Below are 113,437 nucleotides of genomic sequence, written 5' to 3'. Positions count from 1 at the left end.
GTGCCATTGCTCGCGCTGCGGCAGCCATCTCGGCCATGTCTTCGAGGATGGCCCGCCGCCGACCGGCCTGCGCTATTGCATCAACGGCGTGGCGTTGCGCTTCGAGCCGTCGGCCTGACCTGTCCCGGATCGTGACTTCGCAAAGGGCGGCTTCGGCCGCCCTTTTCATATGGAGCAGCAAAAGTGTGACGCGGCTCAGGCGACCGCTGTTGCAATCAACCAAAGCGCCGAGCCCAGCATCATCAGCTGCGCCTTCAACCCGCCGCTCTTCTCCGCCGTTCGCCAGACGGCGATCGTCAGGAAGATGTTGTAGGGAACAGGCAGGAAATGCACCGCAAGCACCAGCCAGAGCGGCAGCTTCAATCCAAGCAGGATCAGCGCCAGTGCCGAAGAAGCGACGCTCAAGATCGTCCCGACCAGCAGCATGTCGCGCCAGAACAGCCGGTCGAGCGGCGCTTCACCCCTCCAGCGCGTACGGAAAAAGCCCGTCATCGCCGGCGACCTATCTCCGCCCCAGGACTTCGGTCACGGCTTCTTCGAAGCGTGAGCATTCCCTCACCAGCCAGTCGGTCATGGCCGGCCAGTTGTCCTCGGCGTAGCAGTTCACATGCCAAAGTGAATTGATGCCAAGAGCTTGCGCGCTCTGCTCGGGCTTGAGCTTCAGCCTGGCTTCGATCGCCGGCTGGAACGGTTTCAGCCGCGACCATGACTCCGTTGCGCCGAACTTCTCATTGCGGCCGAAGAAGACGCCGACATGGTTCTGCGCCGGCGCGACATACATCGAAAGCACCAGGGCGAAATCCGGCAACCCGCGCTGCCAAAACCAAGGCCCGCGTCGCGCCATCCTTGGCCTTTCCTCCGGATGCCGTTCAGCGAACAGCGCCCAGAAGCCGCGATGGCGGAACTCCGAGGCACGGCGGCCGCCGAAGTCGAATTCGGTCATGACCGGCTCCCGGCCATGAGGCTTACACCATGCCGAGAGCGGCCTTGTAGAGATCGAGGATGGACTCCTCCTCCTGGCGCTCCGCCTGGTCCTTCTTGCGCAGCCGCACGATGGTGCGGATCGCCTTGGTGTCGAAGCCGGTGCCCTTGGCCTCGGCATAGACGTCCTTGATGTCGTCGGAGATCGTCTTCTTCTCTTCCTCGAGTCGCTCGATGCGCTCGATGATGGTGCGCAGCTGGCCGGCGGCTACAGTCTGGCTGGTCTCGGTGATTTCGTCGGCCATTTTTCTCTCCGCGTCTTCTGGAGCCGAGGCGATTCCCGCCACGGCGAATTGGAGCGGGTTCCCTGCCCGAGCGGGCGCGGCGGGTCAAGACACTTGTCGAGCGGCTGTGGACGGCTGCTGTCAGCCGCCCGCCAGGCATGACGATCCGACCGTCACTTAAAGGCTATGAGCAAATCCTTCGCATCGATCTGGTCGCCGGCCTTGACCAGCACCTCGGCGATCTCGCCGTCGCGTTCGGCATGAAGCGCGGTTTCCATCTTCATCGCCTCGATCGACAAGAGCACGTCGCCTGACTTGACCGCCTGTCCAGGCGCCACGGCAAGCGCCGACACGACGCCCGGCATCGGCGCGCCGACATGCCCCTCATTGCCGGGCTCGGCCTTGCGGCGCGCCTTGGCGGCGGAAGCGCCATGCGCCCGGTCCGGCACCTTGATGCGGCGCGGCTGGCCGTTGAGCTCGAAGAAGACCGTGACCATGCCCTTGTCGTCGACATCGCCGAACGCCTGGCAACGCACCACCAGGGTCTTGCCCTTCTCGATGTCGAGGAAGATCTCGTCTTCCGACTTCATGCCGTAGAAATAGGTCGGCGTCGGCAGCACGCTTACCGGCCCGTAGGTCTCCTGCGCGGCGGCGAAATCGGTGAACACCTTCGGGTACATCAGCCACGACGCGAACTCGTACTCCGAGAGCTTGCGCTCGAGTTTCGTCTCGATGTCCTTGCGGCTGGCCTTGAGGTCGGCGGGTTTCAACAGCGAGCCGGGCCTGACCGTGATCGGCTTGCCCCCCTTCAGCGCCTTCTTCTGCAGTGCCGCCGGCCAGCCGCCGGGCGACTGGCCGAGATCGCCGCGCAGCATGGACACGACCGAATCCGGGAAGGCGATGTCCTTGGCCGGGTTCTCGACATCGGCGACGGTGAGGTCCTGGCTGACCATCATCAGCGCCATGTCGCCGACCACCTTGGACGACGGCGTCACCTTGACGATGTCGCCGAACATCAGGTTGACGTCGTGATAGGCCTGCGCGACCTCATGCCAGCGCGTCTCCAGCCCGAGCGAGCGGGCCTGCTCCTTGAGGTTGGTGAACTGGCCGCCCGGCATCTCGTGCAGATAGACTTCCGAGGCCGGCCCCTTGAGATCGCTCTCGAAGGCCGCGTACTGGTTGCGTACCGCCTCCCAGTAGAAGGAGATGTGGCGGATCCATTGCGGATCGAGGCCCGGGTCGCGCTCGGTGCCCTTCAGCGCCTCGACGATCGAGCCGAGGCAGGGCTGCGAGGTGTTGCCGGAGAAGGAATCCATCGCCGCATCGATGGCGTCGGCGCCGCTCTCCACCGCCGCAAGCACCGTCGCCGCCGAGAGGCCCGACGTGTCGTGCGTGTGGAAATGGATCGGCAGGTCGGTCGCTTCGCGCAGCGCCTTGAACAGCACGCGCGCCGCGGCGGGCTTCAGCAGCCCGGCCATGTCCTTGACGGCGATGATGTGGGCGCCGGCCGCTTCCAGCTCCTTGGCCAGCCCGACATAATATTTGAGGTCGTATTTGGCGCGCACCGGATCGAGGATGTCGCCGGTGTAGCATATCGCCGCTTCGACTAGCTTGCCCTCGGCGCCGACCGCGTCCATGGCGACGCGCATGTTCTCGACCCAGTTCAGGCAGTCGAAGACGCGGAACAGGTCGACGCCGCCGCTTGCCGCCTGCTTGACGAAATGCTGGACGACATTGTCGGGATAGTTGGTGTAACCGACGCCGTTGGCACCGCGCAAAAGCATCTGCAAGAGAAGATTGGGCGCCGCCTCGCGCACCTTGCTCAGCCGCTCCCACGGATCCTCGGTGAGGAAGCGCATCGCGACGTCGAACGTCGCGCCACCCCAGCATTCCAGCGACAAGAGTTGCGGCAGGGCCCGCGCATAGGTGCCGGCGATGCCGACGATGTCATAGGTGCGCATGCGCGTGGCGAGCAGCGACTGGTGGCCGTCGCGCATCGTCGTGTCGGTGACCAGCACCTGGCGCTGCTCGCGCATCCAGGCCGCGAATTTCTCCGGGCCGAGCGCATCGAGCCTCTGCTTGCTGCCGTCCGGGATATGGCCGTTGAGATAGGGCACGACAGGTGCGGCCGCATTCGCCTTCGGCACCGGCCGGCCGCGAGTCTCGGGGTGGCCGTTGACGCTGACATCGGCCAGATAGGTGAGCAGCTTGGTGGCACGATCCTGCCGCTTCACCTGCTCGAACAGTTCCGGCGTCGTGTCGATGAACTTGGTCGTATAGGAATTGTCGGCGAAGCGCGGGTGGTTGATGATCGCTTCGAGGAAGGTGAGGTTGGTGGCCACACCCCGGATGCGGAACTCGCGCAAGGCCCGGTTCATGCGCGAGATCGCTTCGCCCGGCGTCGGCGCCCAGGCCGTCACCTTCTCGAGCAGCGGATCGTAGAACCGGGTGATGACCGCGCCCGAATAAGCGGTGCCGCCGTCGAGCCGGATGCCGAAGCCGGCCGCCTCGCGATAGGCGGTGATACGGCCGTAGTCCGGGATGAAATTGTGCTCCGGATCCTCGGTGGTGATACGGCACTGCAGCGCGTGGCCGTTGAGCCTGATGTCCTTCTGCGCCGGCACGCCCGATTGCTTGGTGCCGATGGCGAAGCCGTCGAGGATATGGATCTGCGCCTTGACGATATCGATGCCGGTCACCTGCTCTGTGACGGTGTGCTCGACCTGGATGCGCGGATTGACCTCGATGAAGTAGAACTTGCCGGTGTCGGCATCCTGCAGGAACTCGACCGTGCCGGCGCCGATATAGCTGGTCTCGCGCGCGATCTTGAGCGCATAGCCGCACAGCTCCTGACGCAGCTCTTCGCTGAGATAGGGCGCTGGCGCGCGCTCCACGACCTTCTGGTTGCGGCGCTGGATCGAGCAGTCGCGCTCGAACAGGTGCACCGCATTGCCATGGGTGTCGCCCAGCACCTGCACCTCGACATGGCGGGCGCGTTCGATCAGCTTTTCGAGATAGACCTCGTCCTTGCCGAAGGCGGCCTTGGCCTCGCGCTTGCCTTCCATCACCTCGCGCGCCAGATCTGCCTCGGCACGGATTGCGCGCATGCCGCGGCCACCGCCGCCCCATGAGGCCTTGAGCATCACCGGATAGCCGATCCGCGCGGCGAGTTTCTTGACCTCGTCCATGTCGTCGGGCAGCGGATCGGTTGCCGGCACGACCGGCACGCCGACCTCGATCGCGAGATTGCGCGCGGCGACCTTGTTGCCCAGCCGGCGCATCGTTTCCGGCTTCGGCCCGATGAAGGTGATGCCGGCTTCGGCGCAGGCTTCGGCGAATTCCGGGCTTTCCGACAGCAGGCCGTAACCGGGATGGATGGCGTCGGCGCCCGACAGCCTGGCGACCCGGATCACCTCCTCGATCGACAGGTAGCTCTCGATCGGGCCCATGTCCTTGGCGAGATGCGGCCCGCGCCCAACCTGGTAGCTTTCATCGGCCTTGAAGCGGTGCAACGAATATTTGTCCTCTTCCGCCCAGATCGCCACGGTTTTGAGACCGAGCTCATTGGCCGCGCGGAACACGCGAATGGCGATTTCGGACCGGTTGGCGACGAGGATCTTCGTGATTGCCAAGGACTGGGCTCCAGCATGCGTAAAGGAGGTGAATGCGCAATGATTAACGTGAAAATGCTGCAGCGCAACCAAATTTGCGCGACAGCTAAAACGATTTAAATCGTTTGTTTGCGGCAGGCGCGTCGTTATTGCTCCTCCGCCGGTCTGCCGCGGGAGGCCTGAGCGCGGTCCGAGCCGCCGGGCGGGGCTTCCCCGCCGGCTGCGGTCACGCAAAACAAAAATGCCCGGCGCAAGCGCCGGGCATCCATTGCAAGTCGGCTTCTATTTGCCGGCTTATTTCTCGAAGTAGCTGTACTTGCCGTCGTCACCCTTCTTCCATTCGTAGATGACGTAGTCGGGACGGGTGATATCGCCCTTGGCGTCGTAGCCGATCTCGCCAATAACCGTCTTCCACGGACCGCCGGACTTGATCACTTCGGCAACCTTCTGCGCGTCGTCGGCCGAACCGACCTTGGCGATGGCCTGGGTGATGATCTGCACGGCCGCATAGGAGTAGAGCGTGTAGGCTTCCGGCTCGAAGCCGGCGGCGCGGAACTTCTCCACCACTTCCTTGGCGTCCGGGTTCTTGCGCGGATCCGGAGCGAAGGTGTTGAGCGTGCCGGCAACCGCGTCACCCGCGATCGAGGCCAGTTCGTTGGAGACGATGCCATCGCCCGAGAACATCGGCGCCTTCAGGCCCTGGTCGGCCGTCTGACGTATGATCAGGCCGGCTTCGGTGTGCAGGCCACCCCAGTAGATCAGGTTGACATTGTTTTCCTTCATCTTGGCGATGAGGGCCGAGAAGTCCTTGTCGCCGACATTGATGCCTTCATACATCACTTCCTTGATGCCGTTGGCGTTGAGGTTCTTCTTGGTCTCGTCGGCAAGGCCCTGCCCGTAAGGCGTCTTGTCGTGGACGATGGCGATCTTGGCGTCCTTGAAGTTCTTGGCGATGTAGTCGCCGGCCACCTTGCCCTGCTGGTCGTCACGACCGCAGGTGCGGAAGGTGTTCCACAGGCCGCGCTCGGTAAGCTTCGGATTGGTTGCCGACGGCGTCATGACGAGGATGCCGTTTTCGGCATAGACTTCCGAAGCCGGAATGGTCACGCCCGAATTGAAGTGGCCGTCGACGAACTTGACGCCGTCGGCGACGAACTTGTTGGCGACCGAGATGCCTTGCTTGGGATCGGAGACGTCGTCACCGATCTCGATCTTGAGCTGCTGGCCATTGACGCCACCCGCCGCGTTGATGTCGGCGACCGCCTGCTCGGCGCCCTTCTGCAGCTGTGCGCCGAAGGCGGCGTTCGGGCCGGTGATCGGACCGGCGACGCCGATCAGGATGTCGGCCCACGCGCTGCCGCTGAACGCGATGAACGCGGTCAGCGCAACGGCGGACAAGAGTGATTTTTTCATTGAAACGCTCCCATTTACGGAGTGGGCGTGGATGATACTTTCATGCGATGCCCACCCTTATCGCAGAAAGCATAGAATGCCGATTTTCAGGCACTTGTCACGCCGATTCGTCCCGAGACGGCGTAATGGTGAACGTCAACCTTTTGGCTTCCAGCTTAACAAGGAAGCTCTTTCATAGAGCCAGTTATACTGTGTGACCATTTGGTTGGTGCGCGTGTATTGATAGCCAAGGAAGCCAAGGATCATCAGCACGATGGTGTCGACGACATAGTAATGCAGCGAGAACATCGTGCCGTCGAACAGCGCGTGATGGATGAACCGGATGCCGACACCGAGACCGAGCATATAGAAGAACAGCTGAACGTGGCTGCTCCAGGTCTGGGCGGCGGCCTTGCCGGTCATCCATGCCGCCCAGCCGCCAAGCAGGCAGGTGACGAACAGGAACTGCCAGATCGAGGCTTCTTCGTAGATAATGCCCATGGTGAAGACTCCTCTTAGTGATGTCCGCCTTCGAGATAGGCGGCGCGCACTTCCGGATTGGCGAGCAGTTCCTTGCCGGTGCCGCTCATTGTCACATTGCCGTTGACCATGACATAGCCGCGCGTGGCGAGCTTGAGCGCGCCGAAGGCGTTCTGCTCGACCAGGAACACGGTCAACCCTTGCGACTTATTCAATTCGCGGATGGCGTCGAAGATCTGCTTGACGATCAACGGCGCGAGACCCAGCGACGGCTCGTCGAGCAATAGAAGCTTCGGCCGCGCCATCAGCGCGCGGCCGATCGACAGCATCTGCTGCTCGCCGCCCGATAGCGTGCCGCCGCGTTGGCCGATGCGTTCCTTCAGTCGCGGGAACAGTGCGAACACCTTCTCGACGTCCTCGTCGTAATGCTTGAGGTTGTCGAGGCTGGCGCCCATCTGGAGGTTTTCCATCACCGTCATGCGCGGGAAGATGCGGCGTCCTTCCGGCGACTGGGCAACGCGCAGGCGGGCGATCTCGTGCGTCGGCATCTGGGTGATGTCGGTGCCGGCGAAGGTGATGCTGCCCGCGCGAGCGCGCGGAGCTCCAAAAATGGTCATCATCAATGTCGACTTGCCGGCGCCATTGGCGCCGATCAGCGCCACGATCTCACCCTGGTTGACCTGCACGTTGACGCCATTGAGCGCCCGGATGTTGCCGTAATAGGTCTCGACGCCCTTTATATCGAGCAGCGTTGTGCCGGCCATTATTTGCGCCCTCCAGGCTTGCCCGCTGTGGGCTTGGACGCTGTTTCCTTTGCGGCCGGCTTTTTAGGCGCCGCTTTCGCAGTGCTGGATTTCGTGGCCGGCTTGGCTGCCGATTGGGGCTTGCCGGCGATCGAAGCTGCGCGCGCGTCGACCTGCGCCGCTTTCGAAGCGCCCTTCGACACCGTGACCCGTTCGCCCTCGTCAGCGTGCTCGACCGTATCGGAAACCGGTCCCACCATCATCGAAGCGGAGTTGCCCGGACCGTGCACCGAGTCGGGGCCCGTATCGAGCTGCTCGATGACATCCTCGTCGCCGACTTCGACGAGCACTTCCTGCACTTCCTCGTCGTCGACGCCGAGATAGGCGGCGATGACGCGCGGGTCGGTGCGGACCGTCTGCGGACTGCCGTCGGAGATCTTGCGGCCGTATTCGAGCACGACAACATGGTCGGAGATCTGCATGACCACCGACATGTCGTGCTCGATCAGCAGGATCGACGTGCTGTTCTTGATGTCCATCAAGAGTTCGTTGAGTGCCGCCGACTCTCTTGGATTGAGACCCGCGGCCGGCTCGTCGAGGCACAGAAGCTCGGGACCCGTGCACATGGCGCGCGCGATCTCCAGCCGTCGCTGCGCGCCGTAGGGCAGGTCGCCGGCCGGATCGTCGGCACGGTCGACGAGATTGGCCTTTTCCAGCCAATGCCTGGCCAGCTCGATCGATTCGGCAGAAGCCTGTCGATAGCTGGGAAAGCCGAACAGGCCAAGGAAGGTGTAGCCCGAGGCCTTCATCAGCTTGTTGTGCTGGGCCACCAGCAGGTTCTCGAGCAGCGTCATGCCCGAGAACAGGCGGATGTTCTGGAAGGTGCGAGCGACGTTGGCGCGTGCCGGGATCTCGTGATTGGGCAGGCGCTCCAAGAGGTAGGTCGAGCCGTCACGTTTGTTGAGCGTGATCATGCCCTCGGTAGGCTTATAGAAGCCGGTGATGCAGTTGAACACCGTTGTCTTGCCGGCGCCGTTCGGACCGATCAGCGCGGTGATCTCGCCGCGCCTGGCCTGGAACGACAGGTCGCCGATGGCGACCAGGCCGCCGAACTTCATCGATAGATGCTCGACCTGCAGGATGAAGTCGCTCGAAGAAGGGGTCGCGTTCATCAGCCGTGGCCCTCCTTGGTGAAGGACCCTGAGACCGCTCTTCGCTCCTTGAGGAAGGCTGTCGGTTCTCGACTGCCGACGAAGCCACGCGGCTTCCACAGCATGACGATGACCATGGCCATGCCGAACAAAAGCATGCGGTAAAGCTCCGGCGTGAAGTCGGGGCCGAACACGACCTTGAGGAAGCCGAGCTCGCGCAGGATCTCGGTACCGCCGATCATCACCAGTGCCGCTACCGCGATGCCGCCCAGCGAACCCATCCCGCCGAGCACGACAATGGCGAGGATGATCGCCGATTCCAGGAAGACGAAGGATTCAGGACTAACGAAGCCTTGCCGGGCGGCAAAGAACGAGCCGGCAAAGCCGCCGAACATGGCGCCAGTGGCAAAGGCCGTCAGCTTTGTGGTGGTGGTGTTGATGCCGAGCGAGCGGCAGGCGATTTCATCCTCGCGCAGCGCTTCCCAAGCGCGGCCCACCGGCAGGCGGCGAAGCCTGATGGTGACGAAAGCGGTGAGGAAGCAGAGCGCCAGGATCAGATAATAGAGGAAAATCTTGTAGTAGGCGCCCGACTGGGCGATGTGCAGCACCTTGGCGATGTAATTCGGATCAGACACGTTGAACGACATCAGCCCGAAGAATGAGACTTTCGGAATGCCGGAAATGCCGGCCGAGCCGTTGGTCACTTCGCGCCAGTTGATGATCACAAGCCTTATGATCTCCCCGAACGCCAACGTCACAATCGCCAGATAGTCGCCGCGCAACCTGAGCACCGGGAAACCGAGCATGACGCCCCAGAAGGCGGCCATGCAGCCGGCGGCCGGCAGCAGGATCCAGAATGACAGGCCGAAATGCGTGCCGAGCAGCGCATAGGCATAGGCGCCAACGGCATAGAAGGCGACGTAGCCGAGATCGAGCAGGCCGGCGAGGCCGACAACGATGTTCAAGCCCCAAGCCAGCATCACATAGATCAGGATCTGGATGCCGAAATTGTCGACCCATTTAAGCGAACCCTGGAAGCCGAAAGCGAGCACCATCGCGATCGGATAAAGCAGCAACACGACGATGCCGATCTTGTTGAAGTTCTGGCGCACGAAACCAGGTTCCGCCACGGCCGCGGGCGCCTTGGCCTTTTCGGCCTTGGCCCGCTCCATCGCCGGCTGCGCGTAGCCGACATAGACGAAGCGGCCGATGGCGGTTGCGATAACCACCAGGGCAAGCAGCAGCCAGCGCTGCACCAGGATCAGTTCGTTGCTGATGTTCTGGTCGGTCCTGAGGCCGATAAACAGAACGAACAGGCCAAGCGCGATGGCGCCAGCATAGAGCCCTTCGCGGAGAGCGCGCTGGATGGGAGGGACGACGTCGTCGCGCTCCGAGGACACGGTAGCGGCCATGAGGATCAGACCTTTTCGACTTCAGGCCGGCCCAGTATGCCGGAGGGCAGGAAGATGAGCACGATCGCCAGGATCGAGAAGGCGGCGACGTCCTTGTAGTCGATCGAGAAATAGGCCGACCACATGCTCTCGATGAAGCCGATCAAGAGCCCGCCGAGCACGGCGCCCGGCAGCGAGCCGATGCCGCCGAGCACGGCCGCCGTAAAGGCTTTCACGCCCGGCACGAAGCCGTCCGAGAACACCACGACGCCGTAATACATCAGGAACAGAGTGCCGGCGACGGCGGCAAGGGCCGCGCCCATGATGAAGGTGATGGAGATGGTGCGGTCGACGTCGATGCCGAGCAGCGCGGCCATCTTGCGGTCCTGCTCGCAGGCGCGCTGCGCTCGCCCGAGCGCGGTTCGGTTGACGAGGTACCAGAAGATTGCCAGCAGCGCCGCCGTCACCAGCACGATGATGATTTGCTTCAGCGAGATGCTGATGCCGTCGATCGTGTAGACCTGGCTGACCATCGGCGGGATCGGCTTGTTGCGCGGACCCTGCGTGACCTGCACGAAGTTGGACAGCGCGATCGACATGCCGATGGCGGTGATCAGCGGCGCCAGCCGGAACGAGCCGCGCAGCGGCCGGTAGGCCACCTTCTCGATCGTCCAGTTGTAGAGGCTGGTGAGAAGCATCGCCACGATCATCATGATCAGAAGCGCCACCACGATTGGCACCGAATAAAACAGCGCGCCAAGGATCAGGAAGACGATGAGGGCGGTGAAGGCGCCGACCATGAAAATGTCGCCATGGGCGAAATTGATCATGCCGATGATGCCGTAGACCATCGTGTAGCCGATCGCGATCAGCCCATAGATAGATCCCAGCGTCAGCCCATTGATAAGCTGCTGGACGAAGTACTGCATATTTATGCGGCTCCCCTGGAATGTCGCCCGTTTCCGGATCGCACTCCTTTTCGTATTTCCCCTAGTCGTAAAGTTTCGAGCCCGGATTGCAACGTGATTTTTCAATCGCTCTGCGTGGTTTGGAAGCACGCCGTCCGATTGCCCGTTTTTTCGCACCCGACCTCTGGACTATCGCGGACCCTAGCATTGGCACAACGCAATGTCTTTGACGATTCAACCCTATGATGGGCCTCCCGTCGAAGAAATCAGCGTCAAAATAAGTTGAAGAGAAGAATCCTTGCACCAGCCGAAGCGTCCGGTTTCCCACGGCCACACCTTCCGCAAGGTCAGGATTCCGTCATCTGTGACGGGCATGTGACGGTGCGGCGCCCTTCGGCCGAGGGCGCCACGCCGCAACAGAAAGACCTTGAAGCGAAGTCTCAGTAAGCAGAGCCTCCTTCTCCATTAAGACTGTGCTTTTCGGTGCCTTGGAGCGGCGGATTGAAGACGCTCACCAGCACCATGTCGCCGGCGCTGTCGGCGCGCAGGAAATGGTCGTCATTGGCATCGAGCACATAGACCGTGCCCGGCTCGACGCGATGGACGGTGCCGGTCATGTCCTCGACCTCGCCGCTGCCGGAGATGCAGTAGCAGGCCTCCAGGTGCCGCCGGTACTGCAGTCGCGATTCGCTGCCGGCGCGCACCACCGTGTGACATATGGTGAAGCCCATGCCGTCTTGGCTCGTCAGCAGCCGATGGCTGGTGCCGTTGCCCCAATCGACAAAGAAGTCAGTTTTTTCTACATCAGCCAATTGTCTGGTGAACATTGTTGTCTTTCCACGAAACCAGGTTTGAGAAGCGGCGGCGCGCGTCGAATTTGGCGGTAGGCATCGACTTTTTGGTCTCGCCCGGTTAGATTTTGTGCCGTCGGCCCAGAGTCAATGACTCAAGTCGAACCGTGCTTCAAATGACGGATTTTGGCTTTTTCTGTTAGAGAATTTTACAGATGGACTATCTGCCGCTGAATGCGATTCGGGCCTTCGAGGCGACCGCTCGCCATCTCAGTTTCTCCGCGGCCGGCGAGGAACTGCATGTCACCCACCCGGCCATCAGCCACCAGATCAGGCGGCTGGAGGAGTGGCTTGGCGTGGCGCTGTTTCATCGCGGCGCCCGCAAGGTGCGGCTGACCGAGGCAGGGCAGGCTCTGCAGGTGTCAGCGAGCGCGGCGCTGACGGAGCTCGGCGCGGCCTGCCGCCGCATTCGCAGAAACGCCGGCCAGGCATCGCTGTCGGTGGGTTGCATTCCCTCCATCGCCAGCCGCTGGCTGGTGCCGCGCCTGTCGGATTTCACGGCGCGCCATCCCGAGATCGCAATCCGTGTAGCCTACGCCAAGGCCGAAGACCGGCTCGAAGACGACAACGATATCCTGATCACGCTCGGCGCCGATCCCTCGCCGCATGTCACGAGTCTCAAGCTGTTTTCCCGCATAAGCCGGCCCGCCTGCAGCCCGCACTATCTTGCGCGCAAGGGGCGGCTGGAAACGGCGGCGGCCATCGCTGCGGCGGACCTGTTGCACGACGAGACGCGCCAGGGCTGGCAGGAATGGTTTTCCAAGGCCAGGGTCGAAGGGCGCGATGTCGGCAGCGGCCCGGTTTTTGCCGATTTCAACATACTGGCGACGGCGGTCATTGCCGGCCACGGCGTGGCATTGTGCCCGGTCGAGGTTTTTCGCGAGGAGCTCAGGCGCGGCGACCTTGTCGTCCTCTCCGATATTTCGACCGATGACGACAAGGGTTATTTCCTGACAATGTCGGCGCAGCCCTCGTCCGCCGAGGCCAAGTTCGCCGAATGGTTCCGCGATCAGGTTTCGGTCAAAGCCGAGGCCTGACCGCAAGGCGGCTGGATATTGCGGCTTACGATCACGTCACGATGAAGCCGTGCGCGAACGGATCGCGGTCGTCGATGAAGATGGTGTTGAGCCCGGTCATCCGTGCCCAACCGCCGATCGAGGGGATGATCGCCGGCTTGCCCGCCACGCTAACCTCTTTTTCGACCCTGCCCTTGAACAGCGAGCCGATGATCGATTCGTGGATAAAACTGTCGCCTTCCTTGAGCTTGCCCTTGGCATGAAGCTGCGCCATCCGCGCCGAGGTGCCAGTGCCGCAGGGTGAGCGATCGATCGCCTTGTCGCCATAGAACACCGCGTTGCGCGCATCGGCCTCCGCGTTCCTCGGCTTGCCCGTCCACAGGATGTGCGACAGCCGGTTGATCAAGGGATTCTCCGGGTGCACGAAGGAATATTTCTCGTTGAGGCGCTGCCGCACGACGGGACTCCAGGCAATGAGGTCGCCGGCCGTGTAGTCGGCCATGTCCCGGTAGTTCTTCTGCGGCTCGACGATGGCGTAGAAATTGCCGCCATAGGCGACATCGACGCTGATCTCTCCGAGCACCGGGCATTCGACCGTCAGGCCTTCGGCATAGAGGAAGGAGGGCACATTGGTGATGCGCACCTCCTCGACATATTCGCCAACCTGCTTGTATTCGGCGATGACAAGGCCGGCCGGCGTATCGAGCCTGAGCACGCCCGGCGTCTTCGGCTTCACCAGTCCGTGCTCGACGGCAAAAGTCACCGTGCCGATCGTGCCGTGGCCGCACATCGGCAGGCAGCCCGACGTCTCGATGAACAGGATGGCGATATCGCAATCCTCGCGCGTCGGCGGATAGAGGATCGAGCCCGACATCACGTCATGGCCGCGCGGCTCGAACATCAGCCCGGTGCGGATCCAGTCATATTCGGCGAGGAAATGCGCGCGCCGTTCCATCATCGTCGAGCCCTCGAGCAAGGGCCCGCCGCCGGCGACAAGACGCACCGGATTGCCGCAGGTGTGGCCGTCGATGCAGGTGAAGGTTTTTTTGGCCATCATACTCTCTTTTCAGAAACGCCCTGGGCGGAAAGGGGTGAGATCGACCGGCGGAGTCTGCCCGAGAACGAGATCGCGGATCAAGCGGCCGGTCCCCGCCGACTGGGTCAGGCCGAGATGGCCGTGGCCGAAAGCGTAGTAGACGTTCGGCGCGCGCGCCGCGCCGATCACCGGCAACGAGTCCGGCAGTGATGGGCGATAACCCATCCACTCGCGGCCGCCGGACGGATCGAGCCCGGGGAGGAAACGCTTGGCTTTCTCCAGCATGGCCTTGGACCGCGCGAAATTCGGTGGCCGCTCGATGCCGCCGAGCTCGACGGCGCCGCCAACGCGCAGGCCTGTTTGCAGCGGCGTGATGACGAAGCCGTGTCCGGAAAAGATCAGCTGCCGCTTCACGTCGAAGGCTGACACCGGCAGCGTCGTGTTGTAGCCGCGCTCGGTTTCGAGCGGGACGCGGTCGCCGAGGACCCTTGCCAGCAGATGCGACCAGGCGCCAGCGGCGATCACAAGCTTGCCTGCCTTTCGCCTGGTGCCATCGGCCAGCGTGATCGTGGCGCCTTTCGCGTCAGCCTCGATGCGCTCGACCCGCGCATGCTCGAAACGGGCGCCAAGCTTTTCCGCATAGGCCCAGACCGCCTTGCCGAGCAGCTTCGGATCGGCGACCGTCTTCCAGCCCGGCACGAAGGTGCCCTTGATGAAGCGCGGCGAAAGACCTGGCTGCAGCGCGGCCATCTCCTCGCCTTCGACATGGCGGAAGCCGATGCCGACGCGCCGGCGCTCGTCCCAGCCGGAGAGCGAGGCGCGAAATTCCGCCTCGCTCTCATAGAATTCCAGCGAGCCGTCCTCGCGCAGCATCGGCCGCGTGCCGGAGCGGTCGAGCAGGCCCATCCATTCGGCTTCGGCGAGCCTCATCATGCCCACCTGCGCCGCCAGGCTCGCTTCGTAATGCTTCGCCGCGCCCGCCCGCCAGAAGCGGATCAGCCACGGCATGAGCTTCGGCAGATAGGCCGGCGGAATGGCCAACGGCCCGAGCGGATCGGCGAGCCATTTCGGCAATTGCCGGATCATCCCCTTATGCGCCAGCGGCAGCACGTCGGAGAAAGCGAAGGCGGCGGCATTGCCGGAGCTCGTCTCCTCGCAGATGCCGGTACGGTCGAAGACGGTGACGCTGCGCTCCGCCTCGGACAGAAAGGCCGCGGCGCAGATGCCGATGATGCCGCCGCCGATGATGGCGATGTCTTCCCCTTCTCCCCGTTCGCGGTGAGAAGGGGCCCGCAGGGCGGATGAGGGGCGGCGCCCGTCCTCGGAATTTTCCTGCACGTGAAGGCTGTCCCTTATTCGGCCGCCACCAGCCTGTCCGTCGATCGAGCAGGCGTCTCGAGCGACGGCAGCGTCGGCCGCACCGCCAGCGCATCCCGCACGATCTTCTCGACCGCCTTGCGGCGTTCGCCCGACAGCGGCTGGCGCGGCATGCGCACGCGGTCATTGGTACCGATCGCCAGCACTTCGGCAAGCTTGATGTTTTGGACCAGATAGGTCGAGACATCGAGGTCGAGCAACGGCCGGAACCAGCGATAGATCGCCAGCGCCTCGTCGCGACGACCCTGCCGCATCAGCTGGTAGATGGCGACCGTCTCGCGCGGGAAGGCGGTGACCAGGCCCGCGACCCAGCCGATGGCGCCGACCGACAGCGCCTCGAAGGCGAGATTGTCGACGCCGGTGAAGAGATCGTAGCGGTCGCCGAACCTGTTGATGATCTCGGTCGAGCGGCGGATGTCGTCGGAGGATTCCTTGATGGCGACGAAGCGCTTGTCCGACGCCAGCTCCTCCATCAGCTCGACGGTCACGTCGACGCGATAGGCGAGCCGGTTGGAGTAGATCATCACCGGCAGGTCGGCGGCTTCCGCCACGGCGCGAAGGGCGGCGACCGTCTCTTGCGGGTCGGTGTGGTAGATCGGGCTCGGCACCACCATCAGGCCGTCGGCGCCTTCCCTGGCGGCGCGACGCGCGATGCTCGCCGCCTCGCGGGTGCCGGGCTCGTTGACGGTCAAAAGCACCGGCTTGTTGCCGGCGACTTCCTGCGCCGTCTTCAGCACCTCGATCTTCTCGTCAGGCGACAACATGGGGCCTTCGCCCAGCGAACCGCAGACGATGATGCCGTCGCAGCCGGCCTCCATCTGCAGCCCGTAGCAGCGCTCCATCTCGGCATGGTCGAGGCGGTCGTCGGCAGTGAATTTGGTCGTGACTGCTGGGAAAACTCCGGTCCACATGATCTGTTTCTCCTCTGATATATCAGTCGTATATCTATCAAGAATTGCCGTGTCAACGCTGAATCAGTTATGATATATGAAAAATATATCAGGAGCCTGCCATTGATCTCCCCGCTGATATCCGCTGAGACCAACGCCGCCTTCGAGCCGGCCGCGACCAAGGCCTATCGCGCGCTGGAGCACATGATCGTCACGCTCGAGCTGGCGCCATCGAGTTTCGTTACCGAAGGCGCGCTGATCGATCGCCTGGGTCTCGGCCGCACCCCGGTGCGGGAGGCAATCCAGAGGCTCGCCTGGGAAGGGCTTCTCGACATAAGACCCCGCGCCGGCATCGCGGTCGCGCCGCTTCACGCGGGCGACTGGCTGCGGATCCTCGATGCCAGGCGCGGCATCGAGGTTGTGCTCGCCCGCTCGGCCGCCCGCTTCGTCACCCGCGAGGCCGCCGACCTGTTTCATGAGGCGGCGTTAGCCATGCAGAAGGCGGTGATCTCGGGCAACGTGCTTGCCTTCATCCAGGCCGACAAGGCGCTCGACGAAGCGCTGGCCATCGCCGCCGACAACCCCTTCGCGGCGCGGGTGGCCGCCCCCTTGCAGACCCACAGCCGCCGCTTCTGGTATCGCTACAAAGCCGACACCGGGCTGGCCGAATCGGCCGAGCACCATGTCGCGCTGATCCGCTCGATCCTCGACGGCGACGAGGAAGGCGCCGCCAAGGACGCCAAGAGACTGATTGCGCTGCTGCGCGGCCACGCCGAGGTGGCCGCCACGCGTTGAGCAGGGCAGTACCTGCTCGAGGTCAGCCGCCCGGCTGCCGGACCGCGGTCGCCAGCGTGTCTTCCCACCCCTCGCCGGCGGCCAGGATGCAGCTCTGGCCTTTGACGTCGGTCATCAGGATGGTCCAGGTTCCGCTTGCCGAGACGAACACCTCGAAGATGGCGGCTTGACCGGCCACGCCGTAGCCCAGCCGCTTCTCCTCGAACGCCTCCGCCAGCCGCGCGACCAGATAGTCATGGCCGCCGCAGATCACTTGCGCCCGCGCCGGAACAGCCGGCAGCACCATCAGGGCGCCAACGGCTGCTAGCTTGATCCATCGAAACGAAAATTCGCGTGCCATGGGGCACCTCCTTCGCCTTCGCATTCCGGCAAGGGAGGCACATACGGCCGCCTCAGTGTGCCGGAAGGCTCCAGGCCGGATTCGACGTCTTCATCACGTCACTCCTTCTGGTTTCCGGTCTGTCCTGGGGAGATCATCACTCCCTGGATTCGATATGGTGAAGCTCCGCTTCGTAAACAAGGCGCTCCATGAAGCGCTGGCCATCGCCGCCGACAACCCCGTCGTGTCGCCGCGGCCGAGTCACGGAGGCGATCGATCAGCCGTCGGCAGGCTCCTTCCGAGCCGCCCACTTCAACAGGGCATCGAGAGCCGGGCACAGCGCCTGACCCCAGTCGGTCAGACAGTATTCGACCTTCGGCGGCACCTGGTGATGGACGATGCGGCGCACGATGCCGTCGGCTTCCATCTGCCTGAGTTGCTGGATCAGCATCTTTTGCGAGATCGCGGGAATGGCCCGCTCGAGGTCGGAGAAGCGCAGCACCTTGCCGCCGAACAGATGAAACAGGATCACCAGCTTCCACCGGCCTTCGAGAATGCGCAGCACGTTCTCGACGCCGATCGCCGCGGATGAAGGCGTCAGAGGCTCGGGCTTACTTTCGGGTAAGTACCTTACTTTTTCGTCGGTTCTTGTCATTTCTACAGCATAACTCATCTTAGCGGCCGACAACAGCCGCCCCCTCCCACGGACGGGGCATCCAATCGGAGACAAACCGTGACTGTGACCCTTCCTCAGCCGCTGGCGGATTATTTCGTCGCCAATAACCGCCACGACATCGACGCGATGCTCGCGCCTTTCACGCTCGACGCCATCGTCAAGGACGAAGGCGAGACCCATCGCGGAACCGAAGCGATCTATCGGTGGATGCAAAGCACGACCGACAAATATCACGCGAAAGTCGAGGTGAAGGAGGCCAGTGTGACAGCCAACGCATGGCGTATCGCCGGTATCGTCTCTGGAGATTTCCCCGGCAGCCCGATAACGCTCCACTACAATTTCACGCTGGGCGGCGACCGGATCGCGAAACTGGAGATTGGCCTATGACCATCCGGCAGACACTCGCCACCGATGACCAGGAGTTCCGGGGCAAGCGCGTGCTGGTGACTGGCGGCACCAAGGGCGCAGGCGAAGCTATCGTTCGCCGGCTTGCCGCGGCAGGTGCAAGGGTCGCGACGACCGCCCGTTCGCCCGACGCCGGATCACCGGCGGAACTCTTCGTGCAAGCTGACGTCGCCACTCTCGACGGCACGGCAAAGGTCGCCGCCGCCACGATCGCCGGACTTGGTGGCATCGACATCATCGTCCACAGCGTCGGTGGCTCGAAAAGCCCTGGCGGCGGATTTGCGGCGCTGTCCGACCAGATCTGGCACGACGAACTCAGCCTCAACCTGCTCGCCGCCGTCAGGCTCGACCGCTTGCTCGTTCCCGAGATGATCAAGCAGGGATCGGGCGCGATCGTTCACATTTCGTCGATCCAGCGCCGCCTGCCCGTGCACGAATCCACCATCGCCTATGCGGCGGCAAAGGCCGGGCTCTCGACCTACAGCAAGGCGCTATCCAAGGAACTCGGCCCCAAAGGCATCCGCGTCAACGCCATAGCGCCAGGCTGGATTCACACCACCGCATCGGAAGCCATGGTCAAGCGGCTGGCCGCCCATGCAGGATCCGACGAGGAAACCGCGCGTCAGGGCATCATGGATGCGCTGGGCGGCATCCCGATCGGACGGCCGGCCTGGCCGCAAGAGGTCGCGGAACTGGTGGCTTTCGTGGTTTCGGATCGCGCATCGGCGATCCATGGCGCCGAATACGTCATCGACGGCGGCACGATCCCGACGGTCTGAACGGCGTCTTGCCATCAGACCTCGCCGCGGGGGAGCCTTCGCTAGGTCCCCGGCAGCGACGCGGTGATCGTCGGGCTGTCCCAACCCTCGCCGACGGAGAGCACGCAGCTCTGGCCCTTGGTATCCGAGGCCAGCACTGTCCAGCTGCCCTGATCCGAGACGAAGATCTCGAGCACGACGTTCGGATTGATCAGGCCGCGCCCGGCCTCGGTTTCGTGGAATTTGTCGCCCAGCGCCTTGATGATGTCGGCGCGGGCCGCGCATTGCGCCGCCGCGCTTGCCGGGGCGGCTCCAAGGGTGATCGCCGCCGTCGCTAACATTGCCGCCACAACAAATCGTGTCACCTGACACCTCCTCGCGCCAGACGAGAACCCCGGCTGCCACCGGCGCTGTTTGATTGCCTGCACGCATGGCAGGAATACAGGCTAAGACGGATAGTGGTCTGTTGGTTCCATCACACGGCGATGGAATTATTGGGAGGTCCGGACGTTCTGTGGACGCGCTGTGCCGCAGATCTTGTATCCGAGTAGAGCCGCCAACCCGTGAAAGCGGCAGTCCGATCGCCACATCCCGAACGCGGATCACTCCAAAAAAGAAGCGCGGTTTGCACCGCGCTTCCTCAATCTCAACTTAGACGACCATCCGGCTAGTTCATCGTCAAGCCTGCCCGCGCCCGCAACCGAAGGCGAGGACGCGCAAACGGGAAACCGTCCGCTCAGTTCATCGTCGGGATGACGAATTCGGCGCCGTCCTTGATGCCTGCCGCGCGCCCGCCGCCGCAACGCGGCGAGGACGCGCAGCTAAGAAACCGTCCGGCTAGTTCATCGTGGGAATGACGAACTCGGCACCGTCCTTGATGCCGGACGGCCAGCGCGAGGTCACCGTCTTGGTCTTGGTGTAGAAGCGGAACGCGTCCGGGCCGTGCTGGTTGAGGTCGCCGAAGGACGACGCCTTCCAGCCGCCGAACGTGTAGTAGGCGATCGGAACCGGGATCGGCACATTGACGCCGACCATGCCGACCTGGACTCTGGATGCGAAGTCACGCGCCGCGTCGCCGTCGCGGGTGAAGATGGCAACGCCGTTACCCATCTCATGGTCGTTGGCGAGCTTGATGGCATCCTCGTAGCGCGGCGCGCGCACCACCGAGAGCACCGGCCCGAAGATTTCTTCCTTGTAGATGCGCATGTCGGCGGTGACATTGTCGAACAGGCAGCCGCCCATATAGTAGCCGTTCTCATAGCCCTGCATCTTGAAGCCGCGGCCGTCGACAACGAGCTTGGCGCCTTCCTTGACGCCGATATCGACGTAACCCTTCACGCGCTCCAGCGCCTGTGCCGTCACCAGCGGGCCGAAGTCGGCGGAAGAATCCGTCGACGGACCGACCTTCAGGCTCTCGACGCGCGGCACCAGTTTTTCCATCAGCCGGTTGGCGGTGTCGTTGCCGACCGGGACGGCGACCGAGATCGCCATGCAGCGCTCGCCGGCCGAGCCGTAGCCGGCGCCGATCAGCGCGTCGACCGTCTGGTCCATGTCGGCGTCGGGCATGATGATCATGTGGTTCTTGGCGCCGCCGAAGCACTGCACGCGCTTGCCCGAGGCGGTGCCGCGCGAATAGATGTAGTGGGCGATCGGCGTCGAGCCGACAAAGCCGATGGCCTTGATATCCGGATCGTCGAGGATGGCGTCGACCACTTCCTTGTCGCCGTTGACGACGTTGAGGATGCCTTCCGGCAGGCCGGCCTCAATGAAGAGCTCTGCGATACGCAGCGGCACGCCCGGGTCGCGCTCGGACGGCTTCAGGATGAAGGCGTTGCCGCAGGCGATGGCCGGGGCGATCTTCCACAGCGGGATCATGGCCGGGAAGTTGAACGGGGTGATGCCGGCGACGACACCGAGCGGCTGGCGCATCGAATAGACGTCGATGCCGGGGCCGGCGCCATCGGTGAACTCGCCCTTCATCATATGCGGCGCGCCGATGCAGACTTCGACCACTTCGAGGCCGCGCTGGATGTCGCCCTTGGCATCGGCGATGGTCTTGCCGTGCTCGCGCGCCAGGATGTCGGCCAGCTCGTCATAGTCGCGCTGGACCAGTTCGAGAAACTTCATCAGCATGCGCACGCGGCGCTGCGGGTTGGTGGCGGCCCATTTCGGCTGCGCCGCCTTGGCGTTCTCGACCGCGGCGCGCAGTTCCGCCTGCGAGGCCAGCGCCACCGTGCCGCGCACGGAGCCGTCCATCGGCTGCATCACATCCTGCTTGCGGCCGCTGCTGCCGGCGACATGCTTGCCGCCGATGAAATGACCGTATTCGATCATCGTTTCTCTCCCTTGTTTGGTGATGGCGCATTGTCCGCCTTTGCGGCGGCGATGGCAACGCGAGGAAGATCGCAACCGTTGTGCGGAAAATAGACAGCGACGGCGGAGTGTGCATTAATTGTCGCAAATGACAGGGCGCGCCTGTCGTCGGGGATTCTTTATGAACTGGGATGACGTCCGCATCTTCCTCGCCGTGGCGCGCGCCGGCCAGATCCTCGGCGCGGCGAAACGGCTGGAACTCAACCACGCCACGGTTTCGCGCCGCATCGCTGCGCTGGAAGAGGCGCTGCGCACAAAACTGTTCAGGCGGCTCACCACCGGCAGCGAGCTGACGCCGGCCGGCGAGCGGTTCCTCGACATAGCCGAGCGCATGGAAGGCGACATGATCGCCGCACGTTCGACCATTGCCGGCGAGGGTGACGATGTTTCGGGAACCGTGCGCATCGGCGCGCCGGACGGATTTGGCGTCGCTTTCCTGGCCAAGCGGCTGGGCGAGCTGACCGCTTTGCACCGCGAGCTAACCATCCAGTTGGTGCCGGTCCCGCGCTCCTTTTCGTTGTCGCGCCGAGAGGCCGATATCGCCATTACCGTCGAGCGGCCGACCGAAGGGCGGCTGGTGGCGGGCAAGCTGGTCGACTACACGCTCGGCCTCTTCGCCTCACGCGCCTATGCCGAGGCCAACGGCCTGCCGAAAGCACCAAGCGAGCTCGGCCTGCACACGCTGATCGGCTATGTGCCCGACCTCATCGTCAGCCCGTCGCTCGACTATGCGGCCGAGTTCAGCCCCGAATGGCGCACCAGCTTCGCCATCTCCTCGGCGCTCGGCCAGGCCGAAGCGGTGCGCTCTGGCGCCGGCATAGGCATCCTGCACACTTTCGTCGCCCGTTCGATGCCCGAGCTGGTGCCCGTCGACATCGTCGCGCCGATCCGCCGCGCCTACTGGCTGGTCTATCATGAATCGGTGCGGCCGCTGCGCCGCGTCCAGCTCGTCGCCAACTTCATCACCAAGGCGGTGGAACGGGAACGCGGCCTGTTCAGCTGATTTCTGGAAAGCCACACGCAATTTAAGGCGGTTCGAGAACGAACGAATTCACCACACGCTCAACCTTGTCTGCCAAAGGTGCCCATCGCTGCGCAACTTCCTCAGCGCTTGCAGCCATCAGAGAGCAATTGACATAACCATAGCGCGCACCCCGAACTGAAAACGCAATCCTGGAATGGCCATGCAGGATGTCGTTCTGGTCGCTAACCGTGAAGTCCAGATCAGCAAGGCGCACAGGATAGCCGTCTGGAAACTTTCCAAGCATGTCATTGCTGAAATCAGCCGTATTGAACGATTTGCCCATCATTCTCGTCCAGGTGCCCATCGACCAGTCCTCGATGAACTTGCGTGGATCGGACGGCGAACCCTTTGCTGCCGGATCGTAAGGCGAGCCCGACACCATGCAGGAAAGGCCTTCATCATCTGCGGATTTAACAGCCAACAGCATCGCGTAGCCAAAAGGCGGCTCGCTGGTCCATTCTTTGGGGACGGTCAAAGAGACCCAGTTATTCTGATCATGGACCGTGTTGTCAGCGGCATTCGCGCCCGCAGCGCAAAACAGAAGTCCGACAACCGTAGCGACAAGGCAACTCTGCATCATTGGTGGTTATGCTCCTTGTGCCTGACCAAGCATCCTCAGGCGGATCAAACCCGACATTACAACAACATGATCCAGGTCTGCACGCCGCCTTCTCCTTGCCACAAAACCAGCCAGTGTGGCATCGGGCGTGCCGCCGGCGGCCCCACACAGGTCGCTCGGGCGGGGAAGTCATTCGGAAAGCTAGCGCGAATAGAAATGCGAGCCGCTCTTGCCATTCTGCCGCTGCTTTTCCTGTCGGATTGCGCCAATCCCTGGGCGAAGGTTCCGGAAGCACAACTGCCGAAGCCGGTCCGCTATACCATGTCGCGGCCCTCGCCTTTCGTCTTCGGCAATTATTGCGGCCCGGGCACGCGCACCGGCGATCTGTCGGCACAGCCTGTCGACCGCCTCGATGCCGTCTGCCGGGTCCATGATGCCTGCTACATTGCAAGGCACAATCATTGCGACTGCGACGGCGCGCTGGTCGCTTCAGCGCGGAAGGTCCGTGACGACAGGACGGCACCGCGCAGGATGCGCAACGAGGCGGAATTGCTGATCGCCACCTTCGCTTTTCCGGTCTGCAGGATTTTTCCGCAAGGCTTCCTGCCGCCGCGCGACCCCGCCCAGCTCAAAGCCATGAACGGGGCAGCCGGATGAGCCTCGGGTCTGCCGTCGCCAAGGCATTGCTTGGATTGGCGCTGACGGCGCTGGCCGGCTGCGCGCGCATGCCCGGACATTCAGCCTGCGCCTTCTTTCCGGGCGACGACGCCTGCGGTCGCCTGCCCGTCTCGGCGGACAGCAGCGGCGCCGGGATCGCCATGGCCCATTACTTCGCGAGCGATGGCAACAGCGCCTACGAGAAACAGTTCCAGGCGCTGCTCGCCCAGAGCCGTCTCGATGCGCTCGACCGCGCCAACGGCACCGGCCGCTTCGGCCGCGACTGGCGCGATGTTCAGAACGGCGGCTTCCACACGACCTATCCGGCGCTGCAACGGTTGGCCAGACCGCTCGACGACACGCAACTTGCGCCAACGCTAGGCAAGCCGGGCGAAGGCCATTTCGCGGGGCGCTGGCGCATGTCCCGCCAGACGCTCTATCTCGATGCCGCCGCGCGGCCCTCGGCGCCCAAGACCTTCAGCTTCTCCGGCCTTGAGGCGCGCTCGGTCGAGATCGTGCTGCGCCAGGCGGGGCAGCAGCCTGTCGACATCGCCGGCACCTGCAACGGCCCGCTCGCGATTCGCGCATCGGGCCGGTCCACCACCGTCGCCGCGGCCTCGCCATTCCATTTGAGCCTGCCGGTCGCCGAAACATCCGTCAGCCTGTTTCCGGACCAGGCGCTGACCCGCTGCGATCTACGCCTCGGCTCCACCCTGGCGCCGGCCGGCTCGCCGCTGACCTTGCTGCGCGAGGAGAGTGCTGATCCCTGGATCGCGGCGCTCGACAGCCGCTACGATCGCTGCCCGGTGCCCGATCCCGCGGGGATGGAGGAACTCGACCGCGTCTTCTATGCCAGCCGCTGGCTGTCGCAGACCTGCGCGCTGCCGCTCAGGAGCGCGACCCTGCTGCGCAAGTCGCGCGACGGCTTCAACGCCAAGGTCGAGGCGCTGCTCGGCAAGAGGTTGCCCGACAGCGCCTTCGACAAGGCGGATCCCGAGCTGCCGCTCGATTTCTCCAACGCGCCGAAACTTAGGCTGATCTACCTGTCGTCGCTGGAATTCAAGGCGGATTTCTCCGGCCGCGTGATGGAGCGGCTGATCCGCCATCACGCAGCACTTGGCGCCAAGGTGCGCATCCTGGTGACCGACGTGCTCGAGCGGGAGAAGGACGATGCGATGCTGCACCGGCTGGCCTCCGAATTCCCCAATGTCGAACTGCAGGAATATCGCTGGCAGGCCGATCGCGGCGCGCCGTTCGACGAGCAGATATCGCAGCTGCACAAGACCCACCACATCAAGATGCTGGCGGCACTGGCCGACGAGCCTGGACGCTCGCGCGTCATCATCGGCGGCCGCAACATCCATGACGGCTTTCTGTTCCACAGACCGGTCGACCTGACCCGCTATCCGGACCTCGAGCAATACGGCAAGACCGACGGCTTGTCGCTGAACTACTATTCCAACTGGAGTGACTTCGACATCGAGATCGCCGACCCGGCGACTGTCGAGACTCTGGCCGCGCATCTGTCGACCATCTGGCTGCGCGACGCCGACACCAATCTGTCGCGACCGTTCTCCATTCCGGTTCGTTCCATAGCTGCCCCGCGCGGCGTGGCGCGGCATTTCATTTCCGTACCCTATGAGGACGGGCACGCACTGGAAGCCTATTTCGTCGAACTGATCGACACCGCCGAGCATCGCATCGAGATCGTCAATCCCTATCTCAACCTGACGCCCGCTATCGCCCAGGCCTTCGACCGGGCATTGGCCAGGGGCGTGAAGATCGACGTGGTCGGCCGCATCGACCTCAAGGGCGATATCGGCGGCCGGTTCCTTACCGCGCTCAACAAGCTGTTCGTCGAGAGATATGGCGACCGCATCAACATCCGCGAGTTCAAGGCGCCGGACGTCGTGCTGCATTCCAAGATCATGATGATCGACGAGAGGCTGGTCGCCATCTCATCGGTCAACCTCAACAACCGCAGCTTCTTCCATGACTCGGAAAACGGCATGGTCGTGCTGGATCCGGCTTTCTACCGCCGCATGAAGCCGGTCTATGACGATTACCTCGCCCATTCGCGCCCGGTCGCCACCAATGTCACGATCGGCTGGGCCTACCGGCTGCTGTTCAGCGACAATTGGGTCCGGGAGGCGTTCTGAACGCCGCCGCTCGACTTGAGCAGGATCGCCATTCGCAGGCCGGCCTCCACCTGAATATCAGCGCACTTAGATGGGTTTCAGGTAGCGATCCGGGCTGAGGTCGCGCGCGTTCACCTCGGGCACCCGGTTGGACACGATGTCGGCCAGCACCTTCGCCGAGCCGCAGGCCATGGTCCAGCCGAGCGTGCCATGTCCGGTGTTGAGGTAGAGATTGGCCACCTCGCTCTGGCCGATCAGGGGCGGTCCGTCCGGCGTCATTGGCCGCAGGCCGCACCAGAAGCTCGCAGCCTTGAGATCGCCGCCGCCGGGGAAAAGATCGCCGACCGAATGTTCGAGCGTGCGGCGGCGCGATTCATGCAGGCGAAGATCATAGCCCGAGATCTCCGCCGTACCGCCGACGCGGATGCGGTCGCCGAGCCGGGTGATCGCCACCTTGTAGGTCTCGTCCATGACGGTCGACACCGGCGCGGCCCCGGCGTTGGTGATCGGCACGGTGATCGAATAGCCCTTCACCGGATAGACCGGAATCGGCCGTCCCAGCTCGCGCATGAATTGCGCCGAATAGCTGCCCATCGCCATCACGAAGGCGTCCGCGGATTTCCATCCGCTATCGGTGAGGACATTGGTGAGGCGGTTGCGGTTCCTCACGATGCGCCGGACGGTCGAGCCGTATTCGAAGGTCACGCCGCGCGCCACGCAGAGTTCGGCGAGCTTGTCGGTGAACATCTTGCAGTCGCCGGTCTCGTCGCCCGGAAGCCTGAGGCCGCCGACGAACTTATCACGCACCGCCGCGAGCGCCGGCTCGGCCGCGATACAGCCGTCCCGGTCGAGGATCTCATAGGGCACGCCGTATTTCTTCAACACCTCGACGTCGCCGCCGGTGCCGTCGAGCTGCTTCTGCTTGCGGAAGAGCTGCAGCGTGCCTTTGGAACGCTCGTCGTAAGTGATGCCGGTCGATTCGCGCAGCGCCTTCAGCGTGTCGCGGCTGTATTCGGCAAGCGGCACCATGCGCGACTTGTTGAGCGCGTAGCGCTCGGCCGTGCAGTTGCGCAGCATCTTGAGCAGCCAGGTCCACATATTCGGGTCGAAAGCCGGCCGCACCACCAGCGGGCCGTATTTCATCAACAGCCATTTGACCGCTTTGACCGGGATGCCAGGCCCAGCCCAGGGCGAGGCGTAGCCGGGCGACACTTCGCCGGCATTGGCGAAGCTGGTTTCGAGCGCCGGCCCCGGCTGGCGATCGTAAACGGTCACTTCATGACCGGCCTCGGTGAGGAAGTAGGCGGTGGTGACCCCAATCACGCCGCCGCCCAGCACGATGACTTTCATTCTATCTCCCTCAAAGGCCGGGCACGCCGAGGCGCTTTGGCTGTTTCATCTGTGTGCCGGATTTTGCGGCGCGCGCCAAGGGGCGTGGTCAGGCGCCGACGTAGCGGCGGTGAAAGCGCGCGCCGAGGCTGGTCAATATCTCGTAGCCGATGGTGCCGGCGTGGCCGGCCGCGTCGTCGACGCTTTGCGAGGGACCGATCAGTTCGACGAGGTCGCCTTCGCCGAGCCGACCTGCCGGAAGCGCCGAAATGTCGAGGATGATCGAATCCATCGAAACGCGCCCGACGAAGGGCAACCGCACGCCCTCGAACCAGGCGGCGGAAGCAGCGCGCCGGTGCCAGCCGTCGGCGTAGCCCAGCGAGATGGTCGCGAGATCGAGCGTCCCGTCCGCTTGGTGGGTGTGGCCATAGCCGATGCCTGTGCCGGCGCCGACCCGCCGAGTCTGCGCCACCTTGGCCTGCAGCGCCACGACCGGCAGCATCGGATTGGGTTCGCGGGGCGTCGGGTTGACGCCATAAAGCGCTGCTCCGGGACGGGCGAGGTCGTAATGGTAGGCCGGCCCGAGAAAGATGCCGGACGAATTGGCCAAGGAGGCGGGTGCCGCGGGCAGCATCTTGCGCAACCGGTCGAATTCGCGCCGCTGCTTCTCGTTTGCCGCCTGTTGGGGCTCGTCGGCGCGGGCGAGATGGCTCATCACGAAACGGATGTCGATGCCGTCGAAGGCGCCCGCTTCGCCCGCGACCGCCTCGACGTCCGCAGGCGCCATGCCGAGCCGGGCCATGCCGCTGTCGACCTGGATGGCGGCGGGCAGGCTCCGGCCTGCGCCCTGCGCGACCTGGCGCCAGGCCTTCAGCTGCACAACGCTGTTGATGACCGCGCAAAGTCCGGCCGCCAGGGCTTCAGGTTCCGAACCCGGCGGCAGGCCGTTCAGCACGAAGATGTCAGGTCCGGGCCCGACCGCCTTGCGCAGCGCGATGCCCTCGCCGAGCAGCGCGACGAAAAAGATGTCGCAGCCCTCTTTCGCCAGCGCCGCCGCCACTCGGGCGGCGCCAAGCCCATAGCCGTCGGCCTTGAGCACGCCGGCGCAGCGAACGCCGCCCAGCCGCACCTTCAGCCGGCGATAGTTTTCCCGGATAGCGCCAAGATCGATGGTCAGGATCGCGCCTGCGACCGCCTGGGTGACCGGCTGGCTGCCGGTGGCGACCGTCTGCGGCAAAGGCGCTTTGGTGTCGTTCATCAGGGCAATCGCTTCGAACAAAGACGGTCTGCAGTTGTTGCAGAGACGCGCGCCTCTCGACGCCAGCGCTGCCCCTCACCTGCCTGCCGGCATCCTCTACCCGTATAGTGACGGGGAGAGGGGCGCTGTCGCTGCCGATTTCGCCAATCACCAACGTCGCAAGAACGGCGCGGAGGCTGCGACCAGCCCCTTCTCCCCGTCACTATGCGGGGAGAAGTGCCCGGCAGGGCGATGCGGGGCGGCGCCGACGCTCCGCTAAAGTGCGCTTGCCGCGCCTCGTTCATGTTTGCCTCTTTGCCTGCAGCGCATCTGCATCAACAAAGCATGATCTCGACTACGGTGCCAACCTCTTCGCTTGCCGAACTTAGTTAGAAGCACGCCTGCCACGTCTAGCGAGCCAGATGCTGAAATGCCGTCACCACCTGCTCATAAACCTTGCGCTTGAACGGCACGATCAGCTCGGGCAGTTCCCGCATCGGCCGCCAGGCCCATTCGTCGAATTCGGCCGTGTGGCCGCCGGGCGGCGGATTGATCGCGATCTCGCTCTCATCGCCCTCGAAGCGGTAGGCGAACCATTTCTGCGTCTGGCCGCGATAACGGCCCTTGAAGGCGACGCCGACCAGATGCGGCGGCAGATCGTAGTTGATCCAGTGCGGCGCCTCGGCAAGCAGCGACACGCTGCGCATGCCGGTTTCCTCATAGAGCTCTCGGCCCGCGGCCTCGACCGGCTCTTCGCCCTTGTCGATGCCGCCCTGCGGCATCTGCCAAAGCTGCGTGGTGCCGGCAAACTCGCTGTCCGGCTCGGCGATGCGGTGCCCGACCCAGACCAGGCCTGCCTTGTTGAGGATCATCAGCCCGACGCAGGGACGATAGGGCAGCGTCTCGGGATCGATCTTTTTAGCCATCGGTCGGATTTTCCTGCTTCGCTTGAGGTCCAGCGCTTCGCGGCGCGATGTCGGAATAGTGAATGGTGAATGGTGAATGGTGAATGGAAGTGACCACCGGAAGCCGCGCCGTCACACTGAAATCTTGTACTATTCACTATTCACTATTCACCATTTACAGCGTCGTGCCTCGGCGACCGGCCAATGGCTAGCCCTTTTGCGGATCAATGGCCACCGCCGAGATCGGCACGATCTCGATGCCGCGCTTCTTGGCTTCGGCGATCCAGGACGTCACCGTGTCGACGGTGATGTCGAAGGCCGAACCGATGCCGACTGCTGAGCCCTTGGCCCGCGCCGTGGCTTCCAGGCTGTCCAGCTTCTTGAGGATTTCGCCGCGGTCCTGCACGGCATCGATCGCCATGTCGCCGGCGACGAACGGGACGCCGTCCTTCAACGCCAGGTCAGGCGCGACGCTGCGCGAGGACGAGCCGTCATCGATATAGGCAAGGCCGCGCTTGCCGAGCTCGGCCATGAACGGCTGCATCGCCGAGGCGTCGGCCGAGAAGCGCGCGCCCATATAGTTCATGACCCCGGTATAGTTCGTGGTCCTGGACAGCGCCCAGTGCAGGCTCTTCAGGTTTTCGTCCGGGCTGGCCGAGACCGTCAGCGTGTTGCGGCCGGGATTGACGTTCGGATAATCGAACGGCTCGAGCGGCACCTGCATGACGATCTCATGTCCGCTCTGCCTGGCCGCCTGCATCCAGCGGCCGATGCTGTTGCCCTGCGGCGCGAAGGCCAGCGTCACCTCGGCCGGCAGCTTGGCGATCGCGGCTTGCGTGCCGGTCTGCGAGACGGCGAGCCCGCCGATGACGATTGCCACCCGTGCCCCGCGCGCGCCGGACCACGGCCGCGCATAGACGTCGAAGGGCCGCCTGCCGTCGGCCGAGCGCATCGGCAGCGGACCGGTCTCGCTGGCCTCGATCAGCGCCCTGTCCGGGATATGCGCGACCTTGAGGTTCTGGCCGAGCGTCGACGGATCGCGGATGACAATCGCCGCCTTCGGCGGCCCGTCGACCTCCTCGGTCTGGACGTGGATGATCTGCGGCCCGCCGCTCTTCATCGGCGTGCTGGCCTGTGGCGTCGCCGCGGCAACTGGAGCCGGTGCGGGAGGCGGCGCGGGTGTGGTGGGAGCAGCGACAACCTTCGGCGTCGAAACCGCCACCTCCTCCGGCTTGCGGAACGGCTTCTCCCGCAGCGCGATCGCGCCGGAAATGCCGATCACGGCAAGCACGGCAGCCATCGCGGCAAGCGCACCGCCACTGATGCCGCGCGAGGCTTTGCGCTGAGGCCGAAGCGTCTGTCCGAGCGGACGTTCGATGTCCTTGCCGATGTCTGCCAAGTTAAGTTCCCCGGAAGCACGCCCACCTGGGTGAATGTCACGTTCTCGTGACATCTCGCGTAAACTTCACAATCGCAGGCGCTATACCCCAGACGCGTGGCGCCCCAGCCTCGGTCCCCGAATCAAACTGCCGGAACCTCGCGGTCCCGGCAGCATTGCATTGCTTCGCTTGGCCGGCCAGAGCCTTGCCCTGACCGAACCGCATTACTGGTTCAGCACGGCCTTGTCCGGGTTCGGCGGGAAGGCCGGATCGGTCTTCTCGCCGCGCAGCAGCTGCTCGGCATAGATCAGCTGCAGATCATCTTTCGGATCCGGCGGCACATAGGCGGCCGAGCCAGAGCCGGTGGAACTCTCGTCGGCGCCCTTGATGTGGCCCTTGAGGTCGGATTCGCCACGGGTCAGGTCGCGGCCCTGCAGATCCGCCGGCAGCGGCTGGTCGACCTTGATGTCGGGCGTGATGCCCTTGCCCTGGATCGACTTGCCCGACGGCGTGTAATAGAGCGCCGTCGTCAGCCTGAGCGCGCCATTCTCGCCGAGCGGGATGATGGTCTGCACCGAGCCTTTGCCGAAGGACTGCGTGCCGACCACCGTGACGCGGCGCAGATCCTGCAGCGCGCCGGCGACGATTTCCGAGGCGCTCGCCGAACCGCCGTTGACCAGCACGATCATCGGCTTGCCGTTGATGTCGTCGACTTGCTTCGGCTTGGCGTCGAAGCGGGTGACGTCCTTCGGATCGCGGCCGCGCGTCGAAACGATCTCGCCGCGCTTGAGGAAAGCATCCGACACGCTGACCGCCTGGTCGAGCAGGCCGCCCGGGTTGAGGCGCAGGTCGAGCACATAGCCCTTCAGCTTGTCGTTCGGCACCTGCTTCTTGATGTTCTCGATTGCGTTCTCGAGATCGTCATAGGTCTTTTCGGTGAAGGAGGTGATCTTCATGTAGCCGATGTCGTTCTCGACCCGGTACTTCACCGCCTTGACCTTGATGATGTCGCGCACCACCGTCAGCTCGATCGGCTTGTCGGCGCCCTGGCGCAGGATAGTGAGCTTGATCGGCGTGTTGACCGGCCCGCGCATCTTCTCGACCGCGTCGTTGAGGGTCAGGCCGCGAACCTCCTCGCCGTCGATCTTGGCGATGTAGTCGCCGGCAAGCACGCCCGCCTTGGCGGCCGGCGTGTCGTCGATCGGCGTGATCACCTTGACGAGGTCGTTTTCCATGGTGACCTCGATGCCGAGGCCGCCGAACTCGCCCTTGGTCTGCACGCGCATGTCCTGCGCCTGCTCGGCATTCATGTAGGAGGAATGCGGATCAAGCGAGGCCAACATGCCGTTGATGGCGTTCTCGACCAGCGACTTGTCGTCCGGCGGCGTCACATAGTTCGCGCGCACGCGCTCGAAGATGTCGCCGAAGATCGCCAGCTGCTTGTAGGTTTCCGAACCCGCAGCGTTCGCCGCCGAGCCCGGTGTGCCGTAGACCAGGCTCATTGCCGATGCGCCCATTAGCGCGCCGGCAAACAGAAGCGACAGTTTCCGCATCATTTCACGTCCTTCCAGAGAATCGGTCCGCCCACCATGGGGCAGGATCGACGGGTTTTCCATCCTTGCGGAACTCGACATAGAGTTCCGACGCCGAATTTTCATTCCGCGAGGCCGAGGTGCTAGCCACCCGGGCCTCTCCCATCGCGCCGATCGGCTCTCCTGCGAGCACCGACTGTCCGGTCGCGACGCTGATTCTGCTCATCCCCGCCAGAACGACATGATACCCATCGCCCGCATTGAGGATCAAGAGTTGACCATAGGAGCGAAACGGCCCCGCATAAAGCACGTTTCCATCCGCCGGCGCGGTGACGATGGCCCCCGATTGTGTCGCAACCATGTCGCCCTGCATCGCCGCGCCACTGCCGTCGTCGGTGCCGAAACGGCGTTTGATCTTGCCGATAACCGGCAGTGCGATCTGGCCTTGCAAGGCTGAAAACGGTGCCGATCCCGCAAGGCGGTTGGCCTCCGGCACCGGTATCGCGGCGAGCTCGGTCGTCGAGGCCGTCATGTCGCTGTCGGTCGATTTCCGTTCGCCTGCCTTGGCTTGGTCCTGCGCCTTGCGCGCCTTGTCGGCTTCGAGCGAGGCGATCAGGTCCTTGAGGCTGCTCGCCTTTGCGGCCAGCTCCTGCGAGTGCCGCTGCTCGGCCGCGATCGCCGTTTGGGTATCGGCCTGCAGCTTCTTCTTGGCCTCGAGCAACATGGTGAGCCGCTTCTTTTCCGCCGTCTGGTCGGTGACGGCGGTGGCGAGCCTCGCCCGTTCAGCCTCGATCGAGGCCGTCACCCTGGTCTGCTCCTTGAGATCGGCCATCAGCCGGTCGGTCTGCTGGCGCAGTTCCGGCACCACCGCGCCGAGCAGGATGGCGCTGCGCACCGACGACAGCGCGTCCTCGGGCTTGACCAGGATCGCCGGCGGCGGATTGAGCCCCATGCGCTGCAGCGCCCCCAACACTTCGGCCAGCACGTCGCGCCGCGCCATGAGCGAAGCGCGCAGCTTCTGTTCCTCGTCCTTCAGCCCTTCGAGCTTGGCGCCTATGTCCTCGATGTCCTGGCCCAGCTTCTGCTCGGTCATCGCCGACTGGATGAGCGCCGCGGTGATCGAGGCATAATCCTTGCGCACCGAAGCGATGTCGGCTGCGAGCTTGGCCAGCCGCTCCGACGAGAGCGTGATCTCCTTGGAAACCTGCTCGTATTCGGCCCGGCTCTGATCGGGATCCGGCGCCGCGTCGAGCGTGTTCTCGGCCGCCCGGACCGGCCCGAGCGCAACCACGGCGGCGACAAGGGTTAAGCCGCAGCGGCTGCGCCAGGTGCGCATGATCGGGTACCAGCCTTCAGACATCAGGTCTCCAACCTACCCGCCGCTTCGTTAACGAACCATCAACCATGTTGGAAGCGCCCTACTCCAGCAGTGATGTTCAGCCTTTGAGGCGAAAATCCGAGCCGGGATAAGCAATCCCCAGCTTTTGGAGATGGCAGGCGCCATTCACGACCGATGATAGGGATGACCCGCCAGGATGGTAGCGATCCGGTAGAGCTGCTCGCCCAGCATCACGCGTACCAGCTGGTGCGGCCAGGTCAGCGCGCCGAACGACAGCACCAGGTCGGCCTGCTCGCGCAAGGCCTTGTCATGGCCGTCTGCGCCGCCGATGGCGACGACCAGCGCCTTGCGGCCGGCGTCGCGCAACTGGCCGATACGCGCGGCCAGGTCTTCCGACGAAAGCGATTTGCCGCGTTCGTCGAGCAGGATGAGAACGGTGCCAGCCTGCAACTGGGCCTGCAGCTTCTGGGCTTCCTCGCGGCGGCGCTCGTCGGCGCTCTGTCCGCGGCTCTCGGGGACCTCGACGATGCCGGCAAACTCCAGCCCGACCGCGGGCCCGCTCTTGGCGAAGCGCTCGAAATAGCGGTCGGCGAGTTCTCTCTCGGGGCCGGTCTTCATCCGGCCCACGGCATGAACGGTGATCTTCATCCTCGCCCCGGCGAGCTTGTTTCAGCGCATACCGTGATGGCTCACGGCACGCGGATCAAGGCTCAGTGCAAGGTCTCTTCCTCGAGGTCCGGCGCCTGCCACATCTTTTCGAGATTGTAGAATTCGCGGACTTCGGGGCGGAAGACATGGACGATGATGTCGCCCGAATCGATCAGGACCCAGTCGGCGCTGGCCAGCCCCTCGACGCGCGCATTGCCGAGACCGGCATCTTTCAGCGCCTTGAGGAGATGATCGGCGACAGCCGAGACATGACGGTGCGATCGGCCCGAGGCGATGACCATATAGTCGCCGAGGCTCGATTTTCCCTGGATGTCGATTGAGACGATGTTTTCGGCCTTGGAGTCTTCCAGACTGGCAAGGACTGTGTCGATGGCGAGGGTCGCGGCGGCGTTGCCGCTGATCCCGGCCGGCGAAGGCATGATATCAGCCTTCTTCCGCAGTGCTGTTCTCAGTGTGTTTCCTTTCCCAACAAGAACAACCAAATCACCATGCAAATCAGGTGACACCACTTAGATAGGCAGAGTTCCATTGCAGTTTCAAGACGACGGCCCCTTTTGCCTGGCCGCGCCTCGGTCCGGATCGCTGTTTTAGGAGTGCCTAAAAAGGGGGAACTGATCCCGGATGCGGGGGTTATCGGCGCACCGACCAACGGGATCCCCGCCATGCCAACCGACCCGCAAAGCGCCCTTATCACGATCCAGGCCGGGCTCGCGCAGCTCTCTACACTAATCGTTTCCTACTCGTTCTCGGCCGTCGGCGCCGTGATCCTTTTGGTTGTCGGCTATCTGGTCGCCGGGCTTGCCGAGCGCTCGATCTATGCCGGCCTCGGCCATATCCATGGCTTCGACGAGACCTTGCGGCATTTCTTCTCACAGGTCGTGCGCTACGCCATCCTGATCCTCGTCGTCATCATGGTGCTTGGCCAGTTCGGCGTGCAGACGGCCTCCATCATCGCCGCGATCGGCGCTGCCGGCCTGGCCATCGGGCTGGCATTGCAGGGCACGCTGCAGAACATCGCCGCCGGCATCATGCTTCTGGCGCTGAGGCCCTTCCGGATCGGCGAAAATGTCGAGGTCGGCTCGATTGCCGGCACGATCGAGGAAATCGGCCTCTTCGCCACCAAGCTGCGCACCGCCGAAGGCGTCTACATATTGGCGCCCAACTCGACGCTGTGGAACCAGCCGGTCCGCAACTTCACCCGCAACGGCGTGCGCCGCACAGACGTGACCTTGAGCATCGGCTCCTGGAACGACATCGACCGCGGGCAGAAGACGCTGCTTGCCATCGCCGGCGCCGAAAGGCGCATCCGGCGCGAACCGCCTCCGATCGCCTTCATCGCGAGTCTCGGCGACGCAACCGTTTCGCTCACCTTGCGCTACTGGACATCGGCCGCCGACTATTTCTCGACCCAGATCGACATGACCAAGCGCGCCAAGCAGGCTTTCGACAGCGAAGGCATCTCGATCCCGCTGCCGCCGCCCGAAGCGCCGGTGCCGGAGGCGCGCAAGCAGTAGCGGGGGATCGTTGCCGCGGCGATTTCAATCTTCCGGCATTCTGAACCGATTTCGAGGTATCTCGGCTATTGCCGTGATCTCGATCTGCAAGTCCGGATGATAAAGCCGCATGATCTGAACGGTTGTCGTCACCGGATAGGGTTCAAAAAAGAATTCTTTGCGGATATCTCCAGCCGCCATGAACTGCTCGATATCGGTTGCATATTGGGTCAGCGACACGATATCGGCCATCTCTCCACCGATGGCCGCGAGCACAGCCTTGATGTTTTCGAGCGTTTGGCGGACCTGAGCCCGCATGTCGCCCTTGCCGACCAACCGTCCCTCCCTGTCGAGCGAAACTTGGCCCTTCAGATGAACGAGCTGCCCGCCTTCATGGATTTTCACCATGGAGAACGCGCCAAACGGCTTCCACACAGTTGGAGGATTGTAGCTTCTCGCCATCTCGGTTCTCCTGTGTTGCCGCGAAATCTCGCGAGGCCATCAACCTCCGAGGCGAACATCCAGCGGATTGTCAGTCTTTCGCGTGCCGTGTCGTCTCGTCCGGCGCGAAGGCAAGCTCCACCGGCAGCGGCGTCTGCGCCGACATCGGCGCGAAACTGCCGCTTGTGGCTGCGGGTGTCGGCCGGCCCGCCGTCACACGCCACAGCACGAACAGGCAGAAGGTCGATGCAATCACGATGCCGACATAGATGAAGGTGCCGGTGCCGAAGACGGCGGAAAGCGCCGTGACGATGCCGGGCACGATGAAGCCGGCCAGCGACCAGGCGAACAGCATCGAGCTCGACAGCGCCAGAAGCTCGTCCTTGGCGGCGCGGTCGGCGGCATGCGCGCTGGACAGCGCGTAGATCGATTCCGACGCCCCGTCCCAGATCAGATAGATCACCACCAGCGCCATCAGCGCGCCGCCGTCGAAGACGATGGCAAGCACGCTGGCGACGGTCGCGAGCGCCGCCGCGCCCGCCAGCACGTAGCGCCGGTCGGTGCGGTCCGAAATCCAGCCAAGCGGGATCTGCAGGATCAGCGTGCCGACCGGCATGGCCGACAACAGCAGCGCCACATCCGCCTGGCTGTAGCCCTTGGCGGTGGCGTGGATCGGCGCGAAGCCGGAAACGATCATCGACAGGCCGCCGACAGCGAGCATGCCGGCGACGCCGACGGGCGAGATGCGCCAGGCTCGGCGCAGCGCCACCGACGCGGCCTGCGGCGCCGGCGGCTGCGCAAGCCTGGTCATGCCGACCGGCAGGATGGAGAGCGCCGTGAAGGTGATGCCGATCAACGCCGCCGCGGCCGTGTGGATGTCGACGGCGGCGAGCGTGGCATAACCCACGCCCAGCCCGGCGATATAGGCGACGTAAAACACCGCCATCACCCGACCGCGGATCGAATTCGGCAGGGCGTCGTTCAGCCAGCTTTGCGCAACGATGAACAGCCCGCAAATTGCAAAACCGTAGAGGGCCCGCGCGGCGATCCACAAGAGCGGGATCGGCCCGGCGCCGATCGCGGCGTTGGAAAGCGCGATCAGCGCCGAAAGCACCATGAAGGCGCGAGCGTGGCCGACGCGCCGCACCAGAGGCCCGGTCAGGATGCAGCCGGCCAGCCCGCCGGCCGAAAGCCCGGTGACGATCAGCCCGGCCCAAGTCGGGTCGAAGCCGTCGGCGCCGAGCCGCACCGGTATATAGGCGAACATCAGCCCATTGCCGATCGCGATCAGCGCCATCGACACGATGACGCTGGCAATGGCGATCAGCGGCGCCGATTGTTCGGCGCGGCTGGCGTCGGTCTTGGTGGGGTTCTTCTCCAGCATGCCGGCACAGCTTCGCTGATCGGAGTAGGAAAAGCCGCCGTAAAAGCGACATGGCCGAACTTCCCTTCTCCCCTTGTGGGAGAAGGTGGATCGGCGCGCAGCACCGAGACGGATGAGGGGTGTTCCAGCAGAGTGAGATGCTGGCTTTCCCTGGAGCACCCCTCATCCGTCGCCTTCGGCGACACCTTCTCTCACAAGGGGAGACGGAGGGCGCTCAGCCCCTCGCCGCCTTGCGGATCGCGGTGGACGACAGCGACGACCGCGGCCCGTGGATGAAGGTCCAGGCCGGCGCCCGCATGCGGGCAAGCAGCGGCGCGTCGCCCTCGTCGATGCGGGCATAGTCGAATGTCTTGGCGACCACCGACGACAGGAAGGACAACGTCGAGCCCGGACGATCTATGACCGCGATCGGGAAGGTCAGCACGATCTCGCGCCAGCGCTGCCAGCGGTGGAAATCGCGCAAGGAGTCCGCGCCCATGATCCAGACGAAATCGACGCCAGGGTTGCGTGCCTTGATCAGCGCCAGCGTATCGGCCGTATAGCGAATATGATGCACCGCCTCGAACGCTGTGACCTTGATCTTCGGGTTCTTGGCGATCTTGTCAGACAGCTCGATCCGCTCAGCCAGTGGCGCCAGTTCGCGCACACTTTTCAGCGGATTGCCCGGCGTCACCATCCACCACAGCTGGTCGAGTGCTAGACGCCTCAGCGCGATCTCGGCGACCAGCGCATGTCCGGCATGCGGCGGATTGAATGAGCCGCCGAACAGGCCGACGGTCAGGCCCCTTGCGGCGTGGGGCATGCGGAGATAGCGCGAAGGAACGGCGGGTTCGGGAAGGAAAAGCACGGTGCTAGGCCCCCCTCTCTGCCCTGCCGGGCATCTCCCCCTCAAGGGGGGAGATTGGACGTGGCCTTGCCTTTCGCCAATCGCCGAAGTTCAAGATTGGGCGCCGTCGGCGCAACCGCTGATCTCCCGCCTTGAGGGGGGCGAGGAGTGGTCCGCGCAGCGGACGGAAAGCCAATTGCTCGGCTTTCCGAACGACGAACGCCCGGAGCGACAGCGAAGGGCCGCACCCGGCAGGCCAGAGAGGGGGGCCTGGGCGCAAGCTTCAACCCCTTGAGGCAAACAGCTTCAAGGCCTCACCTGTCCCGACCCGCGCACGCGGTACTTGAACGAGGTGAGCTGCTCGACGCCGACCGGTCCGCGCGCATGCATCTTGCCGGTGGCAATGCCGATCTCGGCGCCCATGCCGAACTCGCCGCCATCGGCGAACTGTGTCGAGGCGTTGTGCAGCAGGATCGCCGAGTCGATCTCGTTGAAGAATTTTTCGACCGCCTGCGCGTCCTCGGCAATGATCGCTTCGGTATGGTGCGATGAGAAGGTCTCGATATGCTCGATCGCGCCGGCCACGCCGTCGACCAGCTTCACCGCGATGATGGCATCGAGATATTCCGTCACCCAGTCGGCGTCGGTCGCCAGGCTGGCTTCGGAGAAAGCCCGCAGCACCTCTTGGTCGGCATGTATCTCGCAGCTGGCGGCGCGCAGCGCCTCGAGGATCGGCACCAGATGCGTGGCAGCAACCGCCCGGTCGACCAGCAAGGTTTCGGCCGCGCCGCACACGCCCGTGCGCCGCATCTTGGCGTTGACCGCGATCTTCACCGCCATGTCGAGATCGGCCGAACGGTCGACATAGAGATGGCAGATGCCTTCCAGATGCGCGAAGACCGGCACCCGAGCCTCGGTCTGCACGCGCCCGACCAGGCTTTTGCCGCCGCGCGGGATGATGACATCGAGATTGCCGCTCAAGCCTTTCAGCATCTCGCCAACGGCGGCGCGGTCGGTGGTCGGCACCAGCTGGATGGCATCCTGCGGCAGGCCGGCGGCTTTCAGCCCTTCGACCATGCAGGCATGGATCGCGGCCGACGAATTGAGCGAATCCGAGCCGCCGCGCAAAATCACCGGATTGCCGGCCTTGAGACAAAGCGCGCCGGCATCCGCCGTCACATTCGGGCGGCTCTCATAGATGACGCCGATGACGCCGAGCGGCGTGCGCACGCGCTCGATATGCAGCCCGTTCGGCCGGTCCCATTCGGCAATCACATCGCCGACCGGATCCTTGAGCGCGGCGATCTCGCGAATGCCCTCGGCCATCGCCTTGATGCGCGAAGGGTTGAGTTTCAACCGGTCCATGAAGGAACCGGACAAACCCGCCTCCTCGCCATTCGACATGTCGATGGCATTGGCCTCGAGGATCGCCTGCTCGTTGCGCAGGATGGCATCGGCCGTGGCGACAAGCGCGGCGTTCTTGGCCTTGGTGGAAGCGACGGCAAGCGGTCGGGCGGCTGCACGGGCGTTGCGGCCGATATCGGCCATCAGCGCAATCGTGTCTTCGCTGGATTCTTCATGCAGCTTCAGCATGGTCATCCTCCGCCTAGGTCGTCGGTCAATACTAGTCGTCGGCCAATACGTGGTCGCCGGCGACGCTTACCACAAGGTCGTCGCGATGGATCATCGCGGAACGCGCCTCGTAGCCGAGCACGTTTTCGATCTCGGCCGTCTTCAGACCCGCGATCCTTACGGCATCGGCGGCATCATAGGCAACAAGCCCGCGCGCGATCTCGCGTCCCTCCGGCGACAGGATCGCCACCGTGTCGCCGCGCGAGAAATTGCCGCTGACCAGTTTTACGCCCGCCGGCAGCAGCGACTTTCCCGATTTAAGCGCGCCGATGGCGCCGGCATCGACCGTGAGCCGGCCAGCGGGTTCGAGCTGACCGGCGATCCAGGTCTTGTAACCCTTCACCGGATTGGCGCTCGGCTTGAAGAAGGTCGCGCGCTCGCCGCGCTCGATCGCCATCAACGGCGAGAGCCTGGTGCCCGAAGTGATGATCATCGCTGTGCCGCCGGCATTGGCGATCTTGCCCGCGTCGAGTTTTGTCCGCATGCCGCCGCGCGACAGCTCCGAGGCCGCCGCCCCCGCCATCGCCTCGATGTCGGGCGTGATGCGATCCACCACCGGAATGAATTTGGCCCCCGGATCCTTGGCCGGCGGCGCCGTGTAGAGCCCGTCGATGTCGGAGAGCAGCACAAGCAGATCAGCGCCCATCATCGTCGCCACCCGCGCCGCCAGCCGGTCATTGTCGCCATAGCGGATTTCCGAGGTCGCCACCGTGTCGTTCTCGTTGATGACCGGCACCGCCTTCATTTTGAGCAAGGTCGAGATCGTCGCACGCGCGTTGAGATAGCGGCGACGTTCCTCGGTGTCGCCAAGCGTCAAGAGGATCTGGCCGGATTTCAGCCCGTCCTTGCCGAGCGCGTCCGACCAGGCGCCCGCGAGCGCGATCTGGCCGACGGCGGCGGCGGCCTGGCTCTCCTCGAGCTTCAGCGCGCGTTTGCCGAGGCCAAGGACGGTGCGGCCGAGCGCGATGGCGCCGGACGACACGACCAGCACTTCCGCGCCGGCATTGGCGAGCACCGCAATGTCGTCGGCAAGCGAGGTCAGCCAGTCGCGCTTCAAGCCCGTCGTCCGGTCGACGAGCAGCGCGGAGCCGATCTTCACGGTGATGCGCCGGTATGATTTCAGCGATTTCATGGGTTTTGCCAGCGCGTCTCGACAGGAGCGGGCACGGCGTCGCGGGCCTCGGCCACCACCGCCATCAGCGCGCGCAGCACCGCCTCGACGCCTTCGCCGGTGACGGCCGACAGAAGCAGCGGCGCGCGGCCGGCGGCGCGCTTCAGCGAGGCCGCCTTCTTCTTGCGGGCGTCCGGGTCGAGGATGTCGACCTGGCTCAGCGCGACGATCTCGGCTTTCTCCGCCAAGCCATGGCCATAGGCCTCGAGCTCGGCGCGCACCGTCTTGTAGGCCTTGCCGGGATTTTCCTCCTGCGCGGAGACCAGATGCAGCAGCACGCGCGTGCGCTCGACATGGCCAAGGAAGCGGTCGCCGATGCCGACGCCCTCATGCGCGCCCTCGATCAGGCCGGGAATGTCGGCGAGCACGAATTCACGGCCGTCGATGCGGGCGACGCCGAGGCCCGGATAGAGCGTCGTGAACGGATAATCGGCTATCTTCGGCTTGGCGGCGGTGACGGCGGCAAGGAAGGTCGACTTGCCGGCATTGGGCTGACCGACGAGGCCGGCATCCGCGATCAGCTTCAATCTCAGCCAGATGCTCAGCTCCTCGCCGGGCAGGCCGGGATTGGCGCGGCGCGGCGCCTGGTTGGTCGAGGTCTTGAAATGCTGGTTGCCGAAGCCGCCATTGCCGCCCTTAGCGAGCAGGAAGCGCTGGCCGACCACGGTCAGGTCGCAGATCAGCGTCTCATTGTCCTCGGCGAATATCTGGGTGCCGGCCGGCACTTTCAGTGTGATGTCGGCGCCCTTGGCGCCGGTCATGTTGCGGCCCATGCCATGCATGCCGGTCTTGGCCTTGAAATGCTGCTGATAGCGATAGTCGATCAGCGTGTTCAGCCCGTCGACCGCTTCCGCCCAGACATCGCCGCCGCGGCCGCCGTCGCCGCCATCCGGACCGCCGAACTCGATGAACTTTTCGCGCCGGAACGACACCGAACCAGCGCCGCCGTCGCCGGAACGGATGTAAACCTTGGCCTGATCGAGGAATTTCATCGGATTTTCGAGTTTCTGCTATTGCGCTTGCGGGATTGCTCTAAACCAAGGCGAGGTCAAGGGCGAGGCCGATTTGCGACTAAAGCGCCGGATGCCCTTTGGCCGGGGACGCGGTAGCACTGTTGCGGGGACGTGACTGGAGGGGCGCGGAAATGAAGGTCGTCACCTACAACATCCAGTACGGCATCGGCCTTGACGGCAAATACGATGTCGGCCGCATCGCCGACGCGGTTCGCGGCGCCGATGTCGTCGCGCTGCAGGAAGTGACCCGCAACAACCCGCGCAACGGCGGTCGCGACATGGTGGCCGAGATCAGCGAGGCGCTGCCCGACTATTTCGCCGCCTATGGCAGCAATTTCGAGGTCAATATCGGCTCGCGGCTGGAGAACGGCCGCGCCGTCTCGACCTCTTTCCAGCTCGGCAACATGGTGCTGTCGAAGACGCCAATTCATCTGTCGCGCAATCTCCTTCTGCCGCGCAGCCGCAGCCTCGAGACCATGAACTTCCAGCGCGGCGCACTGGAGGCGCTGATCGAGACGCCGCTCGGCTTCATCCGCTTCTATTCCACCCATCTCGACCACCGCAGCCCGGTCGAGCGCCAGGGTCAGATCCGTTTCCTGCGCCAGCGCCTTCTGAACTATGCGCTGGAAGGCGGCGGCCTGTCGGGCATTCCCGAGATCGGCCTGCCGGACTTGCCCTACCCGGAAGCCTTCATCGTCATGGGCGACTTCAACATGCTGCCGGGCTCGCCCGAATATGTCGAACTGGCCGGCCGACCGGATCATGAGTTCGGCATGCCGCTGACCGCCGATCTCGCCGTCGACGTCGCCCAGCGTCTGGCGGTCGCCGACCTCGTCACCTGGGTCGATCCCGACCGCCCCGCCGACAAAAGCCGCTACAAATGCATCGACTACATCTTCACCAGCGCCTCGCTCGCCAGATCGCTGCAGCGCCTCTGGTCCGACCGGCAAGCGGGCGGGTCGGATCATCTGCCGCTCTGGGCCGAGCTAAGCTGACGGCTCCGGACTCCCCCTCATCCGGCCGCTTCGCGGCCACCTTCTCCCAGAGGGGAGAAGAGGTTGGCGCCGGCGCTCACCTGCTCCTCTCCCCCTGGGGAGAGGTCGGATTGCCCCGAATTGCCCTTCGCAATTCGGTTGGCAATCCGGGTGAGGGGGCGCCGCTCAACCTTCCGAAGCACCGATCAATAGTGGATCCAGTTGCGAAGACTGTTCCACGTCTTCCTGTCGAGCCGATAGCGCTCGACCGGCACCTGGCCGGCGACGATCGAGTTCAGCATGCCCTGGCCGGCATACTGGAAGCCGCATTTGTGGATGACCCGCCGCGAGGCCGGATTGATCACCCGGGTCGAGGCATGCAGCACCTGGATCGTCGTCCTCTGGAAAGCGAGGTCGACGAGCGCATGCGCCGCCTCCGTCGCGTAGCCGCGCTTCCAATAGGGCTCGCCGATCCAGTAACCGAGCTCCAGCCCGCGATCGGTGGTGTTCAAGCCCGCGCAGCCGACGAAGGTGCCGGTGTCCTTGAGCGTTAGGGCATAGACGATGCCGGCGCGGCGCGACGCCGCCATGGCAAGGAAGGTGCGGCCCTCGGTCTCGCCATAGGGATGCGGCATGCGGGCCAGCATTTCGGCGACATGTCGGTTGTCGGCAAGCGTGACGAGTTGCTCGAGATCGCTCTCGCGCGGGGCGCGCATGACCAGCCGCTCGGTGGCAAGCACCGGGCAATCGATCGCGTAACTTTCGTCTTCGGTATCTTCCGCTTCGGCAACCATTTTAGTCCTCCAGGGCAAGAAAAATGAAAAAGGAGAGAGGGCAAGCCCATCTCTCCTGATCCTTTTCCTGGCCTGGCCAGACACCGGTTCCCGAGATGGGCGCCGGTGTTATGGTGCGGAACCGGCTACTCCGCTGCTTTGGTAATCGGGTTCACCGATACGTAGGTTCGGCCGTTGGCTTTCTTGTTGAAGGTGACTGCGCCGGCTTCGAGCGCAAAGAGGGTGTGGTCCGTGCCCATGCCAACATTGGTGCCCGGATGCCATTGCGTGCCGCGCTGACGAATGATGATGTTGCCGGCGATGACGGCTTCGCCGCCGAACTTCTTCACGCCCAGACGCTTGGAGTGCGAATCGCGACCATTGCGCGACGAACCGCCAGCTTTCTTGTGTGCCATTTGACTAACTCCGATGCGCCCTGAGGCGCTTGAATGGTCTTATGAACGCGTTCGCGTTCCGTTTCAAGTCTGTACCGGCGACGATCATCGCCGGAAAAATTACTTCTTCGCCAGTTCCTTGGCCTGCTCGCGCCAGTCCTTGATCTGGTCGGCGCTGAACGGCATGTGCTCGTCGATCTTGGCGACATCCTTGTCGCTGAGCTTGGCGAGCTGCGCGAAGGTGATGATGCCCTGCTCGGCGAGGTCCTTCGCCGCGACCGGGCCGATGCCCTTGATCACGGTCAGGTCGTCCGGCTCGCCCTTCGGCGCCTTGAACAGCGGCGCGGCCTTGGCTTCTTCACCGGAAGCGGCCTCTGCCTTGGTTTCCTTCTTGGCCTTCGGCTCCTTCGCAGCCACCTCGGCCTTCGCCTCGGCGGCGACTTCAGCCTTGGCCTCTGCCTTGGCTTCCGGCTTCGCGGCCGCCTTCTTCGACGGCTTGGCGCCACCCAGCAGGATCTCGGCGATCCGGACGGTGGTCAAAAGCTGGCGATGGCCGATCTTGCGGCGCGAATTCTGGCGGCGACGCTTCTTGAAAGCGATGACCGTGCGGTTCTTGCCCTGCTCGACGACTTCCGCCGTGACCAGAGCGCCATCGACGAACGGCGCGCCGAAGGTGACGTTCTCGCCCTCGCCATGCGCGAGCACAGTGCCGATCTCGACGATATCGCCGACCTTGGCTTCGACTTTCTCGATCTTCAAGAGATCGTTGGCGGCGACGCGATACTGCTTGCCGCCCGTTTTGATGACTGCGAACATTTTTTGCCTTTCGCTGTTCGGTCGGCCTCGATGAACCGCCTCGGGCGGTTCGGCCGTCTTTTTGTCAGTCTGCGGGTTCAAAAAACAAGCGGCGCGGAAGAGCCTCCACGCCGAATGCGGGCTGTCCCTAACCGAAGGTTGCGTTGGAGTCAAGGCGAACGGCCTTGTCCTGAAGAGGCCGTGAGCAGCGTTGCCGGCAAATATCGGTCCGGCGCGTCGCCGCCGCTATTCGCGGAAGCTGGAATTCGCTCGAATAGGGCCTTGTATCTGCAGCAGTCAGCCGTTATCTAGTGCGCCGCGCCGGCAACGGCCGACCATGACCTCGCGGAGAGGTGGCAGAGTGGTCGAATGCACCGCACTCGAAATGCGGCATACTCGCAAGGGTATCGGGGGTTCGAATCCCTCCCTCTCCGCCATACTGCTTCGCGCTGCGCGCTTCGCAGGACAAGTCCGACCTTCCGCGCGAAGCAGGATGGCCTTCGAAGCTTTAGCGAATGAGGGCCGGGCCTAGATGCCCTCAGGCGCAGCCAAGCGCGTTTCGATCGATCACACCCGGACCGTGAAGCAGCACACACCCGCGTGACAAGAATCCGCTATGGTCGGCAGAATATGATCTCAGAGGATCATCCTGCGGAGGGCCGTTCGGCATGCGCTCTGGGCGGAATGCAACGGTGCCACGTCGCTCTTTGCGTTGGCTGTTGACCGGGCGAACCATCGCGATTGGCCTAGCAATCGCGTTTTCCGTTTCGCCTTCGCAGGCAGCACAGCATCGTCTGCCGAGCGGTTACAAATGGGGCCGCTGCCTGCTTGTCGTTCACGGCGAGACGCGCATCTCCGGAAAATGCTCCTATCAGATCGAGCAGGGCGGCGATTTCAACATTCAGGGGCCCAAGCAGGTTTTCGCAGGCATCGACTATCCCGACCCGCATAGCGGGGCTGGCGAGATGTCGAAGGATTACTGGGCCGTCGTTTACAAGGACGGAGATTCCTGGGCAGGCTATTCGAACGCGGATATTGAGGCGACCCACGGCGGCGAAAGATGGGAAGACCTTCGTCGCGAAGGCGCATGCTATGCAGGGAAGGACGTCCGGATCTGCCTTTGGCATTAGCCTTCTTAAAGTCAATCGCTGGTGGCAGTTCGATTGATGAGCACCTGATATCAGAGCGGCTCAGACCTCTCCCGCTGTTATACTTATCCAGCCACATCCGCCTCGCGGATGAAATCGCGCAGCATTTCCATGTCCCAGGACAGCGGCCGGTCGTCGCTGTAATGCGCGATGCGTTGGCGCACGGCGCGGTAGATGGCGTCCGTGCCGGGTGCCCGCGCGGCCCTGCCGGACAGGAGATCATGCGCCTGCGCTGCGGCCATCAGCTCGATCGCCAGGATGTATTCGGCGTTGTCGATGACGGCCAGAAGCTTGTTGGCCGCCACTGTCGGATGGGCGAGGAAATCCTCCTGCAGGCCGGAAGTGACGCCGCCATCCGTCGCCGCCGGGGCTGCGAGGCGCCGGTTGACGTTGCTGAGCGACGCGGCCGTGTACTGGGCGATCATGAAGCCCGAATTGCAGCCGCCCTCGGCGGCGAGGAATGCCGGCAGATTGTTGACCAGCGGATTGACGAGGCGGTCGATGCGGCGCTCGCTCATCGCCGCGACCTGCGCCAGCGCGATCGTCAGACCGTCGGCGGTCTGCCCGAGCGCGGGCGCCACCGGATGCGCCTGCGAAAACACTTTCGGGTCATCGGGCGTGCCGGCCACGGCGGGATTGTCGGTCACCGAGGCAAGCTCACGGTCGACCAGCAGTGCCGAGCGTTCCAGCACCTCGCGCGCCGCGCCATGCACATGCGGCACGGCGCGAAGGCTGAGCGCGTCCTGCGTGCGGCTGCCCTGCGCCGCCTGGAGCAGCCCGCTGCCGTCGAGCAGACGCCGTAGCGAGGCGCCGACCGCCTCGATGCCGGGCGACGGCCGCATCGCCAGCACGGTTTCGTCAAAGGCCGCCATCTGCCCGCCGGCGGCTTCCAGCGTCAGTGCCGCCGCCGCGTCGGCCCAGGCGAGCAGACGCTCGGCGCGAACCAGGGCGATGCTTGTGAGGCCGGTCGCGCATGCCGTGCCGTTGACGAGGCTCAGGCCTTCCTTGGCGCCCAGCACCAGCGGCTCCAGGCCGATCTCGGCCAGCGCCTCGCGGCCGCTCATCTTCCGCCCGGCGACAGTCGCCCTGCCCTCGCCGATCAGCACCAGGGCGATATGGGCATTGTGCGTCAGATAACCGGCCGATCCTCGCGACGGAACGTCCGGAACGCAGCCTCGCTCGAGGAAGGTGAGCAGGTTGCGCACGATCTGCGGCCGCACGCCCGAATGGCCATGCGCGAAATTCGCCACCTGCGCGGCAATGACGGCGCGGATGCTGCGTTCCGGCACCAGTTCGCCGACGCCGCAGGCATGGCTGAGGATGATGTTGCGCGACAGCTTCTCCTGCAAGGCCGGCTCCACCACCTGGCTTGCCAGCGCCCCGACCCCTGTGTTCACGCCATAGGCGCGGATGCCCTTCTCGACGAGGCTTGCGACGATCTTGTTGGCAAGCGCGATGCGATCCCAGCCGGCCGGCGCCAAGGCCAGCATTTCGCCGTCGCCGACACGCGCAATGTCCCGCCAGCTTGCGGCATTGTCGATGGTTACTGTCATTGTGAACCTACCCAGACTGCTAGCCGCCAAAAAGTTGCGCTGAACCCCTGTGTCCCAGCAGCGCCGTACCTAAGGCCTCTCGGGCAAGCTTTTTGTCGGAATTTCGCCTTGCCGGCGGGACAAAAGTGAAAATATCAGCGCAACTGCGTCGATCCTGATCGGCGCCCGGGTGCAATTCCAGAAAAAAGCATGAAACGGTTAGGCTGGCGACCTCACCGTGGCTTCCGCCCGGAGGCGGCCGAGCATTGCTATGCCAGCAGGTCCAGACGTTCGATGAAGCGCCCCTTGCCGGCGTGACGTTCCCGAATCGCTTGAAGCCGGCCGCGAAATTCCTCGGTGCTGCCCTCTCTTTCGGCAAGCACCGACAGATCGGAAAGAAGCGCCGCCGCCTTGTCGTAACCGGCTGGGTTGCGCCGCGCGATCTCGGTCTCGACCTCTGCCCAGACGTTTTCGCCCCGCTGGCGAAGGGCCTCGAGCCGGACGTCGCGGGCCTTCTCAGCCGCTTCCGCTTGCAATCGCCGCTGCGCTTCCGCCAGCTCCGCCTCGGCGCGCTTGCGGGCAAGGCGAATTTCTTCCGCCCGCGCCTGCAGATCCGCCGCTTTGCGCAAAGCGCCAAGCGAAATTGTCGTCTCGGGTTCCAGACGCGCCCGTATCGCAGCCCGCAACTCGGCGGACATGTTGGGCTCGCCGTTGAAAACCCGCATGAGCAGACCGGTCTTCTCGGCATCGCTCATCGCCGCGACCACCCGGCGGGCCATATCCGGCGCCGGGCCATCGGGCGCCGTCTCCGCGCGTCGCTCGGCCGCCGCCTGGACGAGATCATGGTCGATGCCGAAGAACGCGGCAAAGGCTTCGAGCGCCTCGGTCAAGGGTCCGATTCCCGGCATCGGCTCCGGCGCATCGGGAGCGATCGCGGCCGCTTCGACCGCCATCAGCCAGGTGAGATAGAAAAGCCGAAGATCGCCTGCGAGCAAGTCGGCACGCAACGGCGCCAGAGCCGCGAGCCAACTCGAGTCCTCATCGTCGAGATATTCGAGCTCCAACTCGTCGCGTGAGATGCTTATGATGACGTTCTCGCCGGCGTCTTCGAGCACGACATCGTCGGTCGCCGCGAGGAAGGCGCCTATGCGATCCCGATCGACCAGCCGGGCCGGCAGCTTGATCATCAGGCGGCGGGTGCCCCAGTTGGCGAAATAGAGATGAAGATCGAACCAGCGCGCCATAAGCTCGTCCGGATCGCCCTTGAAGTCTCCCCACTCGTAGGAATTCGTGAAGCTGGCGGCCGTGATCCGGGCCCGCGATGACAGACCGCGAAGCACCTGGCGATCAGTATTGCTAAGAGGACGATCGATCGCCTGGAATTCATAATATTGGTATTCGCTCATTGCTAAACCGGGTGCAGGAGTTCATCGGCTTCGAGGATATGCAGCGCCTCGACGAGCGTTACATCCGCATGCAATGGCCACCATTTGCCTGTATGCCGCATCCAATAAATGTCGAATCTGTCTGATCCGATGCGGTCCAGCCTGGCGAATGGCGCGTCGAACTCCTCGCCGCGATTTTGCTCCCAGCCCGACCGGAAGCGCTGGATGAAGCGGTACCGTCCACCCGCCCATGCGCCCCGGATGTCGACTGTGTAGTTCCATTTCGTCGGTCGTATCTCGGACAGGTACCTGGGCTTGAGGACGTCCTGAATAAACTTCTCGCATGCCGTGACAATCGCCTGTTTTTCCCGCTGGTCGACCGCCGCGGGCCTCGCGGCCCTATGGACCCACTGCTTGCCTTGGACCATGGGCTTGATTCATCCTTGTTTGCTGACCTTATCTCTTACGACCGTCGACATCCTGCCGATTCACAACTGAGCAAGCAAACATGAAACCGGAACAACGGGCAAGGAAGTGGATCGAGAAGAAAGCCAAGAAAGGAGTGCGAAGCTACCCTGTTGGCACCATCGCCTTCTATGGTCCCGATGACAGCCGCGCCACCAAGGTGGCCGCCGCCATACTTCCCTACCAGGACTCAGAGGTGACCGAGCTGCGTCGGTGGTTCGGCGAAACGGGCGATCTGCGCAAGGATGACAAGATCTTTGCCGAAATCGCGGCGTTCTTGTGGGAGCAAGACGTCCATTCCGTGGTCATGGTCGACGGAATTCTCGGGTGTCCGCATGAGGAAGGGACCGATTACCCTGAAGGCGGCGTCTGTCCGAAATGCCCCTATTGGGCAGGGCGGGATCGCTGGGCGGGTAAGCTCAAAGCCTATTGATGTCCCGTCGAGATTGATGAGTGGCGGCGCGCAGCGCGATCCTTCGATGAGGCTTCAGTCCGACCCATCGGCCCGATGCGCGGCGATCGCGCTCAGGAAAACCTCGCCGAACTCCTTCAGCTTCGCCGCACCCACGCCGTTCACCTCGGCGAACTCGTCGAGGTCTTGCGGGCGGCGCTCGGCCATGTCGATCAGGGTGCGGTCGGAGAAAACCACATAGGCCGGCACCTGGCGTTCCTTGGCGAGCCGTAGCCGCAGCGTCTTCAGCGTCGCCAGAAGCGATGCATCGACGCCGTCCCCATCCGTACCGGCGCCTTGCGCGGCGCGCTTCCTGCCGCGCGCGAGACGGTCCCGGCCCTCGACGCGATACTCGAACGCAACCTCGCCGAGCCCGAGCGCGCGGCCGCTTTCCGAGATGACGAGACCGCCATGGCCGTCCGGATCCGGCACCAGGAAGCCGCCGGCGACCAGCTGCCGGATCAGCGACAGCCAGACCGGCTTCCTGTGCATGATGCCGGTCCTGAAGCTGGCGAGCTTCTGATGGCCTCTCGCCAGCACCTTCTCGGTCTCGTGGCCGAGCAGGATATCGATGACATGGGCGGCGCCGAAACGCTCGCCGCTCTGCGCCACGGCGGCGAGGATGACGCGCGCCTCGGCGCTGCCGTCGGCGCGCGGCGCCTGGTCAAGACAATTGTCGCAATTGCCGCAGGCCTTCGCCTCCTCGCCGAAATAGCCGAGCAGCACCTGGCGCCGGCACTGCGCCGTCTCGCAATAGCCGATCAGCGTGTCGAGCCGGCGATGCGCCCGTCTTTTGTGCTCGGGCGAGGTATCCTCCTCGTCGATGAACATCCGGCGTGTGCGGATGTCGCCGGCGCCGTAGAGCATATGCGCTTCCGCCGGCCGGCCGTCGCGCCCGGCGCGGCCGATCTCCTGGTAATAGGCCTCCAGGCTGCCCGGCAGATCGGTGTGGAAGACATAGGCGACGTCGGGCTTGTCGATGCCCATACCGAAGGCGATGGTCGCCACCATGACGACGCCCGACAGGCTCATGAAGGCGTTCTGGTTCGCCTCGCGCGCCTCCTTGCTCATGCCGGCATGGTAGGCAAGCGCGCGCACGCCGTACTTCTCAAGGAAGGCCGCCATTTCCTCCGTCTTGCGCCGCGACAGGCAGTAGATGATGCCGCTCTTGCCCTGATGCCGCTCGACGAAGCGCAGCAGCTGGCGCTTGCTGTCCTGCTTGGTCTCCATGGCCAGCTTGATGTTGGGCCGGTCGAAACCCAGCACCATGGTTTCGGCGGGCCCGGCAAACAGCCGTGCCTCGATATCGCCGCGAGTCGCCTCGTCGGCGGTCGCGGTCAGCGCTATGATCGGCACGTGCGGAAACACGCCGCGCAGCTGCGACAGGTCCTCATATTCGCGCCGGAAGGCCGGGCCCCATTGCGAGATGCAGTGCGCCTCGTCGATGGCGATCAAGCTGACATCGAGCCGCGACAGCGCGGCCAGCATCCGCTCCGTCATCAGCCGCTCCGGCGCCAGATAGAGCAGCCGCGTCTGCCCCGACGCCACGCGGCGCCAGGCCGCCACATTGGCGTCGCGGTCGAGCGAGGAATTGATCGTGTCGGCGGCCACGCCGGCGAGACGCAAGGCGGCGACCTGATCCTGCATCAGCGCCACCAGCGGCGACACCACGATGGTGAGCCCGCCCTTGACCAGCGCCGGAACCTGATAGCAGAGCGACTTGCCGGCGCCCGTCGGCATGACCGCCAGCACATGGCGCCCGGCTAGCAGCGCCTCGATCACGGTCGCCTGCCCAGGACGGAAATCGTCGTAGCCGAAGACATCCTTCAGGACGCGACGCTTGTGGTCCTCGGCCCGCAGGCCGGCTGCCAGCGCCGGCATCACCGCACCGCTCCCGCGCTCAAGGTATCAGCCGGCATGTCGTAGCCGAATTCACTGCAGAAGCTTTCCACACGCGCCAGGAACGCCGCTGGAAGGCCATGCAGATAGGTCCGGAATTCTTCATTGTGCTCCCATTTTCTCAGCGACGTCGCCCGTATCGGATTGTCCGCATCCCGGCTGTACAGGGTGACCGGTGAAAGACCGAACGACCGGGCGATCCTGGCCTGGACGATATCCGGTTCGGCGATCAGTTCCTCATAGCGCAAATAGAAAACGGCTCTCTCGGGTTGAGCCTGCCTAAGCCGCATCAATCCGTCGTATTCCGCCACCCAGCGTTCGGTCGTCACATGAAAACGCCGCTCTTTCACCGTCTCCGGATGAGAGCTGGTGAGCACGTCGAAAGGATGCCGCACGCAATAGATCAACCCCACCGAGTCCGGCAGATGCTCGATGTCCTTATGGCTCTCGTGGGTGCGTTTGACGACGAGATTGGCTTCGGGGCGATCCAATTCGAGCAGCGCCTGGTAGGGCGCTTCGTCGGTATGGACATAGATGTCGTCGAAGCACCCCATCAAACGACGGCTGAGCGTGGTTCCACTGCGGGCGCAGCCGGCGATGAAGATCCGCTTGCGAAACGTCATTGCCGATGGCAGCCGCCGCGCGGCCTTGCGCAGGCGCCAGAACAGCCATCTTGCGCAGCGGCGCAAGACCGTCGCCGGCGTTCGAGCCGCTTTGGCCGGGGCGTCCCTCGAGATGATCTCGGCCAAGGCGATGCCGCTCTCTCCTGCGACGGCGTAGAGCAGCCAGGTTCTCCCGTTCTCCTCGAAAATGGCGGGATCGCGCAGAGCGTTCTCCCTGCCCTTGGCCGGACCCTCCCGGCTGCGACGGACCGGTAGAGCCGCCCCTTCGAAGTCCGTCCGTGGCCGCATCAGTTCGGTGTCGCCGCGAACCGTCCAGTTTCGCCAGTCCTCGGCAAGATCGATCGTGCCGTGAAGGATCCGCTCCGGCGCGTCGCCCCTGCGCGTGTAATAGACCCGCAGCCAGCGACCGGATTTCTGCAGCGCCAGATGCCGTGGGGTGGGAACACGCTTCACGCCGGGCAGAACGACTGGACCCTGTTCGAAATCGGAGATGCCGTTTCTGGACCGGAAGACGGTGATCGCTCCGGTCCCGAGAAGACCGTACCACCACTGATCGTGGTGAAAGAACCGGGCGTAGGACGGCCCGAGCGGCTCGGAAAGCGGATTGAAACGAAGGCCGTCACTGGATGTCGCGGCAAAGGTCACCTGGCCTGGCGCGTCCCTTGCCGGTCCATGGAAATACATCACGAAGCGACGATTCCGCTGATCGACATGAATGTCGGGAGACGCGATGTGGTCTTTGATGAACTGGCATTGATCGAGGGACAGCACCCCGCCGGGATGGATGTGCCACGGACCCTCGATCGAATCCGCGTAAGCGAGGCGGATATAGGAGCCCCCATGGTCGGCGAAGTAGAGATGGTAGGCGCCCAGCCGTCCCGGCGCCCAGTCGGGCATGCTGATCAGTGACGGTCCGTTGATGTTGATCCCGTCGCTGCCCCGCAGCATGTCCGGCGCCACGATAAGTCCATGTCGCCTTGCGGTAAGAATAGGTTGCCGGATCATGCGGCAGGCTGCTTCCCGGGGCCGGCTCCGCCACGACGACGAGGCCGCTCGTCGCCAAGCACTCCTGCCCGGTTTGGCGGGGTCTCACATGCCGCCTGATCTTTCAAGCAAGTCCCCTTTATCTTGCCCCCCTGCGACAGGCACCTTGGCTCGACTGCCCATGGCATCGTCCGGTCTCGTCGCTTCGATACAACGACGTGCGCTGAAACGGAAGGTCAAAGCCAATCCCCGGATCCGTTGCGAACAGCATCCGGACATGGCGCCGTGACGCGCGGGGGCAGGAAACGCATGGCGCGGCGGTGAAAAATCGTTGAGGCCCCGCCCGACCGTCGCGGCGCTCCGCTCCGGACCGCGGCGACCGCCGACGTCACCGCCGGGGAGTTCCACCGGCACAACCTCCGGTGCTATGACCGGTAGACGCCGGGACAGCGGCAGACGCAAAGGAGCCTTCGCATGATCGACCAAGCCACGCTCATCACCTACATCGCGGTCGTGTTCGGCTTCGTCTTCATTCCGGGACCGGCGACGCTGCTCACCGTGGCGCGGGCGACGAGCTCGGGCACGAAGGTCGGCATCGCCACCGGCGCCGGTGTCGCGGCGGGTGATGTCATCCACACCATCATGGCCATTGTCGGCATCTCGGCCATCATCGCCGCCTCGGCGATGCTGTTCAGCATCATCAAATATATCGGCGCGGCCTATCTCGTTTATCTCGGTATCCGCGCCATTCTCGAAAAGGCGCCGGCCGATCTGGCGGGCAGGTCGCTACCCATTTCCGCGGGCCGCGCCTTCCGGCAGGCGATCCTGACCGAAGTGCTCAACCCCAAGACCGCCTTGTTCTTCCTCGCCTTCCTGCCGCAATTCGTCCACCCGCAAAGCGGTTTCGTGGTGCTGCAGCTGATGCTGCTCGGCATCATCTTTGTCCTGCTCGGACTGTTCAGCACAGTGATCTTCGCCGTCAGCGCGGGCGGCCTGGGTTCCTTCCTGCGCCGCAATCCGGCGATGCTGAAATGGCAGGGCAAGGTGGTCGGCGGCATCTATTGCGCGCTGGGCGTGCGGCTCGCGCTGCAGCAGCGCTGAATTCCTTCCCGGGCTGCCGGCAGTCAGTCGCCGTTAAACCTATCTTCACCATGCTGCGGCACCTTTGCCCTCCTGCGGCGATGTTTCGAGTACCGCGGCGGCGCCACAAGCGCCCAGGCAACAAGCCCGCGCCTCACGGCGCGGGCTTCTCGTTTCTGACAAGTCAACCGAGGAAATCGGCCCGGCAAGGCGCGAAGCTGTCGACCAGGCGCCCGGTCTCCAGCGCCTTGACGCCGTGCACGAGGTTGGAAGGCACGATGAAGCTGCTTCCTGTTTCGAGGATCTCCGATCGGCTGTCGATGGTGACCTCGAAGCGGCCCCCGGCGACATAGCTTGCCTGGACGTGCGGATGCGAATGCAGAGCGCCGACGCCGCCCTTTTCGAAGGCGAATTCGACCATCATTAGTTCGTCGGTATGCACCAGCACGCGCCGCCTGTTGCCGTCCGGCGTCGGCTCCCAGGCTTTTTCGTTGGCATGGCAGAAAATGTCGGTCATCGTTCATGTCCGTTCGAATTGGCAGGAAATGGTCACCGCGCCAGCCAGCCGCCATCGACCGGCATCACCGCGCCATGCATATAGTCCGACGCCCGTGCCAGCAGGAACACGGCCGCGTCGCCGATGTCGTCGGGCCGGCCCCAGCGTCCGGCTGGGATGCGGCCAAGGATGGCGGCGCTGCGGTCGGGGTCGGCGCGCAAGGCTTCGGTGTTGTTGGTCTCGATATAGCCCGGCGCGATGCCGTTGACGTTGATGCCTTTCGCTGCCCATTCGCAGGCGAGCAGCCTCGTCAAGCCGAGCACGCCATGCTTCGAAGCCGTATAGGAAGCGACGCGGATGCCGCCCTGGAAGCTCAGCACCGAGGCGATGTTGACGATCTTGCCGCGCCGTCCCGGTTCGGCAAGCACGCGCCTGGCAAAACCCTGGCAGAGCCGAAAAACCGTCTTCAGATTGACGTCCATCACCTCGTCCCAATCGGCCTCGCTCAGATCGACCGCATCGGCGCGCCGGATGATGCCGGCATTGTTGACCAGCCCGTCGATCGGGCCGTTTTGATCCCAGATGCGGTCGAGCATCGCCGCAGCCTCGGCCGGATCCCCGAGCTCGGCCTTGACCGCTTCGAAGCTGCCGCCCGCGGCCGCGATCTTCCCGGCCGTCTCGTCCATCGCCGAACGGCCGACGCCGACGACCAGGCCGCCGGCGCGCGCGACCGACACGGCGATGCCTTGGCCGATGCCGGTGTTGGCGCCGGTGACCAGGATGCGCTTGCCCGTGAGGCTGAAGGCGGAAAGATCGCTCACGCTCGTCATGCCTTTCGCTTGCCGCCGCTCGAAGGATCGGCCGTTCCGTGGCGCCGCGTCTTCACAGCCGGTACGCCTTCTTGGCAAGCGTGTAGGCCAACTCCGCGGCCAGTTCATGCGCCTCGTCCTCGCGCAGCCGATGCTCGGCGACCAGCCGCGCCAGGAAGGCACAGTCGACGCGGCGGGCAACGTCGTGCCTGGCCGGGATCGAGGGAAAGGCCCGCGTGTCGTCGTTGAAGCCGACGGTGTTGTAGAAGCCTGCCGTCTCGGTGGTCATTTCGCGAAAGCGTCGCATCCCTTCCGGGCTGTCGTGGAACCACCAGGCCGGGCCGAGTTTCAGCGCCGGGTAGGCGCCGGCGAGCGGCGCCAGCTCGCGCGCATAGCTCGACTCGTCGAGCGTGAACGGGATGACCGTGAGATCGCGTTCCAGCCCGACGCAGTCGAGCAGCGGTTTCAGCGCTGTCACATAATCCGCGCGGGTCGGGATATCGAAACCCTTGTCGCGCCCGAAACGCTGGAAGACGGAAGGCGAATGATTGCGCCATGACCCCGGATGGATCTGCATCACCAGGCCGTCGTCGCAACTCATCTTGGCCATTTCGGTCAACATCTGCCCCCTGAACAGCCGCCGCTCGCGCTCGTCGTCGGAGCCGCGGCGGATACGGTTGAACAGCTCCCCGGCCGCTGCGTCGGAGAGATTGGCGGTCTCGGCGGTCGGATGGCCATGATCGGACGAGGTGGCGCCGAATTGCTTGAAATAGGCGCGACGCTGCCGATGCGCATCGAGATAGCCCGTCCATGTGCCGGTATCGCAGCCGGTGATGTCGGCAAGGCGATCGAGATTGGAAGCAAATCCCTCGAAATCCGGATCGACGACTGCGTCCGGCCGATAGGCGGTGACGACGCGGCCGCTCCAGCCGCTGTCGCGGATCATCCGGTGCCAATTGAGATCGTCGAGCGCGTCCTCGGTCGTGGCGATCACCTCGATGTTGAAGCGCTCGAACAGCGCGCGCGGACGATAGTCTTCGCGTTGCAGCAGCGTGGCGATCCTATCGTAGGTGCGGTCGGCGCTGGCGGCGGTGAGCGGCTCCTCGATGCCGAACAGATGCCCGAGCACATGGTCGAGCCAGAGCCGGGTCGGCGTGCCGCGGAAGAGATAATAATGCTCGGCGAAGCGCCGCCAGATGGCACGGCCATCAGTCTCGAATGGCGAACCATCGAGCGTCGGCACGCCGAGATCCTCAAGCTGCAAGCCCTGGCTGAACAGCATGCGAAGGATGTAGTGATCGGGCACGATCAGCAGCTGTGCGGGGTCCGGAAACGGCTCGTTGAGCGCATACCAGCGCGGGTCGGTATGGCCGTGTGGGCTGACGATGGGCAGGTCTTTCACGCCGGCATAAAGGGCACGGGCCAATGCCCGCGAATTCGCCTCGGGCGCAAACAGCAGATCGGGATCGGTCAATGCGGCCATCTGGCTCCTCCCGGATTGCGTTGGAGCATGATCTCGAACCGAAGGTCGGTGAGCGCAAAAAGCGGGAACCGGTCTTCGGAAAAGATCATGCTCCGACAAAGAGTTGGATCGCGATGCCGGTTCAACGAAACATCGTCCTGATCTACGGTGAATCTGTCGGAGGCAATGTCAACATACAAAACGATCGGTAGCATGGCGGCTCTGGAAAGCAACGCAGCCATTGTGCGCGCCGACATCGAATGTTACGTCGCTGCCATCGTTTTTCGCCCGGCATCAGGCGGGGCAACTCGATCGGAGACTTCGCTTCCCATGAACGGTCGCCTGTCCAACGTCACCATCGCGAAGCTGCCGGCCGAGGTCCTGGTTCCTCGCTACGCCCGCAATTCTGTCGCCCCCGGCATCGTCCATCTCGGGGTCGGCGCCTTTCACCGCGCCCACCAGGCGGCCTATGTCGACGCCTGCCTGGCGGATGGCGAGAGCAATTGGGGCATCGTCGGCGTCTCGCTGCGCAGCCCCGACACGCGCGATGCGCTGATGCCGCAGGATGGGCTCTACACGCTGGCGATCCGGGACAGCGCCGGCGAACAGCTGCAGGTGATCGGCTCCATCCAGTCCTTGCTCGTCGCCCCTGAAGACCCCGGCGCAGTGCTCGCCGCGCTGACCGACCCGCGCATCCGCATCGTGACGCTGACCATCACCGAGAAGGCCTATCTCAGGGCAGCCGACGGCACGCTCGATAGCGCGCATCCCGATATCGTGCATGACCTCGCCAGCCACGGGTCACCGAAGACGGCGCATGGCTTTCTCGCCGAAGCGCTGGCGCGCCGCAGAATTGCCGGCACGCCGCCCTTCACCGTGCTCTGCTGCGACAACCTTCCGGCCAACGGCGCCACGCTGCACCGGCTGCTCATCGAATTCGCGAAGCTGCGCGATGCCGATCTCGGCCGCCATGTCGCCGACGAAGTCGCCTTTCCGTCTTCCATGGTCGACCGCATCGTGCCGGCGACGACGGATGCCGACCGGACGCGCATCGGCCAACAGCTCGGTGTCGAGGATGCCTGGCCGGTGATGACCGAGCCCTTCCGGCAATGGGTGGTCGAGGACCGTTTCCCGGCCGGCCGGCCGGCCTGGGAGAGATTCGGCGTCACCATGGTCGAGGATGTCGGCCCCTTCGAGGATATGAAGCTGAGGTTGCTCAACGGCGCGCATTCGGGCATCGCCTATCTTGGTCTGCTCAGCGGCCACGCCACCGTCGATCGCGCCTTTGCCGATCCGGCCATCCGGCTGTTCGTCGACCGGCTTTGGGCCGAGGCCATTCCCACGCTGCCGCAGGATGCCGGGCTCGACCCCATTCCCTACACGGCCGAGCTCGCCGACCGGTTTTCGAACACCGCGCTCGCCCACCGCACCGCGCAGATCGCCAATGACGGCAGCCAGAAGCTGCCGCAACGCATCGTCGCTTCAGCGCTTGCTAGGCTTGAGGGGGGCCTGCTTCCCGAGCACCTGTCGCTGGTTGTCGCCGCCTGGATCGCCGCTTGCGCCGCGCGCGGCGACGCTTTGCCTGAGGGCCATTTCACCGATCCGCTCGACGCCGCCCTGAACGACCTGTTCAGCCGCAATCTGCCGACGGCGACAATAGCCGAGTCCGTGTTCGACCTCGCCGGCTTCGCCATGGGCCACGCGGAGCGCCAGCGGTTAATCGAGTTTGTCGCCACGCATCTGGTCCATTTCAAGCAGGGCGGTCCGAAGCTGGCCTTTGCCGCGCTCGGCATTGGCAACGAGCCACCCAAGGTGGCCGATTAGCCAGTTCCTTAACACAGAAGTTTTGACCGGTTGGTTAGTGTGCGTTGGCAGATTCCATGCCTTGGCAATTGGCCGAGACGCCTATCGCGGTCGTCATCCACAGGCGGAGCAAGGAGCGTAGCGACGCGCGCAGACCCGAGGATCCATGCCGTGACTTGGAAGCCCCGCAGCGGTCCGGAATTCTGCACCGTTGCACACTTCGGTCCAGGTAACGGCATGGATTCCAGGGTCTGCGCGCGTCGCTACGCTCCTTGCTCCGCCCTGGAATGACGAGGTTCAGGAGCCTTCAGCTCATCGCCAGCGTTTACGCCGGAGGCGGGAAAACGGTGCAAACAAAAAGCGGGGCAAGCCCCGCTTTCTAAATCGCTGCTCTGCAGCCAAAATCAGGCCGGCAGCAGCGCGCCTTCCAGCGTGGTGAGCTGGCTGAGGAACTGCTCGGCGCGGCTGCGCGCCACGTCGTCCTTGGCGTCGGCGGCGTCTTCCTTGGCATCCTGGATACGGCGGGCGAGGTCGGCGCGGTCGATGTCGTTCACGTGCACGGCCGATTCGGCAAGCAGCGTGCAGCCGGAGGGCAGGATGTCGGCGAAACCGCCGAACACGACATAGCGGTCTTCCTTGCCGCCCGCGGCCTTCACCGTGACGACGCCGGGCTTGATGGTGGTCATCACCGGCGCGTGCTGCGCCATCACCGTCATCTCGCCTTCGGCCCCCGGGATGACGACGGACTCGACCTGCTCGGAAACGAGCAGCCGCTCCGGCGAGACCAGTTCGAACTTGAAAGCTTCAGCCATGATCAAAATTAGTGAGTAGGGAATAGGGAGTAGTCAGTAAAGTGAAGGGGAACCAAACAGCCCCCGTCACATCTGCCACTCACTACTCACTATTCACTACTCCCTATTCCCTTGATTACGCCGCTTCAGCCGCGAGGCGCTGAGCCTTCTCGACCGCTTCGTCGATGCCGCCGACCATGTAGAAGGCGGCTTCCGGCAGATGGTCGTAGTCACCGGCGCAGAGGCCCTTGAAGCCTTTAATCGTATCGGCGAGGTCGACCAGCTTGCCCGGCGAGCCGGTGAACACTTCGGCGACGAAGAACGGCTGCGACAGGAAGCGCTCGATCTTGCGGGCGCGGGCGACCGTCTGCTTGTCCTCTTCCGACAACTCGTCCATGCCCAGGATGGCGATGATGTCCTGCAGCGACTTATAGCGCTGCAGGATCGACTGCACCTGGCGGGCGACCTGGTAGTGCTCCTCGCCGACGACCATCGGGTCGAGCATGCGCGAGGTGGAATCCAGCGGATCGACGGCCGGGTAGATGCCCTTTTCCGAGATCGCGCGGTTGAGCACGGTCGTCGCGTCCAGGTGGGCGAAGGAGGTCGCCGGCGCCGGGTCGGTCAAGTCGTCGGCCGGCACGTAGATCGCCTGCACCGAGGTGATCGAGCCCTTGGTCGTCGTCGTGATGCGCTCCTGCAGCGCGCCCATGTCGGTGGCCAGCGTCGGCTGGTAACCCACGGCGGAAGGAATGCGGCCGAGCAGCGCCGACACTTCCGAGCCCGCCTGCGTGAAGCGGAAGATGTTGTCGACGAAGAACAGCACGTCCTGGCCCTGGTCGCGGAAATATTCGGCGACGGTCAGGCCGGTCAGGCCAACGCGGGCGCGCGCGCCCGGCGGCTCGTTCATCTGGCCGTAGACCAGCGCGGCCTTGGAGCCCTGGCCGCCGCCCTTCTTGTTGACGCCCGATTCGATGAACTCGTGATAGAGGTCGTTGCCTTCGCGGGTGCGCTCGCCGACGCCGGCGAACACCGAGAAGCCGCCGTGCGCCTTGGCAACGTTGTTGATCAATTCCTGGATCAGCACGGTCTTTCCGACACCGGCGCCACCGAACAGGCCGATCTTGCCGCCGCGGGCGTAAGGCGCCAAGAGGTCGAGAACCTTGATGCCGGTCACCAGGATCTGCGCTTCCGTCGACTGGTCGACATAAGCCGGAGCCGGCTGGTGGATGGCGCGCATTTCGACGCCGTCGACCGGGCCTTCCTCGTCGACCGGCTCGCCGATGACGTTGATGATGCGGCCGAGCATGCCAGGACCCACCGGAACCGAGATCGGCGAGCCGGTGTCATAGACGTCCTGGCCACGGACCAGACCTTCGGTCGAGTCCATGGCGATGCAGCGCACGGTGTTCTCGCCGAGATGCTGGGCAACCTCGAGCACCAGGCGGTTGCCGACATTGTCGGTTTCCAGCGCGTTCAGAATGGCCGGCAGATGATCTTCGAACTGCACGTCGACGACGGCGCCGATGACCTGGCGGACCTTGCCGGCGGCGCCGACACGCTTGGTCGCGACGCTCGCGGCGGAAGCCGCAGCCTTGGCCGGCGCGGCCGCCTTCTTCGCCGGAGCGGCCTTCGCGGCGGCTGCCGGGGCCTTTGCCGCGTCCTTGGCGGCGGTCTTCGGGGTAGCTGCTTTCGCCATCGTCTTTGCCCTTTTCGTCTATCCGTTGTTCACGCCGCTGCGAGGTCTCGGACCCCGCCCGCGCGCCTAGAGCGCCTCGGCGCCCGAAATGATTTCGATCAGTTCCTTGGTGATCTGCGCCTGCCGCTGGCGGTTGTAGGTGATCGACAGCCTGTTGATCATGTCGCCGGCATTGCGCGTCGCATTGTCCATCGCGCTCATCTTGGCGCCCATCTCGCCGGCTGCGTTTTCCAGCAGCGCCCGGAAGATCTGCACCGCGATGTTGCGCGGGATGAGGTCGGAGAGGATCTCGCCCGGCTCCGGCTCGTATTCGTAGACCGCGGTGGCGCCGTTGCCCGTCCCGACGGCGGCCGAAGCCGGCGCCGCCGGGATGATCTGCTGCGCCGTCGGGATCTGGCTGATCACCGACTTGAACTGCGAATAGAACAGTGTGCAGATGTCGAAGCCGCCCTCGTTGAAGAGGTGGATGACCTTGCGCGCGATCGCGTCGGCGTTGGCGAAGCCGAGCGTCTTGACCTCGCGCAGGTCGACCCGCTCGAGGATCAGCGAGCCGTAGTCGCGGCGCAGGATGTCAAAACCCTTCTTGCCGACGCAGATGATCTTGACCTGCTTGCCGTCGGCCAGAAGCCTGCGGATATGGTCGCGGGCAAGGCGGGCGATCTGCGAGTTGAAGCCACCGCACAGGCCGCGCTCGGCGGTGCAGACGATGAGCAGATGCACGTCGTCCCTGCCGGTGCCCGTCATCAGCGCCGGGGCATCGCCGCCGCCGCCGATCGCCTGGGTGATGTTGGCCAGAACCGCGCCCATGCGCTCGGAATAGGGTCTGGCGGCTTCCGCCGCCTCCTGCGCGCGACGCAGCTTCGCCGCGGCGACCATCTGCATCGCCTTGGTGATCTTCTGCGTCGCCTTGACCGAGGCGATGCGGTTACGAAGGTCTTTTAACGAAGCCATGCTTCAAACCTGATCCCGTGCGTCCGGCTTCGTTCAAGCGAAGGTCTTGGCGAAGGCGTCGATTTCCGCCTTGAGCTTGGCGCGCAAATCGTCCGACAGCGCCTTCTCCTTGCGGATGCCGTCGAGCACGTCCTTGCCGGCCGAGCGCATGTGGCTGAGCAGGCCATGTTCGAACTTGCCGACCTGGTTGAGCGGCAGCTTGTCGAGATAGCCGTTGACGCCGGCGAAGATCACCGCGACCTGCTCTTCAGTCTTGAGCGGCGAGAACTGCGGCTGCTTGAGCAGCTCCGTCAGGCGCGAACCGCGGTTGAGCAGGCGCTGCGTGGCGGCGTCGAGGTCCGAGCCGAACTGCGCGAAGGCCGCCATTTCGCGGTACTGCGCGAGCTCGCCCTTGATCGAGCCGGCGACCTGCTTCATCGCCTTGATCTGCGCCGAGGAGCCGACGCGCGACACCGACAGGCCGACGTTCACCGCCGGCCGGATGCCCTGGAAGAACAGGTTGGTTTCAAGGAAGATCTGGCCATCGGTGATCGAGATCACGTTGGTCGGGATGTAGGCCGACACGTCGTTGGCCTGCGTCTCGATGATCGGCAGCGCGGTCAGCGAGCCATTGCCGTTATCGTCATTGAGCTTGGCGGCGCGCTCGAGCAGGCGCGAGTGCAGGTAGAAGACGTCGCCCGGATAGGCTTCGCGGCCCGGCGGGCGGCGCAGCAAGAGCGACATCTGGCGATAGGCGACGGCCTGCTTCGACAGATCGTCATAGCTGATCAGCGCATGCATGCCGTTGTCGCGGAAATACTCGCCCATGGTGCAGCCAGCGAACGGCGCCAGGAACTGCATCGGCGCCGGGTCGGAGGCGGTGGCGGCGATGATGATGGAGTAGTCGAGCGCGCCCCGCTCTTCCAGCACCTTGACGAACTGCGCGACGGTCGAACGCTTCTGGCCGACGGCGACGTAGACGCAGTAGAGCTTTTCCTTCTCCGGGCCGTTGTCGTGTACCGACTTCTGGTTCAGCATCGTGTCGAGAATGATGGCGGTCTTGCCGGTCTGGCGGTCGCCGATGACCAGCTCACGCTGGCCGCGGCCGACCGGGATCAGCGCGTCGATGGCCTTGAGGCCAGTCGACATCGGCTCATGCACCGACTTGCGCGGAATGATGCCGGGCGCCTTGACGTCGACGCGCTTGCGTTCGGTGGCCTTGATCGGGCCCTTGCCGTCGATCGGGTTGCCGAGCGCGTCGACAACGCGGCCAAGCAGGCCCGGACCGACCGGAACGTCGACGATGGCGCCGGTGCGCTTGACGGTGTCGCCTTCCTTGATGTCGCGGTCGTTGCCGAAGATGACGACGCCGACATTGTCGGCTTCGAGATTCAGCGCCATGCCGCGGATGCCGCCCGGGAATTCGACCATCTCGCCGGCCTGGACATTGTCGAGGCCGTAGACGCGGGCGATGCCGTCACCGACGGACAGAACCTGACCGACTTCGGAGACCTCGGCCTCCTTGCCGAAATTCTTGATCTGGTCTTTCAGAATTGCGGAAATTTCCGCGGCGCGGATGTCCATCAGCCGACCTCTTTCAGTGCAAGCTTGAGCGAATTGAGTTTGGTTTTGAGCGACGTATCGATCTGGCGCGAGCCCATCTTGACGATCAGCCCGCCGAGCAGCGACGGATCGACGGTCATGGCGATGGCCACATCCTTGCCGGCGATGCTCTTGAGCGTCGCCTTCAGTTCAGTCTGCTGCGCGGCCGTCAGCGCATGCGCCGAGGTGACCTCGGCGGACGCCTCGCCGCGGTGGTCGGCGGCGACCTGGCGGAATGCCTTGATCATGCCGGGCACCGCGAACAGGCGACGGTTCCTGGCGACGACGCGCAGGAAATTGCCGACGAGACCGGTAATACCTGCCTTGTCAACGATGGCGGCGATGGCCTTGGCCTGGTCCTCGCTGGAGAACACCGGGCTGTTGATCAGCCGCTTGAGATCGTCGCTGCCGTTGAGCATCGCCTCGAAGCTGGCGAGGTCGGCCTCGACCTTGGCGACTGAATTTTCCTGCAGAGCAAGCTCGAAAAGCGAGCCTGCATAGCGTTCTGCGACAGCTGAGATTGGCGATGACGATTGGGCCACGGACCGTCTTTTCTCTTGTCTGACAGGCCGCAGATTGTTGGCGCGAGCGAGAACTCTGGCTAAATCTTTGACCTTACTGCATTTTTCCAAGCACGGAGGCGCGGCTTCCGCTATCCCCGGTCGAAAGTCGATTGCCGTCTAGCACAGGCTTTTTAAGACCGCAATGCATCGTCCGGCATGGTTTTCAGGCACTTTTGTCGCATCAGGCGGCGAAGGCCAAGCTCAAGCGCCGAATTCACGGCACGAAGCCGAAGGCAAAGGCCAGCGGCAGCGCCGCCAGTGCCAATTCAACCACGATCGAAACCCAGTTGAAAGGGGTGTTGGCGCCGTCCGACATCATCGACAAGAGCCGGCCGAAGGCAGTGAACAGCCAGGAGAAGCCCAGCGCCATGTAGAGCAGCGGCTGCGCAAGCAGGATGCAGCACAGGCTGACGCCGAGATAGAAGCCCGACATGCGCCCGCGCCCCTCGGCGATGGCCGCCGCTTTCTCCGGCCTGGGCTGCAGGCGCAGCACGCGAAAGGCAAGCCCCGGCGCCAGGAACAGGAAGAGGCCGAGGACCAGTGTCACGACGGCGCTCGACCAGGCCAGCCATTCGCCCTGGCTCGCGGGCCACGGAAACGCGAAATCCATCTTATCCCCCTCGTAAAGTCTTGTTCTGAAATTGCCGGCATTCTAGCGGAGGAAAATGGGCACGCCAGATGGCGGCCGGCACATTAGAAAAGATGCATCAGACCATACGGTTTGGTCACGACAGCGCGAAGTCGACCGCCGCCTCGGCATGGATGCGCGTCGTGTCGAACACCGGAACGTCGAAATCGCCCTGGCCGATCAGCATGGTGATCTCGGTGCAGCCCATGATGACGCCGTCCACCCGGTCGTCGCGCAGCATCCGGCCGACTTCGTCGAGATAGGCGGATTTCGATTCGCCTTTGACGATGCCCTGGCAGAGCTCGTCATAGATCACCTTGTGCACCATGTCGCGGCCGGCCTGATCGGGCACGATCGGCTGCAGGCCGTATTTGTCGGCCAACCGTCCTTTGTAGAAATCCTGCTCCATAGTGAAGCGTGTCGCGAGCAGCGCCGGCCGCTTCACGCTCGCAGCGACGACGGCGCGCCCGGTCGCGTCGGCGATATGGATGAGCGGGATCGAGATGGCCGCCTGCACGTCCCCGGCCAGCTTGTGCATGGTGTTGGTGCAGATCACCAGGCCCTCGGCGCCGCCTGCCTCCAACCTTCGGGCAGCCTCCACCAAAAGCGCGCCGGCGCCTGCCCAATCGCCGGCATGCTGCCGCTCGGCGATCTCGGCGAAATCGAACGACCACAGGAGCAGCTTTGCCGAGTGCAGGCCACCGAGTCGCTCGCGCACGATCTCGTTGAGCAGGCGGTAATAGATCGCCGTCGATTCCCAACTCATGCCGCCGATCAGGCCGAGGGTTTTCATAGTGGACTTGCTCCTTTCCTATACAATCCCTATATTGTGACCACATGAGACTACAAGGGAGATCGCCTTGAAAACCGTCCAGCTTCGGGAGGCTAAGGCAGGGCTCTCGGCGCTTGTCGAGGCCGCGGGAAATGGTGAGCCTACTACCATCACCAGGCATGGCAAAGCGATTGCCATGGTTGTTCCGATCGATGAGGGGCGAAAGCTTTATCCGCAGGGCAGCCAAAAAGCCTTTGTCGACTTCCTGCTTCAATACCCAGGCGGTATCGAATTCGAGCGAAACGAATCGCCGTCACGGGACGTCGAATTTTGAGCGGTTACTTACTCGATACGTCGTTCCTGTCGGCCTTTGCGCCTGACCGTCATCGGCTTCCCTCACATGTACTGACCTGGGTTGACGAACAGCGGGAACGTGGTTCCTGGCATACGTCATCCATCGTTGTTCTGGAGTTGGAAAAAGGCATTGCGAAACTGAAGCGATCGGGCGCGAGTGCGAAGGCCGCGCGCATCGGCGACTGGTTCGAACGGCTGCTAACGGAATTCGACCAACGCATTCTGGCAGTGGACGTCACAATCGCAAGAGAGGCAGGCAAGCTGGAAGACGCCGCGATCGCCAAAGGCTTCAATCCTGGCTTGGCGGACGTAGTGATCGCCTCGACTGCTCGTGTGAACGGCATGTCCGTCTTAACGGCCAATATCCGGCATTTTGCGATTCTCGACGTGCCCTATCTGAACCCGTTCGCAGAGGGCGGCTCGGCGTAATCTCGCAATCTCAGAGGAAGCTCTGCGGGTCGATGTCGACCTGCACCCTGACCGAGCCGCGCAGCTTCGGCCCCTCCGCCAGCATGGTGCGGATGAAGCCCTGCATGTCGGCGCGCCGCTCGCCCTGCACGAGAAGCCTGAAGCGATGGCGGCCGCCGAGCAGCGAAAGCGGCGCTTCGGCCGGGCCAAGCACGAAAAGATCGGACGCCTGGGGCGCGGCGCGGCGCAAGCCCCGAGCGTGGCCCTCGGCCTCGCCCCGCGTCGCGGCGCTGATGATGATACCGGCGAGCCGGCCGAAAGGCGGCAGCGCCGCGCGTTCGCGCTCGGCGATCTCGCGCTCGTAAAAGGCCTCCGAATCGCCGGAGACGATGGCCCGCATCACCGGATGGTCGGGCTGGTAGGTCTGCAGCAGGCCGAGGCTCTTCTTGCCGGTGCGGCCGGCGCGCCCCGTCACCTGGCTGAGCAGTTGGAAAGTGCGCTCGGCGGCGCGCGGATCGCCATTGGCCAATCCTAGGTCCGCGTCGACCACGCCGACCAGCGTCATGCCGGGAAAATTGTGACCCTTGGCGACGAGCTGCGTGCCGATGACGATGTCGGCCTCGCCATTGGCGACGGCCTCCAGCTCCAGCCTGAGCCGGCGCACGCCGCCCAGAAGGTCCGAGGAAAGCACGATGGTGCGGGCATCCGGGAAATGGGCGACCACTTCCTCGGCGATTCGCTCCACACCCGGCCCGCAGGCGACGAGATGGTCGAGCGTGCCGCATTCCGGACAGGCCTCCGGCCGCCGCTCGTTGTGGCCGCAATGATGGCAGACGAGCTGGCCGCGAAAGCGGTGCTCGACCAGCCAGGCCGAACAGACCGGACAGCCGAAACGGTGGCCGCAAACGCGGCAGAGCGTCAGCGGCGCATAGCCGCGCCGGTTGAGGAAGAGCAGCGACTGCTCCTTCCTCTCCAGCGTGCGCTGCATCTGCTCCAGAAGGACCGGCGACAGGAAGCCGCCGCGCGCCGGCGGCGAACGCCGCATGTCGATCGACTTCAGATCGGGGAGTGCCGCTTCCGCGAAGCGCGACGACAGCACGGCCCGTTCGTAACGGCCCTGGCTGGCGTTGACCCGGCTTTCCACCGACGGCGTCGCTGAGGCCAGCACGACGGGAAAGCCGCCGATATGGCCGCGCACCACCGCCATGTCGCGCGCATTGTAGAAGACCCGGTCCTCCTGCTTGTAGGCGGGATCATGCTCCTCATCGACGACGATCAGGCCGAGTCCCTTGAACGGCAGGAACAGCGCCGAGCGCGCGCCGGCGACGACGCGCACGCCGCCTTCAGCCACCTGCCGCCAGACGCGTTCGCGCATCCGCGGCGGCAGGTCGGAATGCCACTCCGCCGGCTTGGCGCCGAACCGGTCCTGGAAACGTTCGAGGAAGGCGTGCGTCAGCGCGATTTCCGGCAACAGGATCAGCACCTGCCTGCCCTTGTCGAGGGCCGCCGCCACCGCTTCGAAATAGACTTCCGTCTTGCCCGACCCGGTGACGCCGTCGAGCAGGGTGACGCTGAAGGCGTCGGCAGCGATTGCCGCGCGCAGCCTGTCCGCCGCAGCTTCCTGGTCCGGCATCAATTCCGGCAGTGCGTGAGAGGGGTCGGGCGCCGCCACCACCGGCCGCGGCGGGATCATCACCGTCTCGAACACGCCCTGCGCCCGCAGGCCATCGATGACGGTCGAAGAGACGCCCGCCGCATGCGCCAGCCCCGAGCGTGTCCAGGCCAGTCCGCCTTCGGCCGTCTCCAGCACGCGTCGCCGCGCGTCCGTCAACCGGTCCGGCTCGGCCAGCGTGCGCTGCAATCCCTCGATCCATGGCTCGGGGTCGAACGCCTCGGGCGCTCGGAGCAGCATCCGCGCCACCATGCCGGGTGCCGACAGCGTGTATTGCGCGATCCAGTCGACGAAGCGGCGCATTGCCTTGTCTATCGGCGGACAATCGAACACCTCCTCGATCGGCCGCAATTTCTTCGCATCGACCGCCTCGACGGCGCCGTCCCAGACGATGCCCGCGACTTGGCGCGGCCCGAGCGGCACGCGCACGATCGAGCCCGGCACCACGCGCATACCGGGCGGCACGGCATAGGTGTAGGGCCGTTCGGCCGGCATCGGCACCAGCACGGGCGCGGCTGCGACAAAGGGCGAATCTTCCATCATGAGGCGTGACCTTGCCCCGACTTTGCTCTAGATCAAAGGGGACCCTCTTATGTGCCGGCCGACGCCGGGCGATCCCCAAGGAGACAGCCATGAAGTTTTTTGTCGACACCGCTGACATCAAGGAAATTAAGGAGCTGCACGATCTGGGGCTTCTCGACGGCGTCACCACCAACCCGTCGCTGATTCTGAAATCGGGCGGCAAGATCGCCGAAGTCACCAAGCAGATATGCGACATCGTCGAAGGCCCGGTCTCGGCCGAGGTCGTGGCGACCGAATTCAATCAGATGATGGCCGAGGCCGAGGTGCTGGCCAAGATCGCGCCCAATGTCTGCATCAAGGTGCCGCTGACGCTGGACGGCCTGAAGGCCTGCAAGACGATCCGCACCGAGATGAAGCGCATGGTCAACGTCACGCTCTGCTTCTCGGCCAACCAGGCGCTGCTCGCCGCCAAGGCCGGCGCCTCCTTCATCTCGCCCTTCGTCGGCCGCATCGACGACACCGGCTCGGACGGCATGGAGCTGATCTCGGAAATCCGCACCATCTACGACAATTACGATTTCAAGACCGAGATCCTGACCGCCTCGGTGCGCACCGTGAACCACGTCAAGCAGGCCGCGCTGATCGGCGCCGACGTCATCACCGCGCCGCCGGCAACGCTGAAGGCGCTTTTCAACCACCCGCTGACCGACAAGGGCCTCGCCGCCTTCCTCGCCGACTGGGCCAAGACCGGCCAGAAGATCGGCTGAGGCCGACATCTTGCCAGGACAGAAAAAAGGCCGGGTGACCGGCCTTTTTTGTAGGCGCAAGCGGCGCGGAGGCGTGTTGAGATTCAGGTCAGGGCGAGCCGAAAATGGTGGTTTCCGAGAACCGGAGCGGAGCGTACTTTTCGTACGTGAGCACCGGAAGCGCAGGAGGCCGCCATTTGCAGGCCGGCCTCACCTGAATATCAACATGCCTCAGGCTTTCTTGCCGTGCCTGCTCAAATCCTGCGCAATCGACAGCCGCAGCAGGTCGGCAAGCTCCCGGGCGGCGCGGTTTTCCGCGTCGATCTGTGCCCGGTAGGCTGCGAATTCCTGGCGCGGCTTGTCGAAGGATGAGGGAATCGAGCGCTTGCCGACGGTGATCACCGTGTTGGTCGCGGTATCGCGCAACACGTAATTGGCCGTCAGCGTCACCGTGCCCGCCGTCGGCTCGTCTTCCTGGGTCTGCACCTGCACGATGGCCGCCGATTCGACCAGCTCGGTGACGCCGAGATCGAGCGAGTAGGCCGGCGAGGCCGGCTCGCCCGAGCCTTGCCCGAAAGCGAAGATCAGATTGTTGCGCACCTGCTGCGCGTATCGCGTCTTGACCGGCTTGATCGAGATCGAGGCCAGCTCGGCGGATGCGCTGAGCTGCGATCCGGGCGAGAGCGGCTGGTTGGAATAGAGCGGCCGCACGGTGCAGGCCGAGACCAGCGCAAGCGCGGCGGCCATGCCGCAGACCGCCAGGCGGCCGCGCAGGCGGGGCGCTTGTGACTTCACCGGATCAGGCAACGACATTGACGATCCTCTGCGGGACGATGATCACCTTGCGCGGAGCCTTACCTTCCAGTGCTTTTTGCACGAAGTCGAGAGCCAGCACCGCTTTTTCGACGGCACCTTGATCCGCGTCGCGGGCAATTGTCAAATCCCCGCGCTTCTTGCCGTTGACCTGCACCGGCAGCACGATCTCGTTGTCGACGACCAGCGCCGGATCGTAGACCGGCCAGGGCCGCTCGGCGACCATCTCCGTGCCCCCCAACGCCTCCCAGCATTCCTCCGCCAGATGCGGCATGACCGGTGCGATGATATGCACCAGGATCTCCACCGCCTCGCGGCAGGCGCCCTTCAGCGCCGAGTCGGCCTTGCCCTCGGCAACGTCGTTGAGCGGCGTCGCCAGCGCATTGGCGAGCTCATAGATGCGGGCGATCGCACGGTTGAAGCCGAGCTTCTCGATGTCCTCGCCGACCGCCTTGAGGATCTTGTGCGCGGCCTTGGATACGGCGCCTGCATCGCCATCCTTCGCCGCAGCCGGCTTCACGCCGGGCAGAGATTCGGCGGCGATCTGCACCAGGCGCCAGACGCGCTGCACGAAGCGATGCGCGCCGGCGGCGCCGTCGTCGGTCCATTCGACATCGCGTTCCGGCGGCGAGTCCGACAGCATGAACCAGCGCGCTGTGTCGGCGCCGTAACCGTCGGTGATCTCTTCGGGGCTAACCGTGTTCTTCTTCGACTTCGACATCTTCTCCAGCGCGCCAACCGTCGCCTCCTCGCCGGTGGCGATCTCGACGGCGCGGCGCTCGCCGTTGACGTCCTCGAGCCTGACCTCGCTCGGCGACAGCCAGCGCCCGTTGTTCGACGGGCCGCCGACGCGGTAGGTCTCGTGCACCACCATTCCTTGCGTGAACAGGCCCTTGAACGGCTCGGCGAGGTTCAGGTGCCCGGTCTCGCGCATGGCGCGGGTGAAGAAGCGCGAATAGAGCAGGTGCAGGATCGCGTGCTCGATGCCGCCGATATACTGGTCGACCGCCAGCCACTCGTCGGCCGCTTTGGGCTCGGTCGGCTCATTCGCCCAGGGCGCGGTGAAGCGCGCGAAATACCACGAGGAATCGACGAAGGTGTCCATCGTGTCGGTCTCGCGCCGCGCGTCGCGGCCGCATTGCGGGCACTTCACATGCCGCCAGGTCGGGTGACGGTCGAGCGGATTGCCCGGGCGATCGAACTCGATGTCGTCGGGCAGTTTCACCGGCAGGTCGGTCTTCGGCACCGGAACGACGCCGCAGGCTTCGCAATGGATCATCGGGATCGGGCAGCCCCAATAGCGCTGGCGCGAGATGCCCCAGTCGCGCAGGCGGAAATTCACCTTGCGCTCCGCCATCGGCCGGCCGCCGATCGTCTTTTGCTCCAGCAGCTTTGCCACTTCGTCGAAAGCCTTCTGCGGCTTCATGCCGTCGAGGAAGCGCGAATTGATCATCACGCCGTCATCGACATAGGCCTCTTCCGTGATCTGGAAGGTCTTGGCGTCGCCGTCTTCCGGCATCACCACCGGGATTACCGGCAGGCCGTATTTGTTGGCGAAGTCGAGGTCGCGCTGGTCGCCCGACGGGCAGCCGAAAATGGCGCCGGTGCCGTATTCCATCAGCACGAAATTGGCGACATAGACCGGCAGCGTCCAATTCTCGTCGAACGGATGGACGACGCGGATGCCCGTGTCGAAACCCTTCTTCTCGGCCGTCTCCAGCGCCGCCACCGAGGTGCCCATATGGCGGACCTCCTCGATAAACTTCGCCAGCTCAACATTGCTTTCGGCAGCCTTCCTGGCCAGCGGATGGTCGGCGGCGACCGCCATGAAGGAAGCGCCGAAGATGGTGTCGGGCCTTGTCGTGTAGACTTCCAGCTCATGCGCATCGCCAACCGGTTCTGCCAGCGGCCAGCGGATCAGCAGGCCTTCCGAGCGGCCGATCCAGTTGTGCTGCATCAGCTTGACCTTCTCCGGCCACTCTTCGAGCAGGTTGAGCGAATCCAGCAGATCCTGCGCGAAGTCGGTGATCTTGAAGAACCACTGCGTCAGCTCGCGCTGCTCGACCAGCGCGCCCGAGCGCCAGCCCCGGCCGTCGATGACCTGCTCATTGGCGAGCACGGTCATGTCCTCCGGGTCCCAGTTGACCTTGGAGGATTTGCGCGTCACCAGCCCCTTCTCGACAAAGTCGAGGAACAGCATCTGCTGGCGGTGGTAATAGTCGACGTCGCAGGTGGCGAACTCGCGCGCCCAGTCGAGCGACAGGCCCATCATCTTGAGCTGCTCGCGCATGACGGCGATGTTTTCGTAGGTCCAGTCCTTGGGATGGACCTTGTTCTGCATGGCGGCGTTTTCGGCCGGCATGCCGAACGCGTCCCAGCCCATCGGATGCAGCACGTTGAAGCCCTTGGCCCGCTTGTAGCGCGCCACCACGTCGCCCATCGTGTAGTTGCGTGTATGGCCGATGTGGATCTTGCCCGACGGATAGGGGAACATTTCGAGCACGTAATATTTCGGCTTCGGGTCGTCGTTGCGCGCCTCGAACAGCTTCTTTTCGGCCCAGGCCTTCTGCCATTTGGGCTCTGACGTGCGCGGATTGTAACGTTCGGTTGCCATCGGATGTTTTTCACTTAAAAGCCGGTGCGCGGTGCTGGATTAGGGCGTGTTGATATTCAGGTCAGGCCGAGCCGAAATGGCGGGTTCCGAGAACCGGAGCGGAGCGTACTCAAAGTACGTGAGCACCGGAAGCGCAGGAAACCGGCATTTGCAGGCCGGCATCACCTGAATATCGACACGCCCAGGCCGGCAGCCGAGACAATGTCGTCGCGGTGTTCACCATGGATTGCCGGACCCGTCAACTGCGGCGAGCCGGCCCGGCCATGAAAACTATAGGCAGGATAGCGGCATGACGAACGCCGTAGAGCAGCTTCACGCGGTCAAGGCGAAGATCGCAAGCGCCGAACGCGAGGCAAGGCGCGAGCCCGGCACTGTGACGCTGGTGGCGGTGTCGAAGACCTTCGCGGCCGAAGACGTTCGCCCTGTGATCGAGGCCGGCCAGCGCGTTTTCGGCGAGAACCGCGTGCAGGAAGCCCAGGGCAAATGGCCGGCGCTGAAAGCGGCATTTGCCGATCTGGAGCTGCATCTGATCGGCCCGCTCCAATCCAACAAAGCCAAGGAAGCGGTGGCGCTCTTCGACGTCATCGAGACCGTCGACCGCGAGAAGATCGCCGCGGAGCTTTCAAAGGAAATGGCGAGGCAAGGCCGGGCGCCAAGACTCTATGTCCAGGTCAACACCGGCTCCGAGCCGCAAAAGGCTGGCATCGAGCCACGCGAGGCGGTCGCCTTCGTCAAGCGCTGCCGTGAGGTGCATGGCCTGTACATCGAGGGCCTGATGTGCATCCCGCCGGCCGATGAGAATCCCGGCCCGCATTTCGCACTGCTGGAGAAGCTCGCCCGCGAGGCCGGCGTCGAAAAACTGTCGATGGGCATGTCCGGCGACTACGAGACCGCGATCGCCTTCGGCGCCACCAGTGTCAGGGTCGGCTCGGCGATCTTCGGCAGTCGATGACGCCGTTCGCTGGAGTTGATTGATAATCCGCTGCTACCGCGCTATATCTAGCCAAGCTAGCTAGGAGCTGCGTATGAACTGGCATCTTCAGGACGCGAAGAACAATTTTTCAAAAGTGGTCCAGCGCGCGCGAACCGAGGGGCCGCAGACCGTGACGCTTCGCGGCGAACGGGCTGCAGTCGTGCTGTCTGTGGAGGATTACGACCGCCTAGCCGGGAAGAAGAAATCGCTCGTCGAGTACCTATTGAGCGGTCCGGGTTGGGGCGAGGAGTTTGACAAGGAAATCACCCGTCGCTCGGACACGATGATCCGGGACATTGATCTCTGATGTATCTGCTGGACACGAACGTCGTGTCGGACGTGCAAAGACGGTTGCCTAAGCCGACTGCCTGGATAGCTTCAATCGATCCCGCTTCGATCAGCCTTAGCGTCATTACCCTCGGCGAGATTGAGCGAGGAATCGTCAAACAGCGTAAGATCGACCCCGAAAGGGCGGCCAAGCTCGATATCTGGCTTCGAGAGCTGCGACGAGACAATGCGGAACGCATCCTCCCTGTCACCGAGGAGATTGCGTTGGCGTGGGGTCGCATTACGGCAGGCCGTACGCGAGGCAGCGCGGACACGCTCATAGCGGCGACAGCCCTTGTCCATGACCTTATCGTGGTCACGCGCAATGCGGCGGACTTTCAGGACGCCGGCGTCACCGTGCTTAATCCCTGGGAAGCTTGACCTCGCCAGCCGCAATCTGCCGGCGGCTGCCTTAGGCCAATTGCTTGTCGCGCCTATGCCAGCGCTTGAAACGAAACGGGCCGTTCCTATTTCCTTGTGGTCACTCACTCCTTCTCTCGGGAATCCCACCATGCGCTACAACCAGCTTGGCAACACCGGCCTTTTCGTCTCGGAACTCTGCCTCGGCACCATGACGTTCGGCGCCGCCGGCGAGAATGCTCAATGGGGGCTGATCGCCAGCCTCGACCAGAAGGGCGTCAACGAGATCGTCGCCCGCTCGATCGCCGCCGGCGTCAATTTCTTCGACACGGCCGACGTCTATTCCTACGGCCAGTCCGAGCAGTTGCTGGGACAGTCGCTCAAGGACCTCGGCGTAAAACGTTCGGACGTCATCATCGCCACCAAGGTGCATGGCGCCATGGGCAACGGCCCGAACGAGCGCGGCTCCTCGCGCGGCCACATCATGGATTCCGTCGACGACAGCTTGGAGCGGCTGCAGACCGACCATATCGACCTCTATCAGCTGCACGGCACCGACACGGTGACGCCGATCGACGAGACGCTGCGCGCGCTCGACGATCTCGTCGCCAGCGGCAAGGTGCGCTATGTCGGCGTCTCCAACTGGCAGGCCTGGCGCATCGCCAAGGCGCTCGGCATTGCCGAGCGCAAGGGCTTTGCCCGCTTCGAGACCATCCAGTCCTATTACTCGATCGCCGGCCGCGATCTGGAGCGCGAGATCGTGCCGCTCATCAACGAAGAGAGGCTCGGCCTGATGGTCTGGTCGCCGATGGCCGGCGGACTGCTGTCCGGCAAATACGGCCCCGGCGCGCCGGGTAATGGCGAAGGCCGCCGCGCTTCCTTCAATTTCCCGCCGGTCAATGAAGACCGAGCCTGGGCGGCGGTCGCCGTCATGCGCGAGGTGGCGAAGAAGCACGATGTCAGCGTCGCCACGGTGGCGCTGGGCTACGTGCTGGCCAAGCCTTTTGTCATGAGCGTCATCATCGGCGCCAGCCGCATGGACCAGCTCGAGCAGAACCTGGCCGCCACCGGCTTGCAGCTCGATGCCGACGATCTTGCCAGGCTCGACGAGGTGAGCGCGCTGCCCGCCGAATATCCCGGCTGGATGCTTGAGCGGCAAAGCGCCGGCCGGCGTCCGGCGCCTTTCGCGGGGAAGGCGTAACTTCCCCTCGACTTGAGCCGAACTCCGAAAGGCCGCGTGCGATTGGCGCGCGGCTTTTTCTCATTCAGAGGCGGACAGTCTCCGCAAGAAAGTCGAGAAAGGCGCGCACCCGGGCCGGCAGGTGCTTGCCCTGGCCGACATAGACGGCATGCGTCGGCTCCTCGTCGCCGGGATTGAACGCCTCCAGCAGCGGTACGAGCCGGCCTGCGGCGATGTCGGGCTCGACATGCCAGCGCGCCAGTCTTGCGATGCCCGCTCCGGCCAATGTCGTCAGCCGCATCGCCTCGCCGTCGCTCACCGTCGAATTGCCAACGATCGGAACCACGACTGGCGTGCCTTTCGCATCCACGAACGGCATGCCGTCGACAAGCCGCACGAAGCCGAACGCCAGCAGATTGTGGCGGGCCAATTCGGCCGGCGTCTGCGGCGTGCCGCGCGCTTCCAGATAGGCGGGTGCCGCGACCACCACCATCGGGCTCTGGCCGAGCTTGCGCGCCACCAGCCGTGATTCGCGCAGCGGCCCGGCGCGGATCGCAATGTCGGCGCGCTCCTCCATCAGGTCGATGACGCTGTCCGTCAGCACCGCCTCGACCGAAATTTCCGGGTAGCGCTCGAGGAAACGCGGCAACAGCGGCATCAGCCGGTGCTGACCGAACGGCACATAGGAATTGACCCTCAGCCTGCCGCGCGGCGCGGCGCCCGCTGCCGCCTCGCGTTCCGCCGCATCGAGATCGGCAAGGATACGCAAGCCGCTGTCGTAAAAGCTGGTTCCCTCGGGCGTCAGTTGCAGCTTGCGTGTCGACCGGCTGACCAGCCGCGCGCCGAGCCGGGCCTCCAGCCGCGCGATCAGCTTGCTCACCGCCGAAGGCGTCATGCGCAAGGCCCGCGCCGCCGCCGAGAAGCTGCCCGTCTCGACGACACGGACGAACACTTCGATCTCGCCGGAGCGGTTGATTTCGGGTCTCGCCATTCATGAATCTATTTCACAGAAATTATGCCTGATGCAAGCCTGGTTCACAGCTCGACGGATCACGATCTTCCCGGTGCGTGATCCCGAAAAGTGGGAACCGGTTTTCGGGAAAGATCATGCATCAGCAAAGATTCAGGGCGCGGGACTTGGCGTCCTTCAGCACCAAACGGATCCTGCCATGCCCCTTGCACTCTATGCCCTCACCGCCGGTGCCTTCGGCATCGGTGTCACCGAATTCGTCATCATGGGCCTGCTGCTTGATGTCAGCGCCGATCTCGGCGTCTCGATCTCGGCCGCCGGCCTGCTCATTTCCGGCTATGCGCTGGGTGTGGTTGTCGGCGCGCCGCTGCTTGGCGCCTTGACCGGCCGCCTGCCGCGCAAGACCTTGCTGCTTGCCCTGATGGTGGTCTTCACCGTCGGCAACCTCGCCTGTGCGCTGGCGCCCGACTACTGGACGCTGATGGCGGCCCGCGTGCTCACCGCCTTCGCCCACGCCTCCTTCTTCGGCGTCGGCTCGGTCGTCGCCACCGGCCTTGTCGCGCCCAACCGGAAGGCCTCGGCCATCGCGCTGATGTTCACCGGCCTCACCGTCGCCAACATCCTCGGCGTGCCTTTCGGCACCTGGCTCGGCCAGGCCTATGGCTGGCGCTCCACCTTCCTCGCCGTCACGTTGGTCGGCGTCATCGCCTTTGCCGTGATCGCGCTGCTCGTGCCGCGCGACGAACCGGCCGCAGCGGACGAGGAGGAAAGCTCCGAAGGCACGCTCGCCGTGCTCGGCCGCCGGGCGGTGCTGCTTGGCCTGTTGACCACGGTGCTGAGCTGGGTCGGCGTCTTTGCCGCCTTCACCTATCTGGCGCCGATCCTGACCCGCGTCACCGGCTTTTCCGAAGCGTCCGTGTCGCCGATCCTGCTTGTCTTCGGCGGCGGGCTGGTCGCCGGCAACCTGCTCGGCGGACGCCTCGCCGACCGGCACCTGGTGCCGACCGTCGTCGGCACGCTGGTCGCGCTGTCGGTGGTGCTGTTCGTCATGACCGCGGCGATCCATCAGCCGGTCACGGCGATCATTGCCGTGGGCCTGCTTGGTGCTGCCGCCTTCGCCACTGTCGCGCCGCTGCAGATGTGGGTGCTGGAGAAGGCCAAAGGCGCCGGCCAAGGCCTGGCCTCCTCCTTCAACATCGCCGCCTTCAATCTCGGCAACGCCATCGGCGCCTGGCTCGGCGGTTTCGTCATCGATCACGGCCCCGGCCTCGGCGCCGTCCCCCTCGTCGCCGGCCTGGTGCCGATCGCCGCGCTCGGCGTGGTGCTCACGGCGCTGCGTCTCGAACGCGGCCAAGCGATCGGCGAGCCGGTCACTGCGCAGTGCTGACCAGCTGAATTCCGCCTTCGACATCCCAAGGAGAAAAGTCATGGACTATCGATCTCTCGGCGCCTCCGGCCTGAAGGTGCCGGCGCTTTCCTTCGGCGCCGGAACTTTTGGCGGCTCCGGCCCGCTCTTCGGCCATTGGGGCAACAGCGACGCCCAGGAAGCGCGCCGCCTGGTCGACATCTGCCTGGAGGCTGGCGTCAATCTTTTCGACACGGCCGATGTCTATTCCAACGGCGCATCGGAGGAGGTGCTTGGCCAGGCGATCAAGGGGCGCCGTGACGCGGTGCTGATCTCGACCAAGACTTCGCTGCCGATGGGCGACGGTCCGGCCGACTGGGGCTCGTCGCGCTCGCGCCTGATCCGCTCCGTCGACGCGGCGTTGAAGCGCCTCGGCACAGACTACATCGACTTGCTGCAGCTTCACGCCTTCGACGCCTCGACGCCGGTCGAGGAGGTGCTGTCGACGCTCGACGACCTCGTGCGCTCGGGCAAGCTGCGCTATGCCGGCGTCTCCAATTTCTCCGGCTGGCAGGTGATGAAGTCGCTCGGCCTGGCCGACAGGCACGGCTACCCGCGCTACGTCGCGCATCAGGTCTATTATTCGCTGGTCGGCCGCGACTATGAGTGGGAGCTGATGCCGCTCGGCCTCGACCAGGGCGTCGGCGCCCTGGTGTGGAGCCCGCTCGGCTGGGGCCGGCTGACCGGCAAGATCCGTCGCGGCCAGCCCTTGCCGGAAAAGAGCCGGCTGCACGGCACCGCTGATTTCGGGCCGCCGGTCGAGGACGAGCATCTTTTCAAGGTGGTCGACGCGCTGGAGGCGGTCGCGGCCGAAACCGGCAAAACCGTGCCGCAGGTCGCCATCAACTGGCTCCTGCAGCGGCCGACCGTGTCATCGGTGATCATCGGAGCGCGCAACGAGGAGCAGCTGCGGCAGAACCTCGACGCCGTCGGCTGGGCGCTGACGCCCGAGCAGATCAAGGCGCTCGATGAAGCAAGCGCGATGACGGCACCTTACCCGTATTTCCCCTATCGCCGACAGGAAGGTTTTGCCCGGCTGAACCCGCCGGCGGTCTGACCGTTTTCTTCAAATGGCCCGTTCTATCAGAATGCAAGGCAGCATGGGCCCCGAGCCAATTCGCACTTCGATCCGCTTCACCGATCGGAAGCCCAACGCCGCATAGAACCCTTCTGCGTCAAGGCTTGCCTGGCATTCGAAGCGGCGCGCGCAACGACCGTGCATCTTCTTCGCACCGGCCGTAAAGCGCGCGCCCAACCCCGAGACTAGCGCTTCATCTCGATCCGGATGCCATGGACGAGCTTGCCGCTTTTGTTGAGCACTCGTCCGGCCGGCTGCGGGGCCATCGGATGGACAACCAAACACCCTTTGCCATCCCACGCTTCAACCGCCCGGATCACGTCGCGATTGTCCGGCAGCACGGTGCCATCTGGGGAAATATCATGGATCGGCCCGCCAACGGAGTCGAAGACGAAGACAGAAGGCCAGCGATGGTGGTGAACCGGTTCTTCCTCTTCAGCTTGCAACGTAACCTCTAGCACTCGCAAATTGTCATTCTCGAAGAGTACTTTGTGATTGGCAGGCGCGGCCGCAACCGCATCGAGCGCTGGATCCCATTGCGCTGGATCGATCTGGTTGATGTTACCGGTCGTCATGGCCATGTTCTCCTCCGTCGGTGCCACCCATGTTTTGATGGGCGGCCTATTTGTCCTGTATGGCGTGGGTCGGCAGCTCTAACAGTCGGTCGATGTCAAACCGCCGTCACTGGTTGGATCGCACCTTGCGCGCAGAAGATCTGCCCATCCGCCAACCGAGCATAATTGTGAACGACCTTGTTCTCGTGATCCTGGACTTGCACGACGAAGTTACCGCTCTGTTCGGCCCAACTCATAATGAAGACATCTGGACGCACGGCTGTCAGATCGTTCTTCACCACCTCGTCGATTTCCGTGTCACCGATCGTCGCCTGCACGCGCAGCTCCGTCGGCGAAAGAACCGTCAGTCTCGGCACGAACGGGCCGAATACGCAGTCGAAACACTTCCCGACCAGCGAGGTCGGAATACCATTGATGGTAGCCATCACATCCTCCGTTGGTAAGTCGGCGCACACGGCAAGCTCACGCGCCTCTTCAAGGCACGAAATGCAAAAACACGGCTAATTCTGCTGTTTGGAACGCTCCAAGCACAAAATCTGCTTTTTTGCATGCTGAGTCAAGAAAAAACTTGGAACGCTCCAAAAAGACGCCTAATTGGAGGGAATGAGCCTTTCAAAGATGCCAACCCTGGCTGATGTCGGAAAGGTCGCCGGAGTTTCCCGCGGCACCGTCTCCAACGTCTTCAATCATCCAGAGCTGGTGCGGTCCGATGTACGCGAGCGCGTCGAGGCCGCGGCGCGCCAGCTCGGCTACGATGGTCCCGATCCTAGAGGACGAGTGCTGCGTGACGGCAAGTTCAACGCTATCGGGTTGATGCCGCCAGGTGCCTATGCCATCGCCGACATGATGAGAAGCCCATACCTTCGAGAACTGGTGCTGGGGGTTTCGCTCGCCTGCGATGAGGCCGGCGTAACGCTCAGCCTGGTCAATGGTATGGACGAGTCGCGCACCTCCACCATCAGGGACGCCCTGGTTGACGGCTTTATCCTCGGCCACAGCGTTGATATCGATCTAGTCGGCTCGGCGAGGCGCCGGCGCCTACCCTTCGTAATCCTCGAAAGCGCCGGCCAAGACATCAACTCGATCCGGATCGACGGCAGGAGTGGCGCACTGATTGCCGTCCGGCACCTGACCGATCTTGGGCACCGGAATTTCGCCATCCTGTCCGTCCGGCGCACAGCCGGACCGCCGATCGTCCATATGCCTGGCAGCCGTAAGCATGCGATTACTGCGGGATTTGCACTTGATTATGAAAGGCTTGAGGGTTTCGCCACCGGCTTGGCGGAGGCTCAACTATCGATCGACGATGTTCCCATTATTGAAACCATTCCCGGGGACCCTACCGCCGGAGCTGTAGTGTTCGATCGGGCTCCGGACGCGACGGCGATCCTGACCATGTCGGATTGGCAGGCAATCTCCGTGCTTGATGAAGCGGTTCGTCGTGGCATAAGCGTACCGGAGCATGTATCGGTCGTGGGCTTCGACGGCACCGCAGCATCTGCACGCACCACGCCTCCACTCACGACCGTAGCGCACGACATCGTCGGAAAGGGCCGGCTTGCCGCCGAAATGGTGCTCGCAAACGCCTCCCCGAAGCAGATCGTCATGCCGGTCGAACTCGTGGTCCGAGACTCGACCGCGCAGCCCCGCGGCTAGATTGCGGAGGCGTGCGCTAAAGCGCGTCGCGTCTGAACGGCCTCATGCGACGCGCTTTAGGTTGTTGTTTTTATGCATGTCGTTGTCCCAAAACCGCTGCGCACTTTTGGGCGACATGCATTAGTGCACCAGAAACTCCCCATCCACCTTCCGCCACTCATTCGGCGCGATCAGCTTGTGATGCGTGTACGTCACCGAATGCAGCGGTCCGTCGAGCTTGGTCTTCCAGAACTCGATGAAGCGGATCAGCACCGGGAACGCCGGCGCTATGTCGTAGTCCTGCCAGATGTAGCTCTGCAAGAGATGCGGATGGTCCGGGAAGTGATAGAGAATTTTGGCCGTGGTCAGCCCATAGCCCCTGAGCATAAGGTCCAATTCGGAATGATCGCTCATTGCAGCCCCTAACGGTCGATCTCCTTTCCTCCCAACGTCCGAGTCTGCGCTCAGTTGCTTAACTGTCTATTGATTTTAGCACCTCCGAGGCGAGTTTTCCATCATTAAAACAGTTGGTTAGCAGCGACGGGCAGCGAGTGCTGACAGTGTTTCGCATTGCCCCTGCGTCATCCCGCCACGCGAATCCAACGTCTAATGTTGCCGTCGCCGCGGAACTGTTAATAATGCCCGCGAATTCGCGGCCGTTTTGCCGCGATGCCGCTGGCGGCTCAAGCCGGTGGAGTGGTTTGGGAGGAAAGCAAGAAATGTCCGATGTGCATGTCCACCGCGTCCAGCCGGCGTGGAAGAAGAACGCGTTGATCGACAACGACACCTACCTCAAATGGTATACCGACAGCGTGAAGAACCCGGACAAATTCTGGGGCAAGCACGGCAAGCGCATCGACTGGTTCAAGCCTTTCACGAAGGTCAAGAACACCTCGTTCGACGGCAAGGTCTCGATCAAGTGGTTCGAGGACGGTCTGACCAACGTCTCCTACAACTGCATCGACCGGCACCTGAAGAAGCGCGGCGACCAGACCGCGATCATCTGGGAGGGCGACAACCCTTACGACGACAGGAAGATCACCTACAACGAGCTCCACGCGCATGTCTGCCGCTTCGCCAACGTGCTGAAGAAACACGGCGTCAAGAAGGGCGATCGCGTCACCATCTACATGCCGATGATCCCGGAAACGGCTTATGCGATGCTGGCCTGCACGCGGATCGGCGCCATCCATTCGGTCGTCTTCGGCGGCTTCTCGCCCGACGCGCTGGCCGGCCGCATCGACGACTGCAAGTCGACCGTCGTCGTCACCGCCGACGAGGGCCTGCGCGGCGGCAAGCCGATCCCACTCAAGGACAACACCGACAAGGCGATCGACATCGCCGCAAAGGCCGGCACCAAGGTCGAGAAGGTCGTGGTGGTGCGCCGCACCGGCGGCAAGACCGGTTGGGTGCCGGGCCGCGACGTCTGGTACCATGACGAGGCGGCGACCGTTAAGGCCGACTGCAAACCGGAGAAGATGAAGGCGGAGGATCCGCTGTTCATCCTCTACACTTCGGGCTCGACCGGCAAGCCGAAGGGCGTGCTGCACACCACCGCCGGCTATCTCGTCTATGCCTCGATGACCCACCAATATGTGTTCGATTACCATGACGGCGACATCTACTGGTGCACGGCCGATGTCGGCTGGGTCACGGGCCACAGCTATATTGTCTACGGACCTCTGGCCAACGGCGCCACGACGCTGATGTTCGAGGGCGTTCCGAACTACCCGTCGCAGTCGCGTTTCTGGGAAGTCATCGACAAGCACAACGTCAACATCTTCTACACCGCGCCGACGGCGCTGCGCGCGCTGATGGGCGCCGGCGACAGCCATGTGAAGAAGACCTCGCGCAAGTCGCTGCGCGTGCTGGGCACGGTCGGCGAGCCGATCAATCCGGAGGCCTGGGAATGGTATTTCAACGTCGTCGGCAACGGCAAGAGGCCGATCGTCGACACCTGGTGGCAGACCGAAACCGGCGGCATCCTGATCACGCCGCTGCCGGGCGCCACCGACCTCAAGGCCGGCTCGGCCACGCGCCCCTTCTTCGGCGTCCAGCCGCAGCTGGTCGACGGCGAAGGCAAGGTGCTGGAAGGAGCCGCCGACGGGAATCTCTGCATCATCGATTCCTGGCCTGGCCAGATGCGCACCGTCTATGGCGACCACGAGCGGTTCGTGCAGACCTATTTCTCGACCTACAAAGGCAAGTACTTCACCGGCGACGGCTGCCGCCGTGACGCCGACGGCTATTACTGGATCACCGGCCGCGTCGACGACGTCATCAACGTCTCCGGCCACCGCATGGGCACGGCCGAGGTCGAGTCGGCGCTGGTCAGCCACGACAAGGTTTCCGAAGCCGCGGTCGTCGGCTATCCGCACGACATCAAGGGGCAGGGCATCTACTGCTATGTGACGCTGATGGCCGGCACCCAATCGAGCGAGGACCTGCGCAAGGAACTCGTCGCCCATGTCCGCAAGGAGATCGGCGCCATCGCCACGCCGGACAAGATCCAATTCGCGCCCGGCCTGCCGAAAACCCGTTCTGGCAAGATCATGCGCCGCATCCTGCGCAAGATCGCCGAGGACGATTTCGGTTCGCTGGGCGACACCTCGACGCTGGCCGATCCGGCCGTGGTCGACGACCTCGTCGCCAACCGCCAGAACAAGAAGGGCTAATGACCGGCGAACTCGGCACCGTCAGCCAGCTCTGGCGCTATCCGGCGAGTTCGCTCGCCGGCGAGCGGCTCGATGCTATTACGGTCGGGCTGAAGACCGTTGACGGCGACCGGCTGTTCGGACTGGTCGACGCTTCCGACGGCGAAATCGCCCGCCCGGATCGCGAAGCCAGATGGCACAAGGTGCCGCTGATCCGCGCTAGGCTGACCGGAGACCGGCGGCTGGAAGTCGCCGTGCCCGGCGGCGGCTGGCAGCCGGCGCCCGATCCGGAAAGCGATCGGGCAGTTTCAGCCTTTCTCGGCTTCGTGGCCTCCATCCGTCCGTTCGGCGCTGAGAACGCGGCGCCCGGCTATGCCGGCCCGCTGACCGAAGCCCGCTATGCCAAGGCGCCCATCCATCTGCTCACCACCGCCTCGATCGCCAGGCCGAGGGCGTTGCATCCCGAGGGCACGCCCGATCCGCGCCGTTTCCGCCCCAACATCGTCGTCGACATGGCGCCGGTCGAGGGCGCCTTCCCGGAGACCGAATGGATCGGCAGGAAGCTCGCGGTGGGCGATCTCGAGCTCACCGTCTCCGAACCCTGCCGCCGCTGTGGCTTCACCATCATCGCGCAGGACGGCTTCGACACTGATCCCGGCATCCTGCGCAATCTGGTGCGCCACAACGCCCACAATCTCGGCGTCTACTGCACCGTCGACCGGCCGGCGCGGGGTCGCGGTCGGCGCGCCGATCCGTTTCGTGGACTGAAGCAGGCTGCATTGCAGGTTCTACCGGTACAAATCTTCTTACCGGTACAAATCCGCCCGCGTCGGCGGCAGGCCGCTCGGGCCGCGGGCGCGCCTGGTGGCGACGGTCTGGAAGATCTGTGCCGAGCCGCGCTCGAAGGTGATCGAGCAACCCGCCAGATAGAGCAGCCACAGCCGCGCCTTGGCTTCGCCCACTTCGGCGATCGCCTCGTCGAAGCGTGCCTGCAGGCGCTGCGCCCACAGCCGGCAGGTTCGCGCATAATGCTCGCGCAGGTTCTCGACGTCATAGGCGAGGAACCCGTGCGCCTCGAGATTGCCGAGCGTCATGCCGATCGTGTCAACCTCGCCGCCGGGAAAGATGTATTTGATCAGCGCCTTGTATTCCGCGCCCTTGCGCAGCGTCTTCCTGGTGCTGCCCTTGCCGCGCCGGGTAATGGCATGGTGCAGGTAGATGCCACCGGGCTTCAGCAGCCGGTGGATCGCCGAGAAATAGGCCGCGTGATTGGCAAGGCCCAGATGCTCGAACATGCCGATCGACGAGATCTTGTCAAAGGTGCCGGAGAGTTCGGCGTAAGATTTTATCTCGATGGTGATGCGATCCTCCAACCCTTCGGCGCGGATGCGCTCGCGGGCAAGGTCGGTCTGGGCTTGCGACAGCGAGACGCCGCGACCGACGACCCCGTAATTCTTCGCCGCATGGATAAGCATCGCACCCCAACCGCAGCCGATGTCGAGGAGCCTTTCGCCAGGCTTCAGCCTGAGCTTGCGGCAGATGTGGTCGAGCTTGTCGACTTGCGCCTGATCGATGCCGTTGGCGAAATCGTGAAAATAGCCGCAGCTGTAGACCATGCGCTCGTCGAGGAAGAGCCGATAGAAATCATTCGAAATGTCGTAATGATGTTGGATAGCCTCTTTGTTCGATCCGCTTACGAAAGGCCTGCGACCGGAAAGATCGCTGCGAGCCGTCATCTGCTTGCGCGAAAACAACACCGAGGGCAGGTCGCGAAGGATTTCCAGCTTCGGCAGGGACTTGAGTTTCGTCTTGAGCTTGCCTTGCGAAGGCAGGGCATAGAAATCGAACAGTGTGCCTTCTTCGATATCGACGGTTTTGGAAACCCACATCTCGACCAGCGTTGAGAACGTCGGCCGGCGGACCAGTTGCCAGACGATGTCCTGATCGTTGATGGCAAGCACTGGGCCGTCAGCGGGCCCGATCCGCTCGCCGGTCCACAGTCTGACCGCAAAACCCGGCTTCAGCGTTTCGACGAGCGTGCGTACGATACGCTCGGCTCTGTCGGCGGCGTCCATTCCCACCTCCCGATATGTCGCATCCGCCCATTCCCGAGGCTGCAGTGTCATCCACCGGCCTGTGGACCGCAATCCCGGTCTGTTGCGCAAAAGCACCGCAGGACCAGATTTGCCCGTGTGAGGGAAGGTCATTCCGTTGCGTCATCTTGTCTTTTGCTGCAACGCACCCCATCATTGGGGTGTGTTCAACAAACCGAAAGGAGGTGATCCGATGTCGAGTGATTTCGTTTTCCATAACGTGAGCTCTGCGGATTGCACTTCCGGGAAGCAGTCTTCCCGTTAAGGCGCGAGACGCGCGGCAGGTAGCCCGAAGGGGTTGCCGCCAGGAGCCGCGTCATGGACGGAAACACGGAAGGCCGCCGGCTTCGCAAGAAGCGGCGGCCTTTTCCGTATGGAGGCGGCTTTCGGGCGGCGTGACAGCCGCTACCTGGTCACCGTCAGCTTGTCGATATTGCGCACGATATCCTGGAAGGCCTGGTTGAGCTCGGTGCCGTTGGCGGCCTGGTAGAAATGCTTGCTGATGCCGGTGTCGGGACTGGCGCAGGACTGCAGCGTCGACTTGGCGTTCGTCTCGGTCAGCGCAAAGCCGACGGTGAATATCTCGATGCCCTGATCGCGCATGGCCGCGCAGAGCGTCGTCGCCGCAGTTCGCGTCTGCACCTTGCCGGCGTTGTTGTAGACCTGATCCGGGCCGTTGGCGTCGAAATAGGACAGGTTGAATTCGCCGTCGGTCATCAGGATCACATATTTCGCCACCTTCTTCGGATCCATCTTGGCCGGCCGTTGCGAGGCGCCCATCACGCTGCCCCAATTCTCCGAAAGCATGTACCAGGCCCATTGCACGCCGATATGGCCGGCGGTTCCGCCGGAAGCGACCAGGTCCTTGATGACGTTGTTCAGGGTCGACGCACTCGCGGTCAGCGGCTGAACCGTGGCAACGGGGCAGGCTGTTGTGTTGGTCTGCTGGGCGAAGGCCGACAAATAGAGGTCGCGGTTGACCATGCTGACATCCGGACCGGCATCCGAATATTGATAGGCGCCCTTGCGCTCGGTCGCGCAATTGTCCGGCCGTGTCGATGCCGAGACATATTTCGGATCGTCATTGGCGGGCGCTTGCTTGCGCTCGCTGGGCTTGGTCTCGACAAAGACCGTGCTAGCGGCAAGCGAGCCCACATTGACCGAATTGGCATAAGGCACGATCGCCACCCGCACGCGCGGATTGGTGGCGCTCTGGCCGGTCAGGAAGGAATTGACCGCGTTGCTCGCCGCCGTCCTCAGGTCCTTGATCTTCTGGCCCGCCATCGAACCGGTGACGTCCAGCATCATCGCCACCTCCACCGTCTTGTCCGAGTAGAGCGCGGTGGTCGAAGCGGTCACGCGCCGCATGCTGTCGGTGCTGAACAGCGGAAAGAAGAGGCCGACATCGGCATGCGCATCCGCCTGCACGGTGTTGGCCGTCTTGTCGACCGTAAGCTTGTCCAGCACGATCTGGTTGGCCTGCAGGATGCCGGCGGTGCTGTTGGCGTCGAGGAATGCCTGCACCGTTTTGCTGGCGTCGGCTTCCGTGATGATGCCGAGGGTGAGATCGCGGGCCGTCGAGGTCACGGCGGCGTCGACGACGCCCTGCAAGCTCGACCTCGCATTGTAGAGCTGCGAGATGTTGACCGCGAATCCCACACCCAGCGCGAGAACAGATACAGCGGCTCCGAACAGAACCGCGAAATTGCCTTCGCGATTCCGGGTAAAGTCGTCCACCCCACGAACGACACCTCTGAACTGCCGCATCCCTTCCGCCTCCATTGTTTTGCGGCACTGCGCCGCTCGGCAAAGGCGTTGCAGGATTTCGGCCAGACCCGGATAGTCTGCCGCCGAAAGACGCTTAGCAGGCAGTTAGCGCATTGTTTTTACTGGCTTTTGGCGGATTTATAGGTGAACGGGAAGTAAACAAAAATGCGCTGGCGAAGCAACCTTCACGAAGCGCTTACCATGACCTCGACAGCTGGCGCGGCCGTTCTCTCTTCGGCACAATCGAACTGTGCCGAAGCGGGTCAGCGGCAGCCATGAGCCGTGATGAAACAATACGGCGCTGGGTCTTTGGGCACCGGAAGCCCAGGAGGCCGTCCTTCGCAGGCCGGCCTCACCCGAATATCACCGACCTTAAGCCAGCATATGCGCGCTGACCGTCCGGTCGACGCCGTGATGCGGAGGATTGAAGCGATTGCCCTCCTGCTCGTAGGTCCAGACCTTGAACAGGGCAAGCCGGTGCGGACCGAAACTGTGCAGGAGCGGCACGTCGGTGGCGTCGCGGCCGCGCGCGATGACGACGCGGCCGATGCGCGGCCGGTTGTGGCGCGGATCGAACGTGTACCATTTGCCGTCGAGGAAGACTTCCATCCAGGCAGAAAAATCCATCGGCGCCGGATCGACCGGCACGCCGATGTCGCCGAGATAGCCGTTCACATAGCGCGCCGGAATGTTCATGCATCGGCAAAGCGTGATCGCCAGATGCGCGAAATCGCGGCAGACCCCGACGCGCTCCTCATGCGCCTGCGCCGCCGTGCGGTTGGCGCGTGCATAGCCGTAGCCGAAGGAAAGCCGGCTGTTGACATAGTTGACGATCGCCTGGACGCGCGCCCAGCCCGGCGGCAGATGGCCGAAACGCTGCCAGGCGATGTCGCTGAGATGATCGGTCTCGCAATAGCGGCTGCCGAGCAGGTAGACCAGCACGTCGTCGGGCAGTTCCGCGACCGGCGTTTCCCGCGCCAGCGTGTTGACCTCGTCGGTCTCGCCGCTGTCCTCGATCGCCGCGTCGTAGAGGATGCGGAAGCTTCCGGCGGGTGCCGTGAAGCGGCGGCATACATTGCCGTGGCGGTCGTGATAGGTCCGGGTCGGCACCGACGGCGAGGTCAGGACCCGCGTCTGCCGCTTGATGTCGGCATGCCGGTCGGGATGGATGTCGAGAAGCGAGATGATCGGCGTCGCCGCCGCGCATTCGATGGCGATTTCATAGCCGAGCCGTATCAGCACGCATGCCCCCTTTGGTGATTTTGGAAAGACAGCCCCTTCAACGCAACGAACCGGAGGTTGTTCCCACGCGCGGAATCGAAATGCGCGCATCTCGCCTTCTCAGCCAGCGATGGCCGGTCTAAACTGGGTACTACGTTTCGCTCTCCCAGAAAACGATTCTCCAGGAAAACCCGATGTTCGCAGGCTCAAAGTTCGCTGCCTTCCTGTTTGACATGGACGGCACGGTGCTCAACTCGATCGCCGCGGCCGAACGGGTGTGGACGAAATGGGCGGAGCGTCACGGGCTCGACGTGGCAAGCTTCCTGCCGACGATCCATGGCAAGCGGGCGATCGAGACGATTGCCGGACTAATGCTTCCGGGTGTCGATGCGGTTGCCGAAGCCAACGCGCTGCTCAAGGCCGAGGCGGACGATCTCGAAGGCATCGTTCCGATTCCCGGCGCCGTCGCCTTCCTGGAATCGCTGCCGCCTGAGCGCTGGGCCATCGTCACCTCGGCGCCGCGCGAGTTGGCGCTGCTGCGCATCAAGGCGGCCGGCATTCCGGTTCCCGGCATGATGGTGACGGCGGAAGACGTGACCCATGGCAAGCCGGCGCCGGATTGTTTTCTCCTGGCGGCAAAACGTTTTGGCGTCGAGGCGCGCGACTGCCTGGTCTTCGAGGATGCGCCGGCAGGCATCGCGGCGGGCGAGGCTTCCGGCGCTTCGGTGATGGTGATCAGCGCCACGCACGTCCACCCGCTCGTCACACCGCACCCGACGATCCGTTCCTATGATGAAATCGGCATTGCGACTGACGAAAGTGGTTTCATCGTTTTGTCGCCGACACGGGCGGCGGCTTAGTCCCTCGCACAGGGAGTTTGATGGATTGCAGACTTATCGGCAGGTGAGATTTTCACCGTTCGTTCTCATCAGAAGTCGCTCGCCAGCCCCTTGACCTCCCAGTCGCCATAGCGGCCGGGTTCGTTACCGCCGCGACCACCGATCTCCTTCGGCAATTGCGCTTCCGCCTCTCGGTAGTTCCGGCGACGCGCTTCTGCTTCGGCCAATGCGCGCTGCGCCGCTGGCGTCAGCGTTTTTTGTGGCTCTTCGGTCGTTGCAACTGCTTCGGTTTTGCTTGGCTGTTCGGTCATGTGATAGTCCCTGCCGATTGAAACGAAGGCCGGCGTTTCCCATCATATAGCCATGATGATGGGAGGATCGACCCCTATTCGCTGCCACGCCACACGGATGACACGATGAACACGCTTCGCACCGCCATGCTTCTTGCCGCGATGACGGCGCTGTTCATGGGCGTCGGCTACCTGATCGGCGGCTCGGGCGGCATGGTCATCGCGCTTTTGATCGCCGCCGGCACCAACCTGTTCAGCTACTGGAACGCCGACAAGATGGTGCTGTCGATGAACCGCGCCGTCGAGGTCGACGAGAAGAATGCGCCCGAATATTACGCGATCGTCCAGGGCCTGGCCAAGCAGGCCGGCCTGCCGATGCCGAAGACCTATCTGATCGACAACCCGCAGCCAAACGCCTTCGCCACCGGCCGCAATCCCGAGAACGCGGCGGTGGCGGCGTCCACGGGCCTGCTCGAGCGGCTCTCCCATGAGGAGGTCGCGGCGGTGATGGCGCATGAGCTTGCCCATGTGCAGCATCGCGACACGCTGACGATGACGATCGTGGCGACACTCGCCGGCGCGATTTCGATGCTCGGCAATTTCGCCTTCTTCCTCGGCGGCAGCCGCGAGAACAACAACCCGTTCGGCTTCGTCGGCGTGCTGGTGGCCATGCTGGTGGCGCCCTTCGCCGCCATGGTCGTGCAGATGGCGGTGAGTCGCACGCGCGAATACGAGGCCGACCGGCGCGGCGCCGAGATCTGCGGCCACCCGCTGTGGCTGGCCTCGGCGCTCGCCAAGATCGCGCGCGGCGCCGAACAGATCCCGAATGAGGATGCCGAGCGCAATCCGGCAATGGCGCATCTCTTCATCATCAATCCGCTTCACGGCGAGCGCATGGACAATCTGTTCTCGACCCATCCGAGCACGGAAAACCGCATCGCCGCGCTGCAGGAGATGGCGCGAGCGATGGGCGGCGCATCGCCGGCCGATCGGCGCGCGGCATCCGTGCCGCCCATCCAGCCCGAGGAGGCTCCGGCCGGTCCGTGGGGCAAGCCGGCGCAGCCCGCGCCGCCTGCCGAACCGCCGCAGCCAAGACCCAATCCCTGGGGCCGCAACCCGACCGGAACCCGCAACGCCGGGCGCAGGGGTCCCTGGTCGTGACGCCGCCGAGGCGCGGACAGCCAGGCAATCCGCAACGCAAGGCCGATGATGAGATAGGCGGCCTTGCCGCGCGCAAGGCGGCGGCGCGGCTGCTGGCTGCCGTCATCGATGCCCGCACGCCCTTGGACGGATTGACCGACAACGAGCACGGCCACCCGCAATACAAGGCGCTGGACGGGCGCGACCGCGCGCTGGTGCGCGCCATCCTGGTGACCGCGCTGCGCCATCGCATGACCATTGCCGGCCTGCTGTCCAGGCGGCTGGAAAAGCCGCTGCCGCCCAATGCCACCGCGCTCTCGCACATCCTCAATGTCGCCGCCGCGCAGATCCTGTTTCTCGATGTTCCCGACAGCGCCGCCGTCGATCTTGCCGTCACCCACGCCAAATCCGATCCGCGAACGCTGCGTTTCGCCGGCCTCGTCAACGGCGTGCTGCGTTCGCTTGCCCGCGCCAAGGAGGCCGAGCTTGGCCCGGCGCTTGCCGCCACCAACGAGGCGCCGCAATGGTTCTCCGAGCGGCTGACCGCCGCTTACGGCGCCGACAAGGCGCGCGCCATTCTCGCCGCGCATCGCAACGAGGCACCCATCGATTTCAGCGTCAAGGCCGATCCGGCGCACTGGGCCGAGCGTCTAAGCGGCATCGTTCTGCCCACCGGCACGGTGCGTGTCGAAAAGCTCTCGGCCCATGTCATCGACCTGCCCGGCTTCGCCGACGGCGCCTGGTGGGTGCAGGACACGGCCGCCAGCCTGCCGGCGCGCCTGTTCGGCGACATAAGTGGACAGCGCGTCGCCGACCTGTGCGCCGCGCCCGGCGGCAAGACGGCGCAGCTTATCGTCGCCGGCGCCAGCGTCACCGCGGTCGATACCTCCAAGAACCGGCTGGCGCGGCTGAAGCAGAACCTCGACCGCCTCGGCCTGACAGCCGAGCTCGTCCAGACCGACCTACTGGATTACCGGCCGGCGCAGTTGTTCGACGCCGTGCTGCTCGACGCGCCCTGCTCCTCGACCGGAACGGTGCGCCGTCACCCCGACGTACCGTGGACCAAGACCATGGCCGATGTCGAGAAGCTCGCCGCCCTCCAGCGCAATCTGCTTGCCCACGCCTTCACGCTGGTCAGGCCCGGCGGTCGCATCGTCTTTTCCAACTGCTCGCTCGACCCGATCGAAGGCGAGGAACTTTACCGCGCCTTCCTTGCCGAAACCCCCGGGGTGATCGACGACCCGATCCGCCCGGGCGAGTTCGCCGACGTCGATCCGTTCCTTACATCTGCGGGCGCGCTGCGCACGACGCCCGCCGACCTGACGCTTGAATCGCCAGGGATTTCCGGTCTGGACGGCTTCTTCGCCGCGCGCATGCGCCGAGCGACGCAGCGGCGTTAATTCGCGTTGACGTCCGGGGCGCCGGTTCTGCAGCGGAGCTCAGGAGATTTGCGGTGATTGCGCCAAACTTCGCGGCTTGCTGAACGCCGCAATGGCCGAACAGACGCCCGCAAACTGCAACGCCGCTCCAAGCCCTTCGGCGGGAGACGGCAATCGCCTCTCGAACATGAAGCCATAGGCGAGGCCGAACACCGTTTCGGCAACGATCAGTTGGGCCGACAGGGCGAGCGGCAGGCGGCGGGAAGCCACGACCCAGCACCATGTCGCGAACCACGAGCCGGCCAGGCCCATCACCGCGGCCCATCCGACAAAGCGGAAGACCTCGGAAGCTGAGACCGTGTCCGCCAGCACGAAAGAGGCCAGCGGCAGCAGAAGCAGGCCTCCGATGGCTGCACCGATGCCTTGAAGCCCTGTCCACTGCAGCCCGTCCGGCGCGTCGGGCGATCGCATCACGGCCGCATTTGCCAGCCCATAAGCAATCCAGATCACCAGCGCCATGCAGCTGGCGAGAATGCCAAGCGTGATCGACGCCGCATTGGAAACCTCCGCCGCGCCGATCGTCGCGACATTGACGATCGCCACGCCAACCGCAGTAAACGTCAAGGGCATGGCGAGCGCCTGCCACGGCACGGACCGATCCCGGAAGTTGGCCACGATCGCCAGGAACACCGGCATCGTGCCGATGACGACCGGCGGGATCGCCGCGCCCGCAAGCTGCACGGCAAACGCGGCGCTGACGAAATAGCCCACATATCCCGCGCCGCCGAGAAGCAGTCCCGTCAGGAGCCGCAAGGGCTTGAATCCGGCCGGGCGGAACCGTCGATCGAGCATCAGGAGGAGGCAGGCCAGACCGAAGATGCCATAGCGCGCAATGGTCAAATCCCATGCCGTGAACGGGGCGACGGCCCGAGGCGCAACAAAGGTCAGGCCCCACAGCGCGCAAGTGGCGAGGCCGGCAATAATCCCAAGCAGCATGATTTTCTCCTGTTGGGGGCCATCATGCAATTTGATTTGCCGTTTTATATGGAAGTATAGGGGATCGTCGGCTATTTTCCTTGCCATGACGAAGGCAAAACCTCCTCGAAACCTGCAATCTCGAAATTCGACGCTCGACGAGACCGACGCGCGCATTGTTGCCGCGCTCGATTCCGATGCGCGATTATCGATGAGCGAGCTCGCCCGGCTTGTCGGCATGTCGGCGCCGAGCGTGTCGGAACGGGTCCGCAGACTGGAAGCCGGCGGTGTCGTTCGAGGCTTCACCATCGATGTGGATACACGCGCGATCGGCTACGAGATCCGGGCGATGGTGAGGATCAGGCCGTTGCCCGGAAAGTTGCATCTGGTCGAGAAGCTCATTCAGGAGCAGCCGAAATTTGTCCAATGCGACAAGATCACTGGTGACGATCCTTTTCTTGCGCGCCTGGTCGTCCATTCGATCGAGCAGATGGACGATGTTCTTGAGTCTCTTTCCGAGCACGCCGTTACCAGCACGGCCGTGATCAAGGGGACCTCGGTCAAACGGCGATTGCCGCCCCTGTAGCGCGCGGATCTCGCCGGCAACCGCGGACACCTGCGGGGGGGACCCACGGCTCACTCTGCGCGACGAACCGACCTTTTTAGGGACGGCCCCGCCGTGGCGGCGTGAAGCGGTTCACTTAGGCGAATTCCGCCTTCGCATAAGTTCTTGAATCGCATAAGCTTGTGCTTGGGTTACGGGGACATCAGGAGGGCTTTTGGCACTTGTTGCCGGCAGCACGACGCGTCTATGGACGCTTGTCGCGAAGGAGTTCTGGCGCAAGACGCGCCGGCGTTTGCGCGCCGGTCCGGTCTATCGCTGGCGCTATTCCGGCCGCACGCCTGAACGTGTCCTGATCGCCCCGCCGGATTTGCGGCTCGCCGATCCGCAGATCGCGCTGGAGATTTATTACGGCCGCTACCCGCTGTCCGGCCATCTGGTCGAGACGGGCGGCACCTCGCCTTTTCAGCTCGACGTGCCCAATCGCGGCTGGCAGAAATCGCTGCATGGCTTCCGCTGGCTGCGCCATATGCGCGCCGCCGGCACCGAGCTCGCCGCCGCCAATGCCAGGGCGCTGGTGACCGACTGGATCGCCATGCACGGCAACCAAATTTCCGGCGTCGCCTGGGAGCCGGGAACGACGGCCAAGAGGGTGATCGCCTGGCTGCAGCATTCCTCGGTGGTGCTGCAGGGCGCCGAATTCCCGTTCTATCGCGCCTTCCTCAAATCGCTTGCCGTGCAGATCCGCTACCTGCGTTCGATGGCGCGCGAGATGCCGGATGGCGAGGCCAGATTGCGCGCCCGCATCGCGCTCGCCTTCGCCGCGCTGTCCCTGCCGGCGCCGGCCTCGGCGCTGCGTTCCGCGACGCGCCACCTGGCCGAGGAGCTGGAGCATCAAATCCTGCCCGATGGCGGCCACATCTCGCGCAAACCGATGGCGGTGCTGGAGTTGCTCGCCGATCTCCTGCCGCTGCGCCAAACCTATGCCAACCAGGCCGAAGCGCCGCCGGCGGCCCTGATCGGAGCCATCGACCGCATGTTGCCGGCGCTGCGTTTCTTCCGCCATCAGGACGGCAGCCTTGCCCGCTTCAACGGCATGGGCGCCACCATCCATGACCGCATCGCCACCATCATGCGCCATGACGACACGGCGGGCGCCCCGCTGCTGCACGCGCCGCATTCCGGCTATGAGCGCCTTTCGATGGGCGGCGTGACGATTATCGCCGACACCGGCCTGCCGCCGCCGATCGATGTCTCCAACGCAGCACACGCCGGCTGTCTCGCCTTCGAACTCTCGTCCGGGCGCCAGCACTTCATCGTCAATGCCGGAATTGATACGTACGGCGCCCCGGAATTCCGGCCGCTGGCCCGCGCCACCGCCGCGCATTCGACCGCCACGATCAACGACACCTCGTCGGCGCGCTTCAGCCACTCGCTGCGCGTCAGCGACCTTTTGGGTTCACCGCTGATCGGCGGCCCGCAGCACGTGCCCTGCAAGCGCCTCGACCAGCAGGGCATGCAGGGCTTCGTCGCTCGCCATGACGGCTATGTCCAGCAATTCGGCTTCCTGCATGAGCGCGAGCTGAAGCTTGGCACGAACGGCAACGTGCTGACCGGCCGCGACCGGTTCCTGCGCCAAGGCGGCGGGACGATCCGCAACAATGGCCGGGACTTCGTCACGGTGCGCTTCCATGTCCATCCCGACATCAGCTTGCTGCAGGACGACCACGACCGGCTGACGCTTGCCGCCGCGCAAGGCGACAGCTGGGTCTTCACCTGCGCCGAAGTGGTGCCGGAGGTCGAGGAATCGATCTATTTCGCCGGCCTGAGCGGCCCGCGCCGCAGCCGGCAGATCGTGCTCGCTTTCAAGGCCTCGGAAATTGCCGAGGTCCACTGGCAGCTGACCCGCACCGATATCGCCGGCTATCCCGAAAGCAACTGAGCCTGCCCGGCAAACGCGGCTGCGCGCCTGACCCCAGATTCACTTGATTTCCGGGGCTCATATGCTAGGGCCGGCCAACGTCCCTTCCAACAGCTCTGAAAGGCCGCCCGCCATGGCCGTGCCCACAAAAAACATTCCGGCGCCGGATCTCGTTCCGGTGCGCCGCGCCCTGCTTTCCGTCTTCGACAAGACCGGTCTAGTCGACTTTGCCAAAGCGCTCACCGCTGCCGGCGTCGAACTGGTCTCGACGGGCGGCACGGCAAAGACCATCGCCGAGGCCGGCCTTGCGGTGCGCGATGTTTCCGAGCTAACCGGCTTTCCCGAGATCATGGACGGCCGGGTGAAGACCTTGCATCCTTCGGTGCACGGCGCGCTGCTCGGCATCCGCGACGATGCCGATCATGCCAAGGCCATGCGCGACCATCACATCGAGCCGATCGACCTTCTCGTCTCGAACCTCTATCCGTTCGAGGAGGTCCGCCACTCCGGCGCCGGCTATGCGTCGATCGTCGAGAACATAGACATCGGCGGACCGGCGATGATCCGCGCCGCAGCCAAGAACCACGCTTACGTCGCCATCGTCACCGACCCTGCCGACTACGCTTCCGTCATCAACGCGTTGAAGATGAATCTCGGCTCGCTGTCGCTCGAGTTCCGCAAGATGCTGGCGGCCAAGGCCTTTGCCCGCACCGCAACTTACGACGCGGCGATCTCCGGCTGGTTTGCCGAAGCGCTGGACATCGAGCACCCGACATGGCGCGCTTTCGGCGGCCGGCTCGACCAGGTGATGCGCTATGGCGAGAACCCGCATCAGAATGCGGGCTTCTATCTCTCGGGAGACAAGCGGCCGGGTGTCGCCACCGCCAGGCAACTGCAGGGCAAGCAGCTCTCCTACAACAACATCAACGACACCGATGCCGCCTTCGAGCTCGTCGGCGAGTTCGATCCGGCCCGCTCGGCGGCGATCGCCATCATCAAGCACGCCAACCCCTGCGGCGTCGCCGAAGGCTCGTCGCTGAAGGCGGCCTACGCCAAGGCGCTGGCTTGCGACCCGGTCTCGGCCTTTGGCGGCATCGTCGCCATGAACCGCATCCTCGACGCCGAGGCGGCGGAGGAGATCGTGAAAATCTTCACCGAGGTGATCATCGCGCCGGACGCCACCGACGAAGCCGCCGCGATCGTCGCGGCGAAGAAGAATTTGCGCCTGCTGGTCACCGGCGGCCTGCCCGACCCGCGCGCCGCCGGCACGACGGTGAAGTCGGTCGCTGGCGGGCTCCTGGTGCAGAGCCGCGACAATGCCGTGGTCGACGACCTCGAATTGAAAGTGGTGACCAAGCGCGCGCCGACGCCGGCCGAACTGGCCGACCTCAAATTCGCCTTCCGCGTCGCCAAGCACGTGAAGTCCAACGCTATCGTCTATGTGAAGAACGGAGCGACGGTCGGCATCGGCGCCGGCCAGATGAGCCGCGTCGATTCCTCGCGCATCGCCGCCCGCAAGGCGCTCGACGCGGCCGAAGCCGCGGGCCTCGCCCAACCGCTGACTAAGGGCTCTGTCGTTGCCTCAGACGCCTTCTTCCCCTTCGCCGATGGGCTGTTGTCGGCGATCGAGGCCGGCGCCACGGCTGTCATCCAGCCCGGCGGCTCGATGCGCGATGACGACGTCATCGCCGCCGCCGACGCGCACGGCATCGCCATGGTGTTTACCGGGATAAGGCATTTTAGGCATTAGCGCTGTTTCCTTCTCCCCTTGTGGGAGAAGGTGTCGCCGAAGGCGACGGATGAGGGGTGCTCCAGGGAATGAGACGTTGACGATTGCGGCTTTAAACGAGCGTACTCGCCAAGCTGGAACACCCCTCATCCGTCTCGGCGCTGCGCGCCGATCCACCTTCTCCCACAAGGGGAGAAGGAGAGAGCTACTCCACCGGCTTGTCCGCCGGATAGGGCGTCCAGATCAAGATCGCCATGCCGATGCCGAGGAACAGCACGATTGTCGCCATGCCGAGCCGATCCGAGCCGCTGGCCAGACCGACCGTTGCCACCATGAATGGCGCCAGAAAACTCGTTGCCCGTCCGGCCAGCGCATAGATGCCGAAATAGCGTCCCGACTCTGCCGCAGTGACGCTGCGCGCCATATAGGAGCGCGACGATGCCTGCACGGGGCCGAAGGCAAGCCCGATCAACAGACCATAGAAAATGTAGGCCTTTTCCGCCGCTGTGCCGAACAGGCCACCTGAATCAGCGGTGGACAACTGCACAATGCCGAGCAGCGTGAAACCCGGACCGGTCGAGACAATGCCGATTGTCGCGATGCTGAGCAGCACAAGCGAGACGATCACTATGGTCTTCGAGCCGAGCCGGGTGTCCAGAAAGGCAGCGCCCCAGCAGCCAAATATGGCGACGACATTTAGGATGATGCCGAAGATCCCGACCTCGGTAATCGACCAGCCGAACATCTTAGCGGCGAAGGCAGCGCCCAGCGCCAGAAGCGCGTTGACGCCATCCTGGTAGATCATGCGGGCAATCAGGAAGCGAAAGATGCCGCTGCGCTGGCGCACTTCAGCCAAGGTCGACTTCAGTTCCGACAGGCCCTCGCGAACCGCTCGCCCGATCGGAATGCCTTTTATGGCGTCCGGCGTGAAGAAGAACATCGGCAAGATGAACAGAAAATACCAGGCGGCCGACATCGGCCCGGTGAAGCGCGCGTCCTCGCCGAGTTTCGGGTCCAGCCCGAAGAGCGGGTCGATGCCGATGATCGTCTTGCCGGTCTCTGGCGAGCCCGCCAGACAGGCAATGACGAAGATCAGCGCGATCATGCCGCCGAGGTAGCCGAGCCCCCAGGCGATGTTGGAGATCCTTCCGATCTCGCTCTTCGGCACCAGACGCGGCATCATCGAGTCGTTGAAGACAGTCGAGAATTCTGCGGCCACCGAAGCCAGCGAGAACAAAGCCACGATCAGGAAGAGGTTTGATCCGGGCGCCGCAAACCACAGCAGACTAAGACTGGTGATCTTGATTGCCGCGAAAAACGCGATCCACGGCTTGCGCGGCCCGGTCTGGTCGGCGATCGAGCCGAGCACGGGCGAGAGCACCGCGATGACCAGGCCAGCAGCGGCGATGCCGTAGCCCCATACGGCTAGGCCGGTATTTGGATCGCTCGCCATGCGCGAGACGAAATACGGTCCGAAGATGAAAGTGGTGACGACGGTGAAGAAAGGCTGCGCCGCCCAGTCGAAGAACATCCAGCCCCAGATGCCGCGCCCCGATGCCCGCTGCACTGTCTCTACTGCCGCCATGCTTTCTCCCCTGGCACCGCTCATGTCGGGGGCCATGTCTGCATGTTTTTCATGACGGCGCAAATAGGCTCGGCTTGCGGCCTGCGACGGCCGTCGCGCAGCCGAAGAAGAAGCGTTTGAACTCCACTTCCAGCCCTTCGCCCCTCAGCATTTCGGCCACATGCGAGGCATCGCCGAAATTGGTGGAATAGGTGCCGATCATCGCAAAATCCCGCGCGCCTCTGAGAAATATCCTTTCAACCAACGGCAACATGACTTTCAGATGGAACAGATAAAGCGGCCGCAGCCACCAGCCCTTCGGGTCGGATGCCTCGATCATGCAGAAAACGCCACCCGGCTTGAGGCATCTTGCGACCAGCTTGGCCAGTCTGGCGTGCTGCTCGCGATTGAACGTCTTCAGGCCGAAGGTCGAGACGACGAAGTCGGCGCTGGCATCGGGCAAGTCGCTGGCCAGCACGTCGTCCTCGATGAAGGCGATCTTGTGGGCACGATGGGCATGCAGACGTTGCATGGCGCGCCGGTGCATGCCTGATGAGATGTCGACTGCGGTGATGGCGCAGATATCGGGAAAGCGCTTGAGCAGATGCGGCCAGCCCTCGCCGGTCCCTGCCATCAGGTCGTAGCCGGTTGGCTGCGCCGTCTGCGGCGCAGGCATCCGCTCGACACATTGCCGGCGCCAGCGCTCGGTAAAGCCGAACGAGCAGATCAGGCTGAAGGTGATGTAGCGCCCGGAGCAGCGGTCGAAGACACCTTTGACGAACTGTGCGTCATAGATGTCCTCAGCCAATGCCGGATCGTCCGTCCCTCCAATGGGTCGGCCGGCGGGCGCTGGTCGCCCCGAATGCTCTTCTTCCAGCAGCTCACATCCCCGTCAGGTCGGTCGTCAGGCCGGACGCCACCGACAGCCGCGACACGGTGATGTCGCCGCCCTCGGTCAGCGCCTGAAGCCGCTCGCGGATGCGGGCGACGCGCTCGCCGCCGGCCTCCAGCCACGCCGCGACCGGATCCGCCGCCGTGCCGTGCGCGGTCAGAGCCGCCACCGCGATGCCGCGCCGCGCCACGCCGATCGTGTCGGTCGCGCGCGACAGCGCCAGCTGGTCGTAATAGTCCGGCGGCATGATCGAGCGCGCAGCTTCCTCGACGCGCGGGATGCGGAAAGCGTCGCTGACGGCGAAGAAGGCCTTGGCCGCGGCGACGATGTCGGCATTGGCGGTGCGGGCGGTGAGCGCGATGTCGGGGATCAGCTCGGCCACCTCGGCCAAAGCGAGCTGCCCGGCGAGCTTCTCCGGCGCGCCACCCTTGAACAGGCCGTGCCGCCGCTCCTCGATCCGCTCGCGCGAGAACGCCGGCAGCAGCGACACCAGCTTCGATTCCAGCGCCTTGCGGGCCTCCTGCAGCTCGACGATGCGCTGGCCGAGCGGCGCGGAGCCGGCTTCGTTCTTCAGGTACCAGCCGCTGGTCACAAAGATGAGCCGGCTGACGGCCTGATAGAGATCCAGCTGGGTCTGTCCGTCGATCTGGTTGTCGAGCGCGTCGATCTCGCGATAGAGCGCGGGCAGCGCAAAGCCGTCGCGGACCACGGCGAAGGTGCGCACGACATCGGCCGCCGGCCGCCCGGTGGCCTCCTGCAGCCGGTTGACGAAGGATGGTCCACCGCGATTGACGAGATCGTTGGCGACGACGCGCGCGATAATCTCGCGCCGCAGCCTGTGGTCACGGATCTCGCCGGCGAATTTCTTGGCCATGCGCTCCGGGAAATAGCCCATCAGGTCGCGGTCGAAATGCGGATCGTCCGGCACGTCGCTGGCGACGATGTCGGAGAACAGCACGATCTTGGCATAGGCGAGCAGCACGCCGAGCTCGGCCCTGGTCAGCGGCTCGCCGCGCGCCTCGCGCTCGGCAAGCGCCGCCGGCGAAGGCAACGTCTCGACGGCGCGGTCGAGCAGGCCGCGCGCCTCCAGCGCCGTCATGAAGCGGGCCTGGTGCGCGATGTCGGCCAGGCCCCGCTTGCGCGCGAGCGACAGCGCCAGCGTCTGCTGGTAGTTGTTGGAGAGCACCAGCGCGCTCACCTCGTCGGTCATCTCGGCGAGCAGCTTGTTGCGCGCCGGCCGCGTCAGCGAGCCTTTGCGCATCGCGGAAGCCAGCGCGATCTTGATATTGACCTCGACGTCGGAGCAGTTGACGCCGCCCGAATTGTCGATGGCGTCGGAGTTGCAGCGGCCGCCATTCAGGCCGAACTCGATGCGCGCCCGCTGCGTGACGCCGAGATTGGCGCCCTCGCCGATCACCTTGGCACGCACATCGAGCGCGGTGACGCGGATGGCGTCGTTGGCGCGGTCGCCGACATCCTGATTGCTTTCGCCGGAAGCCCGCACATAGGTGCCGATGCCGCCGAACCACAGAAGGTCGACCGGGGCCTTGAGAATGGCGTTCATGATCTCGACCGGCGTCGCCGTGGTCTTGGCGAGCCCGATCGCGACGGCGGCCGCCTGCGGCAGCGTGATCGATTTCTGGTTGCGCGAGACGATGACGCCCCCTTCCGACAGCTTCGACTTGTCATAGTCCTGCCAGGACGAGCGCGGCAGCGCGAACATGCGCTGGCGCTCGGCCATCGAGGCCGCCATGTCCGGATCGGGATCGATGAAGATATCGCGGTGATCGAAGGCGGCGATCAGCCTGGTGGCCGGCGACAACAGCATGCCGTTGCCGAACACGTCGCCCGACATGTCGCCGACGCCGACGACGCTGAAGGGCGAGGTCTGGATGTCGCGGTTGATCTGGCGGAAATGCCGCTTCACCGCTTCCCAGGCGCCCTTGGCCGTGATGCCCATCTTCTTGTGGTCATATCCGGCCGAGCCGCCGCTGGCGAAGGCATCGTCCAGCCAGAAGTGGTGCTTCTCGGAAATCGCGTTGGCGGTGTCGGAGAAGGTCGCCGTGCCCTTGTCGGCGGCGACGACGAAATAGGGATCGTCAGGATCGCGCCGCACCACGCCGGCCGGCGGGATGACACCGTCGACGCCGATATTGTCGGTGATCGAAAGGAGGCTGGAGACGAAGTTCTTGTAGGCCGAGGTGCCGGCCTCGAAGATCGCGTCGCGGCCGCCGCCGGCCGGCAGGCGCTTCGGGAAGAAGCCGCCCTTGGCGCCGACCGGCACGATGACCGCGTTCTTGACCTGCTGCGCCTTCACCAGACCCAGCACCTCGGTGCGGTAATCCTGGGCGCGGTCCGACCAGCGCAGGCCGCCGCGCGCCACCGGGCCGAAGCGCAGATGCACACCCTCGACCTCGGAGCCGTAGACGAAGATCTCGCGCCATGGCCGCGGCGCCGGCAGGCCCTCGACCGCCTGCGAGTCGAGCTTGATTGCCAGCGACTGCCCCTTCGCTTTCGTATCGGCTACGAAATGGTTGGTGCGCAGCGAGGCCTCGATGAGGTTGAGATAGCGGCGGATGATGGTGTCGTCGTCGATATTGGGCACCTCCTCCAGCGCATCCTTGATCTTGGCCTTGAGGTGCTTGGCCGCGACCGCGCCGTCGCCTTCCGCCATCGGCCCGAGCCGGGCGACGAACAGTTGATGCAGGCCGCGCGCGATCTCCGGATAGCGGTTGAGCGCCGCGGCGATGAAATCCTGGCTCTGCGGGATGCCGGCCTGCTGCAGATAGCGGCCATAGGCGCGCAGGATGGTGATCTCGCCCGACCACAGGCCGGCCGTCTGCGCCAGGCCGTTATAGCCATCATTGTCGACGTCGCCGCGCCAGACCGAGAGGAAGGCGTCCTCGAACAGCGCGCCGCCATCGGTAAGATCTATTCGTGCGCCGTAACTGTTCTCCAGCTCCATGTCATGGATGAAGACCTTGCTCGCCGGGTCGTCGCCAACCTCGAAGGTGCGCTCGCTGATGACGCGGAAGCCGATATTCTCCAGCACCGGCACGCGCCGCGACAGCGCCACCGGTCTGCCATGGTGGTAGATCTTCAGCGCCGCCTGGTTCGGCTTCTGCCCGGCATGGCGGTAATAGTCGATGGCGATCGGATTGTCGGCGCTGATCTTGGCGATGCGCCCGGCATCGGCCAGCGCCACGGCTGCGGAGAAAGTGTCGCGATAGCTTTCGGGGAATCGGGCCGCGATCGCTTTCAGCGCCGGATCGCTGCCGGCCGCTTCCGCGGCTTCGGAGAGCGCGTCTTCCCAGGTGCGCACGATGTCGCGGATCGCGGCTTCGATCGTCGACTGCTCGACCTTCGGCGTTTTGCCGCCGGAGCGGCCGATGATGAAATGCACGCGCGCCAGCCCGCCTTCCGGGAAGGCCGGGTAATAGGCCGACAGCCGGCCCTCGAACACGGTCTTGAGATAGGCGCCGATCTTCTCGCGCACGACGCTGTCATAGCGGTCGCGCGGCACGAAGACGAGGATCGAAACGAAACGATCGAACTGGTCGACGCGCACCAGCGCCCTGATCCGCGGCCGCTCGACCAGGCCGAGAATGGCATTGGCATGCTTTCTGAGGACCGGCACCGGAACCTGGAACAACTCGTCGCGCGGATAGCTCTCCAGCACGTTGATCAGCGCCTTGCCCGAATGGTCGTTCGGATTGAAACCGGACTTGGCAATGATCGTTTCGGCCTTTGAGCGCAGATACGGGATCTTCATCACCGAGCGCGTGTAGGCGGTCGAGGTGAAAAGGCCGACGATGCGCAGTTCGCCCGCGAGCGCGCCTTTTGGCGTGTAGGTCTTGATGCCGACATAGTCGAGATAGATGCGGCGGTGCACCAGCGACTTGGCGTTCGCCTTGGTGACGATCAACGGCTCCGGTCCGTGCAGGAAGGCGCGGATCTCTGGCGTCGTGGTCACCGCCTCGGTGCCGCGCCGCAACACCAGCACATCGGGATCCGACAGGATGCCGAGGCCCGGCTTGTCGGCGCGCTCCAGCGTGCCGCTCTCCTCGCCGCCGACATATTTGAACTCGCGCATGCCGAGGAAGGTGAAATTGTCGTCTCGCAGCCATTCGAGGAAGGCGATCGCCTCGGCAACGCTCTTCTTGTCGAGCGGCACCGCGGAATAGCGGAACTCGGAAATCGCCTGGTCGAGGCGGGCGAGCATCCGCTTCCAGTCGACAACCGCGGCCCGGACCTGGGAGAGCATCTTGCGCATCCGCTCGGTAAGGCCCTTTGCCTCCTCGGCGGTCAGCCTTGGAATGTGGACGTGGACGACGCTCAGCCGGTCGTGCTCGTCATCCTCCTTGCCGCCATCGCCAAGCACCTCGGCCACGCCGTTCTTGCCGTGGCGTACGGTAACGATCGGATGGGTGACCAGCGTCGGCTCGCCGCTCGTCTCGGTGATCTCGCCAAGGATGGAATCGAACAGGAACGGCATGTTGTCGTTGACGACGGTGATGACCGTGACCGGCCGGCCGTCGCAGGCAACGCCCGAATCGGCCTCGACGGCGACGACGCTTTCGCCCTTCCGGTGCCTGGCCACCGCTTGGGCGGCGAGCGCTCCGGCGCGTTCCAGGTCGGCCGCGTCATAGGCCGCGATATCCTCGGCGGGTGCCCGCGCAAGCAGATAGTCGGCAAGCCTTGCGGGCTTCTCCTCCGCTTTCACCGCGGCTGCCGCTTTCTTCTTCGGCTTGGATTTCACGCTGGCCATGACGCTATTCCTCCCGTCTTATGCTTTTACGGCTATGGTAGCCAGATGAGCGCTGTTTGGCGACAAAGGTTTGACGACGCTTTAAAAAATTCGAACCAACGCCATCGTGCTGCGAGGAGACACCAGATGACCGGCAAAATAACCGCGCTTGACCTCGTCCAGGCGGAGCTCAGCGAGGCGACGAAAGCCTATTTCGCCAAGTGCGAAGAGAAGCTCGGTCTCGTGCCCAACGTGCTGCGCGCCTACGCCTTCGACGAGAAGAAGCTGCGCGCCTTCACCGACATGTACAACGATCTGATGCTGGGCGATTCGGGCCTGTCGAAGCTGGAGCGCGAGATGATCGCGGTCGCCGTCTCCTCGATCAACCATTGCTATTATTGCCTGACCGCGCATGGCGCGGCGGTGCGTCAGCTTTCGGGCGAGCCGGCGCTGGGCGAGATGATGGTGATGAACTTCCACGCCGCCGAGCTGTCGGGCCGCCAGCGCGCCATGCTGGAATTCGCCGTCAAGCTGACGGAAGAGCCGGCCAGGATCGTGGAAGCCGACCGCGCCGCCTTGCGCCAGGCCGGCTTTTCGGACCGCGACATCTGGGACATCGCCTCGACCGCCGCCTTCTTCAACATGTCTAACCGCGTGGCCGCCGCGGTCGACATGCGGCCGAACCCCGAATACCACGCCATGGCGCGATAGCGGCCGCTGGCATTATATTAGCAATACCGAATTTTTCGTTGCCCATCCCGCCATTTGGTCCGATGATCAACGATTGCAGCGCAGCTGCATATCCAGGATTGCGGCGTGGCCGCATGCCGGTTCGACGCCGCCGACAAGGGAGGAGAACATGGCAAAATTTCTCTATGTCTATCACGGCTCCGGCAAGATGCCGACCGACGAGGCCGAACGCAAAGCGGCGATGGATGCCTGGACCGGGTGGTACGACAAGCTCGGCTCGGCCGTGGTCGATGGCGGCAATCCGGTCGGCGTGTCGAAGACGGTGCTGCCGAGCGGCAAGGTCGAGAACAATGGCGGCAGCAATCCGACAGCCGGCTACACCATCGTCGAAGCCAGGGACATCGACGATGCGGTCGCCAAGGCGAAGGAGTGCCCGATCCTGATGGACCCGGCCTTCAGCGTCGAGATCGCGCCGATCATCGAGATGATGTGAGGCCGGCTGCCAACGGGCCGCCTCGCCTAAACATCAACGCCTTCTATCGCGCGGCGATTGCCGCCGCGGCGCCCGCCATCGTCGTGGCGCTGACGCGGTTGGCGATCTTCATGGCGCGTTTGCTCTTCAGGAGCCGGCGCGCCTGCGACGCGGCCAGCACCCAGGCAAGGTCGATGACCACCAGGACGATCGCCATAGTCAGCGTCAGCTCGACCCAGCCGACGACGCTGACCGACGCAAGATCGATGATGGTCGGCAGCAACGCCAGATAGAACATCATGATCTTCGGGTTGCCTAATGTCACCGCCATGCCGGCAAAGAACAGTTTCAGGGCCGAATCCTCGCGCGGCATCTCGCCTTCCCTGGCCTCGACCGGCGCCGTCCACATCTTGAACGCCAGATAAGCAAGGTAGGCGACGCCAATCCACTTCACGACGACGAAGGCATAGTGGAAGGTCTGCGCCACGACGGCGAGTCCGAACACCGCCAGCGACAGCCAGATGGCCTCGCCGATCCACATCGCCAGCAGGAAGGGGAAGACGTCGCGGAACCCCTTCGAGATCACCCGTGCCACGAGCGCCGCGATCGACGGCCCGGGCGAACCGGCGGCAACGAACAAAGCGGCGGCGAAGATTAGCAGCGAGGCGAGATGCATGGGGAGTTTCCTACAAGATAGAAAAGAAAAGATAGCCGATCGGATTAGATTTGGCACGCCCAGCAAGGCGCGATCGTTGATCAAGGCGCCAATAACTGCCAACCCCGGCGCTGTCCCTCATCCGCCCTTCGGGCACCTTCTCCCCGTAAACGGCCGTAAACGGGGCGAAGGACGCTCTCCTTCTATGCCCATCCGCTCGGCTTCATCGACGGCCGACACAAGAAACTGGTCCGCCGCAGCCCCGTCCAACCCCGACCAGACGGCCCTGCGGCGGACAGGAAAACTGTAACCCATGTATCCGGTTCAAAGTGTTACCCATCTATCGGCTGGACAGGCAGGGCAATGAGGGGCGGCGCCGACCTCGGCGATTGCCCCTTGCTCCGCCACCGCCCCACAGCTAGAAGGCCCGTCCCGACATCATTTTCGAGCATCACTTTGCCTCAGTAACCGCCGGTCTCGCCAACTCCCTGAATGCACCGCAGGCGCGACCAATGCGCCGCCTGCTCCATTTTCATGTGTTCTTCAGGCGGCGGTTCGAGACCGGTTTGGCATTGCTGAGCCGCCGTCGCGCGTCAATCACGCCGACGCCTGACTTCCGAACATACAGTCTTCGCCACGCCGTGCCCATGAAGGGCATCTCGGACATTGCCGGCCTGACGGACTTCCCGACGGGAAGGGCCTACCGGCATGTCTTCGACCTTGTCTGTCCGCTGGACGATCGCGCCTGCAATCGCGCCTCGACCTCTCATTAACTGCAATCGCTGCGGCGGCGTCAGGCCATACAGATGCAGCGAGAAATTCCGCGTCAACGCCAATGGCAAACGCATCGACGTATGGCTGATCTACCGCTGCGTCGATTGCGACAACTCCTGGAACCGCGCCATTCTCGAGCGTTGCAACCGCCGCGATATTGAGCCGTCCCTCATCGCCGCGCTCGAAAGCAACGATCCGGCGCTTGCGCGCCGCTTTGCTTTCGATTCCAAGGCGCTGAGAAATCGGATCGGACGGATCGAGGAATTTCCCGACGTTGCGGTCGGCAAGGAGCTGCTGCACGGCAGGCCGGAATGCGCGGTCGCGCTTTCACTCGAGCTTCGCCTCGATGCCGCGACGTCCTTGCGGCTCGACCGCCTGCTTGCCGGCGAACTGGGCATCTCCCGTTCGAAGCTGCAGGTCTGGCAAGATCGGCGATTGCTCACAGTCGATCCGGACAGCGCCGGGGCCTGGCGCAAACCGGTACGCGACCGCGCGACGATCCGCATCGACCTTGCCGGTGAGGCGGACCGCGACGTGATCGTCGGTGCCCCATGTGGCTGAAATGAAAAGGGAGGGAGCAATGCTCCCTCCCCGTGACCTGCTTGCGGCGAAGCTTACGCCGCGCCCATGACCTTGGCGGCCTTCTCGAAACGCTTGCGCTCGTTCGGGTCGAGATAGAGCTTGCGCAGCCGAATGGTCTTCGGCGTCACCTCGACCAGCTCGTCGTCCTGGATCCAGGCGAGAGCCCGCTCCAGCGTCATGCGGATCGGCGGCGTCAGCTTCACCGCCTCGTCCTTGCCGGCGGCGCGGATGTTGGTGAGCTTCTTGCCCTTGAGCACGTTCACTTCGAGGTCGTTGTCGCGCGAATGGATGCCGATGATCATGCCCTGATAGACCTTGACGCCCGGATCGATGATCATCGGGCCGCGGTCTTCCAGGTTCCACATCGCGTAGGCGACCGACTCGCCCTGCTCGTTGGAGATCAAGACGCCATTGGTGCGACCGGGCAGCTCGCCCTTGTAGGGCTCATAGGCGAAGAACAGCCGGTTCATCACAGCGGTGCCGCGCGTGTCGGTCAACAGTTCCGACTGGTAGCCAATCAGGCCGCGCGTCGGCGCGTGGAAGACGAGGCGCTGGCGATTGCCGCCGGACGGACGCAGCTCGACCATTTCGGCCTTGCGCTCCGACATCTTCTGCACGACGACGCCGGCATGCTCCTCATCGACGTCGATGACGACTTCCTCGACGGGCTCCAGCAATTCGCCGTTCTCGCCCTTCTGCATGACGACACGCGGACGCGACACGGCAAGCTCGAAACCCTCGCGGCGCATCGTCTCGATCAGCACCGCAAGCTGCAATTCGCCGCGGCCGGAGACGAAGAAGGAATCCTTCTCCGCCGATTCCTCGATCTTCAGCGCGACATTGCCTTCGGCTTCGCGCAGCAGGCGATCACGGATGACGCGGCTCGTCACCTTGTCGCCCTCGGTGCCGGCAAGCGGGCTGTCATTGACCAGGAAGGACATGGTGACCGTCGGCGGGTCGATCGGCTGCGCATGCAGCGGCTCGCTCACCGCCGGGTCGCAGAAGGTGTCCGCGACGGTGCCTTTCGACAGGCCGGCGATGGCCACGATGTCGCCCGCCTGGGCTTCGTCGATCGGCTGGCGCTCGAGACCGCGGAAAGCAAGGATCTTGGAGACGCGGCCGGTCTCGATCTGGGTGCCGTCATGGTGCAGCACCTTGACCGCCTGGTTGGCCTTCAGCGAGCCGGACTCGATGCGGCCGGTGATGATGCGGCCGAGGAACGGATTGGCTTCCAGGATGGTGCCGATCATGCGGAACGGGCCGGGATGGACGGTCGGCGCCGGCACATGCTTGACGACGAGGTCGAACAGCGGCGACAGACCCTGGTCCTTCGGGCCCTCGGGGTTTTCCGACACCCAGCCGTCACGGCCCGAGCCGTAGAGGATCGGGAAGTCGAGCTGCTCGTCGGTCGCGTCGAGCGCGGCGAACAGGTCGAACACCTCGTTGACCACCTCGACATGGCGGGCGTCCGGACGGTCGATCTTGTTGATGACGACGATGGGCCGCAAGCCTACCTTCAGCGCCTTGCCGACGACGAACTTGGTCTGCGGCATCGGGCCTTCGGCGGCGTCGACGAGCACGATCGCCGAATCCACCATCGACAGGATGCGCTCGACCTCGCCGCCGAAATCGGCGTGTCCGGGGGTATCGACGATGTTGATGCGGGTGCCGTGCCAATCGACCGAGGTCGCCTTGGCCAGGATGGTGATGCCGCGCTCTTTTTCGAGGTCGTTGGAATCCATGGCGCGTTCGGCCACGCGCTGGTTGTCGCGGAAGGCGCCGGACTGTTTCAGAAGCTGGTCGACAAGCGTGGTTTTGCCATGGTCGACGTGCGCGATGATCGCGATATTGCGGAGGTTCATTTTTCTGGTCTCGGGAACGTTGCAGGCAGCAGGCTTAAGAAGCGCCGCCTTTTTCGGTTGCGCGGCTCATACAAGGTTTTTCGCAATTGCGAAAGGGGAGGCCCGACCCCAAATAAATGGTCACTGATTCTTAAACGTCTTGGTGTGAAATGATTCTGTTAACCAAGGCGGAACCTTTGAGGGGCCGGGGAGTTCGATGTTCATGACCGATCATATGTCCAGATTGCGTCCGGTTTTCGCGTGGGCAGCACTTGGCGTGCTCGTCGCGGCGGGCGCCGCGCAGTCGGCGGCCGCGCTCAGGGAAGCCGACCCGATCTCGCCGCCCGATGCCCAAACGGCGCAGCAGATGTTCGCCGATGCCCCCGACGGCGTCGACCCGATCGTCACCGGCCCGGTCAGCGCCGCCTTCAAGCAGCGCCAGAAGGACGCCAACTGCGATGCTGCGGTTTGGCCGAACGTTCCGCGGGCTTGTTATCCGGATTGATCGTCGCGGCGGCAATACGACAAGCGTAGCGTTCCGGCACACCCCTCTCTGGCCTGCCGGCCATCTCCCCCGCAAGGAGATCGAATGTCGCGTCGGCTTTCGCCAATCGCCAACGTCGAAGAACGGGCAGCAGCGCCAAAACAGCCAATCTCCCCCCTTGCGGGGGAGATGTCCGGCAGGACAGAGGGGGGTGCCTCGCGCCGACCTTACGCGGATCTCACCGGATCGAGCGTCACCTTGTAAAGCTCGTTGTCGTCGCGATCCATCAGCCGCACCGTCAGCTGCTCCGTCGCACCCGAAATATCGACCAGGCCGAAGAACTGCAGGCCCGCCGACGGCGGCAGGTTCTGACCCTGCTCGGCGGTCGGCGCCTTGATGAATTTCAGCTCCGGCCCGAAAGTCATGTCGAGGTCGTTGGGGCCGAAGGTGCCGGCATGGATCGGTCCGGAGACGAATTCCCAGAACGGATTGAAATCCTGGAACTGCGCCTTGTCGGGATTGTAGTAATGCGCCGCCGTGTAGTGCACGTCCGCGGTGAGCCACACCGTGTTGGTGATGCCGGCAGTCTTGATGAAGCGCAGCACATCGGCGAATTCGAGCTCGCGCCCCTTCGGCTTGCCCTTGTCGTTGTTGCTGACCGCCTCGAAGCCGGCCTTCTTCGCCGCATCGTCCCAGACGACCAGGCCGAGCGGCATGTCGGCGGCGATGACCTTCCAGGTCGCCTTGGAGTTCGCCAGTTCCCGCTTCAGCCATTTGGACTGCTCTTCGCCGATCATGCGCGACTTCGTCGTCAGGGTTTCATCCAGGTTGGCGCCGTTGGGCCCGCGATAGGAGCGCATGTCGAGGAAGAATACGTCGAGCAGCGGACCATGCGAGATCTTGCGGTAGACGCGGCCGGGCTCCGACGGCTCGTAGCGGATGGTGGTCATCTCATGGAAGGCGCGCGCGGCCCGCGCCGCCAGCACGTGGATCGACTTTTCCTTGTAGCGGTCGTCCTTGCTGAGGTCCTTCGAGTCGGACCAGTTGTTCAGCACCTCGTGGTCGTCCCACTGGTAGAAGGTCGGGCAAATGGCGCTGAGCGCAAGCACATGCTTGTCCATCATGTTGTATTTCCACTGGTCGCGATATTCGTCCAGCGTCTCGGCGACCTTGCGCTTGCCGTCGAGCATGACGACGTTCTTCCACTTGCCGCCGCCGGGCAGGTCGACCTCGTCCTTCAGCGCGCCGTCGGCATAGATCCTGTCGCCCGAATGCAGGAAGAAATCCGGCGTGTGCTTGGCGATGGTCGAATAGGTCTTCATGCCGGTCTCGTCGATGCCCCAGCCCTGGCCGGCGGTGTCGCCCGACCAGGCGAAGCGCACGTCGCGCTTCGAGAACGGCGCGGTGCGGAAGCGGCCGACGATCGGCTCGGAGACGGCATTGATGTCGGAAAGGTCGGCCGCGATCATGCGATAGAAGATGTCCTGGTCCGAGGCGAGGTCGGTGAGCAGCCGCTTCACCGTGTAATCGCTGTCCGGCGAGGAATCGAGCGGCGCGAGCCTCACCGCATTGGCGAAGCTCTCGGTCGTCGACACTTCATACATGACGCGCGCGGGCCGGTCGGTACGCGTCCACACCATGCCGGAGGTGGCGTCGACGTCGCCGGACTGGACGCCATGGGTGAAGGCCGGCCGCTGGCTGGCGCGGGAATAATAGGGCAGCGCCAGACCGGAGGCGCCGACAAGGCCGAAGGCGCTGGCCGAGGTGACGAAAGCGCGGCGGGTGATGGAAAGCTTGTTCATGGCTGTCTCCGGATGGCATTGAACGGGACCGCCAAGCTCTCGCCTCATTGTTTCAGGCGTGTCTCGGAACCATGAAGTTTTGATAACAGTGCACAGGGCGCTCTTCCCCTTCTCCCCTTGTGGGAGAAGGTGTCGCCGAAGGCGACGGATGAGGGGTGTTCCAGGGAAAGCAGACGTCTCACTCCGCTGGAACACCCCTCATCCGTCTCGGCGCTAAAGCGCCGATCCACCTTCTCCCACAAGGGGAGAAGGGGAAGACATGCCTCAAGCCGCCTGCGGTTCCGGCTCGAAAGCCGGCTTGGTCGTATTGATCAAGAGCGAGATACAAGCCGCCGCGATACCCGTCATGCCGGCGATCAGGAAGGCCAGCTCGTAGTTGCCTTGCAGCTCGCGCATCGTGCCGCCGAAGGCGGCGGCCGTCGCGGCGCCCACCTGGTGGCCGGCGACGATCCAGCCGAACACGATCGGCCCACTGCGATCGCCAAAGGCTTCGTTGGCGAGCCTGAGCGTCGGCGGCACGGTGGCGATCCAGTCGAGCCCGTAGAGCACCGCGAAGATGATCAGGCTGGTC

Annotated in this window: 105 protein-coding genes, 1 tRNA gene and 2 pseudogenes (2 of these 108 only partly in view); 38 read left to right on the top strand and 70 right to left on the bottom strand. The window is 64.2% G+C overall.

Annotation, left to right across the window (positions count from 1 at the left end; all coding sequences use genetic code 11):
• Positions 1–118, top strand: partial view of a peptide-methionine (R)-S-oxide reductase MsrB gene (msrB, locus tag CK230_RS07940; RefSeq protein ID WP_095816644.1) — the final stretch only. The gene continues 287 nt to the left of window position 1, outside the view; only the last 118 of its 405 coding nucleotides appear in the window; its start codon lies off the left edge, out of view; it ends in the stop codon at positions 116–118.
• Between the two features lie 77 nt (positions 119–195).
• Here msrB and CK230_RS07935 read toward each other — a convergent pair whose 3' ends face one another.
• The 11 genes and pseudogenes from CK230_RS07935 to CK230_RS07885 form a co-directional block, all read right to left on the bottom strand.
• On the bottom strand, positions 196–492 hold the full coding sequence (locus CK230_RS07935) for a hypothetical protein (RefSeq protein ID WP_095816643.1): 297 nt from the start codon (positions 490–492) through the stop codon (positions 196–198).
• A gap of 10 nt (positions 493–502) precedes the next feature.
• Positions 503–943, bottom strand: a complete 441-nt coding sequence (locus CK230_RS07930) for a hypothetical protein (protein WP_095816642.1) — start codon at positions 941–943, stop codon at positions 503–505.
• A 22-nt stretch (positions 944–965) separates the two neighbouring features.
• Positions 966–1,226 (bottom strand): DUF2312 domain-containing protein, encoded by a 261-nt coding sequence (locus CK230_RS07925; protein WP_040991643.1) that lies wholly within the window; start codon positions 1,224–1,226, stop codon positions 966–968.
• 152 nt (positions 1,227–1,378) lie between these two features.
• Entirely contained in the window at positions 1,379–4,837 is a 3,459-nt protein-coding gene (pyc, locus tag CK230_RS07920; protein WP_095816641.1) for a pyruvate carboxylase, read from the bottom strand.
• 273 nt (positions 4,838–5,110) lie between these two features.
• Positions 5,111–6,229, bottom strand: a complete 1,119-nt coding sequence (locus CK230_RS07915; protein WP_095816640.1) for a branched-chain amino acid ABC transporter substrate-binding protein — start codon at positions 6,227–6,229, stop codon at positions 5,111–5,113.
• A 135-nt stretch (positions 6,230–6,364) separates the two neighbouring features.
• Positions 6,365–6,709, bottom strand: a complete 345-nt coding sequence (locus CK230_RS07910; RefSeq protein WP_095816639.1) for a DUF6867 family protein — start codon at positions 6,707–6,709, stop codon at positions 6,365–6,367.
• Between the two features lie 14 nt (positions 6,710–6,723).
• Positions 6,724–7,452: an ABC transporter ATP-binding protein gene (locus tag CK230_RS07905; RefSeq protein ID WP_095816638.1), complete on the bottom strand. Its 729-nt coding sequence runs from the start codon at positions 7,450–7,452 to the stop codon at positions 6,724–6,726.
• A gap of 32 nt (positions 7,453–7,484) precedes the next feature.
• Positions 7,485–8,603 (bottom strand): annotated as a pseudogene (locus CK230_RS07900) (ABC transporter ATP-binding protein); the annotation flags it as partial.
• Positions 8,603–9,994 carry a high-affinity branched-chain amino acid ABC transporter permease LivM gene (livM, locus tag CK230_RS07895; RefSeq protein ID WP_095816636.1) on the bottom strand — a complete coding sequence of 464 codons (1,392 nt, stop codon included), beginning with the start codon at positions 9,992–9,994 and terminating at the stop codon, positions 8,603–8,605. The gene livM and the pseudogene CK230_RS07900, both read right to left, overlap by 1 nt.
• Positions 9,995–9,999: 5 nt before the next feature.
• Positions 10,000–10,902, bottom strand: coding sequence for a branched-chain amino acid ABC transporter permease LivH (locus CK230_RS07890; RefSeq protein WP_095816635.1), 903 nt, complete (start codon positions 10,900–10,902; stop codon positions 10,000–10,002).
• A gap of 419 nt (positions 10,903–11,321) precedes the next feature.
• Positions 11,322–11,708, bottom strand: coding sequence for an ectoine synthase (locus CK230_RS07885; RefSeq protein ID WP_095816634.1), 387 nt, complete (start codon positions 11,706–11,708; stop codon positions 11,322–11,324).
• 179 nt (positions 11,709–11,887) lie between these two features.
• On the opposite strand from CK230_RS07885, the gene CK230_RS07880 reads away from it, so the two are divergent.
• Positions 11,888–12,769: a LysR substrate-binding domain-containing protein gene (locus tag CK230_RS07880; protein ID WP_095816633.1), complete on the top strand. Its 882-nt coding sequence runs from the start codon at positions 11,888–11,890 to the stop codon at positions 12,767–12,769.
• 31 nt (positions 12,770–12,800) lie between these two features.
• On the opposite strand, the gene CK230_RS07875 is transcribed toward CK230_RS07880, so the two are convergent.
• The 3 genes from CK230_RS07875 to CK230_RS07865 are packed head-to-tail and all read right to left on the bottom strand — an operon-like array spanning position 12,801 to position 16,072.
• Positions 12,801–13,802, bottom strand: a complete 1,002-nt coding sequence (locus CK230_RS07875; RefSeq protein ID WP_095816971.1) for a 4-hydroxyproline epimerase — start codon at positions 13,800–13,802, stop codon at positions 12,801–12,803.
• Positions 13,803–13,814: 12 nt separating this feature from the next.
• On the bottom strand, positions 13,815–15,080 hold the full coding sequence (locus CK230_RS07870; protein ID WP_095816970.1) for an FAD-binding oxidoreductase: 1,266 nt from the start codon (positions 15,078–15,080) through the stop codon (positions 13,815–13,817).
• Positions 15,081–15,136: 56 nt separating this feature from the next.
• The gene (locus CK230_RS07865) at positions 15,137–16,072 is read right to left on the bottom strand and encodes a dihydrodipicolinate synthase family protein (protein WP_095816632.1); all 936 of its coding nucleotides are present in this window, start codon (positions 16,070–16,072) and stop codon (positions 15,137–15,139) included.
• 69 nt (positions 16,073–16,141) lie between these two features.
• Here CK230_RS07865 and CK230_RS07860 point away from each other — a divergent pair, with 69 nt between their 5' ends.
• Entirely contained in the window at positions 16,142–16,846 is a 705-nt protein-coding gene (locus CK230_RS07860; RefSeq protein ID WP_245429853.1) for a GntR family transcriptional regulator, read from the top strand.
• A 22-nt stretch (positions 16,847–16,868) separates the two neighbouring features.
• Here CK230_RS07860 and CK230_RS07855 read toward each other — a convergent pair whose 3' ends face one another.
• Positions 16,869–17,186, bottom strand: a complete 318-nt coding sequence (locus tag CK230_RS07855; RefSeq protein ID WP_095816631.1) for a hypothetical protein — start codon at positions 17,184–17,186, stop codon at positions 16,869–16,871.
• A 256-nt stretch (positions 17,187–17,442) separates the two neighbouring features.
• Positions 17,443–17,820 carry a winged helix-turn-helix transcriptional regulator gene (locus CK230_RS07850; protein WP_095816630.1) on the bottom strand — a complete coding sequence of 126 codons (378 nt, stop codon included), beginning with the start codon at positions 17,818–17,820 and terminating at the stop codon, positions 17,443–17,445.
• Between the two features lie 78 nt (positions 17,821–17,898).
• On the opposite strand from CK230_RS07850, the gene CK230_RS07845 reads away from it, so the two are divergent.
• Together CK230_RS07845 and CK230_RS07840 are read left to right on the top strand one after the other, a co-directional pair.
• Positions 17,899–18,228 (top strand): nuclear transport factor 2 family protein, encoded by a 330-nt coding sequence (locus CK230_RS07845; RefSeq protein ID WP_095816629.1) that lies wholly within the window; start codon positions 17,899–17,901, stop codon positions 18,226–18,228.
• The gene (locus tag CK230_RS07840) at positions 18,225–19,025 is read left to right on the top strand and encodes an SDR family oxidoreductase (protein ID WP_095816628.1); all 801 of its coding nucleotides are present in this window, start codon (positions 18,225–18,227) and stop codon (positions 19,023–19,025) included. Before CK230_RS07845 ends, CK230_RS07840 begins: the two co-directional genes overlap by 4 nt.
• A gap of 41 nt (positions 19,026–19,066) precedes the next feature.
• Here CK230_RS07840 and CK230_RS07835 read toward each other — a convergent pair whose 3' ends face one another.
• Both CK230_RS07835 and CK230_RS07830 read right to left on the bottom strand, forming a co-directional pair.
• On the bottom strand, positions 19,067–19,369 hold the full coding sequence (locus CK230_RS07835; protein WP_095816627.1) for a hypothetical protein: 303 nt from the start codon (positions 19,367–19,369) through the stop codon (positions 19,067–19,069).
• A gap of 472 nt (positions 19,370–19,841) precedes the next feature.
• Complete coding sequence (locus CK230_RS07830; RefSeq protein ID WP_095816626.1) at positions 19,842–21,338, bottom strand: CoA-acylating methylmalonate-semialdehyde dehydrogenase; 1,497 nt, start codon at positions 21,336–21,338, stop codon at positions 19,842–19,844.
• Positions 21,339–21,498: 160 nt separating this feature from the next.
• Here CK230_RS07830 and CK230_RS07825 point away from each other — a divergent pair, with 160 nt between their 5' ends.
• On the top strand, positions 21,499–22,380 hold the full coding sequence (locus CK230_RS07825) for a LysR family transcriptional regulator (protein ID WP_095816625.1): 882 nt from the start codon (positions 21,499–21,501) through the stop codon (positions 22,378–22,380).
• Between the two features lie 22 nt (positions 22,381–22,402).
• On the opposite strand, the gene CK230_RS07820 is transcribed toward CK230_RS07825, so the two are convergent.
• Positions 22,403–22,981, bottom strand: coding sequence for a hypothetical protein (locus CK230_RS07820; RefSeq protein WP_245429852.1), 579 nt, complete (start codon positions 22,979–22,981; stop codon positions 22,403–22,405).
• A gap of 195 nt (positions 22,982–23,176) precedes the next feature.
• On the opposite strand from CK230_RS07820, the gene CK230_RS07815 reads away from it, so the two are divergent.
• On the top strand, positions 23,177–23,617 hold the full coding sequence (locus tag CK230_RS07815) for a hypothetical protein (RefSeq protein WP_095816624.1): 441 nt from the start codon (positions 23,177–23,179) through the stop codon (positions 23,615–23,617).
• The gene (locus CK230_RS07810; protein ID WP_095816623.1) at positions 23,614–25,776 is read left to right on the top strand and encodes a phosphatidylserine/phosphatidylglycerophosphate/cardiolipin synthase family protein; all 2,163 of its coding nucleotides are present in this window, start codon (positions 23,614–23,616) and stop codon (positions 25,774–25,776) included. Before CK230_RS07815 ends, CK230_RS07810 begins: the two co-directional genes overlap by 4 nt.
• 66 nt (positions 25,777–25,842) lie before the next feature.
• Here CK230_RS07810 and CK230_RS07805 read toward each other — a convergent pair whose 3' ends face one another.
• From CK230_RS07805 to rsfS, 8 genes are all read right to left on the bottom strand, one after another.
• On the bottom strand, positions 25,843–27,105 hold the full coding sequence (locus CK230_RS07805; protein WP_095816622.1) for a D-amino acid dehydrogenase: 1,263 nt from the start codon (positions 27,103–27,105) through the stop codon (positions 25,843–25,845).
• A gap of 88 nt (positions 27,106–27,193) precedes the next feature.
• Positions 27,194–28,342, bottom strand: a complete 1,149-nt coding sequence (gene alr / locus CK230_RS07800) for an alanine racemase (RefSeq protein ID WP_095816621.1) — start codon at positions 28,340–28,342, stop codon at positions 27,194–27,196.
• 389 nt (positions 28,343–28,731) lie between these two features.
• Positions 28,732–29,247, bottom strand: coding sequence for an RNA pyrophosphohydrolase (locus tag CK230_RS07790; RefSeq protein ID WP_095816620.1), 516 nt, complete (start codon positions 29,245–29,247; stop codon positions 28,732–28,734).
• Positions 29,248–29,434: 187 nt separating this feature from the next.
• Positions 29,435–30,625 (bottom strand): divergent polysaccharide deacetylase family protein, encoded by a 1,191-nt coding sequence (locus CK230_RS07785; RefSeq protein WP_095816619.1) that lies wholly within the window; start codon positions 30,623–30,625, stop codon positions 29,435–29,437.
• A 204-nt stretch (positions 30,626–30,829) separates the two neighbouring features.
• Complete coding sequence (locus CK230_RS07780) at positions 30,830–32,161, bottom strand: S41 family peptidase (protein ID WP_176480047.1); 1,332 nt, start codon at positions 32,159–32,161, stop codon at positions 30,830–30,832.
• Position 32,162: 1 nt separating this feature from the next.
• A complete protein-coding gene (locus CK230_RS07775) occupies positions 32,163–33,497 on the bottom strand; it encodes a murein hydrolase activator EnvC (protein ID WP_095816618.1) in 1,335 nt (444 codons plus the stop codon).
• Between the two features lie 144 nt (positions 33,498–33,641).
• Complete coding sequence (rlmH, locus tag CK230_RS07770) at positions 33,642–34,124, bottom strand: 23S rRNA (pseudouridine(1915)-N(3))-methyltransferase RlmH (RefSeq protein ID WP_095816617.1); 483 nt, start codon at positions 34,122–34,124, stop codon at positions 33,642–33,644.
• A 62-nt stretch (positions 34,125–34,186) separates the two neighbouring features.
• Positions 34,187–34,564 (bottom strand): ribosome silencing factor, encoded by a 378-nt coding sequence (rsfS, locus tag CK230_RS07765; RefSeq protein ID WP_042645668.1) that lies wholly within the window; start codon positions 34,562–34,564, stop codon positions 34,187–34,189.
• A 243-nt stretch (positions 34,565–34,807) separates the two neighbouring features.
• Between rsfS and CK230_RS07760 the strand changes: the two genes are divergently transcribed.
• Complete coding sequence (locus CK230_RS07760; protein WP_095816616.1) at positions 34,808–35,659, top strand: mechanosensitive ion channel domain-containing protein; 852 nt, start codon at positions 34,808–34,810, stop codon at positions 35,657–35,659.
• Positions 35,660–35,683: 24 nt separating this feature from the next.
• Here CK230_RS07760 and CK230_RS07755 read toward each other — a convergent pair whose 3' ends face one another.
• The 6 genes from CK230_RS07755 to obgE all read right to left on the bottom strand — a co-directional run bounded on the left by CK230_RS07755 (position 35,684) and on the right by obgE (position 42,084).
• The gene (locus CK230_RS07755; protein WP_095816615.1) at positions 35,684–36,100 is read right to left on the bottom strand and encodes a RidA family protein; all 417 of its coding nucleotides are present in this window, start codon (positions 36,098–36,100) and stop codon (positions 35,684–35,686) included.
• 70 nt (positions 36,101–36,170) lie between these two features.
• The gene (locus CK230_RS07750) at positions 36,171–37,463 is read right to left on the bottom strand and encodes an MFS transporter (protein WP_095816614.1); all 1,293 of its coding nucleotides are present in this window, start codon (positions 37,461–37,463) and stop codon (positions 36,171–36,173) included.
• Positions 37,464–37,677: 214 nt separating this feature from the next.
• Positions 37,678–38,265, bottom strand: a complete 588-nt coding sequence (locus CK230_RS07745; RefSeq protein ID WP_095816613.1) for a nicotinate-nucleotide adenylyltransferase — start codon at positions 38,263–38,265, stop codon at positions 37,678–37,680.
• Positions 38,266–38,595: 330 nt separating this feature from the next.
• Positions 38,596–39,882, bottom strand: a complete 1,287-nt coding sequence (locus tag CK230_RS07740; protein WP_095816966.1) for a glutamate-5-semialdehyde dehydrogenase — start codon at positions 39,880–39,882, stop codon at positions 38,596–38,598.
• A gap of 31 nt (positions 39,883–39,913) precedes the next feature.
• A complete protein-coding gene (gene proB, locus CK230_RS07735) occupies positions 39,914–41,053 on the bottom strand; it encodes a glutamate 5-kinase (RefSeq protein ID WP_095816612.1) in 1,140 nt (379 codons plus the stop codon).
• Positions 41,050–42,084 (bottom strand): GTPase ObgE, encoded by a 1,035-nt coding sequence (gene obgE, locus CK230_RS07730; protein ID WP_095816611.1) that lies wholly within the window; start codon positions 42,082–42,084, stop codon positions 41,050–41,052. Before obgE ends, proB begins: the two co-directional genes overlap by 4 nt.
• A gap of 152 nt (positions 42,085–42,236) precedes the next feature.
• Here obgE and CK230_RS07725 point away from each other — a divergent pair, with 152 nt between their 5' ends.
• On the top strand, positions 42,237–43,100 hold the full coding sequence (locus tag CK230_RS07725) for an endonuclease/exonuclease/phosphatase family protein (RefSeq protein ID WP_095816610.1): 864 nt from the start codon (positions 42,237–42,239) through the stop codon (positions 43,098–43,100).
• A gap of 185 nt (positions 43,101–43,285) precedes the next feature.
• On the opposite strand, the gene CK230_RS07720 is transcribed toward CK230_RS07725, so the two are convergent.
• From CK230_RS07720 to CK230_RS07710, 3 genes are all read right to left on the bottom strand, one after another.
• Positions 43,286–43,873, bottom strand: a complete 588-nt coding sequence (locus CK230_RS07720) for a GNAT family protein (RefSeq protein ID WP_095816609.1) — start codon at positions 43,871–43,873, stop codon at positions 43,286–43,288.
• Positions 43,874–43,998: 125 nt separating this feature from the next.
• Positions 43,999–44,268 (bottom strand): 50S ribosomal protein L27, encoded by a 270-nt coding sequence (gene rpmA / locus CK230_RS07715; protein ID WP_095767205.1) that lies wholly within the window; start codon positions 44,266–44,268, stop codon positions 43,999–44,001.
• A 99-nt stretch (positions 44,269–44,367) separates the two neighbouring features.
• The gene (locus CK230_RS07710) at positions 44,368–45,063 is read right to left on the bottom strand and encodes a 50S ribosomal protein L21 (RefSeq protein ID WP_095816965.1); all 696 of its coding nucleotides are present in this window, start codon (positions 45,061–45,063) and stop codon (positions 44,368–44,370) included.
• 326 nt (positions 45,064–45,389) lie between these two features.
• Here CK230_RS07710 and CK230_RS07705 point away from each other — a divergent pair.
• Together CK230_RS07705 and CK230_RS07700 are read left to right on the top strand one after the other, a co-directional pair.
• A tRNA-Ser gene (locus CK230_RS07705) sits at positions 45,390–45,479 on the top strand.
• A 282-nt stretch (positions 45,480–45,761) separates the two neighbouring features.
• A complete protein-coding gene (locus tag CK230_RS07700) occupies positions 45,762–46,172 on the top strand; it encodes a hypothetical protein (RefSeq protein WP_141246005.1) in 411 nt (136 codons plus the stop codon).
• Positions 46,173–46,255: 83 nt separating this feature from the next.
• On the opposite strand, the gene hutH is transcribed toward CK230_RS07700, so the two are convergent.
• From hutH to CK230_RS07685, 3 genes are all read right to left on the bottom strand, one after another.
• The gene (gene hutH, locus CK230_RS07695) at positions 46,256–47,743 is read right to left on the bottom strand and encodes a histidine ammonia-lyase (protein ID WP_095816607.1); all 1,488 of its coding nucleotides are present in this window, start codon (positions 47,741–47,743) and stop codon (positions 46,256–46,258) included.
• A gap of 248 nt (positions 47,744–47,991) precedes the next feature.
• A complete protein-coding gene (locus CK230_RS07690) occupies positions 47,992–49,128 on the bottom strand; it encodes a hypothetical protein (protein ID WP_095816606.1) in 1,137 nt (378 codons plus the stop codon).
• A 2-nt stretch (positions 49,129–49,130) separates the two neighbouring features.
• A complete protein-coding gene (locus CK230_RS07685) occupies positions 49,131–49,535 on the bottom strand; it encodes a hypothetical protein (RefSeq protein WP_095816605.1) in 405 nt (134 codons plus the stop codon).
• A gap of 80 nt (positions 49,536–49,615) precedes the next feature.
• On the opposite strand from CK230_RS07685, the gene CK230_RS07680 reads away from it, so the two are divergent.
• Positions 49,616–50,005, top strand: coding sequence for a hypothetical protein (locus CK230_RS07680; protein ID WP_071071251.1), 390 nt, complete (start codon positions 49,616–49,618; stop codon positions 50,003–50,005).
• A 54-nt stretch (positions 50,006–50,059) separates the two neighbouring features.
• Here the strand turns inward: CK230_RS07680 and recQ are convergent, their stop codons facing one another.
• Positions 50,060–51,904: a DNA helicase RecQ gene (recQ, locus tag CK230_RS07675; protein WP_095816604.1), complete on the bottom strand. Its 1,845-nt coding sequence runs from the start codon at positions 51,902–51,904 to the stop codon at positions 50,060–50,062.
• On the bottom strand, positions 51,904–53,505 hold the full coding sequence (locus tag CK230_RS33555) for a sulfotransferase (RefSeq protein WP_095816603.1): 1,602 nt from the start codon (positions 53,503–53,505) through the stop codon (positions 51,904–51,906). Before CK230_RS33555 ends, recQ begins: the two co-directional genes overlap by 1 nt.
• Positions 53,506–54,003: 498 nt before the next feature.
• Here CK230_RS33555 and CK230_RS07665 point away from each other — a divergent pair, with 498 nt between their 5' ends.
• Positions 54,004–54,630 (top strand): LysE family translocator, encoded by a 627-nt coding sequence (locus tag CK230_RS07665; RefSeq protein WP_095816602.1) that lies wholly within the window; start codon positions 54,004–54,006, stop codon positions 54,628–54,630.
• Positions 54,631–54,793: 163 nt separating this feature from the next.
• Here CK230_RS07665 and CK230_RS07660 read toward each other — a convergent pair whose 3' ends face one another.
• The 3 genes from CK230_RS07660 to uxaC all read right to left on the bottom strand — a co-directional run bounded on the left by CK230_RS07660 (position 54,794) and on the right by uxaC (position 57,397).
• Complete coding sequence (locus CK230_RS07660) at positions 54,794–55,126, bottom strand: cupin domain-containing protein (protein WP_095816601.1); 333 nt, start codon at positions 55,124–55,126, stop codon at positions 54,794–54,796.
• Positions 55,127–55,158: 32 nt separating this feature from the next.
• Complete coding sequence (gene kduD, locus CK230_RS07655; protein WP_095816964.1) at positions 55,159–55,926, bottom strand: 2-dehydro-3-deoxy-D-gluconate 5-dehydrogenase KduD; 768 nt, start codon at positions 55,924–55,926, stop codon at positions 55,159–55,161.
• 61 nt (positions 55,927–55,987) lie between these two features.
• On the bottom strand, positions 55,988–57,397 hold the full coding sequence (gene uxaC, locus CK230_RS07650; RefSeq protein WP_095816600.1) for a glucuronate isomerase: 1,410 nt from the start codon (positions 57,395–57,397) through the stop codon (positions 55,988–55,990).
• 309 nt (positions 57,398–57,706) lie between these two features.
• Here uxaC and CK230_RS07645 point away from each other — a divergent pair, with 309 nt between their 5' ends.
• The gene (locus CK230_RS07645; protein ID WP_095816963.1) at positions 57,707–59,200 is read left to right on the top strand and encodes a mannitol dehydrogenase family protein; all 1,494 of its coding nucleotides are present in this window, start codon (positions 57,707–57,709) and stop codon (positions 59,198–59,200) included.
• Between the two features lie 383 nt (positions 59,201–59,583).
• Here the strand turns inward: CK230_RS07645 and CK230_RS07640 are convergent, their stop codons facing one another.
• From CK230_RS07640 to CK230_RS07610, 7 genes are all read right to left on the bottom strand, one after another.
• Complete coding sequence (locus CK230_RS07640; RefSeq protein WP_095816599.1) at positions 59,584–59,991, bottom strand: F0F1 ATP synthase subunit epsilon; 408 nt, start codon at positions 59,989–59,991, stop codon at positions 59,584–59,586.
• Positions 59,992–60,106: 115 nt separating this feature from the next.
• Positions 60,107–61,666: a F0F1 ATP synthase subunit beta gene (gene atpD / locus CK230_RS07635; protein WP_095816598.1), complete on the bottom strand. Its 1,560-nt coding sequence runs from the start codon at positions 61,664–61,666 to the stop codon at positions 60,107–60,109.
• A 66-nt stretch (positions 61,667–61,732) separates the two neighbouring features.
• Positions 61,733–62,617, bottom strand: coding sequence for a F0F1 ATP synthase subunit gamma (locus CK230_RS07630; protein ID WP_095816597.1), 885 nt, complete (start codon positions 62,615–62,617; stop codon positions 61,733–61,735).
• A gap of 33 nt (positions 62,618–62,650) precedes the next feature.
• Positions 62,651–64,180 carry a F0F1 ATP synthase subunit alpha gene (gene atpA / locus CK230_RS07625; protein WP_095816596.1) on the bottom strand — a complete coding sequence of 510 codons (1,530 nt, stop codon included), beginning with the start codon at positions 64,178–64,180 and terminating at the stop codon, positions 62,651–62,653.
• Complete coding sequence (locus CK230_RS07620) at positions 64,180–64,740, bottom strand: F0F1 ATP synthase subunit delta (protein ID WP_095816595.1); 561 nt, start codon at positions 64,738–64,740, stop codon at positions 64,180–64,182. The genes atpA and CK230_RS07620 overlap by 1 nt, the downstream gene beginning before the upstream one ends.
• Before the next feature lie 235 nt (positions 64,741–64,975).
• Complete coding sequence (locus tag CK230_RS07615) at positions 64,976–65,371, bottom strand: DUF4345 family protein (RefSeq protein WP_095816594.1); 396 nt, start codon at positions 65,369–65,371, stop codon at positions 64,976–64,978.
• 115 nt (positions 65,372–65,486) lie between these two features.
• Positions 65,487–66,182 carry an aspartate/glutamate racemase family protein gene (locus CK230_RS07610; protein WP_095816593.1) on the bottom strand — a complete coding sequence of 232 codons (696 nt, stop codon included), beginning with the start codon at positions 66,180–66,182 and terminating at the stop codon, positions 65,487–65,489.
• A 67-nt stretch (positions 66,183–66,249) separates the two neighbouring features.
• Here CK230_RS07610 and CK230_RS07605 point away from each other — a divergent pair, with 67 nt between their 5' ends.
• Positions 66,250–66,495 (top strand): type II toxin-antitoxin system Phd/YefM family antitoxin, encoded by a 246-nt coding sequence (locus CK230_RS07605; protein WP_095816592.1) that lies wholly within the window; start codon positions 66,250–66,252, stop codon positions 66,493–66,495.
• Positions 66,492–66,944 carry a type II toxin-antitoxin system VapC family toxin gene (locus CK230_RS07600; protein ID WP_095816591.1) on the top strand — a complete coding sequence of 151 codons (453 nt, stop codon included), beginning with the start codon at positions 66,492–66,494 and terminating at the stop codon, positions 66,942–66,944. Before CK230_RS07605 ends, CK230_RS07600 begins: the two co-directional genes overlap by 4 nt.
• 10 nt (positions 66,945–66,954) lie before the next feature.
• On the opposite strand, the gene CK230_RS07595 is transcribed toward CK230_RS07600, so the two are convergent.
• Positions 66,955–69,138 (bottom strand): primosomal protein N', encoded by a 2,184-nt coding sequence (locus CK230_RS07595; RefSeq protein WP_095816590.1) that lies wholly within the window; start codon positions 69,136–69,138, stop codon positions 66,955–66,957.
• Positions 69,139–69,227: 89 nt separating this feature from the next.
• Here CK230_RS07595 and fsa point away from each other — a divergent pair, with 89 nt between their 5' ends.
• Positions 69,228–69,884, top strand: a complete 657-nt coding sequence (fsa, locus tag CK230_RS07590; protein ID WP_095816589.1) for a fructose-6-phosphate aldolase — start codon at positions 69,228–69,230, stop codon at positions 69,882–69,884.
• Positions 69,885–70,094: 210 nt separating this feature from the next.
• Here the strand turns inward: fsa and lptE are convergent, their stop codons facing one another.
• A complete protein-coding gene (gene lptE / locus CK230_RS07585) occupies positions 70,095–70,676 on the bottom strand; it encodes an LPS assembly lipoprotein LptE (protein WP_095816588.1) in 582 nt (193 codons plus the stop codon).
• Positions 70,663–73,290 (bottom strand): leucine--tRNA ligase, encoded by a 2,628-nt coding sequence (leuS, locus tag CK230_RS07580; protein WP_095816587.1) that lies wholly within the window; start codon positions 73,288–73,290, stop codon positions 70,663–70,665. The genes lptE and leuS overlap by 14 nt, the downstream gene beginning before the upstream one ends.
• Before the next feature lie 289 nt (positions 73,291–73,579).
• On the opposite strand from leuS, the gene CK230_RS07575 reads away from it, so the two are divergent.
• The 4 genes from CK230_RS07575 (at position 73,580) to CK230_RS07560 (ending at position 76,151) form a co-directional block, all read left to right on the top strand.
• Positions 73,580–74,242 carry a YggS family pyridoxal phosphate-dependent enzyme gene (locus CK230_RS07575; RefSeq protein WP_095816586.1) on the top strand — a complete coding sequence of 221 codons (663 nt, stop codon included), beginning with the start codon at positions 73,580–73,582 and terminating at the stop codon, positions 74,240–74,242.
• A gap of 73 nt (positions 74,243–74,315) precedes the next feature.
• Positions 74,316–74,570 carry a type II toxin-antitoxin system Phd/YefM family antitoxin gene (locus tag CK230_RS07570; protein WP_095816585.1) on the top strand — a complete coding sequence of 85 codons (255 nt, stop codon included), beginning with the start codon at positions 74,316–74,318 and terminating at the stop codon, positions 74,568–74,570.
• Positions 74,570–74,971, top strand: a complete 402-nt coding sequence (locus CK230_RS07565) for a type II toxin-antitoxin system VapC family toxin (protein ID WP_095816584.1) — start codon at positions 74,570–74,572, stop codon at positions 74,969–74,971. The genes CK230_RS07570 and CK230_RS07565 overlap by 1 nt, the downstream gene beginning before the upstream one ends.
• A gap of 130 nt (positions 74,972–75,101) precedes the next feature.
• Positions 75,102–76,151 carry an aldo/keto reductase gene (locus tag CK230_RS07560; RefSeq protein ID WP_095816583.1) on the top strand — a complete coding sequence of 350 codons (1,050 nt, stop codon included), beginning with the start codon at positions 75,102–75,104 and terminating at the stop codon, positions 76,149–76,151.
• Positions 76,152–76,215: 64 nt separating this feature from the next.
• Here the strand turns inward: CK230_RS07560 and CK230_RS07555 are convergent, their stop codons facing one another.
• Positions 76,216–77,121, bottom strand: coding sequence for a LysR family transcriptional regulator (locus tag CK230_RS07555; RefSeq protein WP_095816582.1), 906 nt, complete (start codon positions 77,119–77,121; stop codon positions 76,216–76,218).
• Positions 77,122–77,299: 178 nt separating this feature from the next.
• On the opposite strand from CK230_RS07555, the gene CK230_RS07550 reads away from it, so the two are divergent.
• On the top strand, positions 77,300–78,487 hold the full coding sequence (locus CK230_RS07550) for an MFS transporter (RefSeq protein ID WP_095816581.1): 1,188 nt from the start codon (positions 77,300–77,302) through the stop codon (positions 78,485–78,487).
• A 40-nt stretch (positions 78,488–78,527) separates the two neighbouring features.
• A complete protein-coding gene (locus CK230_RS07545; protein WP_095816580.1) occupies positions 78,528–79,562 on the top strand; it encodes an aldo/keto reductase in 1,035 nt (344 codons plus the stop codon).
• 206 nt (positions 79,563–79,768) lie between these two features.
• On the opposite strand, the gene CK230_RS07540 is transcribed toward CK230_RS07545, so the two are convergent.
• Complete coding sequence (locus CK230_RS07540; protein WP_245429851.1) at positions 79,769–80,164, bottom strand: hypothetical protein; 396 nt, start codon at positions 80,162–80,164, stop codon at positions 79,769–79,771.
• 89 nt (positions 80,165–80,253) lie between these two features.
• Entirely contained in the window at positions 80,254–80,583 is a 330-nt protein-coding gene (locus CK230_RS07535) for a hypothetical protein (RefSeq protein WP_141246004.1), read from the bottom strand.
• 178 nt (positions 80,584–80,761) lie between these two features.
• Here CK230_RS07535 and CK230_RS07530 point away from each other — a divergent pair, with 178 nt between their 5' ends.
• Positions 80,762–81,814, top strand: coding sequence for a LacI family DNA-binding transcriptional regulator (locus tag CK230_RS07530; RefSeq protein WP_095816578.1), 1,053 nt, complete (start codon positions 80,762–80,764; stop codon positions 81,812–81,814).
• 120 nt (positions 81,815–81,934) lie between these two features.
• On the opposite strand, the gene CK230_RS07525 is transcribed toward CK230_RS07530, so the two are convergent.
• A complete protein-coding gene (locus tag CK230_RS07525) occupies positions 81,935–82,207 on the bottom strand; it encodes an aspartate-semialdehyde dehydrogenase (protein WP_095816577.1) in 273 nt (90 codons plus the stop codon).
• 305 nt (positions 82,208–82,512) lie between these two features.
• Here CK230_RS07525 and acs point away from each other — a divergent pair, with 305 nt between their 5' ends.
• Both acs and CK230_RS07515 read left to right on the top strand, forming a co-directional pair.
• Complete coding sequence (gene acs, locus CK230_RS07520) at positions 82,513–84,468, top strand: acetate--CoA ligase (RefSeq protein ID WP_095816576.1); 1,956 nt, start codon at positions 82,513–82,515, stop codon at positions 84,466–84,468.
• Positions 84,468–85,215 (top strand): annotated as a pseudogene (locus tag CK230_RS07515) (MOSC domain-containing protein). Before acs ends, CK230_RS07515 begins: the two are co-directional and overlap by 1 nt.
• A 38-nt stretch (positions 85,216–85,253) precedes the next feature.
• Here CK230_RS07515 and CK230_RS07510 read toward each other — a convergent pair.
• From CK230_RS07510 to CK230_RS07500, 3 genes are all read right to left on the bottom strand, one after another.
• Positions 85,254–86,522: a cyclopropane-fatty-acyl-phospholipid synthase family protein gene (locus tag CK230_RS07510; RefSeq protein WP_095816575.1), complete on the bottom strand. Its 1,269-nt coding sequence runs from the start codon at positions 86,520–86,522 to the stop codon at positions 85,254–85,256.
• A 423-nt stretch (positions 86,523–86,945) separates the two neighbouring features.
• On the bottom strand, positions 86,946–88,307 hold the full coding sequence (locus tag CK230_RS07505) for a pilus assembly protein (protein WP_095816961.1): 1,362 nt from the start codon (positions 88,305–88,307) through the stop codon (positions 86,946–86,948).
• A gap of 372 nt (positions 88,308–88,679) precedes the next feature.
• Positions 88,680–89,549, bottom strand: a complete 870-nt coding sequence (locus CK230_RS07500) for a transglutaminase family protein (protein ID WP_095816574.1) — start codon at positions 89,547–89,549, stop codon at positions 88,680–88,682.
• A gap of 173 nt (positions 89,550–89,722) precedes the next feature.
• On the opposite strand from CK230_RS07500, the gene CK230_RS07495 reads away from it, so the two are divergent.
• Positions 89,723–90,388: an HAD-IA family hydrolase gene (locus CK230_RS07495; RefSeq protein WP_095816573.1), complete on the top strand. Its 666-nt coding sequence runs from the start codon at positions 89,723–89,725 to the stop codon at positions 90,386–90,388.
• Positions 90,389–90,456: 68 nt separating this feature from the next.
• On the opposite strand, the gene CK230_RS07490 is transcribed toward CK230_RS07495, so the two are convergent.
• Positions 90,457–90,678 (bottom strand): DUF1674 domain-containing protein, encoded by a 222-nt coding sequence (locus CK230_RS07490; protein ID WP_095816572.1) that lies wholly within the window; start codon positions 90,676–90,678, stop codon positions 90,457–90,459.
• Between the two features lie 105 nt (positions 90,679–90,783).
• Here CK230_RS07490 and htpX point away from each other — a divergent pair, with 105 nt between their 5' ends.
• Positions 90,784–91,818 (top strand): zinc metalloprotease HtpX, encoded by a 1,035-nt coding sequence (gene htpX / locus CK230_RS07485; protein ID WP_095816571.1) that lies wholly within the window; start codon positions 90,784–90,786, stop codon positions 91,816–91,818.
• 53 nt (positions 91,819–91,871) lie between these two features.
• Entirely contained in the window at positions 91,872–93,197 is a 1,326-nt protein-coding gene (locus CK230_RS07480) for an RsmB/NOP family class I SAM-dependent RNA methyltransferase (protein WP_245429869.1), read from the top strand.
• A 39-nt stretch (positions 93,198–93,236) separates the two neighbouring features.
• On the opposite strand, the gene CK230_RS07475 is transcribed toward CK230_RS07480, so the two are convergent.
• Positions 93,237–94,172 (bottom strand): DMT family transporter, encoded by a 936-nt coding sequence (locus CK230_RS07475; protein WP_095816570.1) that lies wholly within the window; start codon positions 94,170–94,172, stop codon positions 93,237–93,239.
• Between the two features lie 85 nt (positions 94,173–94,257).
• Here CK230_RS07475 and CK230_RS07470 point away from each other — a divergent pair, with 85 nt between their 5' ends.
• The 3 genes from CK230_RS07470 (at position 94,258) to purH (ending at position 98,384) form a co-directional block, all read left to right on the top strand.
• Positions 94,258–94,737, top strand: a complete 480-nt coding sequence (locus tag CK230_RS07470) for an Lrp/AsnC family transcriptional regulator (RefSeq protein WP_095816569.1) — start codon at positions 94,258–94,260, stop codon at positions 94,735–94,737.
• Between the two features lie 193 nt (positions 94,738–94,930).
• Positions 94,931–96,655, top strand: a complete 1,725-nt coding sequence (locus CK230_RS07465; RefSeq protein ID WP_095816568.1) for a heparinase II/III family protein — start codon at positions 94,931–94,933, stop codon at positions 96,653–96,655.
• 112 nt (positions 96,656–96,767) lie between these two features.
• Positions 96,768–98,384 carry a bifunctional phosphoribosylaminoimidazolecarboxamide formyltransferase/IMP cyclohydrolase gene (gene purH, locus CK230_RS07460; protein WP_095816567.1) on the top strand — a complete coding sequence of 539 codons (1,617 nt, stop codon included), beginning with the start codon at positions 96,768–96,770 and terminating at the stop codon, positions 98,382–98,384.
• A 184-nt stretch (positions 98,385–98,568) separates the two neighbouring features.
• Here purH and CK230_RS07455 read toward each other — a convergent pair whose 3' ends face one another.
• The 3 genes from CK230_RS07455 to CK230_RS07445 all read right to left on the bottom strand — a co-directional run bounded on the left by CK230_RS07455 (position 98,569) and on the right by CK230_RS07445 (position 105,587).
• Positions 98,569–99,948: an MFS transporter gene (locus CK230_RS07455; protein WP_095816959.1), complete on the bottom strand. Its 1,380-nt coding sequence runs from the start codon at positions 99,946–99,948 to the stop codon at positions 98,569–98,571.
• Between the two features lie 49 nt (positions 99,949–99,997).
• Positions 99,998–100,735: a class I SAM-dependent methyltransferase gene (locus CK230_RS07450; RefSeq protein WP_095816566.1), complete on the bottom strand. Its 738-nt coding sequence runs from the start codon at positions 100,733–100,735 to the stop codon at positions 99,998–100,000.
• A 73-nt stretch (positions 100,736–100,808) separates the two neighbouring features.
• The gene (locus tag CK230_RS07445; RefSeq protein WP_095816565.1) at positions 100,809–105,587 is read right to left on the bottom strand and encodes an NAD-glutamate dehydrogenase; all 4,779 of its coding nucleotides are present in this window, start codon (positions 105,585–105,587) and stop codon (positions 100,809–100,811) included.
• A gap of 126 nt (positions 105,588–105,713) precedes the next feature.
• Between CK230_RS07445 and CK230_RS07440 the strand changes: the two genes are divergently transcribed.
• Both CK230_RS07440 and CK230_RS07435 read left to right on the top strand, forming a co-directional pair.
• The gene (locus CK230_RS07440) at positions 105,714–106,277 is read left to right on the top strand and encodes a peroxidase-related enzyme (protein ID WP_095816564.1); all 564 of its coding nucleotides are present in this window, start codon (positions 105,714–105,716) and stop codon (positions 106,275–106,277) included.
• A gap of 148 nt (positions 106,278–106,425) precedes the next feature.
• Positions 106,426–106,749 (top strand): YciI family protein, encoded by a 324-nt coding sequence (locus tag CK230_RS07435; protein ID WP_095816958.1) that lies wholly within the window; start codon positions 106,426–106,428, stop codon positions 106,747–106,749.
• A gap of 43 nt (positions 106,750–106,792) precedes the next feature.
• Here CK230_RS07435 and CK230_RS07430 read toward each other — a convergent pair whose 3' ends face one another.
• Positions 106,793–107,404: a LysE family translocator gene (locus tag CK230_RS07430; protein ID WP_095816563.1), complete on the bottom strand. Its 612-nt coding sequence runs from the start codon at positions 107,402–107,404 to the stop codon at positions 106,793–106,795.
• Positions 107,405–107,895: 491 nt separating this feature from the next.
• Here CK230_RS07430 and CK230_RS33060 point away from each other — a divergent pair, with 491 nt between their 5' ends.
• Both CK230_RS33060 and CK230_RS07425 read left to right on the top strand, forming a co-directional pair.
• Complete coding sequence (locus CK230_RS33060; protein ID WP_176480045.1) at positions 107,896–108,156, top strand: hypothetical protein; 261 nt, start codon at positions 107,896–107,898, stop codon at positions 108,154–108,156.
• A complete protein-coding gene (locus tag CK230_RS07425) occupies positions 108,092–108,718 on the top strand; it encodes a DUF1062 domain-containing protein (protein WP_095816562.1) in 627 nt (208 codons plus the stop codon). The genes CK230_RS33060 and CK230_RS07425 overlap by 65 nt, the downstream gene beginning before the upstream one ends.
• Before the next feature lie 53 nt (positions 108,719–108,771).
• Here the strand turns inward: CK230_RS07425 and typA are convergent, their stop codons facing one another.
• Entirely contained in the window at positions 108,772–110,601 is a 1,830-nt protein-coding gene (gene typA / locus CK230_RS07420; RefSeq protein WP_095816561.1) for a translational GTPase TypA, read from the bottom strand.
• A 202-nt stretch (positions 110,602–110,803) separates the two neighbouring features.
• Between typA and CK230_RS07415 the strand changes: the two genes are divergently transcribed.
• The gene (locus CK230_RS07415) at positions 110,804–111,085 is read left to right on the top strand and encodes a hypothetical protein (protein WP_176480044.1); all 282 of its coding nucleotides are present in this window, start codon (positions 110,804–110,806) and stop codon (positions 111,083–111,085) included.
• 206 nt (positions 111,086–111,291) lie between these two features.
• Here the strand turns inward: CK230_RS07415 and CK230_RS07405 are convergent, their stop codons facing one another.
• Entirely contained in the window at positions 111,292–112,866 is a 1,575-nt protein-coding gene (locus CK230_RS07405) for an alkaline phosphatase (protein WP_095816559.1), read from the bottom strand.
• 264 nt (positions 112,867–113,130) lie between these two features.
• Positions 113,131–113,437: the final stretch of an MFS transporter gene (locus CK230_RS07400; RefSeq protein ID WP_095816558.1), read on the bottom strand. The gene runs 977 nt beyond the window's last position; only the last 307 of its 1,284 coding nucleotides appear in the window; its start codon lies beyond the right edge, outside the window; the stop codon is at positions 113,131–113,133.

The organism is Mesorhizobium sp. WSM3859, assembly GCF_002295065.1.
Taxonomy (GTDB): domain Bacteria; phylum Pseudomonadota; class Alphaproteobacteria; order Rhizobiales; family Rhizobiaceae; genus Mesorhizobium.
This window is presented reverse-complemented; position numbering and strand designations above follow the sequence as displayed.

Bases quoted from the DNA above. Each gene is read 5' to 3' on its own strand.
- CK230_RS07935 (WP_095816643.1), bottom strand. From the start codon at position 492: ATGACGGGCTTTTTCCGTACGCGCTGGAGGGGTGAAGCGCCGCTCGAC.
- CK230_RS07930 (WP_095816642.1), bottom strand. From the start codon at position 943: ATGACCGAATTCGACTTCGGCGGCCGCCGTGCCTCGGAGTTCCGCCAT.
- CK230_RS07925 (WP_040991643.1), bottom strand. From the start codon at position 1,226: ATGGCCGACGAAATCACCGAGACCAGCCAGACTGTAGCCGCCGGCCAG.
- CK230_RS07915 (WP_095816640.1), bottom strand. From the start codon at position 6,229: ATGAAAAAATCACTCTTGTCCGCCGTTGCGCTGACCGCGTTCATCGCG.
- CK230_RS07910 (WP_095816639.1), bottom strand. From the start codon at position 6,709: ATGGGCATTATCTACGAAGAAGCCTCGATCTGGCAGTTCCTGTTCGTC.
- CK230_RS07905 (WP_095816638.1), bottom strand. From the start codon at position 7,452: ATGGCCGGCACAACGCTGCTCGATATAAAGGGCGTCGAGACCTATTAC.
- livM (WP_095816636.1), bottom strand. From the start codon at position 9,994: ATGGCCGCTACCGTGTCCTCGGAGCGCGACGACGTCGTCCCTCCCATC.
- CK230_RS07890 (WP_095816635.1), bottom strand. From the start codon at position 10,902: ATGCAGTACTTCGTCCAGCAGCTTATCAATGGGCTGACGCTGGGATCT.
- CK230_RS07885 (WP_095816634.1), bottom strand. From the start codon at position 11,708: ATGTTCACCAGACAATTGGCTGATGTAGAAAAAACTGACTTCTTTGTC.
- CK230_RS07880 (WP_095816633.1), top strand. From the start codon at position 11,888: ATGGACTATCTGCCGCTGAATGCGATTCGGGCCTTCGAGGCGACCGCT.
- CK230_RS07875 (WP_095816971.1), bottom strand. From the start codon at position 13,802: ATGGCCAAAAAAACCTTCACCTGCATCGACGGCCACACCTGCGGCAAT.
- CK230_RS07865 (WP_095816632.1), bottom strand. From the start codon at position 16,072: ATGTGGACCGGAGTTTTCCCAGCAGTCACGACCAAATTCACTGCCGAC.
- CK230_RS07860 (WP_245429853.1), top strand. From the start codon at position 16,142: ATGATATATGAAAAATATATCAGGAGCCTGCCATTGATCTCCCCGCTG.
- CK230_RS07855 (WP_095816631.1), bottom strand. From the start codon at position 17,186: ATGGCACGCGAATTTTCGTTTCGATGGATCAAGCTAGCAGCCGTTGGC.
- CK230_RS07850 (WP_095816630.1), bottom strand. From the start codon at position 17,820: ATGACAAGAACCGACGAAAAAGTAAGGTACTTACCCGAAAGTAAGCCC.
- CK230_RS07840 (WP_095816628.1), top strand. From the start codon at position 18,225: ATGACCATCCGGCAGACACTCGCCACCGATGACCAGGAGTTCCGGGGC.
- CK230_RS07830 (WP_095816626.1), bottom strand. From the start codon at position 21,338: ATGATCGAATACGGTCATTTCATCGGCGGCAAGCATGTCGCCGGCAGC.
- CK230_RS07825 (WP_095816625.1), top strand. From the start codon at position 21,499: ATGAACTGGGATGACGTCCGCATCTTCCTCGCCGTGGCGCGCGCCGGC.
- CK230_RS07820 (WP_245429852.1), bottom strand. From the start codon at position 22,981: ATGATGCAGAGTTGCCTTGTCGCTACGGTTGTCGGACTTCTGTTTTGC.
- CK230_RS07815 (WP_095816624.1), top strand. From the start codon at position 23,177: ATGCGAGCCGCTCTTGCCATTCTGCCGCTGCTTTTCCTGTCGGATTGC.
- CK230_RS07810 (WP_095816623.1), top strand. From the start codon at position 23,614: ATGAGCCTCGGGTCTGCCGTCGCCAAGGCATTGCTTGGATTGGCGCTG.
- CK230_RS07805 (WP_095816622.1), bottom strand. From the start codon at position 27,105: ATGAAAGTCATCGTGCTGGGCGGCGGCGTGATTGGGGTCACCACCGCC.
- alr (WP_095816621.1), bottom strand. From the start codon at position 28,342: ATGAACGACACCAAAGCGCCTTTGCCGCAGACGGTCGCCACCGGCAGC.
- CK230_RS07790 (WP_095816620.1), bottom strand. From the start codon at position 29,247: ATGGCTAAAAAGATCGATCCCGAGACGCTGCCCTATCGTCCCTGCGTC.
- CK230_RS07780 (WP_176480047.1), bottom strand. From the start codon at position 32,161: ATGATGCGGAAACTGTCGCTTCTGTTTGCCGGCGCGCTAATGGGCGCA.
- CK230_RS07775 (WP_095816618.1), bottom strand. From the start codon at position 33,497: ATGTCTGAAGGCTGGTACCCGATCATGCGCACCTGGCGCAGCCGCTGC.
- rlmH (WP_095816617.1), bottom strand. From the start codon at position 34,124: ATGAAGATCACCGTTCATGCCGTGGGCCGGATGAAGACCGGCCCCGAG.
- rsfS (WP_042645668.1), bottom strand. From the start codon at position 34,564: ATGCCTTCGCCGGCCGGGATCAGCGGCAACGCCGCCGCGACCCTCGCC.
- CK230_RS07760 (WP_095816616.1), top strand. From the start codon at position 34,808: ATGCCAACCGACCCGCAAAGCGCCCTTATCACGATCCAGGCCGGGCTC.
- CK230_RS07755 (WP_095816615.1), bottom strand. From the start codon at position 36,100: ATGGCGAGAAGCTACAATCCTCCAACTGTGTGGAAGCCGTTTGGCGCG.
- CK230_RS07750 (WP_095816614.1), bottom strand. From the start codon at position 37,463: ATGCTGGAGAAGAACCCCACCAAGACCGACGCCAGCCGCGCCGAACAA.
- CK230_RS07745 (WP_095816613.1), bottom strand. From the start codon at position 38,265: ATGCCCCACGCCGCAAGGGGCCTGACCGTCGGCCTGTTCGGCGGCTCA.
- CK230_RS07740 (WP_095816966.1), bottom strand. From the start codon at position 39,882: ATGCTGAAGCTGCATGAAGAATCCAGCGAAGACACGATTGCGCTGATG.
- proB (WP_095816612.1), bottom strand. From the start codon at position 41,053: ATGAAATCGCTGAAATCATACCGGCGCATCACCGTGAAGATCGGCTCC.
- obgE (WP_095816611.1), bottom strand. From the start codon at position 42,084: ATGAAATTCCTCGATCAGGCCAAGGTTTACATCCGTTCCGGCGACGGC.
- CK230_RS07725 (WP_095816610.1), top strand. From the start codon at position 42,237: ATGAAGGTCGTCACCTACAACATCCAGTACGGCATCGGCCTTGACGGC.
- CK230_RS07720 (WP_095816609.1), bottom strand. From the start codon at position 43,873: ATGGTTGCCGAAGCGGAAGATACCGAAGACGAAAGTTACGCGATCGAT.
- rpmA (WP_095767205.1), bottom strand. From the start codon at position 44,268: ATGGCACACAAGAAAGCTGGCGGTTCGTCGCGCAATGGTCGCGATTCG.
- CK230_RS07710 (WP_095816965.1), bottom strand. From the start codon at position 45,063: ATGTTCGCAGTCATCAAAACGGGCGGCAAGCAGTATCGCGTCGCCGCC.
- hutH (WP_095816607.1), bottom strand. From the start codon at position 47,743: ATGACAGTAACCATCGACAATGCCGCAAGCTGGCGGGACATTGCGCGT.
- CK230_RS07690 (WP_095816606.1), bottom strand. From the start codon at position 49,128: ATGAGCGAATACCAATATTATGAATTCCAGGCGATCGATCGTCCTCTT.
- CK230_RS07685 (WP_095816605.1), bottom strand. From the start codon at position 49,535: ATGGTCCAAGGCAAGCAGTGGGTCCATAGGGCCGCGAGGCCCGCGGCG.
- CK230_RS07680 (WP_071071251.1), top strand. From the start codon at position 49,616: ATGAAACCGGAACAACGGGCAAGGAAGTGGATCGAGAAGAAAGCCAAG.
- recQ (WP_095816604.1), bottom strand. From the start codon at position 51,904: ATGCCGGCGCTGGCAGCCGGCCTGCGGGCCGAGGACCACAAGCGTCGC.
- CK230_RS07665 (WP_095816602.1), top strand. From the start codon at position 54,004: ATGATCGACCAAGCCACGCTCATCACCTACATCGCGGTCGTGTTCGGC.
- CK230_RS07660 (WP_095816601.1), bottom strand. From the start codon at position 55,126: ATGACCGACATTTTCTGCCATGCCAACGAAAAAGCCTGGGAGCCGACG.
- uxaC (WP_095816600.1), bottom strand. From the start codon at position 57,397: ATGGCCGCATTGACCGATCCCGATCTGCTGTTTGCGCCCGAGGCGAAT.
- CK230_RS07645 (WP_095816963.1), top strand. From the start codon at position 57,707: ATGAACGGTCGCCTGTCCAACGTCACCATCGCGAAGCTGCCGGCCGAG.
- CK230_RS07640 (WP_095816599.1), bottom strand. From the start codon at position 59,991: ATGGCTGAAGCTTTCAAGTTCGAACTGGTCTCGCCGGAGCGGCTGCTC.
- atpD (WP_095816598.1), bottom strand. From the start codon at position 61,666: ATGGCGAAAGCAGCTACCCCGAAGACCGCCGCCAAGGACGCGGCAAAG.
- CK230_RS07630 (WP_095816597.1), bottom strand. From the start codon at position 62,617: ATGGCTTCGTTAAAAGACCTTCGTAACCGCATCGCCTCGGTCAAGGCG.
- atpA (WP_095816596.1), bottom strand. From the start codon at position 64,180: ATGGACATCCGCGCCGCGGAAATTTCCGCAATTCTGAAAGACCAGATC.
- CK230_RS07615 (WP_095816594.1), bottom strand. From the start codon at position 65,371: ATGGATTTCGCGTTTCCGTGGCCCGCGAGCCAGGGCGAATGGCTGGCC.
- CK230_RS07610 (WP_095816593.1), bottom strand. From the start codon at position 66,182: ATGAAAACCCTCGGCCTGATCGGCGGCATGAGTTGGGAATCGACGGCG.
- CK230_RS07595 (WP_095816590.1), bottom strand. From the start codon at position 69,138: ATGATGGAAGATTCGCCCTTTGTCGCAGCCGCGCCCGTGCTGGTGCCG.
- fsa (WP_095816589.1), top strand. From the start codon at position 69,228: ATGAAGTTTTTTGTCGACACCGCTGACATCAAGGAAATTAAGGAGCTG.
- lptE (WP_095816588.1), bottom strand. From the start codon at position 70,676: ATGTCGTTGCCTGATCCGGTGAAGTCACAAGCGCCCCGCCTGCGCGGC.
- leuS (WP_095816587.1), bottom strand. From the start codon at position 73,290: ATGGCAACCGAACGTTACAATCCGCGCACGTCAGAGCCCAAATGGCAG.
- CK230_RS07575 (WP_095816586.1), top strand. From the start codon at position 73,580: ATGACGAACGCCGTAGAGCAGCTTCACGCGGTCAAGGCGAAGATCGCA.
- CK230_RS07570 (WP_095816585.1), top strand. From the start codon at position 74,316: ATGAACTGGCATCTTCAGGACGCGAAGAACAATTTTTCAAAAGTGGTC.
- CK230_RS07565 (WP_095816584.1), top strand. From the start codon at position 74,570: ATGTATCTGCTGGACACGAACGTCGTGTCGGACGTGCAAAGACGGTTG.
- CK230_RS07560 (WP_095816583.1), top strand. From the start codon at position 75,102: ATGCGCTACAACCAGCTTGGCAACACCGGCCTTTTCGTCTCGGAACTC.
- CK230_RS07555 (WP_095816582.1), bottom strand. From the start codon at position 77,121: ATGGCGAGACCCGAAATCAACCGCTCCGGCGAGATCGAAGTGTTCGTC.
- CK230_RS07550 (WP_095816581.1), top strand. From the start codon at position 77,300: ATGCCCCTTGCACTCTATGCCCTCACCGCCGGTGCCTTCGGCATCGGT.
- CK230_RS07545 (WP_095816580.1), top strand. From the start codon at position 78,528: ATGGACTATCGATCTCTCGGCGCCTCCGGCCTGAAGGTGCCGGCGCTT.
- CK230_RS07540 (WP_245429851.1), bottom strand. From the start codon at position 80,164: ATGGCCATGACGACCGGTAACATCAACCAGATCGATCCAGCGCAATGG.
- CK230_RS07535 (WP_141246004.1), bottom strand. From the start codon at position 80,583: ATGGCTACCATCAATGGTATTCCGACCTCGCTGGTCGGGAAGTGTTTC.
- CK230_RS07530 (WP_095816578.1), top strand. From the start codon at position 80,762: ATGAGCCTTTCAAAGATGCCAACCCTGGCTGATGTCGGAAAGGTCGCC.
- CK230_RS07525 (WP_095816577.1), bottom strand. From the start codon at position 82,207: ATGAGCGATCATTCCGAATTGGACCTTATGCTCAGGGGCTATGGGCTG.
- acs (WP_095816576.1), top strand. From the start codon at position 82,513: ATGTCCGATGTGCATGTCCACCGCGTCCAGCCGGCGTGGAAGAAGAAC.
- CK230_RS07510 (WP_095816575.1), bottom strand. From the start codon at position 86,522: ATGGACGCCGCCGACAGAGCCGAGCGTATCGTACGCACGCTCGTCGAA.
- CK230_RS07505 (WP_095816961.1), bottom strand. From the start codon at position 88,307: ATGCGGCAGTTCAGAGGTGTCGTTCGTGGGGTGGACGACTTTACCCGG.
- CK230_RS07495 (WP_095816573.1), top strand. From the start codon at position 89,723: ATGTTCGCAGGCTCAAAGTTCGCTGCCTTCCTGTTTGACATGGACGGC.
- CK230_RS07490 (WP_095816572.1), bottom strand. From the start codon at position 90,678: ATGACCGAACAGCCAAGCAAAACCGAAGCAGTTGCAACGACCGAAGAG.
- htpX (WP_095816571.1), top strand. From the start codon at position 90,784: ATGAACACGCTTCGCACCGCCATGCTTCTTGCCGCGATGACGGCGCTG.
- CK230_RS07475 (WP_095816570.1), bottom strand. From the start codon at position 94,172: ATGCTGCTTGGGATTATTGCCGGCCTCGCCACTTGCGCGCTGTGGGGC.
- CK230_RS07470 (WP_095816569.1), top strand. From the start codon at position 94,258: ATGACGAAGGCAAAACCTCCTCGAAACCTGCAATCTCGAAATTCGACG.
- purH (WP_095816567.1), top strand. From the start codon at position 96,768: ATGGCCGTGCCCACAAAAAACATTCCGGCGCCGGATCTCGTTCCGGTG.
- CK230_RS07455 (WP_095816959.1), bottom strand. From the start codon at position 99,948: ATGGCGGCAGTAGAGACAGTGCAGCGGGCATCGGGGCGCGGCATCTGG.
- CK230_RS07445 (WP_095816565.1), bottom strand. From the start codon at position 105,587: ATGGCCAGCGTGAAATCCAAGCCGAAGAAGAAAGCGGCAGCCGCGGTG.
- CK230_RS07440 (WP_095816564.1), top strand. From the start codon at position 105,714: ATGACCGGCAAAATAACCGCGCTTGACCTCGTCCAGGCGGAGCTCAGC.
- CK230_RS07435 (WP_095816958.1), top strand. From the start codon at position 106,426: ATGGCAAAATTTCTCTATGTCTATCACGGCTCCGGCAAGATGCCGACC.
- CK230_RS07430 (WP_095816563.1), bottom strand. From the start codon at position 107,404: ATGCATCTCGCCTCGCTGCTAATCTTCGCCGCCGCTTTGTTCGTTGCC.
- CK230_RS33060 (WP_176480045.1), top strand. From the start codon at position 107,896: ATGCGCCGCCTGCTCCATTTTCATGTGTTCTTCAGGCGGCGGTTCGAG.
- CK230_RS07425 (WP_095816562.1), top strand. From the start codon at position 108,092: ATGTCTTCGACCTTGTCTGTCCGCTGGACGATCGCGCCTGCAATCGCG.
- typA (WP_095816561.1), bottom strand. From the start codon at position 110,601: ATGAACCTCCGCAATATCGCGATCATCGCGCACGTCGACCATGGCAAA.
- CK230_RS07415 (WP_176480044.1), top strand. From the start codon at position 110,804: ATGACCGATCATATGTCCAGATTGCGTCCGGTTTTCGCGTGGGCAGCA.
- CK230_RS07405 (WP_095816559.1), bottom strand. From the start codon at position 112,866: ATGAACAAGCTTTCCATCACCCGCCGCGCTTTCGTCACCTCGGCCAGC.